General features: G+C 68.0%; 109 protein-coding genes and 1 pseudogene (2 of these 110 only partly in view). 65 read left to right on the top strand and 45 right to left on the bottom strand.

Annotation, left to right across the window (positions count from 1 at the left end; genetic code table 11):
• From OV287_RS53750 to OV287_RS53725, 6 genes are all read left to right on the top strand, one after another.
• A protein-coding gene (locus OV287_RS53750) for a tetratricopeptide repeat protein (protein WP_267541867.1) crosses the window boundary here: on the top strand, positions 1-109 show its 3' end. Its footprint begins 2,555 nt before the window's first position; only the last 109 of its 2,664 coding nucleotides appear in the window; its start codon lies beyond the left edge, outside the window; the stop codon is at positions 107-109.
• Between the two features lie 248 nt (positions 110-357).
• Entirely contained in the window at positions 358-1,452 is a 1,095-nt protein-coding gene (locus tag OV287_RS53745) for a hypothetical protein (RefSeq protein ID WP_267541866.1), read from the top strand.
• 17 nt (positions 1,453-1,469) lie between these two features.
• The gene (locus OV287_RS53740) at positions 1,470-1,871 is read left to right on the top strand and encodes a phage holin family protein (protein WP_267541865.1); all 402 of its coding nucleotides are present in this window, start codon (positions 1,470-1,472) and stop codon (positions 1,869-1,871) included.
• Positions 1,872-2,107: 236 nt separating this feature from the next.
• Positions 2,108-3,394, top strand: a complete 1,287-nt coding sequence (locus OV287_RS53735) for a hypothetical protein (RefSeq protein ID WP_267541864.1) — start codon at positions 2,108-2,110, stop codon at positions 3,392-3,394.
• Between the two features lie 68 nt (positions 3,395-3,462).
• The gene (locus OV287_RS53730; protein WP_267541863.1) at positions 3,463-4,428 is read left to right on the top strand and encodes a DMT family transporter; all 966 of its coding nucleotides are present in this window, start codon (positions 3,463-3,465) and stop codon (positions 4,426-4,428) included.
• Between the two features lie 389 nt (positions 4,429-4,817).
• Positions 4,818-5,444 carry a TIGR02265 family protein gene (locus OV287_RS53725; protein WP_267541862.1) on the top strand — a complete coding sequence of 209 codons (627 nt, stop codon included), beginning with the start codon at positions 4,818-4,820 and terminating at the stop codon, positions 5,442-5,444.
• A 35-nt stretch (positions 5,445-5,479) separates the two neighbouring features.
• Here the strand turns inward: OV287_RS53725 and OV287_RS53720 are convergent, their stop codons facing one another.
• Both OV287_RS53720 and OV287_RS53715 read right to left on the bottom strand, forming a co-directional pair.
• A complete protein-coding gene (locus OV287_RS53720) occupies positions 5,480-6,517 on the bottom strand; it encodes an alpha-hydroxy acid oxidase (protein WP_267541861.1) in 1,038 nt (345 codons plus the stop codon).
• 65 nt (positions 6,518-6,582) lie between these two features.
• Complete coding sequence (locus tag OV287_RS53715; protein ID WP_267541860.1) at positions 6,583-7,755, bottom strand: cytochrome P450; 1,173 nt, start codon at positions 7,753-7,755, stop codon at positions 6,583-6,585.
• A 298-nt stretch (positions 7,756-8,053) separates the two neighbouring features.
• Here OV287_RS53715 and OV287_RS53710 point away from each other — a divergent pair, with 298 nt between their 5' ends.
• From OV287_RS53710 to OV287_RS53690, 5 genes are all read left to right on the top strand, one after another.
• Positions 8,054-8,611, top strand: coding sequence for a hypothetical protein (locus OV287_RS53710; RefSeq protein ID WP_267541859.1), 558 nt, complete (start codon positions 8,054-8,056; stop codon positions 8,609-8,611).
• A gap of 29 nt (positions 8,612-8,640) precedes the next feature.
• A complete protein-coding gene (locus tag OV287_RS53705; RefSeq protein WP_267541858.1) occupies positions 8,641-9,384 on the top strand; it encodes a hypothetical protein in 744 nt (247 codons plus the stop codon).
• Between the two features lie 30 nt (positions 9,385-9,414).
• The gene (locus OV287_RS53700) at positions 9,415-10,551 is read left to right on the top strand and encodes a gluzincin family metallopeptidase (RefSeq protein WP_267541857.1); all 1,137 of its coding nucleotides are present in this window, start codon (positions 9,415-9,417) and stop codon (positions 10,549-10,551) included.
• A gap of 165 nt (positions 10,552-10,716) precedes the next feature.
• Positions 10,717-11,454 (top strand): hypothetical protein, encoded by a 738-nt coding sequence (locus tag OV287_RS53695; RefSeq protein WP_267541856.1) that lies wholly within the window; start codon positions 10,717-10,719, stop codon positions 11,452-11,454.
• Between the two features lie 80 nt (positions 11,455-11,534).
• Positions 11,535-12,452 (top strand): hypothetical protein, encoded by a 918-nt coding sequence (locus tag OV287_RS53690; protein ID WP_267541855.1) that lies wholly within the window; start codon positions 11,535-11,537, stop codon positions 12,450-12,452.
• Positions 12,453-12,505: 53 nt separating this feature from the next.
• On the opposite strand, the gene OV287_RS53685 is transcribed toward OV287_RS53690, so the two are convergent.
• The 12 genes from OV287_RS53685 to OV287_RS53630 form a co-directional block, all read right to left on the bottom strand.
• Positions 12,506-13,165 (bottom strand): hypothetical protein, encoded by a 660-nt coding sequence (locus OV287_RS53685; protein ID WP_267541854.1) that lies wholly within the window; start codon positions 13,163-13,165, stop codon positions 12,506-12,508.
• A complete protein-coding gene (locus OV287_RS53680) occupies positions 13,162-13,716 on the bottom strand; it encodes a hypothetical protein (RefSeq protein WP_267541853.1) in 555 nt (184 codons plus the stop codon). Before OV287_RS53680 ends, OV287_RS53685 begins: the two co-directional genes overlap by 4 nt.
• Positions 13,717-13,726: 10 nt before the next feature.
• Positions 13,727-17,044, bottom strand: a complete 3,318-nt coding sequence (locus tag OV287_RS53675) for a glycoside hydrolase family 2 TIM barrel-domain containing protein (protein WP_267541852.1) — start codon at positions 17,042-17,044, stop codon at positions 13,727-13,729.
• The gene (locus tag OV287_RS53670) at positions 17,041-18,414 is read right to left on the bottom strand and encodes a GH1 family beta-glucosidase (RefSeq protein WP_267541851.1); all 1,374 of its coding nucleotides are present in this window, start codon (positions 18,412-18,414) and stop codon (positions 17,041-17,043) included. Before OV287_RS53670 ends, OV287_RS53675 begins: the two co-directional genes overlap by 4 nt.
• Complete coding sequence (locus OV287_RS53665; protein ID WP_267541850.1) at positions 18,395-19,390, bottom strand: ABC transporter ATP-binding protein; 996 nt, start codon at positions 19,388-19,390, stop codon at positions 18,395-18,397. The genes OV287_RS53670 and OV287_RS53665 overlap by 20 nt, the downstream gene beginning before the upstream one ends.
• A complete protein-coding gene (locus tag OV287_RS53660) occupies positions 19,387-21,147 on the bottom strand; it encodes a dipeptide/oligopeptide/nickel ABC transporter permease/ATP-binding protein (RefSeq protein WP_267541849.1) in 1,761 nt (586 codons plus the stop codon). Before OV287_RS53660 ends, OV287_RS53665 begins: the two co-directional genes overlap by 4 nt.
• Positions 21,140-22,120, bottom strand: a complete 981-nt coding sequence (locus tag OV287_RS53655) for an ABC transporter permease (protein WP_267541848.1) — start codon at positions 22,118-22,120, stop codon at positions 21,140-21,142. The genes OV287_RS53660 and OV287_RS53655 overlap by 8 nt, the downstream gene beginning before the upstream one ends.
• Positions 22,121-22,123: 3 nt before the next feature.
• Complete coding sequence (locus tag OV287_RS53650) at positions 22,124-23,764, bottom strand: ABC transporter substrate-binding protein (protein ID WP_267541847.1); 1,641 nt, start codon at positions 23,762-23,764, stop codon at positions 22,124-22,126.
• The gene (locus OV287_RS53645) at positions 23,761-24,612 is read right to left on the bottom strand and encodes a glycoside hydrolase family 16 protein (RefSeq protein WP_267541846.1); all 852 of its coding nucleotides are present in this window, start codon (positions 24,610-24,612) and stop codon (positions 23,761-23,763) included. Before OV287_RS53645 ends, OV287_RS53650 begins: the two co-directional genes overlap by 4 nt.
• Positions 24,609-25,835, bottom strand: a complete 1,227-nt coding sequence (locus OV287_RS53640; protein WP_267541845.1) for an ROK family transcriptional regulator — start codon at positions 25,833-25,835, stop codon at positions 24,609-24,611. Before OV287_RS53640 ends, OV287_RS53645 begins: the two co-directional genes overlap by 4 nt.
• 44 nt (positions 25,836-25,879) lie before the next feature.
• On the bottom strand, positions 25,880-26,206 hold the full coding sequence (locus tag OV287_RS53635; protein ID WP_267541844.1) for a hypothetical protein: 327 nt from the start codon (positions 26,204-26,206) through the stop codon (positions 25,880-25,882).
• 406 nt (positions 26,207-26,612) lie between these two features.
• Complete coding sequence (locus OV287_RS53630) at positions 26,613-26,783, bottom strand: imm11 family protein (protein WP_267542622.1); 171 nt, start codon at positions 26,781-26,783, stop codon at positions 26,613-26,615.
• Positions 26,784-26,987: 204 nt separating this feature from the next.
• Here OV287_RS53630 and OV287_RS53625 point away from each other — a divergent pair, with 204 nt between their 5' ends.
• The 3 genes from OV287_RS53625 (at position 26,988) to OV287_RS53610 (ending at position 28,938) form a co-directional block, all read left to right on the top strand.
• Positions 26,988-27,203: a hypothetical protein gene (locus tag OV287_RS53625; RefSeq protein WP_267541843.1), complete on the top strand. Its 216-nt coding sequence runs from the start codon at positions 26,988-26,990 to the stop codon at positions 27,201-27,203.
• Positions 27,200-27,988 (top strand): hypothetical protein, encoded by a 789-nt coding sequence (locus OV287_RS53620; RefSeq protein ID WP_267541842.1) that lies wholly within the window; start codon positions 27,200-27,202, stop codon positions 27,986-27,988. Before OV287_RS53625 ends, OV287_RS53620 begins: the two co-directional genes overlap by 4 nt.
• A 383-nt stretch (positions 27,989-28,371) precedes the next feature.
• Positions 28,372-28,938 (top strand): porin family protein, encoded by a 567-nt coding sequence (locus tag OV287_RS53610; RefSeq protein ID WP_267541841.1) that lies wholly within the window; start codon positions 28,372-28,374, stop codon positions 28,936-28,938.
• Between the two features lie 398 nt (positions 28,939-29,336).
• On the opposite strand, the gene OV287_RS53605 is transcribed toward OV287_RS53610, so the two are convergent.
• A complete protein-coding gene (locus OV287_RS53605; protein WP_267541840.1) occupies positions 29,337-29,573 on the bottom strand; it encodes a DUF7336 domain-containing protein in 237 nt (78 codons plus the stop codon).
• Between the two features lie 232 nt (positions 29,574-29,805).
• Here OV287_RS53605 and OV287_RS53600 point away from each other — a divergent pair, with 232 nt between their 5' ends.
• Positions 29,806-30,330: a glycine cleavage system transcriptional repressor gene (locus OV287_RS53600; RefSeq protein WP_267541839.1), complete on the top strand. Its 525-nt coding sequence runs from the start codon at positions 29,806-29,808 to the stop codon at positions 30,328-30,330.
• A 61-nt stretch (positions 30,331-30,391) separates the two neighbouring features.
• Here OV287_RS53600 and OV287_RS53595 read toward each other — a convergent pair whose 3' ends face one another.
• Positions 30,392-31,714: a serine hydrolase domain-containing protein gene (locus OV287_RS53595; RefSeq protein WP_267541838.1), complete on the bottom strand. Its 1,323-nt coding sequence runs from the start codon at positions 31,712-31,714 to the stop codon at positions 30,392-30,394.
• 101 nt (positions 31,715-31,815) lie between these two features.
• On the opposite strand from OV287_RS53595, the gene OV287_RS53590 reads away from it, so the two are divergent.
• The 3 genes from OV287_RS53590 to OV287_RS53580 all read left to right on the top strand — a co-directional run bounded on the left by OV287_RS53590 (position 31,816) and on the right by OV287_RS53580 (position 34,447).
• Entirely contained in the window at positions 31,816-32,328 is a 513-nt protein-coding gene (locus OV287_RS53590) for a winged helix-turn-helix transcriptional regulator (protein ID WP_267541837.1), read from the top strand.
• A 113-nt stretch (positions 32,329-32,441) separates the two neighbouring features.
• Positions 32,442-33,605: an endonuclease/exonuclease/phosphatase family protein gene (locus OV287_RS53585; protein WP_267541836.1), complete on the top strand. Its 1,164-nt coding sequence runs from the start codon at positions 32,442-32,444 to the stop codon at positions 33,603-33,605.
• Positions 33,602-34,447 carry a hypothetical protein gene (locus OV287_RS53580; RefSeq protein WP_267541835.1) on the top strand — a complete coding sequence of 282 codons (846 nt, stop codon included), beginning with the start codon at positions 33,602-33,604 and terminating at the stop codon, positions 34,445-34,447. Before OV287_RS53585 ends, OV287_RS53580 begins: the two co-directional genes overlap by 4 nt.
• On the opposite strand, the gene OV287_RS53575 is transcribed toward OV287_RS53580, so the two are convergent.
• Complete coding sequence (locus tag OV287_RS53575; protein ID WP_267541834.1) at positions 34,428-34,997, bottom strand: TIGR02265 family protein; 570 nt, start codon at positions 34,995-34,997, stop codon at positions 34,428-34,430. The genes OV287_RS53580 and OV287_RS53575 overlap by 20 nt on opposite strands.
• Positions 34,998-35,326: 329 nt before the next feature.
• Here OV287_RS53575 and OV287_RS53570 point away from each other — a divergent pair, with 329 nt between their 5' ends.
• The 5 genes from OV287_RS53570 to OV287_RS53550 all read left to right on the top strand — a co-directional run bounded on the left by OV287_RS53570 (position 35,327) and on the right by OV287_RS53550 (position 39,815).
• On the top strand, positions 35,327-35,632 hold the full coding sequence (locus OV287_RS53570; RefSeq protein ID WP_267541833.1) for a hypothetical protein: 306 nt from the start codon (positions 35,327-35,329) through the stop codon (positions 35,630-35,632).
• A 149-nt stretch (positions 35,633-35,781) separates the two neighbouring features.
• Positions 35,782-36,405 carry a C1q-like domain-containing protein gene (locus tag OV287_RS53565; protein ID WP_267541832.1) on the top strand — a complete coding sequence of 208 codons (624 nt, stop codon included), beginning with the start codon at positions 35,782-35,784 and terminating at the stop codon, positions 36,403-36,405.
• Positions 36,406-36,480: 75 nt separating this feature from the next.
• On the top strand, positions 36,481-37,203 hold the full coding sequence (locus tag OV287_RS53560; protein ID WP_267541831.1) for a L,D-transpeptidase family protein: 723 nt from the start codon (positions 36,481-36,483) through the stop codon (positions 37,201-37,203).
• A 159-nt stretch (positions 37,204-37,362) separates the two neighbouring features.
• A complete protein-coding gene (locus tag OV287_RS53555) occupies positions 37,363-38,208 on the top strand; it encodes an aldo/keto reductase (protein WP_267541830.1) in 846 nt (281 codons plus the stop codon).
• Between the two features lie 113 nt (positions 38,209-38,321).
• On the top strand, positions 38,322-39,815 hold the full coding sequence (locus tag OV287_RS53550) for a methyl-accepting chemotaxis protein (RefSeq protein ID WP_267541829.1): 1,494 nt from the start codon (positions 38,322-38,324) through the stop codon (positions 39,813-39,815).
• A 13-nt stretch (positions 39,816-39,828) separates the two neighbouring features.
• Here OV287_RS53550 and OV287_RS53545 read toward each other — a convergent pair whose 3' ends face one another.
• Together OV287_RS53545 and OV287_RS53540 are read right to left on the bottom strand one after the other, a co-directional pair.
• A complete protein-coding gene (locus tag OV287_RS53545) occupies positions 39,829-40,152 on the bottom strand; it encodes a hypothetical protein (RefSeq protein WP_267541828.1) in 324 nt (107 codons plus the stop codon).
• Between the two features lie 18 nt (positions 40,153-40,170).
• Positions 40,171-40,668, bottom strand: a complete 498-nt coding sequence (locus OV287_RS53540; protein WP_267541827.1) for a hypothetical protein — start codon at positions 40,666-40,668, stop codon at positions 40,171-40,173.
• Between the two features lie 360 nt (positions 40,669-41,028).
• On the opposite strand from OV287_RS53540, the gene OV287_RS53535 reads away from it, so the two are divergent.
• From OV287_RS53535 to OV287_RS53525, 3 genes are all read left to right on the top strand, one after another.
• Positions 41,029-41,382 carry a helix-turn-helix transcriptional regulator gene (locus tag OV287_RS53535; RefSeq protein WP_267541826.1) on the top strand — a complete coding sequence of 118 codons (354 nt, stop codon included), beginning with the start codon at positions 41,029-41,031 and terminating at the stop codon, positions 41,380-41,382.
• Between the two features lie 135 nt (positions 41,383-41,517).
• Positions 41,518-42,015: a hypothetical protein gene (locus OV287_RS53530; RefSeq protein WP_267541825.1), complete on the top strand. Its 498-nt coding sequence runs from the start codon at positions 41,518-41,520 to the stop codon at positions 42,013-42,015.
• A 262-nt stretch (positions 42,016-42,277) separates the two neighbouring features.
• Positions 42,278-43,273 carry an inositol monophosphatase family protein gene (locus OV287_RS53525; protein WP_267541824.1) on the top strand — a complete coding sequence of 332 codons (996 nt, stop codon included), beginning with the start codon at positions 42,278-42,280 and terminating at the stop codon, positions 43,271-43,273.
• A 71-nt stretch (positions 43,274-43,344) separates the two neighbouring features.
• Here OV287_RS53525 and OV287_RS56680 read toward each other — a convergent pair.
• Positions 43,345-43,839: pseudogene (locus OV287_RS56680) on the bottom strand (MFS transporter); the annotation flags it as partial.
• 172 nt (positions 43,840-44,011) lie between these two features.
• On the opposite strand from OV287_RS56680, the gene OV287_RS53515 reads away from it, so the two are divergent.
• The 5 genes from OV287_RS53515 to OV287_RS53495 all read left to right on the top strand — a co-directional run bounded on the left by OV287_RS53515 (position 44,012) and on the right by OV287_RS53495 (position 49,320).
• Positions 44,012-44,986, top strand: a complete 975-nt coding sequence (locus OV287_RS53515; protein WP_267541822.1) for an AAA family ATPase — start codon at positions 44,012-44,014, stop codon at positions 44,984-44,986.
• A 16-nt stretch (positions 44,987-45,002) separates the two neighbouring features.
• Positions 45,003-46,214 (top strand): DUF58 domain-containing protein, encoded by a 1,212-nt coding sequence (locus OV287_RS53510; RefSeq protein ID WP_267541821.1) that lies wholly within the window; start codon positions 45,003-45,005, stop codon positions 46,212-46,214.
• The gene (locus OV287_RS53505; RefSeq protein ID WP_267541820.1) at positions 46,211-48,163 is read left to right on the top strand and encodes a transglutaminase domain-containing protein; all 1,953 of its coding nucleotides are present in this window, start codon (positions 46,211-46,213) and stop codon (positions 48,161-48,163) included. The genes OV287_RS53510 and OV287_RS53505 overlap by 4 nt, the downstream gene beginning before the upstream one ends.
• 92 nt (positions 48,164-48,255) lie before the next feature.
• Positions 48,256-48,951 carry a hypothetical protein gene (locus tag OV287_RS53500; RefSeq protein WP_267541819.1) on the top strand — a complete coding sequence of 232 codons (696 nt, stop codon included), beginning with the start codon at positions 48,256-48,258 and terminating at the stop codon, positions 48,949-48,951.
• Between the two features lie 174 nt (positions 48,952-49,125).
• A complete protein-coding gene (locus OV287_RS53495; protein WP_267541818.1) occupies positions 49,126-49,320 on the top strand; it encodes a hypothetical protein in 195 nt (64 codons plus the stop codon).
• Between the two features lie 25 nt (positions 49,321-49,345).
• Here OV287_RS53495 and OV287_RS53490 read toward each other — a convergent pair whose 3' ends face one another.
• From OV287_RS53490 to OV287_RS53480, 3 genes are all read right to left on the bottom strand, one after another.
• The gene (locus OV287_RS53490; RefSeq protein WP_267541817.1) at positions 49,346-50,410 is read right to left on the bottom strand and encodes an enoyl-CoA hydratase/isomerase family protein; all 1,065 of its coding nucleotides are present in this window, start codon (positions 50,408-50,410) and stop codon (positions 49,346-49,348) included.
• A gap of 44 nt (positions 50,411-50,454) precedes the next feature.
• Positions 50,455-50,889 carry a PaaI family thioesterase gene (locus tag OV287_RS53485; RefSeq protein WP_267541816.1) on the bottom strand — a complete coding sequence of 145 codons (435 nt, stop codon included), beginning with the start codon at positions 50,887-50,889 and terminating at the stop codon, positions 50,455-50,457.
• Between the two features lie 97 nt (positions 50,890-50,986).
• A complete protein-coding gene (locus OV287_RS53480; RefSeq protein ID WP_267541815.1) occupies positions 50,987-52,054 on the bottom strand; it encodes a branched-chain amino acid aminotransferase in 1,068 nt (355 codons plus the stop codon).
• A gap of 162 nt (positions 52,055-52,216) precedes the next feature.
• Here OV287_RS53480 and OV287_RS53475 point away from each other — a divergent pair, with 162 nt between their 5' ends.
• Together OV287_RS53475 and OV287_RS53470 are read left to right on the top strand one after the other, a co-directional pair.
• The gene (locus OV287_RS53475) at positions 52,217-53,620 is read left to right on the top strand and encodes an aminotransferase-like domain-containing protein (protein ID WP_267541814.1); all 1,404 of its coding nucleotides are present in this window, start codon (positions 52,217-52,219) and stop codon (positions 53,618-53,620) included.
• Between the two features lie 186 nt (positions 53,621-53,806).
• A complete protein-coding gene (locus tag OV287_RS53470; RefSeq protein ID WP_267541813.1) occupies positions 53,807-54,409 on the top strand; it encodes a head protein in 603 nt (200 codons plus the stop codon).
• Positions 54,410-54,539: 130 nt separating this feature from the next.
• On the opposite strand, the gene OV287_RS53465 is transcribed toward OV287_RS53470, so the two are convergent.
• The 3 genes from OV287_RS53465 to OV287_RS53455 form a co-directional block, all read right to left on the bottom strand.
• Positions 54,540-55,010 (bottom strand): NUDIX hydrolase, encoded by a 471-nt coding sequence (locus OV287_RS53465; protein ID WP_267541812.1) that lies wholly within the window; start codon positions 55,008-55,010, stop codon positions 54,540-54,542.
• Complete coding sequence (locus tag OV287_RS53460; RefSeq protein ID WP_267541811.1) at positions 55,007-56,389, bottom strand: DUF2380 domain-containing protein; 1,383 nt, start codon at positions 56,387-56,389, stop codon at positions 55,007-55,009. The genes OV287_RS53465 and OV287_RS53460 overlap by 4 nt, the downstream gene beginning before the upstream one ends.
• 91 nt (positions 56,390-56,480) lie before the next feature.
• Positions 56,481-57,251 carry a protein kinase gene (locus OV287_RS53455; RefSeq protein ID WP_267541810.1) on the bottom strand — a complete coding sequence of 257 codons (771 nt, stop codon included), beginning with the start codon at positions 57,249-57,251 and terminating at the stop codon, positions 56,481-56,483.
• 173 nt (positions 57,252-57,424) lie between these two features.
• Here OV287_RS53455 and OV287_RS53450 point away from each other — a divergent pair, with 173 nt between their 5' ends.
• Both OV287_RS53450 and OV287_RS53445 read left to right on the top strand, forming a co-directional pair.
• Positions 57,425-58,006, top strand: a complete 582-nt coding sequence (locus tag OV287_RS53450; protein WP_267542598.1) for a Uma2 family endonuclease — start codon at positions 57,425-57,427, stop codon at positions 58,004-58,006.
• Between the two features lie 550 nt (positions 58,007-58,556).
• Complete coding sequence (locus OV287_RS53445) at positions 58,557-59,558, top strand: hypothetical protein (RefSeq protein WP_267541809.1); 1,002 nt, start codon at positions 58,557-58,559, stop codon at positions 59,556-59,558.
• A 76-nt stretch (positions 59,559-59,634) separates the two neighbouring features.
• Here OV287_RS53445 and OV287_RS53440 read toward each other — a convergent pair whose 3' ends face one another.
• Entirely contained in the window at positions 59,635-61,506 is a 1,872-nt protein-coding gene (locus tag OV287_RS53440) for a M4 family metallopeptidase (RefSeq protein WP_267541808.1), read from the bottom strand.
• 520 nt (positions 61,507-62,026) lie between these two features.
• On the opposite strand from OV287_RS53440, the gene OV287_RS53435 reads away from it, so the two are divergent.
• Together OV287_RS53435 and OV287_RS53430 are read left to right on the top strand one after the other, a co-directional pair.
• Entirely contained in the window at positions 62,027-62,959 is a 933-nt protein-coding gene (locus tag OV287_RS53435) for a DUF2381 family protein (RefSeq protein ID WP_267541807.1), read from the top strand.
• 15 nt (positions 62,960-62,974) lie between these two features.
• Positions 62,975-63,481, top strand: a complete 507-nt coding sequence (locus tag OV287_RS53430; protein WP_267541806.1) for a hypothetical protein — start codon at positions 62,975-62,977, stop codon at positions 63,479-63,481.
• A gap of 72 nt (positions 63,482-63,553) precedes the next feature.
• On the opposite strand, the gene OV287_RS53425 is transcribed toward OV287_RS53430, so the two are convergent.
• The 3 genes from OV287_RS53425 to OV287_RS53415 all read right to left on the bottom strand — a co-directional run bounded on the left by OV287_RS53425 (position 63,554) and on the right by OV287_RS53415 (position 68,195).
• Positions 63,554-64,894 (bottom strand): tetratricopeptide repeat protein, encoded by a 1,341-nt coding sequence (locus OV287_RS53425; RefSeq protein ID WP_267541805.1) that lies wholly within the window; start codon positions 64,892-64,894, stop codon positions 63,554-63,556.
• A gap of 1,196 nt (positions 64,895-66,090) precedes the next feature.
• Positions 66,091-67,461, bottom strand: coding sequence for a hypothetical protein (locus tag OV287_RS53420; RefSeq protein ID WP_267541804.1), 1,371 nt, complete (start codon positions 67,459-67,461; stop codon positions 66,091-66,093).
• 128 nt (positions 67,462-67,589) lie between these two features.
• Positions 67,590-68,195, bottom strand: coding sequence for a macro domain-containing protein (locus OV287_RS53415; RefSeq protein ID WP_267541803.1), 606 nt, complete (start codon positions 68,193-68,195; stop codon positions 67,590-67,592).
• 217 nt (positions 68,196-68,412) lie between these two features.
• Between OV287_RS53415 and OV287_RS53410 the strand changes: the two genes are divergently transcribed.
• From OV287_RS53410 to OV287_RS53400, 3 genes are all read left to right on the top strand, one after another.
• Positions 68,413-68,892, top strand: coding sequence for a trypsin-like serine protease (locus OV287_RS53410; RefSeq protein ID WP_267541802.1), 480 nt, complete (start codon positions 68,413-68,415; stop codon positions 68,890-68,892).
• 54 nt (positions 68,893-68,946) lie between these two features.
• A complete protein-coding gene (locus OV287_RS53405) occupies positions 68,947-69,420 on the top strand; it encodes a trypsin-like serine protease (RefSeq protein WP_267541801.1) in 474 nt (157 codons plus the stop codon).
• Between the two features lie 71 nt (positions 69,421-69,491).
• Positions 69,492-70,073: a hypothetical protein gene (locus OV287_RS53400; RefSeq protein ID WP_267541800.1), complete on the top strand. Its 582-nt coding sequence runs from the start codon at positions 69,492-69,494 to the stop codon at positions 70,071-70,073.
• Positions 70,074-70,124: 51 nt separating this feature from the next.
• Here OV287_RS53400 and OV287_RS53395 read toward each other — a convergent pair whose 3' ends face one another.
• Positions 70,125-71,066, bottom strand: a complete 942-nt coding sequence (locus tag OV287_RS53395; RefSeq protein WP_267541799.1) for a heme-dependent oxidative N-demethylase family protein — start codon at positions 71,064-71,066, stop codon at positions 70,125-70,127.
• A gap of 271 nt (positions 71,067-71,337) precedes the next feature.
• On the opposite strand from OV287_RS53395, the gene OV287_RS53390 reads away from it, so the two are divergent.
• Together OV287_RS53390 and OV287_RS53385 are read left to right on the top strand one after the other, a co-directional pair.
• A complete protein-coding gene (locus OV287_RS53390; protein WP_267541798.1) occupies positions 71,338-72,489 on the top strand; it encodes a zinc-dependent alcohol dehydrogenase in 1,152 nt (383 codons plus the stop codon).
• A gap of 11 nt (positions 72,490-72,500) precedes the next feature.
• Positions 72,501-72,926, top strand: a complete 426-nt coding sequence (locus OV287_RS53385) for a hypothetical protein (protein ID WP_267541797.1) — start codon at positions 72,501-72,503, stop codon at positions 72,924-72,926.
• Position 72,927: 1 nt separating this feature from the next.
• Here OV287_RS53385 and OV287_RS53380 read toward each other — a convergent pair whose 3' ends face one another.
• Complete coding sequence (locus OV287_RS53380; protein WP_267541796.1) at positions 72,928-75,702, bottom strand: tetratricopeptide repeat protein; 2,775 nt, start codon at positions 75,700-75,702, stop codon at positions 72,928-72,930.
• Positions 75,703-75,880: 178 nt separating this feature from the next.
• On the opposite strand from OV287_RS53380, the gene OV287_RS53375 reads away from it, so the two are divergent.
• From OV287_RS53375 to OV287_RS53360, 4 genes are all read left to right on the top strand, one after another.
• Positions 75,881-76,597: an NlpC/P60 family protein gene (locus tag OV287_RS53375; RefSeq protein ID WP_267541795.1), complete on the top strand. Its 717-nt coding sequence runs from the start codon at positions 75,881-75,883 to the stop codon at positions 76,595-76,597.
• An 82-nt stretch (positions 76,598-76,679) separates the two neighbouring features.
• Positions 76,680-79,319: a sensor histidine kinase gene (locus tag OV287_RS53370; RefSeq protein ID WP_267541794.1), complete on the top strand. Its 2,640-nt coding sequence runs from the start codon at positions 76,680-76,682 to the stop codon at positions 79,317-79,319.
• A 5-nt stretch (positions 79,320-79,324) separates the two neighbouring features.
• Positions 79,325-80,488 carry an aminotransferase class V-fold PLP-dependent enzyme gene (locus OV287_RS53365; protein WP_267541793.1) on the top strand — a complete coding sequence of 388 codons (1,164 nt, stop codon included), beginning with the start codon at positions 79,325-79,327 and terminating at the stop codon, positions 80,486-80,488.
• Positions 80,489-80,715: 227 nt separating this feature from the next.
• Entirely contained in the window at positions 80,716-82,122 is a 1,407-nt protein-coding gene (locus OV287_RS53360) for a styrene monooxygenase/indole monooxygenase family protein (RefSeq protein ID WP_267541792.1), read from the top strand.
• Here the strand turns inward: OV287_RS53360 and OV287_RS53355 are convergent.
• Positions 82,106-82,951 (bottom strand): sterol desaturase family protein, encoded by an 846-nt coding sequence (locus OV287_RS53355; protein ID WP_267541791.1) that lies wholly within the window; start codon positions 82,949-82,951, stop codon positions 82,106-82,108. The two genes, OV287_RS53360 and OV287_RS53355, sit on opposite strands and share 17 nt — an antisense overlap.
• 48 nt (positions 82,952-82,999) lie before the next feature.
• Between OV287_RS53355 and OV287_RS53350 the strand changes: the two genes are divergently transcribed.
• The 3 genes from OV287_RS53350 (at position 83,000) to OV287_RS53340 (ending at position 86,727) form a co-directional block, all read left to right on the top strand.
• Positions 83,000-84,244, top strand: a complete 1,245-nt coding sequence (locus tag OV287_RS53350) for a saccharopine dehydrogenase family protein (protein ID WP_267541790.1) — start codon at positions 83,000-83,002, stop codon at positions 84,242-84,244.
• Between the two features lie 201 nt (positions 84,245-84,445).
• The gene (locus OV287_RS53345; protein ID WP_308809815.1) at positions 84,446-85,975 is read left to right on the top strand and encodes a catalase; all 1,530 of its coding nucleotides are present in this window, start codon (positions 84,446-84,448) and stop codon (positions 85,973-85,975) included.
• Positions 85,976-86,055: 80 nt separating this feature from the next.
• Positions 86,056-86,727, top strand: coding sequence for an ankyrin repeat domain-containing protein (locus OV287_RS53340; RefSeq protein WP_267541789.1), 672 nt, complete (start codon positions 86,056-86,058; stop codon positions 86,725-86,727).
• A gap of 34 nt (positions 86,728-86,761) precedes the next feature.
• Here OV287_RS53340 and OV287_RS53335 read toward each other — a convergent pair whose 3' ends face one another.
• Entirely contained in the window at positions 86,762-87,550 is a 789-nt protein-coding gene (locus tag OV287_RS53335) for an intradiol ring-cleavage dioxygenase (protein ID WP_267541788.1), read from the bottom strand.
• Positions 87,551-87,747: 197 nt separating this feature from the next.
• Between OV287_RS53335 and OV287_RS56675 the strand changes: the two genes are divergently transcribed.
• From OV287_RS56675 to OV287_RS53295, 8 genes are all read left to right on the top strand, one after another.
• Complete coding sequence (locus tag OV287_RS56675) at positions 87,748-87,984, top strand: (2Fe-2S)-binding protein (RefSeq protein WP_267541787.1); 237 nt, start codon at positions 87,748-87,750, stop codon at positions 87,982-87,984.
• Entirely contained in the window at positions 87,981-88,457 is a 477-nt protein-coding gene (bfr, locus tag OV287_RS53325; RefSeq protein ID WP_267541786.1) for a bacterioferritin, read from the top strand. Before OV287_RS56675 ends, bfr begins: the two co-directional genes overlap by 4 nt.
• A gap of 61 nt (positions 88,458-88,518) precedes the next feature.
• Entirely contained in the window at positions 88,519-89,346 is an 828-nt protein-coding gene (locus OV287_RS53320) for a siderophore-interacting protein (protein ID WP_267541785.1), read from the top strand.
• A gap of 212 nt (positions 89,347-89,558) precedes the next feature.
• Positions 89,559-90,827, top strand: a complete 1,269-nt coding sequence (gene mxcL / locus OV287_RS53315; RefSeq protein WP_308809814.1) for a myxochelin B biosynthesis transaminase MxcL — start codon at positions 89,559-89,561, stop codon at positions 90,825-90,827.
• Between the two features lie 107 nt (positions 90,828-90,934).
• Positions 90,935-91,969, top strand: coding sequence for a pyridoxamine 5'-phosphate oxidase family protein (locus tag OV287_RS53310; protein WP_267541783.1), 1,035 nt, complete (start codon positions 90,935-90,937; stop codon positions 91,967-91,969).
• A 31-nt stretch (positions 91,970-92,000) separates the two neighbouring features.
• Positions 92,001-92,897, top strand: a complete 897-nt coding sequence (locus tag OV287_RS53305; protein ID WP_267541782.1) for a heme/hemin ABC transporter substrate-binding protein — start codon at positions 92,001-92,003, stop codon at positions 92,895-92,897.
• Positions 92,878-93,960 (top strand): FecCD family ABC transporter permease, encoded by a 1,083-nt coding sequence (locus OV287_RS53300; RefSeq protein ID WP_267541781.1) that lies wholly within the window; start codon positions 92,878-92,880, stop codon positions 93,958-93,960. Before OV287_RS53305 ends, OV287_RS53300 begins: the two co-directional genes overlap by 20 nt.
• Complete coding sequence (locus tag OV287_RS53295) at positions 93,957-94,778, top strand: heme ABC transporter ATP-binding protein (protein ID WP_267541780.1); 822 nt, start codon at positions 93,957-93,959, stop codon at positions 94,776-94,778. The genes OV287_RS53300 and OV287_RS53295 overlap by 4 nt, the downstream gene beginning before the upstream one ends.
• Before the next feature lie 34 nt (positions 94,779-94,812).
• Here OV287_RS53295 and OV287_RS53290 read toward each other — a convergent pair whose 3' ends face one another.
• Positions 94,813-95,373 (bottom strand): hypothetical protein, encoded by a 561-nt coding sequence (locus OV287_RS53290; RefSeq protein ID WP_267541779.1) that lies wholly within the window; start codon positions 95,371-95,373, stop codon positions 94,813-94,815.
• A 153-nt stretch (positions 95,374-95,526) separates the two neighbouring features.
• Here OV287_RS53290 and OV287_RS53285 point away from each other — a divergent pair, with 153 nt between their 5' ends.
• Complete coding sequence (locus OV287_RS53285; RefSeq protein ID WP_267541778.1) at positions 95,527-96,201, top strand: hypothetical protein; 675 nt, start codon at positions 95,527-95,529, stop codon at positions 96,199-96,201.
• A 210-nt stretch (positions 96,202-96,411) separates the two neighbouring features.
• Positions 96,412-96,879, top strand: coding sequence for a TPM domain-containing protein (locus OV287_RS53280; RefSeq protein ID WP_267541777.1), 468 nt, complete (start codon positions 96,412-96,414; stop codon positions 96,877-96,879).
• Between the two features lie 32 nt (positions 96,880-96,911).
• On the opposite strand, the gene OV287_RS53275 is transcribed toward OV287_RS53280, so the two are convergent.
• The 3 genes from OV287_RS53275 to OV287_RS53265 all read right to left on the bottom strand — a co-directional run bounded on the left by OV287_RS53275 (position 96,912) and on the right by OV287_RS53265 (position 99,122).
• On the bottom strand, positions 96,912-97,754 hold the full coding sequence (locus tag OV287_RS53275) for a hypothetical protein (protein WP_267541776.1): 843 nt from the start codon (positions 97,752-97,754) through the stop codon (positions 96,912-96,914).
• Positions 97,751-98,443, bottom strand: a complete 693-nt coding sequence (locus OV287_RS53270; RefSeq protein ID WP_267541775.1) for a hypothetical protein — start codon at positions 98,441-98,443, stop codon at positions 97,751-97,753. Before OV287_RS53270 ends, OV287_RS53275 begins: the two co-directional genes overlap by 4 nt.
• A 199-nt stretch (positions 98,444-98,642) precedes the next feature.
• Complete coding sequence (locus OV287_RS53265) at positions 98,643-99,122, bottom strand: SRPBCC family protein (protein WP_267541774.1); 480 nt, start codon at positions 99,120-99,122, stop codon at positions 98,643-98,645.
• 266 nt (positions 99,123-99,388) lie between these two features.
• Here OV287_RS53265 and OV287_RS53260 point away from each other — a divergent pair, with 266 nt between their 5' ends.
• A complete protein-coding gene (locus OV287_RS53260; protein WP_267541773.1) occupies positions 99,389-100,183 on the top strand; it encodes a hypothetical protein in 795 nt (264 codons plus the stop codon).
• Between the two features lie 22 nt (positions 100,184-100,205).
• Here OV287_RS53260 and glgC read toward each other — a convergent pair whose 3' ends face one another.
• Positions 100,206-101,459 (bottom strand): glucose-1-phosphate adenylyltransferase, encoded by a 1,254-nt coding sequence (glgC, locus tag OV287_RS53255; protein WP_267541772.1) that lies wholly within the window; start codon positions 101,457-101,459, stop codon positions 100,206-100,208.
• A 214-nt stretch (positions 101,460-101,673) separates the two neighbouring features.
• Between glgC and OV287_RS53250 the strand changes: the two genes are divergently transcribed.
• The 3 genes from OV287_RS53250 to OV287_RS53240 all read left to right on the top strand — a co-directional run bounded on the left by OV287_RS53250 (position 101,674) and on the right by OV287_RS53240 (position 104,454).
• On the top strand, positions 101,674-102,279 hold the full coding sequence (locus OV287_RS53250; RefSeq protein ID WP_267541771.1) for a hypothetical protein: 606 nt from the start codon (positions 101,674-101,676) through the stop codon (positions 102,277-102,279).
• A gap of 91 nt (positions 102,280-102,370) precedes the next feature.
• Positions 102,371-104,008: a phosphoglucomutase (alpha-D-glucose-1,6-bisphosphate-dependent) gene (pgm, locus tag OV287_RS53245; RefSeq protein ID WP_267541770.1), complete on the top strand. Its 1,638-nt coding sequence runs from the start codon at positions 102,371-102,373 to the stop codon at positions 104,006-104,008.
• A gap of 8 nt (positions 104,009-104,016) precedes the next feature.
• Positions 104,017-104,454, top strand: coding sequence for a GNAT family N-acetyltransferase (locus tag OV287_RS53240; RefSeq protein ID WP_267541769.1), 438 nt, complete (start codon positions 104,017-104,019; stop codon positions 104,452-104,454).
• Positions 104,455-104,477: 23 nt separating this feature from the next.
• Here OV287_RS53240 and OV287_RS53235 read toward each other — a convergent pair whose 3' ends face one another.
• Together OV287_RS53235 and OV287_RS53230 are read right to left on the bottom strand one after the other, a co-directional pair.
• Positions 104,478-104,966: an RpnC/YadD family protein gene (locus OV287_RS53235; RefSeq protein WP_267541768.1), complete on the bottom strand. Its 489-nt coding sequence runs from the start codon at positions 104,964-104,966 to the stop codon at positions 104,478-104,480.
• 88 nt (positions 104,967-105,054) lie between these two features.
• Positions 105,055-105,930, bottom strand: coding sequence for a UbiA family prenyltransferase (locus OV287_RS53230; protein ID WP_267541767.1), 876 nt, complete (start codon positions 105,928-105,930; stop codon positions 105,055-105,057).
• 90 nt (positions 105,931-106,020) lie between these two features.
• Between OV287_RS53230 and OV287_RS53225 the strand changes: the two genes are divergently transcribed.
• A complete protein-coding gene (locus OV287_RS53225; protein WP_267541766.1) occupies positions 106,021-106,941 on the top strand; it encodes a ribonuclease Z in 921 nt (306 codons plus the stop codon).
• A gap of 5 nt (positions 106,942-106,946) precedes the next feature.
• On the opposite strand, the gene OV287_RS53220 is transcribed toward OV287_RS53225, so the two are convergent.
• The 4 genes from OV287_RS53220 to OV287_RS53205 are packed head-to-tail and all read right to left on the bottom strand — an operon-like array spanning position 106,947 to position 110,075.
• Complete coding sequence (locus OV287_RS53220) at positions 106,947-107,372, bottom strand: VOC family protein (protein WP_267541765.1); 426 nt, start codon at positions 107,370-107,372, stop codon at positions 106,947-106,949.
• Between the two features lie 8 nt (positions 107,373-107,380).
• Positions 107,381-108,265, bottom strand: a complete 885-nt coding sequence (fdhD, locus tag OV287_RS53215; protein WP_267541764.1) for a formate dehydrogenase accessory sulfurtransferase FdhD — start codon at positions 108,263-108,265, stop codon at positions 107,381-107,383.
• A gap of 59 nt (positions 108,266-108,324) precedes the next feature.
• A complete protein-coding gene (mobB, locus tag OV287_RS53210) occupies positions 108,325-108,834 on the bottom strand; it encodes a molybdopterin-guanine dinucleotide biosynthesis protein B (RefSeq protein ID WP_267541763.1) in 510 nt (169 codons plus the stop codon).
• Positions 108,834-110,075 carry a molybdopterin molybdotransferase MoeA gene (locus OV287_RS53205; protein WP_267541762.1) on the bottom strand — a complete coding sequence of 414 codons (1,242 nt, stop codon included), beginning with the start codon at positions 110,073-110,075 and terminating at the stop codon, positions 108,834-108,836. The genes mobB and OV287_RS53205 overlap by 1 nt, the downstream gene beginning before the upstream one ends.
• 102 nt (positions 110,076-110,177) lie before the next feature.
• Here OV287_RS53205 and mobA point away from each other — a divergent pair, with 102 nt between their 5' ends.
• Positions 110,178-110,228, top strand: the 5' portion of a protein-coding gene (gene mobA / locus OV287_RS53200) for a molybdenum cofactor guanylyltransferase (RefSeq protein WP_267541761.1). The gene runs 606 nt beyond the window's last position; the window shows 51 of its 657 coding nt (coding positions 1-51); it begins with the start codon at positions 110,178-110,180; its stop codon lies beyond the right edge, outside the window.

The following is a 110,228-nucleotide window of genomic DNA, read 5'->3' as shown; positions in this document are numbered from 1 at the left end:
TGCAACCTACGACGAAGTCATCCGGCGCTTCGGCGCGGCCACCGACGCTTCTCTGAAGGAGCAAGTTGCCAATGCCTTGGCAAGCAAGGCCGCGTTGATCAAGGGATGAAAGAGGCCTGCGATGGGCGATGGTTGTGCTGCTGGCTCCCTTCGCAGCTCGGTTCATGCGGCGCTGAGTCCACCCGGTGCGGAAGGGATCTGCCCCAGAGGGGAGCAGCCAGCCAGGCGGGCATGAGGCCCTAAGCTGTCCCACGCTTGCGCAGCCGGGCGGGCTCGACGCGGTGGGCTGCCCTGCCTTGCCGGGAACCGTTCAGCGTCCCACATTTGCCCTGACGGAATGGGCTCCGGAGGGAAGGGATGCTGCAACCGCTGATAGCGCTGCTGGCCATGGCCAGTCTGGGCGCGACAGGAGGACCGACTACACAGTCGCGCTGCACGGTGGAGAGCGCGGCAGGGCCCATCACTGTCCTGCGAACCGAGGACTGTGCGGAGCTGACGCGGCTGCGCCAGGAGCGCGAGGCCTTACTCCAGCGCCTGCGCGAGGTGCGGGGGGAGGGGAGCGCCACGGGGGGCTCGGGCGAAGAAGGAACCGCCGAGCCACCGCCGCCGGGCGGGCCGGTGGAAGCGAGGCCTCCCGAGGAGCGCAGCGCGGTGACCGAGGAGCTCCGGGCGTTGCGCCAAGAGGTGGCGGAGCTGCGCCAGTCATTGACGGAGGCGGAGGCCCGCCGTGTCCCGCCCGCCGCGCCCGTCCAGGAGGCTCGGCCCGAGCCCGCCCAGGAGGAGAAGTCCGAGCGCGAGAAGGCGCTGGAGCTGCTGCGCAACACGGATGTGCTGACGGTGGAGAATGCCAGCCCGGCGGAGCGGCAGGTGTTGGGCGAGGTGAACGTCGCCAACCGGACGCAGACGGGCGAGGTGGGCTTCGTCCTGGAGCCGAAGGTGCGGGTGGGGACGCCGTGGAATGTGGAGTTCGGCGCGGGCGCGGAGTTGCAGAACCTGGCGGGCGAGCAGGAGGGCACGACGGGGGCGGTGTCTGCCTTCGCGCTGGGCCAGCTCGTGGACGAGAAGGGGGCGGTGCCCCAGGTGTCGCTGTCAGGCGAGGTGACGAGCCCTCAGGGGGACGAGGGGGTGAGCGCGGAGGCACGGGTGCTGGCGACGAAGACGTTCGGCCAGACGCGGTTGCACGGCAACGTGGGCTACAGCGCGCGCCAGGACACGGCGGATGACTACCTGCTGGGGCTCGCGGCGGACCACCCCATCGGGGACCGGCTGCTGCTGCAGGCGGACGCGTACTACGTGAATCCGCTGGGTGAGGAGGATGCGTCGGTGAACGCGAGCGTGGGGACGAGCCTGCGGGTGGGCTCCGCGTTCGTGGTGACAGGGGCGGTAGGGGTGAACGCGACGGCCGACGCCGTGGCACCGCGGTTGTTGTTCGGGTTGCTCGGGCGCATCTAGTCGAGAGGAGGCAGGCCGTGGAGAGCTGGAACATGCCCGAGAGGGACCTGTCGACGAACGAGCTCGTCCGGCGGGCGATGAGCGAGGCGCGGCTGTTGGCGAAGGCGGAGCTCCTGCACGCGAAGGTGGAGCTCGCGCAGGAGGTGCGGGCAGCGCGCTTCTCGGGGGCGTTCCTGGGAGGCGGGGTGGCGCTGGCGCTGGTGGGGCTGGCGATGCTCTTCGTGGCGGGTGCGGCGGCGCTATACCTGCCGCTGTGGGCAGGCGCGCTCATTGGTGCGGGAGTGGCCTTCGTGCTCGCGGCCCTCCTCGCGGCCATTGGCTGGACGAAGCTGCCCAAGAAGCCCATGCGGCACACGCTGGAGCGGATGTCGATGGATCTCGAGGATCTCCGTCAGCACATCGAGCTCACGAAGCACTGAGGCGCCTTTCGCTCTCTCCAATCCGAGACAGCTCCCCTCCTGTGACAGGCCATTTCCACCGTGGGCCTCCACGTGGGCTGTGCATTTCCATACGGGCTGCATGCTCGCGGCCGCTTCACTCGCTGCGATGAGCTCTGGTGCCTCGGGCAACTGGCACAGCCCCTCGCTGGGCCGCTAGGGTGCCGCGCGCGCCGGGGCCATGAAGGCTCCCGCACCACGTTCCGGAGACATCAACGATGCGGCTGCGCACGACCCTCCTGCTGGGCCTGCTCACTGGCTGTGCCACCACGGCCTCCTCCACGAAGACCGAGGCCCCGGCCGGCGCTCCCGCCGAGACCGCTCAGTCCCAGCCCGCGGCCAGCACCGAGGCCTCCTCGGCTTCGTCCGGCACGCCCGCGGGGAAGCCCGACTTGAAGGCGCTCGTCTCGCGCGAGCTGACGCCTCTGTCCAAGCAGCAGGTGTCCGCACCGGATGGCTCCTTCACGGGCGAGGTGGAGGCCACGGGCGCACCCACCTTCCAGGAGCAGCAGGGGGTGCTCGTGATGAGCGTGCCGCTGGGGACCCGCAGCCCCATGTCGTGCTTCGTGTACTCGCAGCCGCTGGACGCGGGCGATGCCCTCTACCGGCTGGTGCAGATGGCGGGGCAGCGCACGGACATTCAGCTGGTGCGCACCACGGACGTGCGACTCATTGGCGACAGCCCGGCCGTGTTCGCCGAGGTGCAGTACCTGGTGGACATGCCGCAGGGCAAGGCGGCGGGGCAGGCCAAGATGATGGTGCACACCAGCGACCAGGTGCCGCTGGTGTGCTCGCATGACGAGCTGGGCTACATGGAGAGCTTCAAGCGGATTGCCAGCGGGCTGGCCGGCTCGCTCAAGAGCGCCGCGGAGAAGCCGGCGGCTCCGCGCTACTTCGAGTTCAGCCTCATTCGCGTGCAGGGCCACCCGGTGGGCTTCGAGAAGCGCGTGATGCGCGATGCGGCAGGGGGCTCCCGGCTGACGGAGGTAGAGGCGAGCTTCTTCCTGCCGCGCACGGCCAAGGAGCTGATGGTGATGGATACCCTCTCCACCGAGCTGTCCGACAAGGACGGCAAGCTGGTGGCGCGCGACTATGCCCGGGCTACCAATGGGGAGCTCGACATTCAGATGTCGCTGGAGCAGGTGAAGGGCCGCGAGTACCACTACGAGGGCAAGCACAGCGGCAAGGATGTGAATGGCAACTTCACCGCCCCGGCGGACCTGGCCACGGAGACGAGCACCGCGCGCCTGGTGCGCGAGCGCTTCTTGTCAGGCAAAGACAAGGAGCTGACCCTCCACGTCTACAGCCCCTCGGCCAACCCGGCGGCGCCGGTACAGCAGGTATACCGTCAGACGGCCGCTGGCTCGCGCGAGCTGGCTGTCGAGATGGGTGAGACGAAGGGCACGCTCACCGTGGATGCTCAGGGAATGCAGGAGAAGCTGGTGATGCCCCTGGGCAAGATGGAGATGGTTCAGGAACGCATCAGTGTGAGTGGAGCCCTGTGAGCGGGATGCCGCGAGCTGAACGCAATGTCCATGGTGGCGGGGCGGCGCGCGTGCTAGTGCGCGCCCCCATGTCGTCCACCTCCGGGGCCTCTCGCACCAGCCTGCTGCTCGCCTACATCGCCTGTTTCGTCTTCTGGGGCTCCACGTGGGCCGTGGTGAAGGTGGGCCTCGAGGACCTTCCGCCCCTGCGCTTCGCTGGCACGCGGATGATGCTCGCGGGGTTGGTGCTGCTGCCCTTCAGCGGCCTGCTCCGGGCTCGCTTCGGCGCTCGCACCTGGGGAATGCTCATGGGCGTGGGGGTGCTTCAGATTGCCCTCCCCTATGGGCTGCTCTTCGTCGCCCAACAGTGGATTCCCTCGAGCTGGTCCGCGCTCCTCTTCTCCACCTACGCCGTGTGGCTGCTGCTGGTGGGGCGTCTGTTGCTGCCGGATCAGCCGCTCACGCCCCTCAAGCTCCTCTCCGCGGGGCTGGGGCTCTCCGGGATTGTGGCGCTCCAGTACGAGCAGCTGCACGGGCTGGGTCTCACCGGCCTGGTGCTGGCGGGGTGCGTGCTCACCCTGGTGGCCACCGTCTCCATCGCCCTGGCCAATGTGCTCGTCCGGCGCTCGCTGGCGCATGTGCCCACCAGCCTCTCGGTGTGCGTGCAGACGCTGAGCAGCTCCCTGCTGCTGCTGGCCGCCTCCGTCGCCTTCGAGTCCCACCTGCCCGGCCACTGGACGCCTCGCGCCCTGCTCTCCATCGGCTACCTCGCGGTGCTCGCCACGGCCGTCACCTACCAGCTCCTCTTCTGGCTGCTCGCGCGCGTGCCGCTGGCCGTCATCGGCGTCATGCCGCTGCTGGACACGCTGGTGGCCGTGCTGCTGGGCGTGGTGATGCTCGGCGAGCGCGTGGACTCCTCGCTGCTGGTGGGCGGCGCTCTCATCCTCTCCGGCGCGGCCTTGGCCAACCTCCCTCCCGCGCCTCCCTCCCAGGAGCCCGCCCAGGCGCCCCAGGACGCCGAGCCCCTGGCCTCTACCCCCCGGCGGGCGGCCTGATGCCTGGCGCGGGCGGGCCTTCCGTCACGAGTTGTTCACAGGCCATCACCTGACGCCCAACGTCGGCTAGAATGCTGCGCCGGCCGTGCCGTGGGGCAACCTGCCCCACCCGTTTATCGAGCCTGTCGCTCAGCAGACAGAGGGGGTTTCGAAATGAGCACACCCCGGGTGGAGAGCCCGCACGGAGCGTTCGGTCGAGCGCCTGATCGGCTATACCAACAGCGGCCGGGCGAGCCCCTGGCGGAGCCACCCAGGAGGTCACCCCCGGGGCAGAGTTTTACCTGGGGCCCCGGGTGTGTCAGGATTTCCGGGATGTGCACGGACGCCAGGAACCTGTCTCTAAGGAGATGGGAGGGCCGAACGGGGCCGGCAACGGGAGGGCGCACGGCATGAGCGGCGTCAGCGAAGATTTGCATGCAGGGCGCTCTGGGGCCGAGCTCGACGTGGAGCACCGCCTGTCGCTGGCCTCGCAGCAGGACACCATCCGCGGCATGCACTTCCGGAGCGTGAAGGAGGCGATGTTCGTCCTGCGGGGCTCGGCGGCGGTGGAGGAGTGCCTGTCGGAGTGCGGAGGCGTGCGCACCTTCGTGGACTTGTTCTCCTATCCGGCCGGGGACTTCCTGCGGATGTCCAGGCGGGCGGCGTGGATGATGGAGCCGGCGGCCGGCGGCTTCGAGCAGGCCATGCGGATGCTGGGGTACATGGGGACGGCGGTGTTCCTGGGCAGCCAGGTGGGCAAGGCGATGCAGGTGCTCATCTCGGGGACGCCTCGGCGCGTCATTGAGTACCTCCCCATGGCCTACAAGGTGGTGATGCCGGCGGGGAGCGGAATCTCGGTGGCCATCTCGGATCACAACCGAGCCCTCGTCACCTTCGAGCGCGACTTCCTGCCGAGGCAGTACGTGGAGGGCGCGCTGGAGGCGCACCTGAAGCAGGCCGGAGCGCGCACGGCGCGCATCATCGCGCGGCCGAGGGGGCCGCTGAGCAGCGTGGTCGAGCTGACCTGGGAGCTCTGAGCCAGGATTTCTGATCCAAGCCTTCCGTGATGCGATCAGCGTCCGGGGGTTGGAGCAAGCGCATCAGCCCCTACGGCGGACAGGCTGGATAGGCCGGCGAGCGCGAGCACGTGGGCGGTGTCCTCACGCAGCGCGTCGAGCACCTGACGAACCCCATCCGCACCACCGGTCGCGAGCCCCCACAGCACGGGCCGGCCGAGCAGTACCGCGCGGGCGCCGAGGGCCAGGGCTCGCAGCACGTCGCGGCCCGAGCGCACGCCTCCATCGACGAGGACGGGGACGCGGCCCTGCGTGGCCTCGACGACTTCGGGGAGGGCGTCCGCGGTGGCGAGGGCACCGTCGAGCTGGCGCCCGCCATGGTTGGAGACGATGAGGCCGGCGGCACCGTGCAACAGGCACTCACGGGCGTCATCGGCGCGAAGCACCCCTTTGACGAGCACGGGCAGGCCGGAGTCCTCGTGCAGGCGGGCGATGTCCTGGAAGGTGACGTCCGGGGCCTGCTCGGCGAGGGCGCGGTGGGTGAGGCCCTCGAGGTTGGCGAGGAAGTCCTCGTCGGACAGGGGAAGGGCGGAGTCGCCACGGTTGCGGCGCTTGCGGCCCACGTAGGGGGTGTCGCCGGTGAGGACGAGGGCGCGAGCTCCGGCGGCAGCGGCGCGTTGGACGAGGGCGCGGGTGAGGCCCCGATCGCGGAAGACGTAGACCTGGAACCACCAGGGCCCGGCGGCGGAGGCGACGTCCTCGAGGCGGCGGGAGGAGCGAGAGGAGAGGACGAGGAGGGAGCCGGCCTCGCGGGTGCCGCGGGCGGTGGCGAGCTCGGCGTCGGGGTGGACGAGGGAGTGGAAGGCGGTGGGGGCGACGAGGATGGGGGAGGAGAGCGGGGCGCCGAGCAGCTCGGTGGAGGTGTCGACGGAGGAGACGTCGCGCAGCACGCGGGGGCGGAGGCGGAGGCGGGCCCAGGCGGCGGTGTTGTCGGCGAGGGTGGCCTCGTCGCCGGAGCCACCGGCGATGTAGTCGAACACGGCGGAGGGCAGTCGCTCGCGAGCCAGGGCCTCCAGCGCTTCGTAAGGGAGCATGCCGGGGAGCTTACACGGATGCCCCCTCTCCCTCTGGGAGAGGGCTGGGGTGAGGGTCTTCCCCCTCAGCTCGGCGCGAAGCGGATGGGCAGGCGGCTCGGGCCGTGCACGTGCAATGCCTTGCGAGGCTCCCACGGCTCGGTGCTCGCGAGCTCGAGGCCCTTCAGCCGTGCCAGGAGATCCTCGAGGGCGACCCGGGCCTCCAGTCGCGAGAGCGCCGCCCCGAGGCAGAAGTGGATGCCGTGCCCGAAGGCGATGTGCGGGTTGGGATCTCTCGTGATGTCGAAGCGGTCCGCGTCGTGGAACTTCAGGGGGTCTCGGTTCGCGGAGCCAATCACCGCGAGCACGAACTTCCCGGCGGGGATGACCTCTCCGTGCAGCTCGATGTCGCGCCTGGTCTCTCGGAACATCATCTGCCCCGGCGAGCGGAAGCGCAGGACCTCCTCGATGGCCGAGGGCAGCAGGGTGGGCTCGGCCCTCAGGCGCGCGAGCTGATCCGGATGCTCGAGCAGGCAGAGGATGGCGTTGTTGATGAGGTTGGTGGTCGTCTCGGTGCCTGCCGCGAGCAGGAGCTGGAAGAAGCCGAGGAGCTCCTCCAGCGTCAGGTGCTCGCCATCCACCTCGGCCTCGACGAGCCGGGTCAGGAGATCATCCTTGGGCGCCTTCCGCCGCTCCGCGAGCACATCCGCGAGGTAGGCCCGCATCTCCTCCTTCACTGAGGCGTGCTCCTGGACCGCCCGCTGGGCCTCCTCGCCCCCCGAGACGGTATGGCTCAGGTTCATGATGACCTCGCCCCAGCGCAGAAAGCGCGGCCGATCCACGAGCGGGATGCCGAGCATCTCCGCAATCACCATCGCGGGCAGCGGGCTCGAGTAGTCTGCGGCGAGGTCCATCTCCCCGCGCTCGAGCTGGGGCTCCAAGAGCTCGCGAGACAGCTCCCGGACGCGCGGTTCCAGGCTCGCGATGGACTTGGGGGTGAAGGCCCGCATGATGATGCCGCGCAACTTGGTATGGCGGGGTGGATCCGAGAAGACGAGCCAGTCGGGGGCCTTGCCCGTTGGCGGCGTCACGACGGAGCTGAACGCCTCATGGTCATACAGCGCCCGCTTCACGCCCTCGTAGTCGAAGAGCATCCACATCTCGGTGTCCGGCATGTGGAAGACGGGAGCGCTGCTCCGCACCTGCTCATAGAGGGGAAAGGGATTGCGGCGGATGTCGTCGGAGAAAAGGTTCATCATGGCGCACGACCTCCAGGGCTCGACGGGTGAGAGGAATTGGGGGCGAGTCCGCGCAGGACTGTCTCGACGAAGCCGCGCGCGAGCCGCTCGTCCACGCGCCCCCCGGTCATGAGGTAGCGATAATGGATGGGAATTACGGAACGCAAGTGTACCGAAATGAAGGGGCGTGCCGGAATGGGGGGCCCTCTTGCAAGGGGCGGAAATGGGCTACCTTGTTCGAGGGCGCACGCGTGCTATAGGGCGCCCCCCTCGCTGGCGGACAGGCCAGGCCGATGCATTCGTTTCCTCCGGGGCCTTCATGAACCACCTTTCACAGAGACCGCGCCTGCTGCCCTGGCTCCTGATCTCCCTGCTCGCCTCCGGAAGCGCCGCTGCCGGGGAGGCCGTGGAGGCGCCGGTGCCGCCGGGCTACAGCGAGCGCCTCGTCATTCCCGCTGTCCGGCTCGGTCTGTGGCAGGCCCAGGGAGCCTCGCGCCGGTACTCCTCGCACCCGTCCCCGGGGTTGCGCGCCCTGCACTACCTCTCTCCGTCCTGGCTGATGGACGCGGGGTACCAGTTCGCCATTGTCGAGCCAGGGAACCATCGGTTCGACGGGATGGCCACCCTTCACGCACTGGATGCACGCATCCACTGGGTGCTCCCGGTCGGTGGGTCGAGCCTCACCTTCGGCGCCGGGCCCACCGGCTATCTGAGCACCGGCACCGAGCTCACGGAGCCCGCCCTCCGCGGCGGCTTCGGTGGCGCGGTGGGCCTACAGACGGACGTCCAGCCAGTGCTGGTGCGGTTCGAGGCCTCGGTTCAGAGCCGTGGCAACCGGCTGGACTCGCTCTTCTCCGTGACGCTCGGCTGGCTCTGAGCCGGTCCCCCTTTCCATCGCGTGCCGCCATGACCGGTCAGAACGCTCTCCTCCTCGCCCTGCTCCCGCTGCTCCTGCTCACCTCGCCCGCCCGCGCGGCCGTGGATGAGAAGCACCCGCTCGTCGAGGACACCGCCTACACCCTCCGTCAATTCGAGTGGAAGCTCGGCATCCGTGAGTCCGCCTTCGGCATCACGGATCGCCTGCACGTGAGCACGTACCTCGCGGCCGATGCGCTCACCCTGGCCAACCTCGGCCTCAAGTATCAGGTGCTCGCCACGCCCCGGCTCGCGGTGGCGGTGAGCGCCTCGGGTGGACTCCTCCTGGGCGACGTGTTCGAGAACCCCGCTTCGCGCGTCTTCTTCCTCTCGGGGCAGGTGGACGCCTCGCTGCCGCTCGTGCCCCGTCTGACCGCCCACCTGAGCACCGGCTACCGCTTCTGGCGTCTCCAGCGGGTGGCCCTGCCGGATCTGCTGCCCGGGTTCGGCATCAACAGCGACCTGAGCTGGCTGGTGCTGCGCTCGCAGCTCGAGTTCGATGTGACTCCTCATCACATCCTCATCCTGAGCGCTGGAACCCAGGGCTCCGCGTGGATGACCGCCCTCCGTGACGGCGGCGGCACCCTGGACGCGGACCTCTCCCACGCTCCCTCCGTCACGCTCGGCTACCAATACAGCGGGCGCTCCTTCAACTTCCGCCTGGACGTGGGATACGGCCCCGGGGTGCTCGGGCGCTGGCTGACCGCGGGCGTGGACCTCTACTGGCGCTTCTAGCGCGCCCCTCGACTTCCCGGGATGACCCTCATGAGAAAGCTCCGTCTGCTGCCCCTCGTGGCCGCGCTCGCGCTTCCTGGCTGCCAGACCGAAGAGTCCGGGCCCGTCACCATCCGCATCTTCAACCGCAACCCCGCGACCGGGGAGTACGGCGAGTTCGACGCCTCGTTCTCCACGCTCGCGGACGCGCACACCCTGCGCGGTGCGCTGGGCGCGGTGAAGACTCAAGCTACCTGGCTTCTCTCGGACAACGTCCAGGGCTCCGCGGGCTTCCTGGTGGAGGGGAGCGAGGCCCCGCTGTGCGCCTACCATGTGCGCGACGGCGTCTGGATTCCGGAGGACTTCGACACCGCCGCCATGGCCTCCACGTACTGGGGGTTGGATCAGTCCCGCTCCTTCTTCATCCGGCTCGGGCTGGGCGAGGCGGAGCTCACGCCCATGGACATCCACTTCAATCCCCGCGTGGAGCTCGCGTTTCCGAACATCCCCACCTTCTGGCTGTTCACGGACAACGCGGGCTACGTGCCGACGCTCGATGCGTTCCAGATCATTCCGCACGTGTATTACAAGCCGGAGGTGCCGTTCTTCATGAACCAGGGCGTGCTGGCCCACGAGTACGGGCACCGCGTGTTCGCGCTCCTGGCGGAGAATGGCTCGCGCAAAGCCGTGGACACGGAGTGGTCCGAGCCGAGCCAGCTCCAGTACGACGCGCTCAACGAGGCCCTGTCGGATGTGTTCGCCGGCACGATGACGGGCAATGCCGACTTCATCGCGGACAGTGTCGCCCTGGAGGGGCGTGACATGTCCGTCGTTCGCGTCATGGGGGACGCGGACGTCCGGAAGCTCATCACGGCCACGACGCCGGAGGGGGAGGCAGACCTGGGCCCCCACGGGATGGGCGCCTTCATCGCGGCGGCGCTCTGGCAGCTCGGCGAGAACGTGGGGGACCATGAGCGGGTGGCTCGCGCCGTCATCGAGACCGAGCGGACCATGGGCGCACAGCTCGCGGCGGCTCCCACCTCGCAGTTCAACCTGGTGGAGTGGTTCAACCTCTTCTCCACGCACCTCTCCTCGAGCGAGCAGGCCGCCTTCTGCCCGCTGCTGAAGGAGCGCTTCAGCCTGCTATTCGAGGCGGACTCCGCGCACCCGCTGACTGCCTGCCCCTGAGGCGCTGGCCCGGAAGGGCTGGCGGTTTCGCAGGATTCGAGACGCATTCTCTCATCAGTGCAGGGTACGGCCGTGCATGCACAGACGTTGTGCAGCAGCATTTACGCGGCGCGGCGCAACCCCTCGTTTTCAGGTCTGGCACGGGGCGTGCTCAGGGGGGAGCGCATGAAGAAGAAACTCCTTCCGCTGTTCGCCGTTGCCGTGACTGCCTGTGGTGGACCCGAGGTTCGTCACCGGGACCTGGGGGACATTTCGGGGCTGAGAATGTCCGTGAACGTCGCCGATCCCCGGTACGAGTCGTCGCAGGATGAGAGCATCCAGCTCACCTACGACCGGGGAGGGCCCGATCCCGACTCTCCCTGCTACCGCCTTCCCGCCAACACCCGGCTCACCGTCAATGGAGTCACCGTCCCCATGCAGTCCCGGGGAGATTCCAGCCTGAGCTTCGATGGCGTCTTCGGCTGTGAGGAGCCCTGGTTCTCCGGCGCGAAACCCCCGATGGAGGCGGAACGCGTCGAGTACCTCCTGACCGATGGCCGCTCGCGCAAGCGCGCGGTCTTCCAGAACCTCCATGTGCTACGGAGCCTCTCCGGGTTGAATGGCCAGGAGCAGGTCACGCTTCGCGTCGGCCAGGCGGTTGACCTGGAGTGGTTGCCGGCGACCGACCAGCTCGAGGAGGTGGACCTCTCCTTGTGGGACGCCCAAAAAGAGCGATTGATCGAGATAGAGACGTACCAGCGTGATGGCAACCGCATTCACTTCACCCTGCCCGCGGTGGAGGTCAGTCACTACACCTTGAACGTCATCGGCAGGGGGCAGGCCGGTGTGGAGGCGTGTGAGGGGTTCTCCGAGTGCAAGGCTGATCTGGTCAGAAACATCAAGGTGAGCGTCATCGTCGAGTAGTCCCGCGACACGCGGTGGAAGGGTGAAAGGACAGTCGGCCTTTCTGTTATTCAGGGAGGCCACTCCTTCGGAGGATGTCCTTGCGAAACTCCACCGCTTCATGGGTCCTCTTGCTCGCGCTCGGGGCCTCCGCCTGCGCAACACCTGGAGCACCCGGCCAGCAGGGGACTGCTTCCCGGTCACCTCTGGCCGAGGCCCTCGAGGGATGCCAGGCGCGGGAGGGGCGGCTCGATGTGTGGTGCGGCGATGTGGTGTTCGTGTCCTTCAACCGGCCGGGACGCACGGACGTGGCGCAGGGGATGGCCGCGCTGCGCAGCCTCATCGAGGAGGTTCCCGGAACGGAGCTGACGGTCGAGCCGGGCCCGGACGTGCAGCAGCTCCGGGACATCATGTTGATGCGCGTCGACTACCGCTACACGTGGGAGGGCAAGCCGTATGTCGCGCGGACGTTCGGCCGAGTCACGCCGGAGGGCAGCTCCATCACGGACTGCGCCGCACCCGCGGACAGGCCGGAAGCCATCACCCGGTGTGAGAACATTGCCAGGCTGGTGTTGACCGAGCCGCACGAAGAGGTGAACCGCTACGTGAAGCTCGGGGATGAGACTCCCAGGCCCCGGCCGCGCTTCGATGATCCGGCCCGCTCCTGCCAGAAGGAGGAGCGCGACGGAGTGGTGGGGTACGCGTGCAAGGACGGCAGTGGTCTCTTGGTGCTCGCGCGGCAGGAGGGGGCGCCGGACTCGGAGCAGCTCACGGCGCTCCTGCGCGAGCGGGGCGTCGTCGAGCAGGGGCAGGAGTCCTTGTGCGTGGTGATGGACAAGCCGAGCCGATGCCAGCGGTACGACTGCCCGGGAGGTTGCCAGCTCGTCGTGGCGCCCTTGAATGAGTCACCCCCCGGGACGGCGGTCTGCGTCATCCCTCCGAAGCAGCAGGAGGCTCCGTGGATCTGCGCGCCCATCTTCCAGGTGATCCCGGAGACGATCACCGGCGAGCCTCGCTGAAATGACGGCGGCGGAGGCCCAGGATGGCCTCGCCGCCGTCAGGTACTTCGTGCCTACTCCGCCGTGAAGTACAGGTTGTCGAGCAGCAGCTTGTCGGCCGCGGCGCCTTGCCCGGCGATGAATACGAACGGGGCGCTGACGACGTTCAGCTTCAGGCCGCCCGCCGTGAAATCCGCCAGCGGGATGGCCAGGTGGTGCCATTCGCCGTCATTCCGGTACCCGTACTTCTCCACGTCGAGCTGCACGCTCTTGTCGGTCGTGTCGAGGTAGTTCATCCCCACCTTCACCGAGGCGAAGCCGGGGTCCGACGAGCGCAGGCTCACGTGCAGCGTCTTCCACGTGCTCAGGTTGCGCGGCGTGTTCCAGTGCACGCCGAACCCCAGCCACGCCTTGCCCGCGTGGACGAGCAGGTCCGCCGTCCTGCCCTCCACGCGAGTGTCGGAGGGCTCCATCGTGACGGTGTTCTCGTACAGGTAGACGAACGTGGTGGTGTTATCCACGGGGATGTCATCCGAGCGGCCACCCTCGTAGAAGCCCACGCCCAGGCGGCGCTGGCCCGTCTGGTAGGGGAACGGGCCCGGGAGCACCTCCGGGTCCGGCTCCGTGCCTCCGTCCGAGTGGTTCAGCGGCCCCCGGTTCTCGTAGTCCGACACTCCCGGGTCCGGCCTGCACGCGGCCAGCAGCAGCAACACCGCATATCCCGCGCGCTTCATGGCTTCACCGCCCTGTCCTGGCCGTTGGACGTGCTCATCAGCACCCAGCCGCCCGTCACCTTGCCACCCATCTCGACGATGCCCTTGTACGCGGGCGTCACCAGGTCATAGGCAATCGTCCCCGTGGCGTCGTACGTCACCGCGTCCGGGAAGTTGTCGAGCACCGACTGGTAGGCGCGGATGCCCTGCTCCTTCACCTTGGGCAGGTCCTCCTGGCTCGCCGCGCCGTTCTGGTAGATGGCCAGCAGGGTGTTGCCCACGTAGAACTGGGCCTCGCCGCCCGGGTCCCGCGCGAGCAGCGTGGCCCACGAGTAGAACGCGGCCACGTGCGCCCCGCTGGATTGGATTTGCCACTTCGTCTCCGCGCCCGGCGTGCTCTGCGCGAAGGGGTTGTTTGGATCCACCAGCACCGAGTTGTCCGGGTAGATGCCTACGTTCGGACTGTGGAACTGGAACGTCAGGTCCTTCAGCGACTCGCCATACACGAAGCTGGCGGGCTCGTAGCATCCGGAGATGCCCACGGCCGCGGCCAGCACAAGCCACGTCTTCATACGGCCTCCCTCAGAAGAGCGACAGGATTGCATACGCGCCCACCTCGTACTCGCGGCCCTTCAGACCCTCCGCGAGAGCCGCCGCGCTGAGGCCCTCCGAGTATTGGTCCAGCATGCGCACCATCCCGCGCACACCGAAGCGGGTGGTCACCGCCCCGAGCACCGGCTTCTTGAGGCCATACGACAGGTCTCCTCCGGCCTGGAGCGGGTAGGTGAGGTTGAAGACGCGGTGGTAGTCGTACGGTCCCCAGTCGTTCATCCGGAGCTGCGCCGTCAGCAGCAGCGTGTCCAGCAGCACGGAGCCGTCCACGCCGTAGCGCAGAATCTGCCGTGCGTCCTCGCCCGAGGACTGGTTGTTGCCCACCATGGCGGTGCCGTACAGCTTCAGGCGCTTGGAGGGGTTGCCCACCACGCGCAGCGTCGTCTCCCATTCGTCGGCGGCGGGCGGCGCCTTGCCGAAGGCGATCATGCTGCCGTTGGCGAGGATGGCGATGCCCGCGTCACGCGACGTCGGTTGGTGCCGGTAGACGATGTCCAGGCCCGCGGCGAAGGGGGCGTCCTCGCGCATGTCCCGGTCCCAGGACCAGAACCAGGTGGCGGGCGTCGGGTCGAAGGTGAGCAGCAGCTCGGCGCCCAGCGTCTCGCGGTTGTCCAACACGGTGAAGGAGTCCGTGAGCACGCTGCGCGGCTTGACGCCCGGGAAGTACCTGCCCGTCTCCCGCTCGAACGCGTCATTGATGGTGGGGTTGGGCCCGATGAGAGGCTTCTGGTACAGCACGTTGGGGGCAATCTGCAGCGTGCCGAGCTGCACGGTCGCGCCCACCTGGCCGGCGTAGTGGTTGCCGCGGCCGCTCTCGCGCATGCTCCAGCCCGTCAGCACCGTGCGCTGCTCGGGGCCCGAGTCCGCCACCAGTCCGCGGTACGACGCCTGGGCGAACATGCGCACCATGCCCAGGTCATACGTGAGCCGCGCCTTGGCGCCGAGCGTGTCCAGCACCTGCACCTTGTCCCGGAGCACTTCGTAGCCGCTGTCCAGGTAGCTGGGTCCGGTGGTGGGCCGCGTCCAGATGAACTCCTCGCCGATGCGCTGCGGCGCCGAGAAGATGCCACCCACCTCCAGGCCCATGGGGCCCCGGTTCCACTCCATGCCCAGCGCCGTCCTGCGCGCCACGCGCTCGCGGATGACGGAGGCCGTCTGCTGCACCGCGCCTCGGGCCAGGTCCTCCTGGTGCACCAGCGTCAGCGTCACCGGGCCCACGCCCTTGCGGTACTTCGCCACCAAGGACGGGTTGGCGCCCCAGTACAGCTCCGGGCCCACCGCCACCTTCAGGCCCTCCAGGATTCCCTTCTTGCCGCTGAACACGACGCCGAAGGGCGCGTTGCCGTGGTAGATGTCGACGTTCGGCCCGTAGAACGCCTCGCGGTAGAGGTTGAAGAAGTCACCCTCCTCGCCCCAGTGCGTGTGGCCGACGCGGTAGTAGCCCTCGAGGTTGAACTCGTCCCGGTCGAACTTGAACTCGGCCTGGTACAGGGCGAAGCGCTCCAGTCCCAGCGGCTGGCTCCCGGGGGTAGCCGTGGGCGTGCCCGGCGCCGGGGTGCCTCCGATGGTCGTCGGAGCGGCCTGCGTGCCGCGGTTCTCGTAGAACAGGTTGTTGAGCCGGTTCTGCGCCACGTTGCCTACGATGTTGAACGACGCGCGCCCGTACACACCGGAGGCCGGCTGCATCGCCAGGTCGAAGAAGATGGACTCGGTGTGGTCCACCGTGTCGACGTTGGACCGCGTCGTGGCGATGCTCCCGCGCGACATGGAGCTGTCCATCACCAGCCGCAGGTTGGACACGCGCACCACGCTCAGCTCCTCGGCGCGCGCCAGCGCCACGGAGGACTCGTAGCCGCGAGACATCTCCGTCGGGCGGATGGCCTCGAAGTGCTGGCGGATGGTGTCGGGGTTGGTGCCAGGCGCGTACGGGTCCAGGCGGAAGGCGGCCTGAAGGACGTAGTAGGCCGTGCGCGGCTGCACCCGAGCGATGCCAGCATCGTCCTCGGGGCCCAGCGCGCTGATGCCGAACCACTCCTCGTTCATGTTGTTCTGGCCTTCAACGAAGTCGGACGGGTATCCGCCGTTGGGCCAGGACGCCGTGGTGTCGTGGATGGAGAGGTTGGCTTCCTGCCCCATCTTCCACCAGCCATCTACCCACTGGAACACGAAGCCACCCAGCGCGTTCTGCGCGCGCCCGTGGCCGTAGCTCTGCGAGTAAATCTCCTCCCACTGCTTGCGCAGGTAGTCCGCCTGCGCCAGGTGGTCCTCGCGTCCGGCCTTCGCGTCATACGCGTCCGCGCCGAACTCGGTGAACATCACCGGCTTGTTCAGCTTCTGGAGCACCACGTCGAACAAGTCTCTCGCGGAGGCACCGCGGTAGACGTTGGCGCCGAAGACGTCCAGCTCGGGGGCGTGGCGCGCGATGAGGTCCACGTACTGCACGTCACCGTTGGCGATGGACACCGGGTGGTACGTGTCCCGGGCCTTGATGGTGCGCACCGCCTCGCCCATGAGCGAGTAGAGGTGCTCGGCGCGGGCGGCGTCCTCCTGGCCGGGGAGCGCTTGAATCTCATACCCCGTCCAGTGCAGGCCGTAGTTGTTCTCGTTGCCCAGCATCCACATCAGCACGCCGGGCGTGTCGCGGTAGCGCTCCACCCGCTGTGCCAGGTCCGTGAGCAGCGCCTGGCGGTGCGCCGGGTTGGAGTAGTCCGTGTTCGGCGCCATGACGCCGTTCACGTTGGTGCCGTAGCGGCCCATCAGCGGGTTCACCACGGTGTAGATGCCGTAGTTCCGGTAGATGAACTCCACCCAGCGCGGGGGGATGTCGTCGAACTGGCGGATGGCGTTGACGCCCATGTCGCGCAGCAGCGTCATCTCCCGCTTCAGCACGGCCTGGATGAAGTCATCCGTCTGGTTCCACAGCGAGTAGCGGTAGTTCTCGCCAATGGGCGTGTAGCCCCAGTTCATGCCGCGGATGGGGAAGTCACGCCCGTCCACCTGGAGCTTGAAGCCGCGCTCGTCGTGGAGGACGCGCACGTTCTGCACTCCCGCGGGAGTAACGGCCGCCGCCGTGGGACGGAGGGACGCGGGCGGAGCCGCCACCGGTGCGTCAGTGGCGGGCGCGGGGGCGGGAGTGGCCGGCGGAGCGGCGGGCGTGGCCGGCTTGGACTCGGTCGCCACCGGAACGGTGGGCGTGGCCGGGGTGGACTCGGTCGCCACCGGAACGGTGGGAGTGGGTGTCTGGGATAGCGTTACGGCCAGACACGTGACGAGGGTGAGGGAACTCATGCCGCCTTCTCCACATCCAGGCTGTTCTGGGTCACCACCGCGCGGTAGAGGTGGGCGCTGTCCTTGGGAATCCGCTTCTGGGTGGCGTAGTCCACGAAGACGAGCCCGAAGCGCTTCTGGTAGCCGAAGCCCCACTCGAAGTTGTCCATCAGGGACCAGGCGAAGTAGCCCCCGAGCGGAACACCCTGGCGGATGGCATCCAGGGACGCCTGCAGGTGCGTGCTCAGGTAGTGGGCGCGCTTGGTGTCACGCACGCGTCCATCCGAGTCCGGACCGGTGGCGTAGGCGGCCCCGTTCTCGGTGATGTAGATGCGCGGCGGCTGGTAGTCCTTGTGCAGGCGCGTGAGCAGGTTGGTGAGGCCGCCCGCGAACACCTCCCAGTTCATGTCCGTGTGCTCCTGCTCGGGGTGGACGGTGCGGGGAGCATTCTTCTCCTCGGGGATGCGGTCGCTGCGGATGATGCCGCGCGAGTAGAAGTTCACGCCCAGGAAGTCGGTGGGCGTGGCGATGGCCTCCAGGTCTCCCTCGCGGATGAAGTCCAGCGTCTCCGAGGAGATGCGGCCGGCCGCCAGGTGGTCCGCAATCACGTCCTTCGGGTAGCCGCGGCCGTAGAGGGGATCGAGGAACCAGCGGTTGAAGCTACCGTCGAAGGCGCGCGTGGCGTCGAGGTCCTCGGGGCTGGGCGAGGCGGGCTGCGCGGGCACCAGGTTGAGGGTGATGCCCACCTCGGCGTTCTTCACGTTGGAGCGCAGGACGGACACCGCCTGCCCGTGCGACACCAGCAGGTGATGGGCCGTGGCGAGCATCTCGCCCCACTGGTTCTTGTGCCCGGGCGCGTGCTCGCCGTTGGCATGGCCCAGGAAGCTGATGCACCAGGGCTCGTTGTGCGTAATCCACCGCTTCACGCGGTCGCCGAGCACCTGGCTCACCTCGTTGGTGTACTCGACGAAGGCGCTCATCGTGTCACGCGAGGGCCAGCCGCCCTTGTCCTGCAGGGCCTGCGGCAGGTCCCAGTGGTAGAGCGTGGCGAAGGGCTCGATGCCCGCCTTGAGCAGCCCGTCCACCAGGCGCGAGTAGAAGTCCAGGCCCGCCTGGTTCACCTTGCCGCGGCCCGCCGGGAGGATGCGCGGCCACGCGATGGAGAAGCGGTACGACTTGACGCCCAGCCAGCGCATCAGCTCCACGTCATCGCGCCAGCGGTTGTAGTGGTCGCACGCGACCTTGCCGTCCGTGCCGTCTGCAATCTTGCCCGGCGTGGCGCAGAAGCGGTCCCAGATGGACTCGCCGCGCCCATCCGCGTCGGTGGCACCTTCAATCTGGAAGGCCGAGGTGGCCACACCCCAGAGAAAGTCAGGAGGAAACTGCCGCATTGTCGAGGACTCCTTTCGAGGCTTCGAGGTGGCAGCGGACGACGTGGTCCGCCGCGGGGTGGTGTTCAGGAGGAAGGGTGTTGAGGCAGCGCGCGTCCGCTTGGGGGCAGCGGGGCGCGAAGGCACAGCCCTGGGAAGGCACGGGCCCGGTGGCGGCCTTCACGGGCAGCGGGGCGCGCAAGAAGTCCGCGCCATCCGGCACAGCGGACAGCAGCAGCCGCGTGTACGGGTGCCGAGGCGCCGCGAGCACGTCCGCCGTCCGCCCCGACTCCACGACGCTGCCCGCGTACAGCACCATGACGCGGTCCGCGAGATGCCGCGCGCTCGCCAGGTCGTGGGTGATGAAGATGATGCCGATGCCGCGCTCGCGCGTCAGGCCGCGCAGCAGTTGGAGCACGCCCCTCCGGGTGGACACGTCCAGCATGGAGGTGGGCTCGTCCGCGATGATGACGTCTGGCTCCACCGCCAGGGCTCTCGCCACGGCCACGCGCTGGCGCTGACCGCCGGACAGCTCATGCGGGAAGCGGCGGGCGAAGGACTCCGCGGGCGTCAGCCCCACTGACTCGAGCAGCGCATGGACGCGCGTCTGGAGCTCCGCCTGAGTGGCCCGGCCGTGGCGCAGCAGGGGCCGCTCCAGGTGGTGGGCCACGGTGTGCACGGGGTTGAGCGAGGCGAACGGATCCTGGAAGACCATCTGCACACGGCCGCGGTAGGCCAGCGAGGCCCCCTTCTTCTCCGCGGCGAGCACGTCCTCGCCCCCCAGCCGCAGACTTCCGCCGTCCGGCGTGTCCAGCCGCGCGAGCACCCGGGCCAGCGTGCTCTTGCCGCTCCCGGACTCGCCCACGAGCGCGAGGATTTCTCCCCGCTCCAGGGTGAACGACACGCCATTGAGCAGCGTGCGCCGGGAGCGAGAGAGGAAGCCTCCCACGGGGACGCTGCGCACCAGCCCGGTGACCTCCAGCAGGGACGGGCTCATCGGTGGCCTCCTTGGAGCGCGGCCCGAGCAGGCGTCGGCCCGTTGGCAGCGAGGGAAAGGTCCGGAGACGGCTCGGCCGCGTCGCTGGCGGTGAGGTGGGGGAAGGACGACAGCAGCAGTTGCGTGTACGGGTGGCGGGCGCCGGTGCGCAGGCGCTGCGAGGTGTCCACCTCCATCAGCTTGCCGCCCTGAAGGATGCCCACGCGGTCGGAGAGCGCGAGCAGCAGCGGCAGGTCATGGGTGATGAAGAGGACGGCGAAGCCCAGCCGCTCCTTCAGCTCGAGCATTCGCTGGAGCAGCTCCTTCTGCACCACCACGTCCAGCGCGGTGGTGGGCTCGTCCATCACCACCAGCTTCGGCTCAAGCGCGAGCGCCAGTGCGATGCCCACCCGCTGGCGCATGCCACCTGAGAGCTGATGCGGCCAGGCCTTCACCAGGTCCGGCGACAGCCCCACCATGGTGAGCAGCTCCTGCGCTCGGGCGTAGGAGGCGGCCCGCGAGGTGCGCCCGTGCGCCGCCAGCGTGTCGTGGAACTGCTCGCCCAGCGTGAGCACGGGGTTGAGCGCGCTCATGGCGCTCTGGAACACCATGGACACCTGGGACCAGCGGAAGGCGCGCAGCGCTTCGGCGTCCAGGGCGGTGACATCCGTGCCGTTGAAGAGGATGCGTCCCTGGGTGATGCGCGCGGCGGGAGGCAGCAGGCGCAGCAGCCCGAAGCCGATGGTGGACTTGCCGCTGCCGGACTCGCCGGCCAGGCCGAACACCTCTCCGGGCGCGATGTCGAAGGACACGTTGTCCACTACTCGGGACGGGCCGCGCTCCGTCGCGTAGTCGATGCACAGCTCGCGCACGCTGAGCAGCACGCCAGGGGCTTGGGGCTCGGTCTGCGCGGCGGACACCACTGGGGCGATGGGGGCCACCGCGGGAGGGGCCTTGAGCGCCGGGTTGGTCAGCTCGTCGATGGCGGAGCTGAGCAGCGTCAGCGAGAAGCCCACTAGCGCGATGCACACGCCAGTGGGGACGAAGATCCACCACGAGCGCGTCAGCAGCGCCGCGTCGTTGGAGGCCCAGTAGAGGTTGGTGCCCCACGTCACGGAGCCCACGTCGCCGAGCCCGAGGAACTCCAGGCCCACCTGGGCGCCCACCGCGTAGAGCGTGTTGCCGATGAACGAGGAGCCGAGCAGCGACGCCATGTTGGGCAGCAACTCGCGGGCGATGATGCGGGTCCGGCTCTCACCGGCCACCAGCGCGGCGGCGACGAAGTCCCGGTTGCGCAGGGACAGGGCCTCGGCGCGGAAGACGCGGGCATTCCAGGCCCAGCCCGCCACCGTGAGCACGGCCACCATGCGCATGGGCCCGGACGGAAGGTACGCGCCCAGGACGATGGCCAGCGGCAGCCCGGGGATGACGAGGAACACGTTGGTGGTGAGCGACAGCGCGTCATCCACCCGGCGGCCCATGTACCCGGCTGTCACGCCAATGAGTGCGCCGATCAGCGTGGTGAGCAGGCCCACCGCGAAGCCCACCGCGAGTGTCTCGCGCACGCCCACCACCGTCTGCGCGAGCACGTCCTGTCCCTGGCCCGTCGTCCCGAAGAGATGGGCGCTCGAGGGCGGCTGATGGGGACGGCCCACCAGGTCGCTCGGGTCCACCACCAGCCAGGGCCCCACCAGGGCCATGACGAGGAAGAAGAGCAGAATGCTCCCGCCCACCGCGGCCTTCCGGTGGCGCAGAAGACGTCGGATGGAGTCACGCATGGGCGCGGGTCCTCGGGTCCAACCAGAGGCAGAGCAGGTCCACTGCGAAGTTGGCGGCGAGCACCGCCAGGGTGATGACCAGGAAGAGCCCCTGCATGAGCGGGTAGTCCTGGTTGCGCACGGCGAGGATGAGCAGGTACCCGGTGCCGGGGTACGAGAAGACAATCTCCGTCAGCAGCGAGCCGCTCAGCACGAAGCCCAGGGCCATGCCGAAGCCGGTGACGTTGGGCAGCAGCGCGTTGCGAGCGGCGTAGCGCAGCATCACCTGGCGCGGCGGCAGCCCCTTGGCGTGAGCGAGCCGGAGGGTGTCCGTGCCCAGGGTGGCCACCATGGTGTTGCGCATGCTCAGCATCCACCCGCCCAGCGTGGCCACGACGATGGAGGCCGCTGGCAGCACCGCATGCCGTGCCACATCCGCCACGAAGGTGAGGGACAGCCCCGGCTCCAGGTCATGCGAGTACGCGTGGCGCAGGGGGAACCAGCCGAGCCCGAAGCCGAAGAGGTACAGGGCCAGCATGGCGAGCCAGAAGTAGGGGAACGCCCCGAGGAAGGCGAACGCGGGCGCCGCCACCGAGTCCAGCCACCCGCCGCGGTTCCACGCCGCGAGCACGCCGAGCATGGAGCCCACCACGAAGCTGATGATGACGGCGCAGCCGGCGAGCCCCAGCGTCCACACCAGCCCGGTGCCGATGACCTCCGACACGCGGGACGGGTAGTACGCGTAGGACAGCCCCAGGTCCCCTGTCATGAGGTGCTTCAGGTAGGTGAAGTACTGCACGTGCCAGGGCGCGTCCGTGAAACCGAAGGCGGCGCGCATGGCCTCCATGGCCTCGGGCTGAACGCGGCCCTCGAAGCGCGCGAACATGGCGGAGGCGGGATCGCCAGGCGCGAGCCGGGGGATGACGAAGTTCAGCGTGAGCGAGGCCCACGCGGCCAGCAGGTAGAAGCCGAGCCGCCGGAAGACGTAGTTCATCGGTCAGGGCTCCCTGGGGGCGAGTGCCGTCAGGACCAGCAGGCTGTCGGGCTCGGCATGGGGGGACAGGCGCGCGTAGGGGTTCTGCGCGCTCGGAAAGCCAGTGAAGCGCCGGGAGCTGGCCTCGCCCCAGGATGGGTTGGGGAAGAGGGGGATGGCGGGGGCCGTCTCGGAGAAGCGCCGCTGCACTCCGGCCATCAGCTCCTTCTGGACCTCGGGCGAGCTCTCGGTCTCGAAGCGCGTCAGCAGGGCGTCCGCCTCCGCGTCGCCGTAGCGGTGCCAGTTGGCCGCGGCCACCTCGCCCACCGGACGCACCGTGCGCGGCGACAGCAGCCACTTGTAGAAGGTGTACGGCGTAGGGCCGTCCAGCGACCAGGAGATGGCGAGCTGGAACTCACCCTTCTGCAGGCGCGCGTACCAGGCGCCGAACTCGTACGTCTTGAGGTGCGCGTTCACACCCAGCTTGCGCAAGTCTCTCGCCAGCACCTGTCCGGCGCGCACCCAGTCCGACCAGCCGCCCACCACCTCGATTTCGAGCTCCAGCGGCGTGCCGTCCGGCATGAGCCGCATGCCATCCGGGCCACGCTTGAGGCCCGCCTCGTCCATCAGCCGGTTGGCGGCCTCCTCGTCATGGCGCACCCACGCACCGTTGGCGGCCTCGGCATCCCGCCAGCCCGTATAGGAGTCATTGAGGGCCGTGGCATCCGCCGGGCGCGTGTAGCCATACATGGCGATGTCCACCAGCCGCTCGCGGTCCAGCGCCATGCTCAGCGCCTTGCGCACGCGCACATCATCGAGCGGAGGCCGCGTGGTGTTGGGGTAGAGGAAGACGGTGCTGCCGAAGAGGGGGAACCAGCGAGAGTGGTGCGCCGGGTCCCGGGAGACGAAGGTGCGGTCCACCGAGGGGACGAAGTTGCCGGCCCAGTCCACCTCGCCCTCCACCAGGGCCAGGTTGGCCTGATCATTGGTGGGGAAGGCGAGGAAGCGCAGCGCGGAGACGGCCGGCTTGCCGGGCTGCCAGTAGTACGGATTGCGCCCCAGCTCGTACACCTGGTTGCGGAAGACGGTCACCTGGGTGAAAGGCCCCGTGCCCACTGGCTCCGGGTTGGTGAACGTCACGGGGTCCGCCACGTGCTCCCAGACATGGCGAGGGATGAGCGGCTGGTGAGCCAGCTCGGAGAAGCCGGGGATGTAGACGCGCGAGAACTGGAACACCACCGCGTGCGTCCCATCCGCGCGCACGTCCTCGAGGAAGCGCCACACGCCGCCCGCGTCCAGGGCCGCGTGCTTCTTGAGGAGCTGGAAGGTGAAGGCCACGTCCTCGGCGGTGAAGGGCTTCCCGTCAGACCAGCGCACGCCCTCGCGCAGCGTGAAGCGCAGCGTGCGGTGGTCCTCGGACCAGGCGTGCCCCGTCGCCAGCCAGGGCGTCCACTGGCCGGTGGAGGGGATGAACAGCTCCATGCACTCGTAGACACCGGCCCGGGTGGGCCATCGCGCTCCCGCCCCGGTGAACACCGGGTTGAAGTTGCGCACCCATGCGCTCTGCTGCTCCACGGAGACGAACAGCACGCCCGGAGGCCGCGGGCGGGGCTCCGAGGTGCAGGCCACCAGCAGGACGGGCAGCAGCCAGAGCGCGGGCTTCATTGCGCCCTCGAGTAGACGCGGACGTAGTCCACCTTCATCTGCTGCGGGAACACGGTGGAGTTGTCCGGCGGGCCCACGAAGTTCCCGCCCACCGCCACGTTGAGGATGATGAAGTGCGGATGGTCGAACACCCATCGAGCCCCAGCGGGCAGGCGCGCGGGCGTCGTCTCGAAGAAGGTGACGCCATCCAGCAGCCAGCGGATGCGGTTCGGCTCCCACTCCACCGCGTAGACGTGGAAGTCCTCGTTGAGCTTGCCGCCACTGACGGCGTGCTCGTAGCCGATGTTTCCTCCGCCGGAGTAGCCCGGCCCATGCAGCGAGCCGCGGACGAGCGCCGGGAGCTGGCCCCGGTACTCCATGATGTCGATCTCCCCGCACTCCGGCCAGTCCACCTCCGCGAGGTTCGCGCCCAGCAGCCAGAACGCCGGCCAGATGCCGCGCCCCACCGGAAGCTGGATGCGGGCCTCGAATCGGCCGTAGGTGTGCTCGAAGCGTCCGCGGGTGTTGATCCGCGCCGACGTGTAGCTCCGGCCTTGGTAGCTCTCCTTGCGCGCGGTGATGAGCAGGTTGCCGGCGCCGTCCAGCGAGGCGTTCTCCGGCCTCGCGGTGTTGAACTCCCACTGCTCGTTGCCCCAGCCGTGTCCTCCCACGTCGTGCACCCAGCGCTCGGCGGAGGGCGGGGTACCTGCCGTCCCCTCGAACTCGTCCTGCCACACCAGCTGCCACTCCGAACCTGGCTGCTGCGGGTTGGTGGGGAGCGGGTCGGGCTTGGTGGTCCGGTTGGCCGCCGGGTCACACGCGAGGGTCACCATGGCGGCGAGCCATGGGAGGAGACGGTTGCGGGTCATGCAGTCTTCCTGACGTGTTGGATGGGAAAGAGGGTGCGGTCGCGCAGCGCCGCCTGGAGCACGAGGGTGGCCGCGCCAACGGCGATGGCCCGGTCTCCGAGCGCGGAGGTGACGATGCGCGTCTCCGCCATGGAGGTGGACAGCGCCCGCTTGCGCACCGAGGCGCGCAAGGGGTCCAGCAGCAGGTCTCCCACCGAGGAGATCTCCCCGCCGAGCACGACGGTGGCCGGGTTGATGAGGTTGAGCAGGCCCGCAACGGCGATGCCCAGGTAGTGCCCCAGGCTGTCGATGACCTGCACCGCGGCCGGCTCGCCCGCGCGCGCATCCTCCACCAACTCGCGCACCGTGGGCGTACGGCGGCCCTTGGGGCCATTCAGCTCCCGGGCACGGTCCAGCAGCGCCGGGGTGCCAATGAGGGTGACGAGGCACCCGCGCAGCCCGCACCGGCACTGCGGGCCAGCCGGGTCCACGGCGATGTGGCCAATCTCACCGGCGGTGCCGCCCGAGCCACGGTAGACATCCCCGTGGATGATGAAGCCGGAGCCGATACCGGTGCCCAGCTTGATGTACGTGAGGTCCTCGCCCCCGACGCCCGCGCCCCAGTAGCACTCCGACAGCGCGCCCAGGTTGGCGTCGTTGTCCACCAACACCGGCATGCCGAAGGCGGTCTTGAGCCACTCCTGCACGTCGTAGTCGCGCCACGCCGGCACGATGAGCGGGGACAGCTTGCCCGGGGAGGACGGGTGGACGGGGCTCGGGACGGCCACGCCCATGCCCACCACGGAGCGGCGCGGCACGCGCTCGGCCTCCAGGCACTCCTGCACCAGCTCGCGCACCTTCTGGAGCGTGCCCTTGGGGTCCTCGCGCACCTGCTGGGGCGAGTGCCGGTGGACGCGCACGCGCCCGCGCAGGTCCGTGAGGACGACCGTTACGTGGGTGGCGCCCATCTCCACGCCGATGATGCTGAAGGCGTCGTCGCAGAAGCCGATGAGGGTAGGGCGACGGCCGCCACGAGACACCCCAGCGCCGATGTTGCGCACCAGGCCGGAGTGATCCAGGTCCGCGACGATGGCGGACACTGTCGAGGGGCTCAGCTCCGTCCGGCGAGCCAGCTCCGCCCGGGAGATCTGCTGCTCGCGCCAGATCATATTCAGCAGCAGGCTGCTGTTCCGCGCGCGCATGCCAGCCGCGTCGACCGTCGTTTCCGCCGTTCCCACTTTCATCGTGCACTCACGCTCCGTTCGGCCGCGTGGAAGCACGGTGGGTGTCAGTGCCACTGGATAGTCGTCCTTCCACCGGCTACCCAGCCGAAGCCACCCACCACCTTCCGGTCTCGGACGCGGCTGGCACCGATTGTGTACTGCTTCGGCGCCGTCGTGAGCTTCACTTCCTCCAATTTCTGCTCGAAGCCATCCGCGGTTGGCCCCATGCCCACCAGGGAGGAGACCACCTCGTCCCCCGTGGTGCCCCAGGCGTAGAAGGACAGTGTGGTTGCACCTTTGCCCGGCTCGATGCAGGGGCGCGGTGAGGCGCACCGCGCGTCGTCCTGGATGAGCTGGGTAGCCCTCGGCCATGCAAAACGCTTGTTCCACATGCATGGCTCCCCTCCGCTGCTGGACGGCTTCGTGCGTACGGCGAAGAAACAAGACGTCGCTGAGAGCCGGGGCCCGCGTTGCGCGCTGCGTCACCGTGGGCGCCCCTCGTCAGAGGAGGATTCCGCCGACGCACGCCCGGGCCGGCCTACCGCGCCTCCGAGCCCCACCCCTCTCCCACTGCGAACGTGCCTGAGTTCGTTCGAGTGATGAAGAAAGTACCAGCGTCCTTACCGGGAATGCAAGTTTCCCGGTGGGAGCAGGTGCGTCAGGCGCGCGCATCCACGCCTGACGCGCCGCGCAGCGCGGCCGGCTCGTTCTCGTCCTGTAAACGCACGACGGCCCGCCACTCCCGAGGGGGTGACGGGCCGTCTCACATCGGATTCGCGAGCGGTTTCCCAACCGCTGTTACACCGCCTTGAACTTCGTCCCCGTGGCCCCAATGCGCTCCAGGGCTTCTTTGAACTCCTCGGAGACGATGAGGGCCACTGTCCATCTCCAGGTGCGGAACACCTTGGCATCCCCCACCTTCGAGGGGTCGATGCGCATGCCGTACACGGCTCGGTACAGCCCCGCCAACCCCCAACGCCTCGGCAGGTAGACATCGTCCGCCAGATCGTCCGAGTCTCACTCGATGCGGCGGAATGCGAACGTCAGTATGACATTTGCGTTCCGGAGTGCCAGGCCAGCACGAGAATCCATCAGGTCGACAAATACATCTACGATTCCAAGCAGTACGGTCCCTGGCGGACCGGGAAGAAGAGTTACTGCAGGACCGCTTGCATGAAACAGCTCGCCAACTGCCAGGGAGAGGCGGGCCGTGAGCCTGTGAAGTTCGAGGCCATCGACACCGCGGTCGATTGGCTCGAGCGCCACCAGGATGAGCTCGCGCTCGGAGCCGTTGTCGTCATCGCGGGGGTGGCTTTCCATGTTGCCGTCTGCGCTGGAGGCATCGTGCTGCTCGCTCCCGTCCTGCTCTTCGCCGAGGTGCCATCATGACGATAGGGGAGATCATCAGCTTCGAGGCTCCACGGATCATCGGAAGGTACCGGACGGAGCAGACCTCTCCCGAGGAGAGCGAGCTGCTCCTGGTGGCCAGAGATGCCTTGTTGTTCATCTCCGAGTTGGGTCAGGACTACCGCTTCGAGGATTATCGCCGGAGCCCCGGCGCTTCTCTGTCTCCCCCTGGGGGAAAGACTTCCATCGAGACGCTCCTGGGTGAAGCGGCGGGGCTCATGGTCCGGATCCGAGGAGAGCTCCACCTGCCGGAGGAGAAGGAGCTGGCGTCGGTCGTCATCGACGCACTTCACTTCATCGCCTCGACCGGCCAGCACACGGCGTTCGAGGCGTTTCGCCGCGATGCGCTTGCCCCCGGTCCGCCGCACGTCTTCGCATCGTTCAGGACGCGCGAAGAGGCGAAGGCCTGGCTCGACAATCAGCCCGAGCCGCTGGCTCAAGGACAGGTGCTGGTCGCGGGTGAGTACTATCAGTTCTATTATTTCCGCGAGCTGAACCGCCGGGGGCTCTTACCGCAGTTCACCGTGGAGATGCTCATCCGGCACTTGATGGAGGATGGGCCTCCCGCCACCGTGGCCTCCTTTGTCTCTCATGAGGAGGCAGAGGATTGGCTGGCGAAGCAGCTCGCGCCACCGACCCATGCCTTCATCTCGATTGCCGGGGAGTACCACCTCGCGGTCTTCCACGAGAACCTCCACCACCGCGCCATCCATCCCATCTCCATTCTCGAGAGGCTCGAGAAGTGGGAGCGGGAGCAGGGGACGTGAGGCAGGCGGCGAGCTGTGCCGAGCCTCGAGGGGTGGAGCGCCCGCCGATCTCCGGGAAGCGCTCGTAGGCCCGTTTGAGTGTGTCGAGGTGGGCGGGGTTGTCCAGATCGAGCGGTGCGTCTGTGAGTTGCACGACCCACCCACCCGTCGCCGCCGCCAGGGCCAAGAGAGCCAGGCCCCTGCCGCGCACCTCATGGAAGGGCGGCCTGGGCAGACGAGTACTCCATGGGAGCTGCGTGGCCTCCACCCGGTAGACGTGGTCCGAATCCAGAAGGATTCCGCTGGGTTCCGCCTGCTCGGCGGCGATGAACTGCTTCCACGTCTCACGAGTTCTACATATGGTGCGCTCGCCCGGCTTGGCCGGAACCCAAACGAGAACACCGATGCTCACCTCTGCTGCCCTCCTGACCAGTTCCCTCCTCCTCGCCTCCGGCGACTCTCGCGCGAGCGAAGACGCGGAGCGCTCCTCCGACGGTGAGTCCGCTGTCCGCCGGACGGGCGCGCTGCTCGACCGGAGCCCGCAGACGCGGGACCATATGATCTCGGTCTTCGCGTTCCCGAGCTGGTACTACGGCCTCGGCATGGGCGCCGCCGCGCGCTACACGCTCCCGATCGTCCACGATGGCTTCATCCCCTCCCTCAACGACTCCGTCGAGCTGGAGTTTGGCGGTGACATCTGGTTCGGCGGGAGCGGCGGCTTCACCTACACGGCCCTCGGCATCCCCGCCGAGGGGCGCTGGACGTTCCACATCACCGACCGGTTCGACGCCTACGCCAAGATCGGCCTCGGCTGGGTGCTCGCGTTCACGAACACCTCGGGCGTCAACTCCGTCGGTGGCCTCTACGTCACGGGGGGGCCGGGTGTCGCCTACCGGGTGGCCGACGCGGTGGCCCTGCGCGCGGAGATCGGCAACTTCGGCCTGCGCGCCGGCGTCGGCTTTGCCTTCTGACGGACGCGGGAGCGCTCAACCCCTTGACCGACCAGGGAGACAGGATTTGAACCCGTGGACGAGGGGTGCCCCAAACCCGCGACGGCACACCCTCTTCGAAGAATCGTGAGTGAATCCAGGCACTCGAAGCCAGGGGCTCCACGGAAGCCCGTGGGAGCCCCTCCGTAGCGTGAGCCCTGGCGAAATGTTCAGAAACGCCGAAGTGCTGGTGCTGAGCGCACTGATGGCCGCTTGCCAAAGGGTACCGACTGCCGCGGGGAAGGTGTCAAAGGACTCGTACAGGCATATTGCCTCCTACGAATCGTCTGACACCTCGGCCGGACACCTCGGCCGGCCGGTTGAGCCATGTCCCCGGTGTGGAGATCTCCTCGTGGTACTCCTGCGGGTGGGGCCCCGATTCATGATTCATCAAGGGCTTCGTCCCATCCAATGAACCCCTCGGTCCAGTGGTCCTTGTTGAGCTCGTACCGAGAGATGTGAAACCCCTGCGGGTGATTTCGGAAGCTTGGCTGTTGGCTCAGACGGGAAACAGCCGCCTGTGCATCTGCCTCGGTCACGTACACGCCAATGAGCTTGACATCCTCCTCTCCGTTTGGAGCTGCATGCACATGCTGAAGGACATACACGTGCATCATGGGACGCCCTCCTGGGTTCTCGAATGCGCGGTCTCCCCATTTCTGTAGTTTGTTGAATTCACTCCCAGGCCCCTTGTCGTAGTTCCGACGTGTTCGCCTGCGTGAGCTGCGGCAGAACTCCTTCAGGTTCGTGATTCCGCGTCAGGTGATGGCTCGCACTCTGTTCAATCTGGCCATCATTCGTTGTTTCATGCGTGTTCGCGACCCCGGCTGGATTGTTATGTTCCCGGCCATGGCTCAGCTCATCGTCACCGCCGTTGGTCCCGATCGCCCTGGGCTCGTCGCCGAGCTCACCCGTCACGTGTATGACGTGGGTGCCAGCCTCGCCGACAGCCGCATGGTCAATCTGCGCGGCCACTTCGCCCTGCTGGCCCTCATCGTGGGCCCCGCCGAAGCGCTCGCCTCGCTCCAGAGCAAGCTCGAGAACGAAGGTGCCGGGCTGGGGCTGCGCCTCGAGATGTATGAGGCGGCCGTCGTCGGCTCTCGCGCCCCCGGCAGCATTCCCTACCGGCTCAAGGTCTACAGCAATGATCAGCCCGGCATCGCCGCCCGCGTGACGGCGCTCCTGCGTCAGCACTCCGTCAATGTCGAGGAGCTGGAGACGCGGGTCGAGTCGGCGCCCTTCGCGGGGACGCCGCTCTTCGTGCTCGAGGGTGTCGTCACCCTTCCGCAGGGCACGAGCGCCCGCAAGATGCGTGAGGAGCTGGCGGCACTGGGCGAGAAGATCGGCTGCGACATCGATCTCGACGCCATCTGACGCAGGGAGCTCAACGGGCCTCCCTCAGCGGTCCTCCGGAGCGGGGTCATCGAGCGGTGGTTCAGGCCGGGAGCGCTTCGTACGCCGTTCGCCAGAAGTCCACGAAGGCGGCTGGCGCCGTCGGAGAGTCCATCATCCGCTGCGTCAGCAGGACGCCGATGACACCCGTCTCGGGGTCCCAGTAGGAGGACGTGCCGTAGCCGCCGTCCCATCCGAAGCCGCGTGGATCTCCAGGCTCGTGCTTCTGGACGATGGAGAGGCCATAGCCCCAGCCGTGCTCGTCCCAGAAACCGGGGGAGAAGGGCGAGGCGGCCTTCTGCTGGGGAGTGATGTGATCCGTGGTCATGAGCTCGACCGAGCGCGCGGAGAGGAGGCGCCGGCCCTGGTGCTCGCCCTTGTTCAGCATCATCCGAGCGAAGGCGAGGTAGTCATCGGCCGTCGAGATCAGGCCACCCGCTGCGGACGGGAAGCCCGGCGGGCGGCTGAAGCGGCTCTCCTTGCCGGGGGCGTCGAAGACGTCGAACTTCTGCGTTTCGGGGTTGCGCCAGTAGCTGGTGGGCAGCCGGTCGAGCTGGTCGGCTGGGATGCTGAAGCCGGTGTCCTTCATGCCCAGGGGCTCGAAGATGCGCTCCCGGTAGAAGTCCTCGAGCGGCTTCCCCGCGGCGCGCGCGAGCAGCACGCCCAGGACGGTGAGGCCGGTGTCATACATCCAGACCTCGCCCGGCTGATGCATGAGGGGCAGGGCTCCGAGGGCGCGGATCCACGCGTCCGGGCTCGGCGCATTCGGCAGCAGGGGGCCCACCGCGACGCCCTTCTCGGTCATGGCCTGGAGGATGGGATAGGGGTCCTGCGTGAAGATGGCCCCCATGCCCATGCGCAGCGTCAGGAGATCACTGACGAGGATGGGGCGGTGAGCGGGCACGGTGTCATCGAGGGGCCCGTCGATACGCTTGAGCACCTTGCGGTTGGCGAGCTCGGGCAGCAGGCGGTCCAGGGGCTCGTCGAGTTTGAGCTTTCCGTCCTCGACCAGCATCATCGCCGCGGCGCCCGAGACGGGCTTGGTCATCGAGGCGATACGGAACAGGGTGTCGCGCCGCATGGGGACGGTGCCGCCGAAGGAATGCACGCCGATCGTATCCACGTGCACCTCGTTGCCCCGGCTGAGCAGCGTCACGACGCCCGGCAGGTCACCGCGCTCGACATGGGCGGCCAGGGTGGAATGCATGCGAGCGAGCCCCTCCTGGGAGAACCCCTCTCGGGCCGGTGAGGGCCCTCCCGCCGCCCGGTTGCAACCCAGTGCTGTCGCCCCGAGCGCCGCGGCGCCCACGAGCATGCTCCGGCGGTCGACCCCCACGGGGGCCGCGCCGTTCCCTCGACGTTGCATCGTCCGCTCCTTGTCTCCGATTAACTGGTTGCAAAGTGCAATCGGTTGCAGGGTAGGGACACTGATACGAGAATGCAACCGGTTTTCGTTGGAGCGGAATCATGAGTGTGGAACACCGGTCAGGCTGTCCGATCAATCTCTCGCTGGAGGTCTTCGGGGACCGTTGGAGCCTGATCATCCTGCGCGACATCATCTTCGGAGGCCGGAGGCACTTCCGGGAGCTGCTGACGCAGTCGGAGGAAGGCATCTCGTCGAACATCCTGGCGGATCGCCTGAAGATGCTGCTGGACGAGGGGATGATCACCAAGGCGGATGACCCCACCCACAAGCAGAAGGCGGTCTACAGCCTGACGGAGAAATCCATCGAGCTGGTGCCCATCTTCGCGCACCTGGGAGCGTGGGGGCGCAGGCACCTGCCGGTGACAGAGGAGCTCAGCATCCGCGCGCAGCTCTTGGAGGAGGGGGGCCCGGCGCTGTGGGAGCAGTTCATGGCCGAGCTGCGCGAAGCGCATCTGGGGAAGCCGGCGAAACGAAAGGGTCCCTCCGTCGCCGAGCAGCTCCGGGCCGCCTACGAAGAAGTCCGTGCCCGAAGGGGAGCGAAGGCCCCGCGGTGAGACTTGGGGCTCCGCGTCATCGCTCACTCGCCGGCCTGCAGATTGGCTGAGGCTGGGAGTGAGAAGGACGCACGCCCCGTGGACAGGGGAATCGGGGTACCCTCGCTCCCCGCATGAGACGAACGCTCCCGTTGCTGTTCCTTCCGTTGATGCTGGCCAGTTGCGAATGGGTGGCCGACCCGCTGTCCTTCACCCGGGATGAAGTCCCTCGGTTCAAGGCCCGGGCGGAGCACCCCGCGCCGGTGGCCAACCCCACCTCGCTCAAGGTGATGGCGTGGAACGTGAAGTACGGTGCCTGCCGCATCGACTTCTGGTTCGACTTCTGGGGCGACCGCGTCCAGATGTCCGAGTCCGAGGTGACCGACTGCCTCACCCGGGTGGCGGCGCTCATCCGCGAGTACGACCCGGACATCCTCATGACGGAGGAGATTGAGGTCGACTCCAAGCGCAGCGCCTATATCGACCAGGTGCGCTTCCTGCTGGAGAACACGAACCTCCGCTATGCGGCCTTCATGTCCACGTGGGATTCGCGCTACGTGCCATCCGAGGGCGTGGGCCGCATCAACCTGGGCAACGCCATCCTCTCGCGCTACCCCATCACCAAGGCCGAGCGCATCCGGCAGGTGGACCGTACGGATCAGGATCCGCTGACGTCGACGTTCTACATCAAGCGGGCCATTGGCCGGGCCGAGGTGGACGTGGGCAACGGCCGGACCATCGCCGCGTACGTGGTGCACACCGAGGCGTATGACCAGGACGGCACCAAGCAGAAGCAGATCCAACAAATCCATGACGTCCTTCGGGCGGAGACGCTGCCCTGGGTGATTGGAGGAGACTTCAACGAGCTGCCGCCTGTGTGCGACGAGCGCGCGGCCGCGGGGACGCCCGAGTCCTGTGAGGGCAAGCTGCGGCTCTCGGGCTTCATGGACGAGCGAGAGAGCAGCAAGGGCACCGAGTTCGAGCAGCCGCCCTACACGCCCAGCGTGATGAAGCGCTTCTATGACGACTTCGAGCCCTCCATCTCCCTGGCCCGCTACGGCGTGGGCGACGAGAACCAGCGGCGCTACTTCACGCACTCGGTGCTCGGGCCGGACAGCGTGAATGACCAGGGAGTGCCCGGCACCTGGAATCGCACGCTGGACTATCTCTTCATCCGCAAGGGCGAGGTATGGACGAACACGGACGTCATCCAGGGCCCCGGGCGTCTCGAGGTCCAGGGTGATGCCAGCCGTCTGTCCGACCATGCCCCCGTCGTGGGTACCTGGAGGCTGCCATGAGAGCCACCCTGCTGTTTGTCTTGTTGAGCAGCACCCTCGCCTTCGCTCAACCCCTGCCGGCGCGGGACACCGCGGACGTGGGGCCCCGGGGCTCTTGGAGCGTGGGCGTGTTCAACCCGCTGCGCATCGCCGTCCACGACAACGTCGAGCTCCAGACCCATCCACTCCTCTTCTTCGTGGCGCCCCACGTGGATGCCCGCTTCGCGCTGCTGCGCTCGCCCCTGCGGCTGACGGCCGAGGCCGGTCTGTCCATGCCCACGTTCGCCATGCGGCTGGTGAAGGGCTACCTCTTCCCCAGTTGGGACACGAGCCAGAACGACATCGGTTGGATGCTGATTCCTCGCGCGGGGCTGTTGCTCTCGGGCAACGTGCTCGAGCACGACGTGTGGACGCTCCGGGCGGATGCGGCCTTCCGGATTGGGCTCGGCCCGAATAGCGCCACGTCCCTCAACTCCTTCCTCACGCCGTTGGACCTGGTGCTCGCGGCACCACTCACGGGCTTCCGCTCGCGGGTGGGGGGCGCTTATGACCACGCCTTCAACGACCGCTTGCGCCTGCGCGGAGAGCTGAACCTCTACGTCACTGGCTCCCAGGGCGACCTCCCCGCTTCGAGCCAGGGCGTGGGGCCCATCGCGTCCATCTCTCCGCTGGTGTTCACGGCTCACCTGGGCGTGGACATCGCCGTCTCACAGCACAGCCGCATCACCGCCGGCGTCCTGTGGGCCAACGCGGACCAGGGCGCCACGCGCGTCGTCGAGGGCGCCGATGGCTTCAGCGATCGCGTCCGCGTCCGGAGCAACGACTTCCTGCCGACGCTGGACTTCATCTGGGAAGGTTTCTGAGCTCCCAGGACAGCTCGTACTCCGTATCCGCGGGCCCCACCTGTCGACCTGCCACCTTCAGGTGGGTGGCTCCCGCGGCCTGGAACACCTCCAGGAAGATGCCTTCGAAGTAGGGGAAGGGGATGACGTTCCCGTGGATGGAGGTGCGGCACGAGCTGAAACCAGTCCACGCCACCTCGCCCACTCCGTGCCCCCAGCCCGTGCGGTAGACCATGGGCAGGCTGTCGGCCAGCCGCTGCAGGTTGTCTCCGGCCAGCAGTAACATCGTCTTGCCCACCGGGCTGCCCAGGAACTCGGTGGCCACATGGCGCCCGAGCTGCCGCATCGCCTCCTCGAAGCTACCGGCGGAGTCCGTCAGGGCCCTCGCCGCCTCGTAGAGCAGCCGCACGAAGCCACTGATGGGGTACTTGAAGAAGCGCATGGGCGACTCCAGTCCGCCCGCTTCGCGGCAGCGCCTCAGGGCCTCCTCGTCTCCCAGGAGGCGGACCTGCTCCAGGGCGCAGTGGAAGAAGTAGCCCCGCACGGTGTCCCCGAGGGGGATGAGCTTCAATCTCAGCGCCAGGTCTGCCGGGGCGCCTAGCTCCGCTGCGTCTGGATTCGAAGTCATAGCGCACGTGGCAGTATGGCATGCGCCGCGCGAGCAACTGGACGTTCCAGTGGGAGCGGACCGGCACGCGCTCGGCTCGGGGGAAACAGGTCCAGGTTCGTCACGGTCGGCGGTGCGGTGCGTCAGGAGTCCGCTCGTTCCAGGCCCCTGGCGGGGAGAAGGGCGCGTTCGGTGGGGCGCGTGTTACCTGTCCGACCCGGCATGCGTTAGGATATGAGCCTTCCCACCGAAGCACCGGGAGCCGTCTCGGGCATGTGGGCTAGGATGCATGCATGCCCATCAAGGCGCCAGGAAGGGTCATTGACCTGCAGAGTGAGCGGCAGCGCCGGGGCATGCCGCGCTACCACCGCGAGCCCGTACAGACCTGGCGCCGGAAGGTGAAGCTGACGGTGGCGGGGGTGTGCCTGCTGGGAATCCTCGCCGGACTGCTGTCGGTCGCCATGGAGTCGACGGACACGGCGCCTGGGGAAGAGGATGACGGCCTGTTCGGGTCTCCCTTCCGCTCCTCGAGTGGCGCTAGCCCGGACGTGGAAGCCGGGCCCGCCTGGTTCACGGCCACGGGCGGCGGACGCCGCTGAGTCCGAGTGGGCCCTCGCGTCGGCTCGCCGACACCGAGAGGGAGCGATCCGTTCACCGGCAGCCTGCCTGAGCCCCTGTCCCGGTTGTGGGAGACGCCTCCCAGGCCAAGTCTCCTCGGACCCCGGGAGGCCCGGGAAGGGAGGCTCTCATGAAGACGTCGCGGGTCCTGCTGCTGTCTGGCCTGGTTTCGTTCCTCGCTCCAGGCTTCGCATGGGCGGAGGAGCCCGCCTCGGCGGGGAGGGAGGCCGGGCCTCCGAAAGAGCGGGTGCTCTTCGCGCAGTACAAGACGGTGGACCCCACCACCGCCCGGCAGGCCGAGCTGTCGGCCGGTACCCGTTGCCCGGAGTCGGGCATCGTCGCCTTCAGTGCGAGTGGGAGTGGCCACGTCTCGGAGGGAGGGCTCATGCTGCTGAGCTACCCGACGACGCACACCCAGGAGGGGAGCGGTTGGGCCGCGGGAGGGGGCACCTTCGTCGCGCCGTGTACGGGCCTGTATTTCTTCAACATCTCGTTCGTGAAGGACGCCTATCACTACGGCGCGACCGCGAATGACGTGTTCGTCCACATCCTGAAGAACGGGGCGAACAAGGGCCGCGCGCTGAGTGGACAGGGCCACGTGGACCGGGACACCGGGGTGTACAGCGTTACGCTCTTCCTGGCGCAGGGGGACTATGTCCAGACGTTCGCCTCCAGCGATGGGCGTCTGAAGCGCCACCTGCTGGAGTACAACTTCACGGGCCATCTGGTGAAGCAGGCGGCACAAGGCCTCTGAAGGACTGGCGAGGACGCGGGAGGCCGTGGTGACACCCCATGGAACGGCAACGCGCGCCGGGGTGTCCAGGCGGCCATGATGAAATGGCTCTTGTTGCTGGGACTCTGGGCGGCGCTGCCGGTGCAGGCGAAGGACCGGGTGGCGGAGGCGCGCCGGGCGAAGGCGAGCGTGGTGGCGAAGACCTTCGCGGAGGCGGGGGTCTCCTGGCCGCCCAGCGAGATGTATGTGCGGGCCTTCAAGCAGGAGCGAGTGCTGGAGGTCTGGGCGGGGGAGAAGGGCCAGCGGCTGCGCAAGGTGAAGACGTTCCCCTTCTGCGCGGCCTCGGGGGACATGGGCCCCAAGCGGCGCGAGGGTGATGAGCAGGTGCCCGAGGGCTTCTACACGCTGGACCAGTTCAACCCGTACAGCCAGTTCCACCTGTCCATGCGGGTGAGCTACCCCAACGACTCGGATCGGCGCCTGGGCCAGCGGCCATTGGGGGGCGCCATCTACGTGCATGGCAACTGCATGAGCATCGGCTGCATCGCCATCGAGGACGGCCCCATCGAAGAGCTGTACCTGATGGTGCTGGAGGCGCGGGCGAAGATGAAGCGGGACGTGCCCATCCACATCTTCCCGCGCCGGCTGGACGAGAAGGGCCTGGCCGCGCTGGAGAAGCACCCGAGGGCCACGCCGCAGCTGGTGTCCTTCTGGAAGAGCCTGGAGCCGGGCTGGCGCCACTTCGAGGAGACGCGTCGCCCGCCCCGGGTGTCCGTGGACGCGAAGACGGGTGCCTACTCCGTCAAGCCGGGGCGATGAGCGCGCCCGGGGGGGCGGGACGAGGGGGAGGGGGCCGGGCGTTGGCACTTCTAGGGAAGGCGAGTCGGGAAGGCGAGTGCGGGGCAGGAGCCGCCGGACGCCAGGCCGGCATACCGGGCACAGGGAGGAAATAAGACCCTGGCCCGACGGGGGAGTCACATGGAGAAGCGCGTCTTCGGTTCCACGGGAGTCGAGGTACCGGTGCTCGGGCAGGGCACGTGGCAGATGGAGGATGACGACCGGGCGAGTGCCATCCGGGCGCTCCAGGTGGGGTTGGACCTGGGGATGACGCACGTGGACACCGCGGAGCTGTACGGCTACGGCGAGGTGGAGTTGCTGGTGGGCGAGGCGCTGGCCGGGCGGCGCGACGAGGTGTTCCTCGTGTCCAAGGTGATGCCCAACAACGCCACCTACGAGGGCACCCTCCAGGCCTGTGAGCGCAGTCTGAAGCGGCTGAGGACGGATCGGCTGGACTGCTACCTGCTGCATTGGCCGGGGCCGCACCCGCTGGAGGAGACGCTGCGCGCCTTCGAGCGGCTGCGGACGGACGGAAAGATTCGCTCCTGGGGGGTGAGCAACTTCGACATGGACGACCTGGAGGAGGCGCTGGCCATCGCTGGGCCGGGGCGGACGGCGTGCAACCAGGTGCTCTACCACCTGAGGGAGCGGCAGATTGAGCACCGGGTGCTGCCGTGGTGCGAGCGGCACGGGGTGGCGGTGGTGGGCTACAGCCCCTTTGGGAGTGGGGACTTCCCGGAGCCGGACAGCCCGGACGGGCGGGTGCTGGCGGAGGTGGCGCGGGCCCATGGCGCCACCCCACGTCAGGTGGCGCTGGCCTTCCTGATGAGGCGGCGCTCGCTCTTCTGCATCCCCAAGGCGAGCCGGGAGGCGCATACCCGGGCCAACGCGGCGGCGGGCCGACTGCGGCTGACGGCGAACGACATGGCTCGGCTGGAGGAGGCCTTCCCCCCGGGGCCGATGCAGCGGGAGTTGCCCGTGGTGTAGGGAGAGGTGACTGCCGGTCTGGGCTGAGCAGCCGGGCGAGCGAATGGGCGCGCCGGGGTGAGGGCTGCGTCTGATACCGTGCGCGGACGCTCTCGAGGGAGGTCCTCGGGGCCGTGGCCGAGCACATGGACAACAACCCCCCATCTCCCGATACCGAGGAGAGCTACCATGAGTTCCTGCTGAAGCGAGGGCCGCTACGGCTCGGGAAGCTCACGCTCACGGCGCTGGTGGCCAGCCCGGTGCTGTTCGTGTTGGACATGCTGTACGCGCTGGCCGCGACGGATGCGGGCCTGGATGTGACCCGGGTGGCGTTGGCGCGACTGCCCTGGCTGCTGGTGCCGGCGGCGCTGCTGGCGGTGCGCAAGGTGGTGGATCCGCGCGACCTGCCGGTGGCCATGTACTGGACCACGCTGCTGTACGCGGTGGGCAACGACTGGGCCTTCTACCGGATGGGGCTGGAGGGCTCGGGCTACCACGTGGTGATGGTGTTCCTGAACGTGCTGACGGGCCCGTCCATGCTGCCGGTGCGCCGGTGGGCGCGCATGGCCTTCTACGCGTTGCTGGGCGTGTCGCACCTGGGCTTTGACCTGGCGCTGTCTCGGGCACCGGTGGCGGGCATGCTGGTGTTGGACCTCATCCTGCTGCTGGGCTCGCTGGCGGTGGGGCTGCTGCTGGAGGCGCTGCACTCGGGGCACCGCAAGCAGTTCCACCTGCGGCAGAGCATGCAGCAGGCGCTGAGGGAGCTGGAGGCCTCTCGGGGCAAGGTGGTGGAGACGGGGCGGACGCTGGCGGGCTCGGCGCAGGTGCTCTCGTCGACCATCGCGGACATGTCGCAGCAGGCGGTGCACGTGCGGACGGCGGCGCTGCGCATTGCCACCGCGAGCGAGCAGATGGCGAGCGCGGCGGGAGCGCTGTTCCGGCACTCGAGGGCGAGTGCGACGCAGGCGGAGGAGGCGCAGCGCTACACGGGCGAGGTGGATTCGCTGGTGAGCGGGATGGAGACGAGCCTGTCGGCGATTGGCCAGGCGGTGGTGCGCAGCGCGACGAGTGTGCAGCGGCTGGAGGAGAGCTCGGAGCGCATCCACGGCTTCGTGGAGACCATCCAGGAGATGGCGGCGGCGACGAACATGCTGGCGCTGAACGCGGGAATCGAAGCGGCGCGAGCAGGGGAGCACGGACGGGGCTTCGCGGTGGTGGCGAAGGAAGTGGGCAAGCTGGCGGAGGAGTCGGGGCGGAGCTCGGCGCGGATTGGCGAGGTGGTGGGCGGGGTGACGAAGCAGATGTCGGAGACGTTGAGCGCGGTGGGCCACATCCGGGAGACGACGGAGCGCTTCACGCCGGTGCTGGAGTCGGCGAGGACGACGCTGCGCTCCATCCGCGAAATCGTCCTGCAGAACCAGAAGCTGATGGAGAAGAGCGCCGGGGAGGCGGAGCGTCAGGCGGAGCAGACGACGCACATCTCCCAGGGGTGCGCGACGCTGCTGGAGCTGGTGGACACGTACGCGCAGATGGGCACGGACGTGGCGGCCACGGCGCTCAAGCTGGGGAACATGGCGGACGAGCTGCGCAAGCTGCTGCCCGAGGCGGAGCCCGCTGCGAAATCCTAGCCGGCCCGGGCGCTCAGCGGGGTGAGACAGCAGAGGCGCTCGTGCCCTTGTCGTGGCGGTACACGACGCCCTCCTTCATGACGAAGAAGACCTGCTGCGTGCGGCGGATGTCCTGGAGCGGGTCTCCCGGGACGGCGACCACGTCGGCGAGCTTCCCGGGCGCGAGGGTGCCCAGGGAGTCCTGAACGCCGAGCAGCCCCTTGTCGAGCCGCTCCTGGACACCCTGGAGGGTGAGCGCGGTAGGCACATCCTTGAGGACGACGGCCTTGGGGGCGGGAGGCTCGGCGGCGGAGGCCGGGAGCGCGAGGAGGGAGGCGAGCAGGAGCGCGGGTCTCATGCTCGCCAGCTATCCCACTCAGATGGCGTGCGTCTGGGCCCAGTAGGAGATGACGGCCTCGTCGTCGACGATGCGGGAGTGGAAGTGGTCCCAGATGTCGGTGATGGCGACGGCGTGGCCCTTGGTCAGCTTGGGGGTGAGATAGAGGGCGTAGTAGTGGGCGCCGCTGCCATCGTCGACGGGGCCGAGCTTGTCGAGCGGGCGTTTCGTGACGGGGCACAGCAGGGTGCAGCGGGTGCCAGGCGAGATGTCGGTGAAGCCCACCTTGCGCTTGTCGCCGTGGATGGGGGAGAGGTGGACAACGCCCTCGCGCCCGTCGGGGGTGCGCAGCAGCAGGCTGACGGCGGGGTAGCCGTTGAACTTTATGTCCGAGAAGCCGGCGAGGTTGTCACCGCCGGGGCCGAACGCCTGGGTCACCACGAGCGTGACGTTGTCGGAGACGGCCTGAAGACTGTCGTGCTGCTGGGGGATGTCGTGGACCTGGAGGTTCCGGGTGTCGACGTGTTCCTTGGGCATGGGTGAGGCCTCCTGGGGGACGGAGCCGTAAAGCGGGGGGAGACGCACCATAACTACGGAGGTTGCGCGCGAACACCCCCTGCCGCGCCGCTTTTCGGCGCGTCTCACCCCTGCAGCCACACTCGGAGCGAACCAGGGGATTTCGCAGAGAGCGGGGAGCCACCACTCGCACATCTCATCACTCGCGTACTGGGGCGCGAAGCCGCCCGCGTCGCCCAGAGGAGGGTGCCGACTCCCGGGGTCAGGTCACCATACCTCTAAAGGGGGGAGGTGTCGGGTCAACCACTCGAATTGGTAGTGGGCATTGACAGGACGTACCGAGTACGTAAGGTAGGGCGTGTCTCCTGGAGGCCCCGTCGCATGCCCCGGCTCTCGGCTCGTGTTGAACGTCCATTGGCGATGAACCTCGGTACCATGGCCCATGCCGCCCGCATGCGGGCCGGGCTCACCCAGGCGGAGGTGGCGCGCCGGGTGGGCGTGCAGCTCGAGGTGTATGGCCGCATCGAGCGCGGCGAGATGTTCCCCAGCGTCCCCACGCTGCGGCGCATCTGCGTGGCGCTGGAGATTCCCTCCGATGAGCTGCTGGGGCTGGATGCTCCGCAGCCCTTGGGTCTGCGCCGGCTGGTGAGCGCCGCGCGAGGCCTGAGGAACTCGCAGCTCCGGTTGCTGCACCGGCTCGCGGAGTCTCTTCATCCTTCACCCCGGGAGGAGTGAGACGGAGACATGGCGTGTCGTGGGATGTTCCGGTAGATGCGCCATGGGGGAGCACGATGGATGAATATTCTGCTTCACCCCTCGTCCGTTCCCGGACGGGCCGGCGTCCATCATCACATCCAGAGAGAGACAGACATGCTGAAGCGTCAGTGGACCGTTGTCGCCGCGCTCGCCGTCATGGCGACCCAGACCGCCTGCTACAACACGCGAGTGGCCACCCGTGCCCAGCCCGCGGGGCCGGCGTATACGGACCGGCAGTGGTTCGCGGTCGGTGGGCTCGCGAACCTGTCGCAGCCGGCGGCGCAGAACTGCCAGCACGGTGTCTCCTGGACGGAGAGCAAGCTGAGCGGCACTGACTGGCTCATCAACGTGGGACTGGGCGTGGCCGGTGGCATCGCCGGCGCGCTGGCGTGTAGCAACGGCACCGGTGATTGGAATGATGTCGCAGGGCAGGTCGGCTGCGGGTGGGTCGGCGCCGCGCTGGTGCCCTTCCTGCTGTCGTCGCGGACGGTGGAGTACACCTGCGCCGCGGCCCCCGACTACAATCGCCCGGCGTACATGCCGCCCCCCACGAACAACATGATGCCCCCTCCGGCGCCCGCTGCGGCTCCGGAGTCTGCTTCGCAGTACTAGGTCTGCCTCCACACCGCCTCCGCATCGCGGTCACACGCGGAGGAACGGACGTCCTGGTGCCAGGGTCCTGCTGGTGCCGGGCTTTGGGGGACGAGGTGACGTGCACTCCCGGAGTCTTCCTGGGTGAGGCAGGTGGCCGCGGAAGCGGGGGCTGGGTCCATCCTGAGAGCAGGTGCCGGTGACGCGCGGAGCGGATTCAGCGTCCAGGCTGCTGCTCAAATGACGGTGCGTACCTAGAGTCCTCTAAGGAGCAGTCCCCGCGATGGAGCAGTCGAGCGTGCGAGAGCTACAACCCCTTGTCGATGCGGTGCGGCTCGCCTGCGAGCTGTGTCGCCGGTTGCAGGCTGCCAAGACTGGTGTCAGCCGCAAGAGCGACTCCAGCCCTGTGACGATCGCGGACTACGGGGCCCAGGCGCTCATCTGCCGCGCCATTGCCCGCTACTTCGCCGAGGACGGGGTCATCGCCGAGGAGGCGGGCGAGGCGTTCCTCTCCCTGCCGCCAGCGGAGCGAGAGCAGGCGGTACGGCTGGTGGGCAAGCTGCTGGGCGAGCCGGTGACCGAGGAGCACTTCGTGCGCTGGCTGAACCACGGGAGGGGCGTGCGAGCGGACCGGGTATGGGTCATCGATCCCATCGACGGGACGGAGGGCTTCATCCAGGGGCGCGGCTACGCGGTGTGCGTGGGCTCTCTGGTGGAGGGCCTGCCGGTGGATGGCATCATCGGCGCGCCGGTGTCGCCGCTGGACGAGGGCGGCACGCTCTTCTTCACGGACGCGGGGAAGGCCTGGTCGGAGACGCTCGAGGGGAGCGAGCCGCGCGAGCTGCACGTGTCCGACCGCGTGGACCCACCGAGCATCCGGGTGGTGGAGAGCTACATCATGGGCCGGCGCTCGCGGGAGATCGCGGACCGGGTGTACGGGGCGGCGGGGTTCGACGCGCGGCGCATCAAGCGCTACGACGGGATGATCAAATACGCGTTGGTGGCGGCGGGGGCGGCGGACCTGTTCATCCGAGGGCCGCGGGACATCCGCAAGAATCCGCACAAGACGTGGGACCACGTGGCGGGCACGGCGCTGGTGCAGGCGGCGGGGGGGCGGGTATCAGGGCTGGATGGGCGGCAGGTGGACTTCTCGCAGGGCGCGGAGCTGCGCGGCACGCTGGGGCTCATCGCGAGCAACGGGCTCATCCACGAGCGTGTCGTCGAGGCGATGACGCGGGCAGCTGGGCAGGAGTGGGGTTTTCTGCGTCCGCCGGACTGAGGTGGGGGCGGTACTCGGCGAGCACGTCCGAGGGGCCGCGCCACAGGCCACGCGTCCACCACAGCCACCAGGTGCCATACGTGGTGCTGGAGGGGGCGGCGGATGCCGGCGACGAGGAGGGCGGAGACGAGGAAGGTGGAGGCGTTGAGGACGAGACTGACCTCGCGGCCGAAGGCGACGGTGGCGAGACCGCCCACGGCGGCGCCGATGAAGAGCATGGTGCCCCAGACGCTGCCGAGGGTGGCCTGGGCGATGGGCAGCTCCTCGGGGGGGACGACGTTGGGGACGGAGGCCTCGGCGACGGGGTCAAAGAAGGAGGAGAGGGCGGCGAGCAGGGCGACGCAGGAGATGGCGAGCACGGGCGAGCGCAGGCGCAGGGAAGCGAGCAGGCCGAGGGCAGGCAGGATGCGCAGCAGGTCGACGGTGACCATGAGGCGCTTGCGATCGACGCGATCGGCGATGAGGCCGGCGAGGGGGGACAAGAGGAAGACGGGGAGGACGCTGGCGGCGAAGACGGCGGCGGCGGAGCCGGGGCGGCCAGTGGACTCGGTGACGAAGCCGCTGATGGCGACTTAGGCGAACCAGTCGCCGAGCAGGGAGACGACGGTGGCGGAGAAGAGCCGGCGGTAGTCCGGGTTGTGCCGCAGGAGGGGGAGCACGCTGCGGACAGAGGCGGGGGAGGCCTTGGGGGTGGGGGGAGCCTATCTGGGGGCGGTGCTGGTACGCTGCGTGCCCAGAATGTCCTCTTCTCCTGTGAAGGTTCCTGTCACGGAGCGTGCGTCCGTGGTGCGCGCGCTGGTGTCCCGGCTGGTCGACAACCTGGAGCGCGTCATCCGCGGCAAGCGCGAGTCACTGGAGCTGGTGCTGTGCTCGGTGGCGGCGGGGGGGCACGTGCTGCTGGAGGACGTGCCGGGCACGGGGAAGACGACGCTGGCCAAGGCACTGGCGTTGAGCATTGGAGGCAACTTCAAGCGGGTGCAGTTCACGCCGGACCTGTTGCCCACGGACATTGTCGGAGCATCCATCTTCAACCCGCAGGAGGGGAGCTTCCGGTTCCGAGCGGGGCCGCTCTTTGCCAACGTGTTGATCGCGGATGAGATCAACCGCGCGTCGCCGAGGACGCAGTCGGCGCTGCTGGAGGCGCTGAGCGAGGGGCAGGTGACGGTGGACGGGCAGACGCACGTGCTGGCGCCGCCGTTTCTGTGCATTGCGACGCAGAACCCGGTGGAGTTCCACGGGACGTACCCGTTGCCGGAGGCGTCGCTGGACCGGTTCGCGGTGCAGCTGTCGCTGGGGTACCTGCCGGAGGGGGAGGAGCGGACGCTGCTGATGACGCGCTCGGGTCCGCCGCCGCTGGAGGGGATGAAGGCGGTGTGCACGGTGGAGGAGGTGGTGGAGCTGCAGCGGCAGGTGCAGGAAGTGAAGCTGGAGGAGTCGGTGGCGGACTACCTCTTGCGGATTGTCCAGGCAACGCGAAGCAACCCGAGCATCCGACTGGGAGTGTCGACGCGAGGGGCTCTGCTGTACGGGAGGATGGCGAGGGCGAGGGCGCTGATGCAGGGGCGGGACTACGTGCTGCCGGAGGACCTGAAGGTGCTGGCGGTGCCGGTGTTGGCACACAGACTGGTGCTGGACACGAGGGCCCGGTACGCGGGAGCGGACAAGCGGGCGCTGACGAAGGACCTGGTGGGCGCCGTGTCGGTGCCGCGGTAGGGAGGAGAGACCGCGCATGGCTCGCCGTCGCCGCTGGTCCTTCCTGATGCCGCCCGAGGACCACGGATTCATCCGTTTCCTCCAGGACCGGTACCACGGGCTGCTCACTCCCGTGGGCCGCGTGGTGCTGTGGTCGGCGCTGGCGGCGGGCTTCCTGCTGCTGGGCGGGCTCGTGGCACCGCTCATCCTCTTCTTCTCCTTCGCTGTGTGCTCGCTGGCCGCGGCCGCCGTGGTGGGTCTGCCCTTCCGCCCGCGCGTCTCACTCACGCGCCTGTTCCCGCCGCCGGTGTCCGCGGGAGACACGCTCACCTACCGCGTGCGCGTGGAGAACACGGGCCGGCGCACCGTGCGTCACATCGCGGTCGAGGAGCGCCTGCTGCCTTCCGAGCTCCGGCCGGTGGGCGAGCCCCCCATCATCGACTCCCTGGCTCCCGGTGAGCGCACGGAGGTGACGCTGCGCCTCAAGTGCACCACGCGTGGTGTCTACGCGCTGGGGGCGCTCCAGGCCGCGAGCCTCTTCCCCTCGGCGCTGGTGAAGAGCCCGAGGCGCTCGCCTACGAAGGACCGGCTGCTGGTCTACCCGCGCTTCACCCCACTCGAGTCCCTGGAGGTGCCGCACGGGCGCAACTACCAGCCCGGAGGCATCTCGGTGGCCTCGCAGGTGGGCGAGTCCACGGAGTTCTTCGGCACTCGGGACTGGCATGACGGGGACCGGACGCGAGACATCCACTGGCCGTCCTTCGCGCGCACCGGCCGGCTGGTGGTGAAGGAGTTCCAGGAGGAGTTCTTCGTCCGGCTGGCGATGGTGCTGGACGTGCAGTCGCGCTCGACGAAGGAGGATGCGCTGCTGGAGAAGGCGCTCTCGCTGGCCGCGGGCATGGCGGATGTGCTGGCTCGCCAGGAGTACATCATCGACCTGTTCGCCGCCGGCCCGCAGGTGTTCCACTTCCAGGCGGGGCGAGCGCTGGCGCACTTCGAGCACATCCTCGAAATCCTCGCGGCCATCGAGTCGGGCGAGCGGTTGAACCTGGAGGCGCTGGAGGCGGCGCTGCTGCCCGAGGCGAGCCAGCTGTCGGCGGTCATCTTCGTGGTGATGGACTGGGAGCCCTCGCGGGCGGCGCTGGTGGAGAAGCTCAAGGCGCACGGGGTGGCGGTGCGGGTGCTCTCCGTGAGGCCGGACCGAGCGCCGGTGGGCCTGGCGCCGGAAGAGGTGGTGGAGCTGTCATGAGCGAGCCCTCGGACAACGTCTCCCGGTACGGCCGGCTCGTCGAGCTGTTGCCAGTCTTCGCGGCGCTGGTGGTGCACGCGGTGGCGCACGGGCGGTGGCTGTTGTGCGCGCCGGTGATGGTGGGGCTCGTGTGGGCGGGAGTGTCGGGCGTGCGGGTGTCCTACTCACCAGCGCGGCTGCTCATCGCGGGAGCGGTGGGGGTCGCGGCGGGGGCGGGGATGCTCTGGGTGAGCGAGCCGCCGACGGCGCCCTTTCCACCCAACATCTTCGGCCCGCTGTGCGGAGCGCTGGTGGGGCTCTCCGTGCTGTGCGCGCTGGGGCGCAACCGGTACTTCGCGTGGACGTATGCGTGCCTGCTGGTGGCGCTGAGCATGCGCGTGCGGGAGATGCAGGCGGTGGGGTGGGTGCTGGGCGGGCTGGTGCTGAGCGTGCTGCTGGTGGCCTTCCTCGAGGGAGGGCTGGGGCGCACGGGCCCGCGGGCCGCGGTGGGCTTCGGCGTCTTCGTGGTGCTGGTGCTGGGACTGTCGCTGGGGCTGACGCGGACCATCTGGGCCAGCGAGGGCGTGCTGATGGACGCGGTGTACCGGATGACGAGCGGCACCAATGCCGGCGCTGGCTCGGAGTTCCAGTCTCAGGTGGACCTGCGCAGCCTGGAGCGCAAGCCACGAGGCTCCGAGCGCCCGCTGCTGGTGCTCTCCGGTGCGGCGCCCGCGCGACTGAGGACGCGGGTGTTCGACGTATTCGACGGCTCGCGGTGGACGACGTCGAAGGAGCTGGCGGAGCAGCGGCTGGAGTTGCCCTCGGCAGGGGCGGAGAAGGAGCGGACGCTGGCACTGACGGTGCTATCGCCTCTGGGGGCGTGGCTGCCGGCGCCGGCGGGGACGCGAGCGGTGGAGGGCGTGCGGCCGGAGGTGCGGGGCGGCTGGGTGTTGAAGGCGGAGGAGCTGGAGGGCACCACGCTGGCGCTGCGCACGGGCGAGCAGGAGCACCTGCTGCCGGAGGAGGCCCCCGGGGACGGACTCACCGCATTGCCGGAGGAGCTGCGCGAGGAGCTGCGCCCGCTGGCGGAGGAGCTGACGCGGAAGGCGAGCACGCCGCGCGAGAAGGCTCGGGCGCTGGAGGCGTACTTCCACGACCACTTCGAGTACTCGCTGTACGTGGACCTGAGGGGAGAGGGGAGCCCGCTGGCGGTGATGGTGCGGGAGAAGCGAGCGGCGTACTGCACGTACTTCGCGAGCGCGATGGCGGCGCTGCTGCGCACGGTGGACGTGCCTGCGCGGGTGGTGGGGGGCTTCGCACCGGAGGACAACAATCCGCTCACGGGGGCCACGCTGGTGCGCGAGCGGGACGCACACGCCTGGGTGGAGGTGTTCCTCGCGGACGAGGGGCGCTTCGTGGCGTTTGATCCAACGCCGTGGAGGAGCCGGGACGATGCGCTCGGGCTGACGCAGGAGAAGAAGGGCTTCTTCGGGAACATGGTGGGGGCGGTGGGGACGTTCCTGCGCGAGGTGGGGGCGGGGCTGCGCTACCAGCCGTTGGCGCAGGCGAAGGCGTTGGTGGGCTCGCCGGTGTTCGGAGTGCTGGCAGCGGGGGTGCTGCTGTGGCGGCTGCGCGTGGGGAAGAAGGGCGAGCGGAAGAAAGAGCAGCGCGAGGCGATGGGGACGAGGGACGTGCGGCTGGCGGCGGTGTACGCGCGCTACCTCAAGACGCTCAAGAAGAGGGCGGGCCTGGTGCCGAAGCCCTCGGAGACGGACGACGAGCTACTGTCGAGGCTGCGCGCGGCGAAGGGGGACGAGGTGGCGGAGGTGGCGGCGGAGTTCCTCGCGCACTACCGCGAGGCGCGCTACCGGGGAGTGCCCACGGGAGCGGAGCGCGAGACCGTGCTGGTGGAGCAACTGGACGCGAAGCTGCGCGCCATTCCCTCTCCCTCCGGGAGAGGGGCGGGGTGAGGGTGCCTGTTCAATCCGCGCGACCGCGTCCCCGCGTGTCGCCTATCTTACGACTGACTTCCACTGTCAGTGAGCAGCCTGGAGAACTTTGAGTGGCGAATCCTCTGCATGAACTCTTGGATAAGTTGTACGCGGACTTCAATCGGTGGACGGGGGAGTCGCGTCAGAAACACCCCGAAATTGAGATTGTCTGGAACAAGGACCTGGACCGGTTTCGCGATGCGAAGGAGAAGTTCCGGATCAAGTGGATTGTTGTCGGTCACAATCCCGGGAAGAAGGAACGCGGAGACCGCAACGAGGCTGGGCTGTGGATGGGCCGGTACTTCCACCCCGAAGGGTCAAGCGGTTCCTGGACCCGCCTCGTTCTCGCTCATGACGTGCGCTGTTTGAGAGACGAGGTCTTGTTCCTGGAGAAGACGCCCATTTGCAGTGACGACGTTGAGGGATTGAAGAAGAAGAAGGGCAAGGGAGACAATCCTCTTTTCACAGAGATGTTGGAGGGGATGGCCAAGGCGGTTCATGACCTGCAAGAGGCCACGGAGGCGTCTGTTTGGATTCAGGGATACTCAGACGCTTGTTTTGAAAAGTTCTTTCAGAAACTTGGCGATCTCTACGGCGCCACCGAAGCGGCCAAGGTGCGAAAGAAGAGGGTCTTCAAGACACCTCACATAGGCAATATCATAAGAAGTGGAAATGCCTTTCCAGTGGAGAGCTTGCTTGAAGAAGGGTTGGCGAAGGCCCTTCCCGAAATTGAGGGGTTCGAGTGGCTGGCACCGGAATCTGGTTGAGTTCTGGTCCATCATATGGCCCGTCCTGCGCGATGCTTTCTTGGTGGGGCCTTCAAGCGGGATGCTCGCCCCGTTTCGCGGATGGCGAGCATGTCGAGATAGTGAAGCCTTCAACTGACTTCCGTGTGAGCGCCAAGCCTACGGACCGAGAAGGCCAAGGCGCTGGAGCAAGCGTTGAACTTCGTGGACACGGCCATGAGCCCGGAGAAACGTGAAGCTCTCATTGCGGAGTTCATGTGGACCGAGGCCATTCCGTTCCTCGAGTCGCTAGCGACGCTGAAGGGCATTCGAACCGCGGTCGAGACCCAGCAGCTACGCGGTGGCATGGTCCCAGAGAGCCTACGAGACCTGCTCGCCAGGAAGCCCTGACGCAGGTCCCTTTCCCAGCGGCCCGCTACGGCACCACCAGGTCCCTCTCTCCGAGCGGTGCGAAGCACGCCTCCACGTTCGCGTCACGTACCTCGGCGAGCGTGGGCGGGTTCCACGTGGGCCGGTTGTCCTTGTCCACCAGCACTGCGCGGATGCCCTCGCGGAAGTCCGGCAGCGCGGTGACGTGCTGGCTCAGCCGGTACTCCACGGTGACGACCTCGTCATAGGGCCGCCCCCAGCACAGCCGAAGCTGGCGCAGCGTCACCTTCAGGCTCGTGGGGGACATGCGACCCAGCGTGGCGCGCGTCTCGTTCGCCCACGGCGAGCCCTCGGCCTCCAGCGCCGCCAGAATCTCCTCCACGCTGTCCTTCGCGAAGCACCGGTCGATGGCCTCCGCATGCGCCTTCAGGGGCGAGGGGCCGGGCTCGGTGGCAAAGCCATTCAACACCCGCGTGGCCACCGCGCGCGCATCCCCCGAGCTCCAATCCGCCGCCGCGAGCGCCTCCACCACGGCCTCCAGCTGGTCGTGCGGCACATGCTGTGTGCCGTACCCGAGCCACAGCGCATCCGCGGCATTGCACCGCATCCCGGTGAGGCCCAGGTACGTGCCCGCCTCGCCTGGGAAGCGCGGGAGGAACCAGCCGCCACCCACGTCGGGGAACAGTCCAATGGCTGTCTCCGGCATGGCCAGGACGAGCCGCTCGGTGACGACGCGGTGTGAGCCGTGCGCGGACAGCCCGAGCCCTCCGCCCATGCTGATGCCGTCCACGAGCGCCACGTACGGCTTGGGAAAATGGTGGATGAGGTGGTTGAGCCGGTACTCCTCGTAGAAGAATGCACGCGAGAGCGGCTCCGGGTTGGGCGTGCCCATCGACAGGGCCACGGCGCGCACGTCCCCTCCGGCGCAGAAGGCCCGGCCACCGGCACCGCGAATCACCACCGCCTTCACCGCGGGGTCCCTCGCCCAGGCCTCGAGCGCCGGGTGCAGCGCGCGAATCATCCCCAGGTCGAGCGCGTTGAGCGCCTTCGGTCGGTTGAGCGTCACCAGGCCCACCGGCCCGCGCGTCTCCAGCAGCACATCCGTGGTCATACCGCGCGCCATAGCAGAACCCGCGCGGCGCGTCCCCGGGGCGCTCAGCGCTGGCGGGCCAGCACCGCCAGCGTCACCGTGGCCTTCGAGACGAGCTTCTCCTCGCCCCGAGTCACGGCGAACACCTCCGACTCCACCACCGACAGCGTGCGCCCGGCGCGCAGCACCTGGGCGACGCACCGCAGCTCCTCGCCCACCGCCGCCTGCAGCAGGTTCATGGTGAAGCCCGTGGTGAGCACCATCTGCTCCGCGGAGATCAGCGTGCCCGCCGCCGAGCCTCCCGTGTGGTCCGCCATCGTCGCCTGCACGCCCATGTGGATGACACCGTTCTGCTGCAGGTGCCGGGGCTTCACCACCAGCCGCGTCTCCACCCGTCCGGGCTTCACGCTGACCAGCTCGTAGCCCACGTCCATCACGAACGCCGCCTGGCGGAAGAGCTCCTCGACCTGCTGGGCGTACTCGGGATTCCTCGGTTCCATCGGGAGACCTCTCGCGTGGGAGTCTCTACCTCGTACCTCGGAAAAGGACCCGGGGGCACTCGCCTCCCCGGGTCCACACCACACTTCGGACCCCTGACTACTTGATGATCGTCATCCAGCCGTGACGGTCCGGCTGCGTGCCGTACTGGATGCCGGTGACGGTGTCGTACAGGCGCTTGGACACCTCGCCCACCTTGCCGTCGCCGATCACCAGCTGGCCCTCCTGGAAGCCCAGCGCGCCCACCGGCGAGATCACCGCCGCCGTGCCCGTGCCGAACACCTCGCGCAGCTCGCCCTTCTGGTGCGCCTCGCGCAGCTCGTCGATGGACAGCTTGCGCTCGCTCACCTTCATGCCCCAGTCGCGCAGCAGCGTCAGCACGCTCTCTCGGGTGATGCCCGGCAGGAACGTGCCGTCCAGCGGCGGGGTGATGAGCTCATCCCCGATGCGCACGAAGAGGTTCATCGTGCCCACCTCCTCGATGTACCGGTGCTCGAGCGCGTCCAGCCACAGCACCTGCGCGTAGCCGCGCTTCTTGGCCTCCACCGAGGCCTGCAGGCCCGCCGCGTAGTTGGCCGCCGCCTTCGCGCCACCCAGTCCACCGGGCGCCGCGCGCGTGTGCTGCTGCTCCACCCAGATGCGCACCGGCTCGGCACCGCCCGCGAAGTAGCTGCCCACCGGGCTGAGGATGACGAAGAAGATGTACTTGTCCGCCGGCCGCACCCCGAGGAACGCCTCCGAGGCGATCAGCGTCGGCCGCACGTACAGCGCCGTGCCCGGGCCGCTCGGTACCCAGTCAGCCTCCACTCGCACCAGCGCCTCGATGGCCTCGCGCGCCAGCTCGGGCGGCACCGGCGCCATGGCCAGCCGCTCGGCGCTCGCGTGCAGCCGCTTGCAGTGGTCCGTTATCCGGAAGGCGCGCAGCTGCCCGTCCTTGCCGCGGAACACCTTCGAGCCGTCGAACACCGCCTGCGCGTAGTGCAGCACCGCCGCGCCGGGGTCCAGCCCCATCGGCCCATGCGGCAGAATCCGCGCCTGGTGCCAACCGCGGTCCGGGGCGTAGTCCATCCGGAACATGTGGTCGGTGAAGTACTTGCCGAAGCCGAGCCCCTCGGAAGAGGGCTTGGTCTTCAGGGTGGGGGCGCGCTGGACCTCGATGGGCAACATGCTTCGACTCCTCGTGCTGAGGGGACGGGCTACCTTCCGTCCAGGGCTCGGGCTGCCCCAGTGGCTCGCGCTTCCCCTGGAATCATGGTGACAATCCCAGGTGGAATCGAGACAATCAGTTACGTGGGCAGCTCTACTCCGTCAAGTGTATCGATTGTCACCATGACAAGTTGGATGCCGGAGCTCCGGGGACGCAACGGGCCGCTGTACAGGGCCATCGCGGATGCGCTCGCGGAAGACATTGACGCGGGGCGTCTAGCGCCCGGCACCCGACTGCCCACGCACCGGGAACTGGCCGAGCGGGTGGGCGTCACGGTGGGGACGGTGACGCGGGCCTACGCGGAGGCGATGAAGCGGGGCCTGGTGAGCGGGGAGGTGGGGCGCGGCACATACGTGAGGGACCGCGAGGTGGCCGCGCATATGCCCAAGCCGGTGGACCTGGAGCGCGACGACGCGCCGGTGGAGCTGGGCATCAACGCTCCCGCCACCCCTGAGGGGGACCCGGCCAGCCAGGCGCTGCGCCGTTCGCTGGAGGAGCTGGGGCGGACTCCGAGGCTGGCGGAGCTGCTGGCCTACCAACCGGCCGCGGGCACCACGGCGCACCGCGTCGCGGGGGCGGCGTGGGCCGCGCGCTTCGGACTGCAGGCGAGGCCGGAGCAGGTGGTGGTGTGCGCGGGTGGACAGCACGCCATGGAGGTGGCGATGGCGGCGCTCACCAAGCCGGGCGACACGCTCGTCACCGAGGCGCTCACCTACCCGGGGGTGAAGGTGCTGGCGCGGCGCTTCCAGTTGCGGCTGCAGGGCGTGGCCATGGACGCGCAGGGGCTGGTGCCCGAGTCCTTCGAGGCGGCGTGCCGGGTGGGGGCGAAGCTGCTCTACACCCAGCCCACGTGCCACAACCCGACGGGGGCGGTGCAGCCGGCGGAGCGGCGCCAGCGGATCGCGGAGGTGGCGCGCAAGTACGGGGTGCTGGTGCTGGAGGACGACTCGTACGGGCTGCTGCCGGAGACGCGGCCGCCGCCGCTGTCCACCTTCCTGCCGGAGTCCAGCTACTTCATCGCCGGGGTGTCCAAGCTGCTCACGCCGGGGCTGCGGATTGGCTACCTGGTGGCGCCGGCGCGGGCGCGGGGCGAGCGGCTGGCGGAGGAGGTGGGGCTGGCCTCGCTGATGACGACGCCGCTGATGGCGGAGGTGTTGGCGCGCTGGGTGGAGGACGGCACGGCGGACGAGCTGGTGGTGCGCCAGCGGCAGGAGGTGGGCGAGCGGCTGGCGTTGATGAGGGCGGTGCTCGGGCGCGAGCTGCCGAAGGCGGCGATGGCCCCGCTCTACCACTTGTGGCTGGGGCTGCCGGAGGGCCGGCGCAGCGAGGAGTTCGTGGCGCAGGCGCGGCGCAACGGGGTGTCGGTGACGTCGGCGGAGCTGTTCACCACGGGGACGGGGCCGGTGCCTCCAGCGGTGCGGGTGTGCATCGGCTCGCCGCGCACGCGCGCTCAGTTGGAGCGGGGCCTGCGGCGGCTGCGCGAGGTGCTCGACGCCGGGCCCGAGCCGCTGGCCGCCATCGTCTGACGGGCGGAGGCCGGGCCCTCGTTCGGCTAGTACTACTGTGTCATAAATGTGAGGATTTGCCGGGGATGACCATGGGCTGTCGCGTTTATACGTCACTTGTGATGCCCTCATCACCGCATTGATTCCGGCGGCAGCTCTGGCTTCATCGGAAGTTGTCTGCGAGCCCTACATTGCGGTGGTGGCACTGTGACGATTTTCAACCAGATTATCGAAGCGCAGGAACTCCTCGGGAAGAATCGTGAACAGGCACGGTCTCCGGAGGAAAAGGAGTTATTGCACCTCGCCATCGATGCGCTCTGGTTCATCTGGAGAAATGGCCAGTCGTATGAGTTCGAGAGTTATCGTAAGGAGGTCAAGTCCACTGCCCCCGAGGGAGTGATCGCCTCCTTCAGCACGCGGGGCGAGGCGGAAGCCTGGCTCGCTGCACAACCTGCGCCACCTGATCTGGCGCTTGTGTTGATTGCTGACGAGTACCACGTCGTCCTGTCTTCTCGTGACCGTAGCCGTCGCTCGCTCGTCCCGGACCCCGAGCTTGAATACCACATCGAGGAGATGACGAAAGACGGCCTCCCTCCGGCGGTGGCTGCGTTCAATACTCGTGACGAGGCGAACGCATGGTTCAACAATCAGGCTGAGCCACCAACTCAGACCATCATTCAGATTGGTGGGGAGCACTATCTGGCGGTGTACTACCGGAACATCAATCACCGAGCCATGTTCCCCTTCTCGATTGTCGAGAGGCTCCATGCAAGACGGAAGAGGAGGGAGCAGAAAGGGTCGGGAGAATAGAAGCGGCGGACCCCAGACATGCGCTCGGTTGCCGGACGGCTACTGACCACCGGAGGCAGACCGTGTGGTAGGTCGTAGCCGATGATAGACGGGGCGTCGTCCTCCATGTCGATGGAGGAGCAGGGGAGGCTCAGACTTCCTCGTCGGGCAGGAGCATGCGCAGGAGTTCGTCGTCGGGGCCGAGTGGGCGCCAGCCGGGGGGCGGTGGCGTGGCGCGGAGTGCTGCCCTGACCTGCTTGACACGCTCTTTATGCGTTTCTGGAGTGAAGGCAGTCCACGAACCGAGTGCCTTGGCAATCTTGAAGCGGTTGGTGTCGTCCAGCACGGCCGGCCAGCCGTCGGGGAGAGATTCGTACAGTTCGCGTACGAACTGCCCGCGCACGAGACGTGTGACCTGATGGCTCCGTTCCGCTTCAGCCACCAGTCCTTGGAACACCTGCACTCCGGCAATGTCGTTCGTGCCAATCTCTTCGGCCAGGTCCACCAGCGAAGCGGTAGGGCGCGCCTCGGCGAAGGCGGTGAGCGAATCGTAGCCGCGCTCGCGGACCCGCTCATACAAGCGAGCCACCCAGTTGCCCTGCCAGGGATGTCCGTCGCTCATGGCCCTCCTCTCCAGGGGATGAAATTCATCGGAATGTAGTACCGCTTCATCCGCTCCGTGACGATCTCCAAGACCTCGTTACGCGTCAACATACGGCCAACTTCGGCCTCCGCCTCGTACAGCGCCTCCATGAGCATCCGGTTCCATTCACCCGGCCATGTGCGCCCCAGCTTCCAGTCGCCACCGCCGTGAATGGCCTCGTGGTGCGCCTGCTCCAACTCGACGCAGAACTCGTCAATGTCCATCTCGCCGGTGAAGCCACGTTTCTCGAACCATTCGCGGAACTCTTTCGGCATGACATGGTGTCGCGGTGGCTCGGCCATGCCAGCTCCTGCTTTGCCCGTCTCGTGCATGGCCCCCACCTCGGGCCCATCGCCCAGCGCCGCACGTACGCCCCGAGGCAGCTCGCCGTGCGCCTGCGCCAGCATCACCTGGCCCGCCTGAATCCGCACGGCGGCGCTGACGATGGGCGGGGAGAGGACGCCCGCGCGTACCAACTGGCGCATCCTCTCCACCCACTCGGCGGACACGACAATGCGCGTGCCCATCATCACGCCGTCGCCGCCTACCGAGAGTCCAATACCGACCAGGGCGGGAGCGGATGGTGGCACCGAGGGCAGCGAGAACCTCATCGCCGAGAGCAGGGTGACGGTCTCGATGGCATCCTTGAGCACCATCACCTTCTGGAGGTTTTCCGCCCCCACGCGCATTCTCTCCACGGTGGCCGCGAATTCGTCCGTGAGGTGGCCCACCAGCGGGGGCACGTCTTGCGCCGCGGCCTCCATCTGTCCGTGCTCCTGGGAGGAGAGCGCCCTCATCGCCGGCGCGAGCATCTCCTGCCAGCGCCGCATGTCCGCGAAGAGCGTCTCCACGGAGTAGAGGTGTTGTCTGAGCGCGACGTCGGCGAGGTTGAGGAAGTCGAGCCAGACGGCGAGCAGGAGCGAGCCCATCATGGCGGCTTCCAGCCGTGGGCCGGCGAGGCGCAGCAGGCCGAGTTGCATGTCCGGGTCCTCCACCTCCGAAGCGGCGTTGGCCAGCCGGGTGGCGGCGGCGAGCCGGGCGTCAATCCACCGCAGTTGCGCGGTGCCGTAGTCGGCGTAGCGGAGGAAGACACCGTTTGCGCTGGCGAGGCCCCGGTCACTGGCCTTGAGTTGGGCGAGCTCACCGGAGATGCGGCGGGTGGAGCCTGACACTTCGCGAATGGCACTGCGAAACGCCAATTGGGTCGCAAGGGCTCTCTGCCGCAACTCTCTTTCCGCGCTGTCCGGGCCCGCCGCCCTCACCTCCACACGGGCGGCCCGGCGTCGGTGCAACTGCTCCGGTAACTCGGGCTCAGGAGTTGAGGCGAGGAGCAGTAGCACCAGCAGCATGGACGTCATCAGCGCCTCCGATGGGTGACTCCCATTCTGTCGGGCGCCTCCGACAAATCAGCGAAGGTGCTGCTTCATCTCTTCCAGTGCTGGAGTCTGCTCAGGGCAGGAGCGCGCGAGGCTCTGGCTTCTTCTCGCTCACGGGCATGTAGCACTTGCCCTCGTGCTCGGCCGTGCTCCTGGGGCAGGGCGGCTTGTGCGCGAGCTGCACCCAGCATCCGCTACGGAGCTCCACTGAGGGCAGCTCGCACGGAGGCTTCCGCTGCCCCTTGATGGGTCCATCCGGCATGGGGTAGCCGATGACGGGCAGGTTGCCGTCCTCCATGTCGACGAAGATGAAGGACTCCTTGATGGCCGCTTCGGCGAGGGCGTGAGATTGCTTCGTTTCGGTGGGCTCGGGTGGCTGGGGCCAGAGGAGCACTCCGGCGGCCGCAACCGCGGCCATCGCGAAGGACGCGGCCCCCGTGAGCAATCCGCGGCGACGAGGTGCCGGGTGCTTCGGTTCCGGCAATCGGGGTTGGCCGGTGAGATGGGCATAGGAGTCCGGCCGGTCCTCGAGGCGCGCCATCGCGGTGCCGAGCCGCTGGAGGAGCATGGTCAGCTCCTGGAGGGCCCGCGGATCTTCCCGAGGCGCGTGTTCCACCTCCAGCGCGAGGAACGGAGGGACGGCCTCGCTCGTGGCGCGCACGGTCCAGCCGCCGAGCGGACGCCAGTCGCCGGGATGCCCGGGCATGAGCACCACGGCGGGGGCACCCGTCTCGGAGTTGTGGGCCTGGTAGAGACGCCCGAGCCCCATGCCAGTGCCCCGGTGACGCTTGCCGACGAAGTACGGCCCCAGCTTGCCTCCGTCCCATTCCGGTGTGTCGCTCATTCCCATGTCTCCCATGCAGGCGGCGCGGGGCAGGGTACCCCGGCGGTCGGATGCCCTGGAACGTTGCCTGTCACGCCAGGAAACCCCACCCTACCTGAGATGTCAGGCGGGTGGATAGACTGGAGAGGTAACGGCGGAGTCCGAGCTCCGCCGGACAACCAGGAGGCATGGCGATGGGACATGGGAAGAAGCCGGCGACCTACGAGGACATCGAGGCCCTGCCGGTCGGGTGGGTGGGAGAGATTCTGGAGGACGAGCTGGTGGCCTCGCCGAGCCCGGCCATGGGGCACTCTTATGTCGCCTCCATGTTGGGGGCGAGGCTGATCCCTCGCTTCGCCCTTGGGGAGGGAGGTCCGGGTGGGTGGTGGATTTTCGATGAGCCGGAGCTGCACCTCGGCCGGGACATCCTCGTGCCGGACCTCGCTGGGTGGCGCCGCGAGCGCATGCCGAAGCTCCCCGCCCCGGAAGAGCCCTTCACGACGCTCGCTCCGGACTGGGTGTGCGAGGTGCTCTCGCCCTCGACGGTCACCATCGACCGCAAGCGCAAGCTGCCCATCTACCGTCGCGAGGGTGTGGCGCACGCGTGGCTCATCGACCCGCTCGCATGCACCCTGGAGGTCTACCGGCGCGAGTCGTCGGGCTGGGTGCTCACCGCGACACACGTGGGCGAGGAGTCGGTGCGTGCCGAGCCCTTCGACGCGGTGCCACTCGAGTTGGGCCAGCTCTGGATGCAGCGGGCTTCAGCGAGCCGGTGACCTTCGCGAGCGGTCGCTCCAGCGGGACGACGGTCTCGCCTGGGGGATGCAGGAGGAGCATGTTCGCACTCGGTGGATGACGATGGCAGGCCGGTTGCTTTGAGCGGCTCCCCGAACCGTTCTCTGGCCAGGTGCCAGTGTTGGGGGAGTCATCGTCATGGGTCGAGGAGTGGGAGAAGTTGTGGGCAGTCTGGGTTCGCGCCCGGGGCTGTGGTGGTGGGGATGCGTGTGGCTGGTGTGCATGGCCATGGGCTGTGGGCCGGTCGAGCGGGCCAGCGGGATGCGATGCGCACCCGAGGAAGGTTGGGAGTGTCCCAGCGGTGAGGTGTGCGTCGAGGGCGTGTGCTCCGAGGCACCGGAGGCTGGGGAAGTGTGCACGGTGGGGGCAAAGCGCTCCTGCGAGGAGGGGTGCGCGGGAGTGCAGACCTGCGGGGCGGATGGGACGTGGGGCCGTTGCGAGACGTGCGAGCGGGGACAGCGCTGCGTGAGCGGCCAGTGCGTCTGTGATTCGGGCTCGTGCGCGGAGGGCTGCTGTCAGGGGAACACGTGCATGCCGGGCACGGCCGACGCGTCCTGCGGCAAGGGCGGACAGGCCTGTGAGAGTTGCTCCGGCGTGTGCGATGCGTCGCGGCGCACGTGCGTGGGTTGCGTGGAGGATGGACAGTGCGGAGGCTCGACGCCCCGGTGTGACACGGGGACGGGGACCTGCGTGTGCGCGAAGACGGAGCAGGCTGAGAGCCGGTGCACCGACGGGCAGGACAATGATTGCGATGGGCTCTCGGATTGCGCGGACCCGGACTGCAACGCGAAGTCCTGCGGCGCCAATGGGAAGGTCTGTGGAGGCGCGAGCTGCGTGTGCCCGGGAGGCTCCGTCGAGCTGACGTGTGGCGACGGCAAGGACGATGACTGCGACGGGCTCGTGGACTGCGCGGACCCGGATTGCAACACGCGCTCCTGTGGCACCACGGGCAAGGTGTGCGGGGGCTCCACGTGCAACTGCCCGGGAGGGAGCACCGAGCGGGTGTGTGGGGATGGCAGGGACGACGACTGCGATGGGCTCGTGGACTGCGCGGACCCGGACTGTCAGAACAAGACGTGCCGTGCGGCGGCGGGCGTGTGCGACCAGGAGGAGGTGTGCACCTACGGCGTCTGTCCGTCGGACAAGCGCGTCGGCAACGACGTCGTCTGCCGGCCCTCGCGGGGCACGTGCGATGTCGAGGAGCGGTGCGATGGCCAGGGTCTCGCGTGTCCGGCGGACCGCAAGGTGGCGGCGGGGACGGTGTGCAATGCCTCGGCGGGCGCCTGCGACGCGGCCGAGACGTGTGACGGCGTGAGCTCGGCGTGCCCGGTGAACAAGTTTCAACCCGCGGGTTACGTCTGCCGCGCGGCGAAGGGAGAGTGCGACGTGGCGGAGACGTGCACGGGCAACAGCATCACCTGTCCCAACGACGGTTTCGACCGCAGCAAGTGCAACGATGGGAAGGCGTGCACCACGGACGTCTGCGCGATGGACGGCATGTGCCGGTACATCCCGACCGGTATCTGTTACTGACGGGAAAACGAAACCCCCGGGAGGCGTTGCCTCCCAGGGGTCCGTTCAGCTCACAGCGGGCTCTGCGTCAGGGTGCTCAGTAGGAGCCCTTGAGCGTGACGCCGGAGTAGGTGCTGTAGGCGCGCAGCATCACGAAGATGCGGGTGGCCGCCGTCTTCGCGGCGATGCTGCACGACTCGGCGTTGCCGCTCTTGTACGGACGGCAGTCGTACGACGAGGTGGTGGGCTCGGTGCCGGCCTTCACGTACAGGTCCGCGTCACCCGAGCCGCCGCTGATGGCGAACGTGGACGCCTTGCTGGCCGGGACGTCCAGGTAGTAGTACGTCTGCGAGCTCGTGCTGCCCGACAGGCCCGTCTTGGACACACCGTTGGTCAGCGGGGAGGAGACGATCGGCAGGCCCACGCCCACCGCTTCCCAGGCCGCCGTCACGGACGCGATCTCCGCCGTGGTGTAGCCCAGCGCCGTGGCCGCCTGCACCGTGTACGCCTTCGCCTGGGCGAAGGTGGTGGAGGCCGTCATGTAGTCCGCGTTGGCCTTGTAGAAGACGGCGCCCGCCTTCTGCACGCCGATGCCCGTCACGTTGATGGTGCTCTTGCTGCGCGGGTGCAGGCCACCCTTGGAGAGCAGCGTGAAGGCCAGGTTGGCAATGCCCGAGCTGTAGTGCACGTCCACGCTGCCGCTGCTGCTCGTCCAGTAGTCGAGCGAGGCGCCATCCTTGGCCGGGTCGTACATGTAGCGGAGCGCGTCGTTCGCGGTGGCAGGCGTCCAGATGTCGTCGCCGACCATGAACACCGCGTTGGTGGTGGCCCAGGTGCCCGAGGCGTAGCTCTCGCAGTAGGCGCCGAAGATGTCGCTCATCGCCTCGTTGAGGCCGCCGGACTCACCCGAGTAGGTGAGGTTGGACTCGTACTCGGTCACCGCGTGGGTGAGCTCGTGCGTGGTCACGTCCGCGGACAGGCCGAGCATGCCCGAGTTCACGCCGTCGCCATCGCCGTACACCATCTGGGTGCCGTCCCAGTAGGCGTTCACGTAGTTGCTGCTGTAGTGCACCGTGCTGATGAGCGCGGCGCCCGCGTTGTCGAACGAGTCGCGGTTGAAGTTGTTCTTGTAGCAGTCGTACGTGCCGCCCAGCTTGTCGTAGTTGCCGTCGACGTGCGCGTCACCCGTGGCGGCGCCGCCCTCGCTGCGCTTGAGCGTGCCCGGCGTGGAGGAGCCGTTGTTGGCCGAGTACACCTTGCGGTTGAGCGCGCTGTGGACCTTCGAATTGCGCTGCACCAGCGAGCCGTCCTTCGCGCTCACGTAGACGAGGTCGCGGATGGGCAGGTCGGCGCCCTCGCCCGTCACCGTCACCTCGTAGGCCAGCTTCAGCTTCCCGTCCTGGTTGGAGCGCACGTACACCAGGCGCGAGCCCTCGGAGGCGAGGTGGCGGCCCGTGGTGGCGTCGAGGGCGGAGATCACGGCGGCCTCGGGGGAGATGGTCGCCTTGGAGGAGACGATCTCACCGTCGCGCGCGGTGCCGTTGACGGCGGTGATGATGCCGTTGGAGTCCACGTGGAAGACGAGCTCCTCGTTCACCACCGGCAGGCCGTTCTTCGTCTGGCCGTAGCGGATGTGGGTGGTGCCCTGCTCGTCCACGCGCGAGCGCTTGACGATGAGGTCGGCGGCCTCCAGGCGGAACGCGGCGGCGATGGAGGGCAGCGCCTGGTTTACGGCGAGGCCCTGGCCGGCGGTGCCCAGGTTGCCGGTGAGCATGAAGGGGAGGCCCTTCTCATCGGCGCCGGCCACGTGGGCGGAGGGCAGCGCGGCGAGCGCGGCCTGGACGTCACCGAGCGAGTCGGAGGCCTCGTCGTACTTCTGGGCGCCTTCGGGAGTCTGGGAGGGGTCGGTCTCGCAAGCAGCGAGGGGGAGCGCGAACAATGCAGCAGCAAGGAAACGCGTACGAATCACGGGGGGGTACCTTCCTGTCCAGCTGACGGCGGGGGTGCCGTTGGACGCTGGGACAGATTGCAGGAGGCGAGCCAACCCCTAAGGCCTTGGATTTCCGGCCTTCATCCACATGCTCCGTGAGTTCACTGGAGCGTGGATGTCTCAGCAGGACTCCCCATGAATGTACACAGACTTTGCAGCCCCTCCGCGCAAGTCTTTGATTCCAGACGGAATGACCGTGCCTCGGAAGGTGTCTTTTTTTGCGACAGTTCCCGAGGGGAGATGGGGCTATTCATCCCCTGGGTCGATTGTCTGTCTTTGAGTCTTGGATTCTTGGAGCCTGGCACTGGAGTCTAGGCCCCGAGGCATTTCGAAAGATGACGAGAATATTACGGAGTATGACAAAGGCTTGCAAGTCCGCCCGGATTCCGAGACGCGCCGTGCGAGACGGGCCCGGCGTCCAGCGGGGATGGCCTTCTGGCCACGGTCCATGCCTGTGGACTGGTTGTGCGCCACCTGTCCTGTTAGGTTAGCTCTCCTCATGCGCAAACACCTACTTCTGCGGTCTACCCTGCTCCTCGTCCTCGCTGCGGCCGTGGCCGTGGCCAAGGTGCGCGAGCCCATCGAGCGAGCTCTCATCCTCTCGGAGCACCCGAGGAGCGAGGCGCCCCGGGTATATGTGGGCGGAAGGATCGCGACCCTGCTGCGCCTGGAGAAACCCTGTGACCCCGAGCGCACGACGATGCTGGGGTGGGAGGGGCACTTCGAGCCCGTGGTGTGCGCTGGCAGGTGGGTGTTGCTCTATCCCCTGCGCGACCTCACCCCAGACAACCAGTTCCTGCTCCGGGTGACGCTCACGGATGGGACGGAGCTGCCGTTCATCGTGACGTCCCATGAGCAGTTCTATGAAAACCGCGAGGTGGACCAGCAGGTCAACGTGTTCGCGAGCCGTGAGGACTATGACGCGGTGGTCGCCTCCCTGTACCGCGCGCTCCAGAGCGAGCGGGAGCTGCGCGAGCAGGTCGAGCGCTACCAGAAGGAGGAGAACTCGATCGACCACGCCTACGCCACCCTGCTGGCCAATGGCGAGGTGAAGCAGGTGCCTTTCAAGCGGAAGGACGTCTATGAGCTCGGCGACGGGGACATGGGCATGAAGGTCGAGATCTTCGCGGGGAAGGGAAACGGCAAGGCGGCGGTCGTGGTCCACCTCTCGAACACGTTCCGCGACAAGCCATGGATGCTCAAGGAGGCTCGTGTGTCCTCCGACCAGACCTCCCGCACGGCCCGGCAGTTCGCGCTTCGCATGAACCGGGCGGAGATCGTCTCGGGGGCGTCGGGAAGTGTCGCCGTCGTGGTGGACAAGAGCGCGTTTGTTTCGGAGACGGGCATGGAGCGCCTCGTCCTGGAAATCTTCCGCGACGATGGGCTCCAGCAGTTGACCGTTTCGCTGGATCCCCGGCTGGTGCAGGAGTAGGAGCGAGGGATGCCCATGATGCCCAGGACAGAGGCATTCCTCTTCTCCTTCCTCGTGCTTCTGACGTCGGCGGGTTGTGCCACAACTCCGTCCCCGTTCCCGGGCAATGTGGCGCTGCGGTCGGATGGAACCCCGGTTGCGGAAGAGTGCCCGGCGAAAGCACTCGAGGTGATGCGGTACCTGCGAATGGGCGTCGGGGACTCGGCCTGGATCTCGCTCGATGCGAACCAGATGAGTACGAGGCCCATTACCCTCTACGAGGGACCAATCGAGAGCATTCTGGAGGAGGAACTCGGTACGCTCAGCTCTCCGGCCCGTTTGTATGGGCGCGTCTGGACGGACGGCCCCCAAGTTGTCATCCGGTACTACGAAGCCCATCCCCTGGAAGGCGACAAGGTGCCCATCTGCGCGGTGGCCCGGCTCGGAAAGGGGCAACTGCGCAAGAGGCCCGAGTCCAAGCCGGGAACCGCCATCCTGGAGTCCCCCTCTGCGGCGGTCTTCATCGTGGACGCGTTCCGGTGAGCCGCCGCACTCACTGCAGTGGCAACTCCTGGCTTGGGTCGCGAGAGCAATGGAATGAGCCGGGAACCGGATTCATTTGTTGCTCGCCAGGAGCTGGCCGAGCCAGGGGAGCGCATCCTTCGTGATGGGGTGCTCCGGTCCCAAGGAGCCGAGGAGTGCGTCCATGGCCTCCCGGGCCGTCGCGACGGCTTCGGGCTTTTTCAACCTGGCTTGGACTCGCGCGAGCAGGGTGAGGACTTGTGCTGTTTCGGGATGTTTCAGTCCCCAGGTTGTGCGGGCAATGTCGAGGGCTCGCAAAAGGAATGGCTCTCCTTCCACCGGGCGTCTTTGTGTGGCTAGGTTGAGGCCGAGGTTCGCCAGCGTGGGGCAGAGCAGGGGGTGTTGATGGCCGAGTGCCTGTTCGTTGATTGCGAGAGACTTGCGCAGCAACACCTCTGCCTCGGCGTACTTGCCTTGACTTTCGAGCACCCTGGCCAGTTCATGGAGCGAAGAACCATATTCAGGGTGCTGGAGACCGATGGTCTGTTCCTTGATAGTAAGGGACTGACGTAGCAAGTTCTCAGCCTCCGAGTTTCGGCCCTGACTTTCGAGCACCTTGGCCAATTGGTGTAGCGAAGCCGCATAGGACGGATGTCGAGTGCCGTACGTCTGTTCGGAAATGGCAAGAGATTGGCGCAGCAGATTTTCTGCTTCAGTGTGTCTGCCTTGGGTCTCGAGAACCATGGCTAGGGACTGAAGCGACACTCCATGATGTGGATGCCGAGAGCCAAGTGTTTGCTCGATAATGATCAGAGACTGGCGCAGCAGTTCTTCCGCTTCGGCGTATCTGCCTTGTCTTTCAATCACTCTGGCTAATTCATGAAGAGAGGCGCCATAGTTGGGATGTCGAGGGCCAAGAGTCTGTTCGAAAGATGTGAGAGATTGGCGTAGTAGCTTCTCCGCCTCGCTATACCGGCCTTGCACTTCAAGTACCCTGGCCAGTTCGTGAAGCGAGGAAGCATAGTCACGATTGCGAGGGCCAAGTGGTTTTTCTATAATCTCAAGGGACTGGCGCAGTAATTCCTCTGCTTCGGTGTACCTCCCCTGCCTTGCTTGCAACATAGCAAGGCTATGGAGGGAGGCGGCGTAGTTGGGGTGTTGGTGGCCGAGAGCCTGCTCGACAAAGGCAAGAGACTGGCGCATCAAAGCCTCTGCCTCGGCATACTGACCCTGTTGATAGAGCACATGGCCTAGCTCGTGAAGAATCCACCCACGAGCCAGACCGGGTGTTGACTCAGTTGCCTCAAGCTGGTGCCGGAGAATCGATTCAGCTTCGAAGTAGTGCCCTTGAGCACTGAGCACACGAGCAAGCATCTTCCACCTTGAGGGGTCAGCCTCCATGGCATGCTGGGCCCAGACATGAGTCACATCCATGTCTCCTGTGGAAAATGCCACGAATGCCGATTGCTCCCAGGTTTGACCTGTTCTTGGTGCATGCCGAAGTAGCGCTTCCGCGACCTCCCCCCGTTCTCCGAAGCCCTCAAGCCGCTCTTGCGAGGGGATCGTCCCTACCCATGCGGACCACCACGCCGTGTCCTCTGCGTCTACCTGTTCTCCCGGGCGCAACCACTGCTCGATCGCGTCCAACTCCGTTCCGTGCAATCGCCGCATCCGGTCCCGCTCCGTTCCAAATGCGCGCATCGCGGGAGGAGGTGCTCGTCCGCGTACCAGTTCCTTTTCTGTCACCAGGCCCTGTACAGAGGCGAGCCGCCCCACAGCCGCTCCTGGCTCCGTCTCCTTCAGAAGTTCCTCTTCCAGGGAACTCTCGCCGACGCCTCGTTCCAGGAGGCTGCCCAGTAACTGGATGGCTTCTGGCTCTAGGTCCACCAGCGCTGCCAGTCGGCCCGGGTGGTTGGCCCCAGCGCTCCTCAATCGCTCGCAGGCCTCCGTTGGCTCCGCCACCCGTCCGTGCACCTCCCACCACCCCGGGGAGCGCACGGCCGGCTCGACCAAGATGGCCCGCGTCCGGCGTCTGGCCTCAGCCAGGGCCCAGCGCACCCTCCGCAGCCGGAAGTCTCCATCTACGTCCGTCCACGCGAGCCACTCCCTCGAGCCGAGTGCCTTCACCTCCGCAACGAGCTCCGCATAAGGCCTCGCCGCACTGATTCGCCGGAGCACTCGTCGCGGTCTCGCCGCGGCGAAGCTCGCTTCCAGATCTCCCCCTGTCCACACGACGCCGGGCACCCGGGCCGCCAGTGCACAGCGAAGTCCCGCCACCGCGTAGGGCGCTGGTCCCGCGGGACATTCCAGCCGGAGCGAGACCCAATCGAGGAAGTCCACGGCTCCCCGCGACAGAGCCACGGACACCTCGCGCGTGCAGAACAGCACCACGCGCAGCGCACGTGAGGCGAAGAGCGGCCGGTTGATGTTCAGCCAGTCCGCGTCCTCCGCGCGAGGCACCAGCACCAGCGTCACGCCGGGTCGGGCCTCCGCCAGACGGTGGGCCTCGGTATGGACCTCAAGCTCCGGAGCGATGGGGAGCAACGTCCGAACCAGCTCTCCCAGTCGCTCGGGGCGGGCGTGGTCCACCAGCACCAACAGCCCGGCGCCAGACAGCCCCAGCGAGACCTTCAGCCGGCGGAGCCAGCCGGGGGTGGCCGGACCAGATGCATCGTTAGCAGCGGATGGGGGTAGTACCATTCCGAGTCATTCGGGTAGGGCAACAGGTGCTGGTAGTCGAGCAACTCATGCGCCAGCTCGCCTGGAGGCAGCCGGTGCTCTGGATCCTTCATTACATCCTGCAGGAGCCGGATGTGATCCGTGTTCAGTCCTGTCTCCTGCCTCAAGCGCCATTCATCCAATACCTGCTTCACCAACTCCGGTGTTGCCGCGGATGCATCCTGGTCCCACGCTACCTCGGAGAGGGAGCGGATGAACCGGACGAAATCCCGCGCTCGCCCACCCGAGTAGTAGGCGAGTTCGTCGAGCAACCCCGGGCTCACCAATCCCAGGGCTTCGTCCCCGAGGTCCTTCACCCGCTGCGCATACAGCTCGCGGAAGAAGGCCACCCCGTCTCCAGGACGGCGTGGGTCGGCATGGTCCAGCACGGGCTCGTTCACCAGCGCGCTGGCCTTGAATCCCCGCACTCCGGCCGTGGCCACGTCGTGCCGGAGCGCGAAGGGACCACAGACCACCAGGGGACAGATGAGCTGGGAGAGAAGCTGGGACTCGACGAAGAGCGCCTTGGCGCGAGGCAGGTCGCGGATCCGATCCAGGCCATCGATGACGAGCAGTACCTTGCGGTGCTTCTGCTGCACCTCGCCCAGGAGCAGGTTGACGGCGCCCAGCAACTCCTGCACCTGCCGGTCCTGATCTGGCAGAGGCTTCTCACTGCGCCCGAGCGGCAGGTTCCAGGTCCAGGCGCGCAGGGAACCCATCACGGTCTTGGCGCCCTTGAGCGCCAATGCGGTCCCCGCGGCTTCCACGCCCAGTGCTCCCGTGGTGGCGAGGGTCGCCCCCAGGTCCAGGGCTTCCTTCGCGAAGGAACTCAGGTCGAGCTGGGGATTCGGGGTGTTGGTGGCTTCGGCCAGCCGCTTCCATGCTTCGCCGAGCTGCTTCACTATCTCGGGGTCCAGCTCGAGTCCCAACCGCTCCTTGAATCGGAACACCAGCGCGAGGCCCGCCAGGAAGCACACCTCCCAGGCTTGAATCCGATACAGCGCGTTCGGGTCCTTCACCACGTTGGTGAAGTGCCGCTCCAGATCCAGGAAGACGACCAGCTCGCGCTGTTCCCGCTCCTCGGCGACGCGCAGCAACTCCGTCGTCTTGCCCGTGCCCACCGTTCCCATCAGCAGGATGCGCGGCGTACCGAAGGGCCGGTCCAGGGTCTCCAGCATCTTCTTCGCCGGGCTGTGCGGACGGGGAGCCCGCCATTCCATGGGAGCAGGCAACTCCGGGTCGAATCGCTCGTAGAGTTTTCGCCAGAGGTCGCGGCGTGACATGCCGGTGGCTTCTATCACCAGCCCCTGGCTGCGGCGAGCGCGCGGGAGGACACACCTGCTTTCGTCGTCCCATGGCCGACGCCTCCCGGGTCATAGGTGCTGCCATGTGTCGAACACGCGCTGTGCCTTCACGGCGCGAAGGAAAGCCCCTGCTTGCCGGCCGCGAGCGCCACGAGCCGGGCTTCCTCGGGCGTGAGGACGGCGAAGACCACGCGCGCGAGCACCTCGCGCTCCTCCGTGGGGCACTCGTGCAGGTAGTCCCGGAGTGTGCCCATCAGCACGTCCAGCGCCACGATGGAACCCAGCCCGCCGTGCCCCGCGCCCAGGAGTGGGGTCGCGAGCACGAATTGCCCGCTCAACCCATGCTCCCGCGCCAGCGCGACGGATTCCTCGAGCGCCGAGCGGAAGCAGGCCCTCACCCGAGAGGGTCCGGTGGAGCCACCGGTCTCGGCATCCGTCCGCCGGTAGTCCACGGACGGGACATGCAACACCCAACGGAAGGCGATGCTGGCTCCGGGTCCCGTCACCAGGCAGTCCCCGGGCTGGAGGGGCTCGCCGTACTCCTCTTCCAACCTCTCACGCACCTCTCGCTGGAACGCGGCTCCGCCGCAGGCCTCCCGGAGGGCTCCGCTCACCCCGCTGCCGAGCCCCACGTCCGGATTGGCCGCGTTGATGATGGCGTGGGCCCCCACCCGGGAATCGACGAGGGAGCCGGTGAATGCCGCGATGCGCATGCTGCGCTCCCCTCCGTCAGGAGTTGGCCACCCGGGGCACGGGCTCGGAGTCCAGCCAGGCCAGCAGCGGCTCGAAGAATGGGATGAAGAGCGAAGCCCGGCACGAGGGAGCGTACCATCTTCTCCTCCGGCTGATGCCCGGCCATCATGGGCAGGTGCCGCGTGGGGCGTTCATGGCAGGTAGGCCCGTTGGGCGCTGTGCTGTAGGTTCAACGTCATGAACAAGCTGCTCCTTGCCTCGGCCCTCCTGCTCGCCCTGGTATCTCCAGGGTGCGGCGGCTGCGTGGCGCGCACGGAGGATGGGCCCGGGACAGTGGGACACGGCGAAAAGGGCCCCGCCGTCCACCCGGCAGCGGAGTCCTCTGCGGCCGCGGGCATGGAAGGAACTGACGCAAGCGCCTCGGCCTTGCGCTGGTCCCGGGTCATCGGCGAAGTGGACTCCACCAACCGTTACCCTTCCACCGTCACGGTGACGGGCCACCTCGCGGAGAACCCGCCGGAGCGCAGGGAGTGCAGCGGCGTCCTGGTGAGCCCTCGCCTCGTGCTGACGGCAGGCCATTGTGTGTGCGCGCGGAAGGAGGCTCCACCGGGCGGGAATGGCCGCGTCTTCCAGATAGAGCCATCCACCTGTGCGGCGACAGCGACTGTGGCCACCTTCACCTACGGTTCTCCCTCCCGGGGGAAGGGAAGGCGCTAATGGTCCGACCAATATGAGGGAAGGGTTCGTCCCCATCCTCGACTTCGGATCCTGATGGACACCCGGAACGTCGTGGTGACGAGTGAGGCGGACCTGGCTCTCATCTTCCTGGAGGGGTCCGTGGAGGAGAACGTTCCACCTATCCCGCTGGCGAAGGAAGAAGTCCGGGCCGGTGAGTCGATGACCGTGGTGGGTCATGGCTACCTGGAGGACACCGGCGGATTGGATGGGCGGCGCCGCTTCAGCCGGGAGACGGTGGCGGGCTTCCTCGACCCGGATAAAGGAAGAATCCTGCTTGGCTCGTCCGACCTGCACGCCTACCGGGGTGACACGGGAGGGCCTTGCCTGCGTGAAGGCGCGGGCTCCCCTGCGCTCGTCGGCATCTCCAGCAGGGGACTGGGCAAGGAGCCCACCTGCACGAGCACCTTCGTATACCGCGAGTGGCTGGCACAGGAGATGGAACTTGCGTCCAAGGCGGATTCACCCGAGCCACGAGGTACTCCCTCCCTGGATGCTGCAGTTCCCTGACGTACGGGCTCCAAGCCTCGCGGAGCATGGCCCATCGTGCGCCATGTGACCTGAATCCCGGGAGGAATCGCGTGTCTGGCCTTCGGTACTGGAAGCTCTTTCTGCTGTTGTCAGCACTTCCTCTCGTCTTCCACGCCGCCTGCTCGGCGAGCACGCCTACGCTCGGGGAGCCCTGGGACGAGTTCCCCGCTTCCGAGGAACTGTTGCCCCAGGGGGTCCTGCTGACCGGGCCAGGCCCCACGGATGTCGAGAACAAGTTTCTCCCTGCCGTCATGGTCACCGCGGCCATGACGGACTCCACTGGAAGAAGGGTGATGAAGCCTTGTAGTGGAGTGCTCATCCATCCACGCCTCGTCATCACGGCGGGGCACTGTATCTGCCTGTCGCGGCGGCCCACTCCCCAGGAACTGCTTCCAGCCCGAGGCAAACCCCAGGAGAAGAGCCGCGCCGTGGCCAGGGACCGGGAGCTCGTGGGAGTCACGCTCACGGAGATCATCGACAAGGATTCCCAGTGCGCGAGTGAGCCCTTGGTGACCGCGGTCCAGTATGGGCGTTCCCCCAAGGGGACCTTGAGGACGCAGACACTGGAGTATCTCGGACGCGCTACCAGGAACGGAGTGTCGGAGCCCCTCGCTCGCCCACCCGAGCGGTAAGTGAGCCGGTTGCATCGCTCCAGGTATCCGCCGTCCTCTGGCTGACCCCGCTCAGGAGTTGGCCGCCTGCGGCACGGGCTCGGAGTCCAGCCAGGCCACCAGCGGCTCGAGGAACGAGCTGATTCGCTTATAGGTGGCCGTATCCGCGGGCACCGTACGCAGCACGTTCGCGAGCCGGCGGCGGCGCGCCGGGTCTTCCACCTCGGTGGCCACTGGGGCGCGGTAGGTGTGGATGGTGAAGAGGATGGCGCCCGTATTTGGCATCAGCGAGAGCGTCTGCCGCTCTAGCCGCAGGAAGCACCGCTCCCCCGCGTTCTCCCGCGTAATGCCCTCGAAGAGGTGCTTCCACTCCGGCAGCGTCCAGGGCTCGAGGTCCATCCGGTCCGACACCGTGAGGGCCCAGTTGCAGCGCGTGACGGTGCGTCCGGGCTTGAGCCCCTCCATCAGCCGCGTGGTGGCTGTGCCCAGCTTTGACACGAAGCCCGGCACTGGGGTGTGGATGTCGAGCATCGAGCGCCCCATCTTCTCGTCCAGGCACCACATGGAGGGGAAGCAGAGCTGCCCCGCCATCATGGGCAGTCCCTCGCGCGTGCCGTCCATCAGCAGGAGATCCTCCTGCACCTGCCGGCCCAGCCAGTCGAGCGGCGCGTGGGGGAGGCTGCCTGTGTCCCCCGGGGTGAAGAGCGTCTCCGTGCCGAGCAGCAGATTGCGCCAGCGCCAGCGCGTGCCCTCCACTTCCAGGGCGAAGTGCTGGGGATTCTGGCGCGCCATCAGCGGCAGCAGCACCGTCACCGTCTCCCACTGGTGGGGCTCAGTGCCCGGCAGGGCCTGAAAGCGGGCGCGGGGATTGGCGGCGAGATTGGCCGCCTTGAGCGCGAGCTCGCGCGCGTAGTGCGCCTCGTCGACCTCGATGAGGGTCTCGTCGGGCCGCAGCGCGCGCACGCCCAGCGTCATCGCATAGCTGTCTTGCTCGAAGGGGAAGTAGGGCAACACGTCGGGGGCTCTCCCAGTTCGATTCTACGGCTCAGCCCCTCTCTCGAACAGCCAATCCCTCGCGTCCGATGGGGCAATGCGTCAAGGCGTGCAATCGGCGGCCGGGCAGGGGAGCCCTCCCGTGGCTGGTGCTGGGGCGGAAGGGGTTGCCGGGCTGGGAGTCCACCCGCTGGGCCGGTGCGTAGCTTGTCGGTGCAGCGGTGTGGCCGAGGGCGGCCACGGTTCTTCACGACCGTGTCGCGAGGGCGGCGCGAGAGGAGGGCAGCACACAATGCAAGCGATGATCTACGAGGGGCCCTACCGGGTCTCGGTGGGAACGAAGCCGGACCCGGTCATTCTGCACCCCAATGACGCCATCATCCGGGTGACGCGCTCGGCCATCTGTGGCTCTGACCTGCATCTGCTCCATGGCTTCATCACCGACACGCGCGTGGGCTGCACGTTCGGCCACGAGTTCGCCGGCGTAGTGGAGGAGGTGGGCACCTCGGTGCGCACGCTCAAGCCGGGGGACCGGGTGGTGGTGCCCTTCAACATCTCGTGCGGCACCTGCTTCTATTGCAAGCGTGGGCTGACGGCCTGCTGCGAGAACACCAACCCCAACAGTGAGATGGCCTCGGGGGTGTACGGGTATTCGCACACCACTGGCGGCTACGAGGGCGGCCAGGCGCAGTACGTGCGCGTGCCCTTCGCGGACGTGGGGCCCATGAAGATTCCCGATGACATGGAAGAGGAGGAGGTGCTGTTCCTCAGCGACATCCTGCCCACGGGCTACCAGGGGGCGGAGATGGGCAACATCCAGCCGGGGGACACGGTGGTGGTGTTCGGCGCCGGCCCGGTGGGCATCTTCGCCATGAAGTCGGCGTGGCTCCTGGGCGCCGGCCGCGTCATCGCCGTGGACAGCCTCGAGTACCGGCTGGACTTCGCGCGCCAGTACGCCCAGGTGGAGACGCTCAACTTCAAGGACGAGGAGAACATCGTCGCCACCTTGAAGGAGCGGACGCAGGGGCGCGGGCCGGACGTGTGCATCGACGCGGTGGGCCTCGAGGCCGAGGGCTCCGCGCTGCACAGCATCCTCGGGGTGAAGCTGAAGATGGAGGCGGGCTCGCCCACTGCCATCAACTGGGCGATTCAATCCGCACGCAAGGGCGGCACCGTCTCCATCATCGGCGTGTACGGGCCGCCGTGGAACATGGTGGCGATCGGCACGGCGATGAACAAGGGCCTCACGCTGCGGATGGGTCAGTGCAACGTGAAGCGCTACATGCCGCACCTGCTGGAGCACATCCGCGCGGGGCGCATCGACGCCAAGGGCATCATCACGCACCGGTTCCCGCTCGCCGAGATTCCGCGTGCGTACGAGCTCTTCGAGAAGAAGCTGGATGGGTGCATCAAGTGCGTGCTGCTGCCGCACGGGCATGCGTGAGGAGACACGGAATGGCTGACCAAGAACCGAGCACATCCGAGCAGGTGCACGCCGACATTCCCGGGTGGGGCGTGGATGGAGACCCTCGCAACCGGCCTGGGGTGCCCATGCTGTTGAAGCCGGAGCCGCGCGGGGGCGCGCACTGGGAGCGGCCGGAGCGCCAGCCGCCGCCGGACTTCCCCGTGTTGAAGCGGGCGGAGCTGGACGAGCTGACGCCGGCGTTCGGCACCGCGGTGCCGCCCAAGGGATTGAGCGGGGTGCTGCGGAGCGTGGCGTACAGCATCCCCGAGAACCGGGTACAGCACGTGATGCTGCTGCTGATGGCGGACCGCGTGGACGTGCTGGAGTCGCGGTTGCTCCGCAGCCCAGTGAAGTCGCTGGGCGCGGTGCTGGGCCTGGTGGGCGGAGGCTGGCTGCTGAGTCGCCTGCGCACCTGAGTCACCCCGTGGCCGGAGCTGTCCCCTCGGGGCGCTCCGGCCACGGGGTCCTGGCACTCGTCCCAGGACGTTTGCGTGCCTTCACCTTGGCCCGAGCGGGCAGCGTCTCGCCCTCGGGCCTGATGATTTGCTGCCAGGCCTGGAACCTGGGTTGCTGGCCCAGGGCATCCAGGTCCGGGTGCCGAATCAGCCAATGCCAGGTCTTGGACGAGAACGGTCCCTCGGGGTCTCTCAGCGAGCAGGTCAGGTGCTCGATGGCGTCCTGGACATGCTTGTGGGACTTCACCACGTGGTGGGCCAGGGCTTTGAGCTCCTTGCGCGAGCCCTTGGGGAGGTCCTTCCATGCGGGTGGTGGGGGCTGCGGTGTGCTCTCGACGGCCAGGATCTGCCGGCGCAGCTGTCTGCGCGAGCACCAGGGCAGCTCCTCCCGGTAGGTCCAGACCAGTCGGGTGGCCGTGTCCATCAGCGTCTTGAGTGCCGACACCTCCTCCTTGCGCCTCTCGTTGAACGGCCCTTTCTCCGTCTGTCGAATCGACTGAGTGGCCGTGAGCGCTCGTGTATAGGCACAGGCGAGGGGTTCATCGGCCAGTGGGAGCGCGCGGCGCTCGGAGTCCGTCTCGTTCCACAGCTTTGACAGCCGCGACAGGAGCTCGCGCTGCTCGGCCTCCATGCACAGCGCATAGAAGCACGCGAGGTTGAAGTTGGCGGCCCCCAGCCAGTTTCGGGGAATGCGAGAGGCCTGGTTCACTTCGCGGGACAGTCTCCGCGCCAGGACGCGGGTCCACATCCGCCGGCCATACAGACACGGGGTCTGGTAGCTGAAGCGCTTCTCGCTTCGCTGGTGCAGGGTGCGCTGGTGTTGGATGCGATGCCACTCCACGCAGCGCAGGGCGGACCGGGTCGCCAGGCGCAAGTCCTGCTGCCTGCGGGGAGGCCACAGCCGGGTGTGCCAGAAGAGGCGGCGATCCGTGGCGTTGAGGCACCAATGGAGCAACCGGAGCACGCTCCCCTGTTGCCGCAAGGCCCGGTGCGCCATGTTGAGCAGCGCGGTGTGGAGGTTGTCCTGGCAGTGGATGTCGAGCTCGGCACGCGCCCTGCGGCAACACAGGCTCGTCCAGGAGGGCTTCCACAACTTCCGGGCATAGGGTGAGGAGAGGGCCTGCAGGAGCCGCTCCCTCGGCTTCTGCACCTCGGGCCCCGGCCGGGTCTTCTTCGGCTCGTTCCTCAGCTTCTGGCTCCACCGGCGGAGGGCCTCGCGGACGGAGGCCAGCCGTCCCTCCGGTCTTGGCTCTGGTTTCGGCACCTGGGTGCTTTGCTCATCCATCATCTTCTGGCCCCACCGGCGGAAGGCACGGCAGGTGGAGGCCAGCCGGTACTTCGCCACCAGCAGGCGCGGGTAGCGCGAGGCGACATTGAGGTAGAGCTCGATGGCCCCCACGTAGTCTCCGCAGGCCTCGCGAGCCTCGGCGAGCTGCAGCCGGGCCAGCGCGCTCCCCGGACTGCGCTTCGCCGCTTCCAACAGGAGCCTCCTGGCCTTCTGCGTCGACTGTTGGCCGCAGGCTCCCATGGTGAGCTCACGGACTCCCTGGTGGTACATGCGGAGCGCGGCGCCGTCGTCCTCCTCCCAATGCACCCACTCCGGCAGCGTCTTGCATTCCCGGAAGGCGCGCTCCACTGCGGCGTAGGCCGCCTGCTCCACGGCGTTCTCGATGCACTCCTCGTTCCAGATGGTGCGCGCCATCAGCGTCTGACGGGTCCGCAGGTCCACCATGTGGACCATGATGCCGCACCGGTTCCGGGGACTCGGGGGCCTCTTCGCCTTCCCTCTCTCCTCGGGTGGCAGTCCCAGCTCCTCTTCCTGCACCAGGGTGCCGGTGATCTCCAATCCGCTCGGAGGTTGGATGACGCGCAGGACGACGGTCGCCGCCCGCACGAGCCAGTGGTCATCCTTGGTGGCCTGCTTCTCCACGAAGTCCTGCCAGTACTGCAGCGTGCCACCGGGAAGCCACGGAGGGGTGTGAGGCATATTCCGATGGAGGTGCTCGCGCATGAGTTGCTCGAGGTCCGGCCGTTCACGCGGTTCGCCCTGCCCTCGGGCGTCCCGGATGCTGGCGACGCGGATGGGCCGCAGGGAGCGCCGGAGGTTGAGGCGATCCAACCAGCTGAAGCCCAGCAAGAGGACCAGCCCGAACGCGCCCACCGTGACGGCGTCTGGCTTGGCGTCAGGCACATGGAAGAGCGGGGCGAAGATGCGATCCGCGAGCCGCTCGGTGGCGATCTCCGAGGTCATTCGCGCCTCCGGGCTGGACGGCTCGAAGCGGCGTGGCTCCTCGTGCAGGACGACTCCCAAGGTGACGGACAGCAGGACGAGGAGCGTCACCAGGTGGAAGCTGCGGCGCGACAGAGAGACGGCCCCGGCGAGGAGGAGCAGGAAGAAGGCGAGGACTGTCGGCAACCAGGGCCAGAGCCAGTCGAACGCCTCGACCAATGGGAGCCGACGGAGCGCCGTCCACAGGGCCGGGCTCTCCCAGAGGAAATGGATGCTCCGCTCGATGAGAAGGAAGGCGGCGGTGCCGGTGGCGAGCAGGAGAAGCCCAATGGGCAGGAAGGGAGAGATGAAGGCCGTCAGGCGAGGGAGCCATCCCCCCAGCAAGGGCCAGACAAGCCATAGCGCCAGCAGGGCGGACGCGAGAATGAACAAGAGCAGGAGCGGCGAGGCCGGAATGAACGGCACCGCTTCGTGGAGCCTCTGGATGTGCTCGGACAGCAAGACCATCCCCCCCGAAGAGTCTGTGGCCTAGGTGGGTGGAGTCCGCTGGTGGGCGATGTCACGGAATGTGTGAGCCATGCGCCAGGGAGCCGCGAGCCGTAGCCTGGCGAACAGGCGGGCACGAGGAGATGGGAGTCCGGATCCTCGCGGGTGAATGCGCGGCGCGGTACGCTCGTCTGCCTGCATGATGCTTCGCAAGCTCCTGCTCCCATTGATGCTCGGTGTGCTCGGCACGGCTCCGGCCGTTGCCGCACCGCGTGAACCGGTGAAGCCCGCGGCGAAGTCGAAGAAGGCCACGGTCTCCACCGGAACACCCTCCCGTACCCGGGGCACGAAGTCCGTGGTGAAGGCCGCGCCCAAGAAGAAGAAGAGGCCCGCGGCCCCGCTGCCTCGGGGACGGCGTGTGGCCAGCCGCGCCGGGAAGCTGGTGGGCGCTTCACTGGCCGCGCACCGGGTGCCGGATGACTGCTCCGGGCTGGTGCGGGCCGCCTACCAGGCCGTGGGCATCGAGCTGCTGTCGCACGGCACGCTGCCTGGTGAGAACGCGGTGAGCGCCATTCATCGGCGGGCCCAGCGCGCGGGGGCGTTGCACAAGCGCACGCCGAAGCCTGGGGACATCGTCTTCTTCCGCGAGACGTATGACCGCAACCGCGATGGCGTGCGCAACGACGGGCTGACGCACGTGGGCGTCATCGAGACGGTGGAGCGCGACGGTACCGTCGTCTTCGTGCATCGCGGGAGTAATGGGGTGAAGCGCTCGCGGATGAACCTGCGCTTTCCGGAGCAGCGAGGGCAGGGCGGGCGCGTGTTGAACGACTACATCCGCCGGGCCGAGGGGGGAGAGCGAGCGAGGTTCGCCAGCGAGCTGTTCAGCGGCTACGCCTCGGCCGCGCGCCTGTAAGGGGAGCGCGCGCACCCATGGGCCCGAGTCCCCCGCCCCCTGCCCATGCCTCCTGTCCTCGGGGGCAGGAGGAAGAGAAGGCGTGGGCGCTGTTGAACGTGTGGACTCCTGCCCCGGGGTACGGGTGAGCGAGACGCGGCAGCACAGTGCGCGCAAGACGGTGGAGCGGTTGCTGCGGCTCCAGAAGGTGACGAGCAAGCTATCGCAGGCCCTCACGCCCGACCAGGTGGCTGGGGTCATCGTTCAACAGGCCGGGCCGGCGATGGGCGCGATCGACTGCACCATCTATCTGATGGAGGAGCAGGGGCTGAGGCTCGTCCGGGTGGAAGGAATCCCCGCGGTGGACCTCGAGACGTGGGGCTGCCTGCCAGTGGATGCACCGGTGCCGGTCGCCGAGGCGGCGCGTCTGGGCGAGCCGGTATGGGTGGAGTCGCTGGCGTCGCTGCGGGAGCGCTACCCGTTCACCCACGACAAGCAATTGAGCAACCAGCGCGCCTGGGCGAGCCTGCCGCTGGAGGTGGAGCGGCGGGTGCTGGGCGTGCTGACGCTCGGCTTCGAGCGGGAGCGGGGCTTCGCGGAGGAGGACAGGGACTTCGCCTGCCTCGTCGCCAGGCAGTGCGCCCAGGCGCTGGAGCGTGCCCACCTGTACGCGCGAGAGCGCGAGCTGCGCGAGCAGGCCGAGCGGGCGCGGGCCGAGGCCGAGGAACACCGCCGGTTGCTGGAGCTGGAGCATCTCCGTCTGAAGGCCGTGCTTCAGCAGTTGCCCCAGGCCGTCATCCTCGCCGAGGCCCCGAGCGGCCGGATGATGATGGGGAATGAGCAGGTGGCGCGGCTCAACGGCGGGCCCATACCGGGAGACTGGAACCTGGAGGAGGACCTGGTGGCCGTTTCCGGGTTCCACGCGGATGGGAGGCTCTACGAGCCCCACGAGTGGCCGCTGGTGCGAGCCCTCACCCAGGGAGAGACGATTCGGGGCGAGGTCTTGGACGTCCAGCGCCAGGACGGCAGCCGTCTCAGCCTGTCGGTGAGCGCCGGGCCGGTGAAGGACACCGAGGGCCGGGTGACGGCCGCCGTGGCCCTGCTCGAGGACATCACCGAGCGGTTGCGCCTGGAGAAGTCCCTGCGCCAGGGGGAGGCGGTGTTCCGCCGCATCATGGAGTCGGACATGATGGGGCTGGCCTTCACCGACAAGGACGGGGTCATCCACGAGGCCAATGCGGCCTTCCTCGCGCTCGTCGGGTACAGCCGCCAGGAGATGGAGCGGGGCGCGCTGCAGTGGGGGGTGCTGGTGCCGGCGGAGGGCAAGGATGCCGGGCGGCGCAAGCAGATCGAGCTGTTGGCGCGCGGGGTGCTCACCGCCTTCGAGATGGAGCTGGTGCGCGGGGATGGCCGCCGCGTGCCGGTGCTGACGGGCGCGGCGCAGGTGGAGGATCTGGAGCGCGTCATCTCCTTCGTGTTGGACCTGACGGACCTCAAGCGCGCGGAGGGAGCGGTGCGCTTCCTCGCCACGGCCAGCCGCGTGCTGGGCCAGTCGCTGGAGGTGTCGGACGCCACGCTCCAACATGTGGCGGGTCTGGCGAGCGTGTCGGTGGCCTCCTGGTGTGTCATTGACCTGGTGACGCCCGAGGGCGGGCTGCGGCGCGCGGCGGCGGCCCATGAGGACCCCTCGAGGGAGCCGCGGTTGTGGCGGGCCTGGCCCACGCCCTCGATGCACGACTCCGGGGGTCCGCTGTTGCAGGCACTGCACTCGGGCGAGCCGCTGCTCTTCCATGACTTCCGCGCGGAGACCTGGCGGCAGGTGTCGTCAGGCTTCGTGCCGCTGGAGCAGGTGATGGAGGCGGGAGAGGTGTGCTCGGTGATGGTGGTGCCGCTGCGCTCGCACGAGCGGGTGCTGGGGCTCGTCACGCTGGGGGCCTGCAGGCCGCGGGGATGCCTGTGTCCGGAGGACCTCTCCATGGGCCAGGAGCTGGCACACCGGCTGGCGGCGGCGCTGGAGAGCTCGCGGCTCTTCCTGGAATCACAGCGGGCGGTGCGACTGCGCGACGAGTTCCTCGCGGTGGCCTCGCACGAGCTGAAGACGCCGCTGACCCCGCTTCGGCTGCAATTGCAGGGGCTGCGGCGGGTGGTGGAGTCGCAGGTGAACGAGCCGGTGTCTCCCGAGCGCGTCTTGCGGGTGGTGCGGGGCTGCGAGTCTCAGGTGCGCAAGCTGGCGGGGCTGGTGAATGACCTGTTGGACGTGGCGAAGCTGGCACAGGGGCGGCTCCCGCTGCACCTGGAAGAGGTGGACCTGAGGGCGGTGGCGCGGGACGTGCTGGAGCAGCTCTCCGCCGAGGCTTCGCGTGTGGAGTGCCGGGTGGAGCTGGGGGACGGGTCACCAGTGGTGGGCCGGTGGGACCGGCTGCGGCTGGAGCAGGTGGTGACGAACCTGCTCACCAACGCGCTCAAGTACGGGGCGGGCCGGCCCGTCCACGTGCGCGTCGGGTGGGAGAATGGCCTGGCGAAGCTGTCGGTGCGGGACGAGGGCATTGGCATTGCGCCGGAGCACCGGGGCCGCATCTTCGGCAAGTTCGAGCGAGCCGTATCCGAGCGTCATTACGGGGGCCTGGGGCTGGGGCTGCACATCACGCAGCAGATTGTCAGTGCGCTCGGAGGCTCCATCTTGCTGGAGAGCGAGGTGGGCCGAGGCTCGACCTTCACCGTGGAACTGCCGCCAGACGCCTAGGAAGCGTGCGCGCGCGTTATGCTCGCGCCGCCATGATCCTTCCCACCCAGCGCCACCTCTTCGACCTGCCCGACGACGTCACGTGGATCAACTGCGCGTACATGTCTCCGCAGCTGCACGCGGTGAGCGAGGTTGGGAAGGAGTCGGTGATACGCAAGTCGAGGCCGTGGCTGCTGAAGCCCGAGGACTTCTTCACCGACTCGGAGGCGCTGCGGAAGCTCTTCGCGCGGCTGGTGGACGCGGACGCGGACGGGGTGGCGCTGGTGCCCTCGGCGAGCTACGGGCTGGCGGTGGCGGCGGCGAACGTTCCGGTACGCGTGGGGCAGCGGCTGCTGGTGCTGGCCGAGGAGTTCCCCTCCAACGTGTACCCGTGGCGCGAGCTGGCGGAGCGCGCGGGGGGACAGGTGGTGACGGTGCGCAGGCCCGAGGACGGGGACTGGACGCACGCGGTGCTGGCGGAGCTGGACGAGCGCACAGCGCTGGTGGCGGTGCCGAACTGCCACTGGACGGATGGCGGGCTGGTGGACCTGGTGCGGGTGGGGCAGCGGGCGCGCGAGGTGGGGGCGGCACTGGCGGTGGACGCGACGCAGTCGCTGGGGGCGTTGCCGCTGAGCGTGGCGGAGGTGAAGCCGGACTTCCTGGCGGCTGCGGGCTACAAGTGGTTGATGGGGCCCTACAGCCAGAGCTTCCTCTACGTGGCGCCGAGGTTCCGCGAGGGCCGGCCCATTGAGCACAACTGGCTGATGCGCGGAGGCAGCGAGGACTTCGCGCGGCTGGTGGACTACCGGGACGACTTCCAGCCAGGGGCAAGGCGCTTTGACGTGGGCGAGCGCAGCAACTTCGTGCTGGTGCCCATGGCGATGGCGGCGCTGAGGCAGCTCTTGGCGTGGGGGGTGGCAGACGTGCAGGAGACGTTGCGCGCGCTGACGGAGCGGGTGGCGAAGGGGGCGAGGGCGCTCACGCTCGAGGTTCCGCCCGAGAGCCAGCGGGTGGGGCACATGGTGGGCCTCAAGCGGCGGGGAGGCTACGGGCCGGACGTGGCGGCGAAGCTGGCCGCACGCAAAGTGTTCGTGAGCGTGCGCGGCGACAGCATCCGCGTGTCCCCCCACCTCTATAACTCCGAGGCGGACATTGATCGGCTGCTGGAGGAACTGGACGCCCTGGTGTGAGTTCTGAGGCTGCTCCAGGGTCGCGCCATACCCCCCTGCGTCAGGAATGAAACAGACAGATTGTCCGGAGTTGGCCTCTTTGGATCATTAAGCGGATTTTTCCACTCCCCGCCTGTCATTGACGCTTTGCGGCTAGAGCCTCCCTGTTCTCGGGCGGGGATGGGCATGGCCGTTGCAGCCTGTTTCTGCCCGTAGAGCGAAGCATCCTCGTTCACGGAGGGGGAGACATGCGAAGCATTGCCATCATCGGTTCAGGGCAGGCGGGTCTGCTGGCTGCGCACGCGCTGCTGAAGGCGGGCTATCGGGTGACGCTCTTCTCGGACAGGACGCCCGAGCAGTGGTTGCACGAGAGCCGGCCCACCGGCACCGCGACGCGCTTCGACCTGTCGCTGCAGCTCGAGTACGAGCTGGACCTCAACTCCTGGGTCGATGACGCCCCTTGGGGAGACGGCTTTCACATCACCTTCTGCCCGATGCTCGGCAACCGGATGCTCACGCTCACCGGGCGGCTGCGCCGGCCCTTCGTGGCCATCGACCTGCGGTTGCAGAGCCACCAGTGGATGCGCACGCTGGAGGCGCGCGGCGGCAAGGTAGTCATCGAGTCCGTTACGCTCCAGCGGTTGGATGAGATTGCCGCGGCGCACGATCTCACGGTGGTGGCCGCTGGGCGCGCCGAGCTGTGCCGCCTCTTCGAGCGCGACGCCGAGCGCAGCGTCTACGACAAGCCCCAGCGCCACCTGGCCATGGTGTGCGTGAAGGGGCCGCCGCTGGGCTTCGACGGCATCCCCATGCTGCCCGTGAAGCTCAACCTGCTGGCCCCCGCGGGCGAGGCCTTCTGGGTGCCCTACTTCCACAAGGACGCGGGTGCGAGCTGGAACCTCCTCTTCGAGGCTCGGCCGGGCGGCCCCATGGACCGCTTCGAGGGCGCCAAGAGCGCCGCGCAGGTGCTGGAGATTGGCAAGGAGGTCATCCGCGACCTCATTCCCTGGGACTACGAGTGGGTGAAGGACGCGCAGGCGTCGGACCCCAACGGGTGGCTGGTGGGGAAGTTCGCGCCGACCGTGCGCAAGCCGGTGGGCGTGCTGCCCTCGGGGCGGGTGGTGATGGCGCTGGGAGACACCGCCATGTCGTTGGACCCCATCGGAGGCCAGGGCGCCAACAACGGCAACAAGATGGCGCGCAACCTCGTCGAGTGCATCGTCGCGCACGAGGGCCGGGCCTTCGACGCCGAGTGGATGACGGAGACCTTCGAGCGCTTCTACCAGCGCCACGGCCACGCCACCTACACCTTCAACAACCTGCTGCTGGAGCCCATGACGGCGGCGGGCAGGGACTTGCTGATTGCGCAGTACGGCAGCGACGGGCGCTTCGACAATCACAGCGGGCGCCAGCTCCTGGCCAACGCCTTCGCGGAGAACTTCAACGACCCCAACCTGCTGACGCCCATGCTGGTGGACCCGCGCAAGATGCACGAGTTCATCGCGCAGACGACGGGCCAGTCGTGGCTGCGGGCGATGGCGGGAGGGGGCCTGGGCATCGCCCGGGAGGAGCTGCGGCAGTTGAGCGGCCAGGCCCCACGTCACCCGCTGGTGCAGGGGTTCAAGAAGGAGAACGCGTTCAGGAAGGCGGCCTGACCCGGTCCGCGCTCTGGGGCACCAGGGTCGATGACAGTCCGGCGGCTTCAGGCTCCCTGCTCGGGCCGGGGCTCTCTAAGGGAGGGACCTGGGAACGGGCGAAAGAGGTCTCGTAGTCCGGAGCGAGCGTCCCGAAGAGCCTGTCCCAGATGAGGGTGTAGAAGCCGAAGTGGTGGGCCTGGTCCAGGTGGTGCCGGGCGTGGAAGGTGGTGGTGGCCACGGCGCGCAGGCCGGGCCAGCGCACCCACGCATCTGGGAAGGGCTCCACGCCCAGGTGTCCCAGCACGCCCCAGAGCGTGTTGAAGACGAGGTAGAGCAGCATGGCGGCCCACGAGGCCTCATAGGCCATACACACGGTGAGCCACAGGGCGCCGAAGCCCAGCACCTCCAGAGGGCTGAGTACGAAGAGGGTGAGGGGCCGGGCGCGCTCGTAGCGGTGATGGGGCGCGTGCAGCCAGCTGTAGAGCAGGGGCACGTGCGCGGTGCGGTGCAGCAGGTACATGCCCAGGTCCATCACGCCCACCAGCACGAGCACGTCCACCAGCACGCGCGGGCCTCCATCGAGACGGAAGCGAATGAGTCCCTCGCGCCACAACAGGAGTCCGGCGAAGGTCACCACCGAGTTGAGCACGGCGCACATGGCGGCGAGCGCCAGCTCCTCTCGCTGGAGTGGAGGCGCCTTGGGGGCCACGCGGCGGTGGGCGAAGCGCCGGGCCAGCCACTCTCCCAGTGCGACTGCCAGGAGGAGCACGAGTATGTTCTTGGAAAGGAAGACGAGGGCGGCTTGCCACAGTGGCACGGTGCGCAGCCAGTCGATGGCCCACTGCATGGGAGATGCTCCTTCCGCTCCAGCGCTTCCGGTGATTCATTGCGCAGCATGACAGACAGCGATCGGGGCCGCACCGGTGCCCGGGAGTTCGACCTCATCCTCTTTGGGGCCACGGGTTTCACGGGACGACTCGTTGCCGAGTATCTCGTGAAGAAGCGCCCCTCGCTCCGCTGGGCTCTGGCCGGCCGGAGCTTCGGCAGGCTCGAGCGCGTGCGCAACGAGCTCGCCACGTTGGAGCCCTCCGCGAAGGAGCTTCCCCTGCTGGTGGGCAACAGCATGGATCGTGCTGCCATGGATCGGCTCGTGCGGCGCACGCGCGTGCTGTGCACCACGGCCGGCCCCTATGCCCGCTATGGGAGTGCGCTGCTCGGTGCGTGCGCGGAGCAGGGGACGGACTACTGCGACCTGACGGGGGAGACCCACTGGGTCCGGGAGATGATCGACACCCACCATGCCCGCGCGGTCGAGACAGGGGCGCGCATCGTCCCCTCGTGCGGCTTCGACTCCATCCCGTCGGACCTCGGGGTGCTGATGCTGCACGAGGCGCTCGTGGCGCGGGGGGGACGGCTGGCCGAGGCGCATTACCGGGTGCTGAGGATGAAGGGCGCCGCGAGCGGTGGGACGATTGCCAGCGCGCTCCATGCGGCGGAGCGGATGGGAGACCCCTCGGTGCGCCGGGTGCTCGCGGATCCGTACGCGCTGAACCCGGAGGGAGCGCGAAGCGGGCCCGGCCCGGAGGACTCGTTCCGGCCGCGGAAGGATCCGGAGACGGGGCGGTGGCTGGCGCCGTTCTTCATGGCGCCGGTCAACACGCGGGTGGTGCGGCGCAGCAACGCGCTGCTGGACCAGGCCTACGGACACGAGTTCCGCTACGACGAGACGGTCGACGTGGGAGCGGGCTTCACGGGCCTGGCGCGCGCCGCGATGACGAGCGCGGGGATGGTGATGTCTGGAGCCGTGGCGTTCGCGCCCGTCCGGATGTTGGCCGCGCGCTTATTGCCAGCGCCTGGAGAGGGGCCGAGCCGCGAGGAGCGGGAGGGCGGGTGGTTCGACATCGAGCTGCTCGGGGTGGGGACGGCTGGGGAGCGGGTGCGCGCGCGCGTGGGGGCGAAGCAGGACCCGGGGTACGGCGCGACATCGTGGATGCTCGGTGAGTCCGCGCTGTGCCTCGCTCAGGATGAGCTGCCGCGGCGCGGAGGACTGCTCACCCCGGCCTCGTGTATGGGCATGAAGCTCGTCGAGCGGCTGCGCGCGATCGGCATGACGTTCCAGGTCGAGTCAGCGCCCCAGTAGCCCCCCCCACCGAAATATCGGTGGAGGTTGGGATACCGGGATTTCGGTGTGGAGCCGCACCGGACTATCGGTGAGAGCACCGGGATATCGGTGTGGCTGTACCACCAGATTCAGATAAGTCCTTGATTTTATGGGTGCTGTGCTCCTGGCACAGCGACTGCTCAAGGAGCCTCCGTCTTCCCCCACCCCACGGAGGCTCGCTTGAACCTGAAACCCCTGCTGCTCACCGCGCTGTTCACGGGTGCCCCAGCCCTGGCTGGCACCCCGCCACTCACCACCGATACGGGCTCGCCCGTGGGCTCCAACCAGAGCTCGAAGACGGCGGGTCCGCGCGGCGGAATCCTCCTGGAGGACTTCCACCTCATCGAGAAGCTGGCGCGCTTTGATCGCGAGCGGATTCCCGAGCGCGTGGTGCATGCACGGGGAGTGGGGGCCTATGGCTCCTTCGAGAGCTACGGTGACTTCTCGCAGCTCACGCGCGCGTCCATCTTCTCGGCCAAGGGCAAGAAGACGCCCATGTTCGTGCGCTTCTCCACCGTCATCCATCCGGGGGGCTCGCCGGAGACGGTGAGAGACCCGCGCGGTTTTGCGCTCAAGTTCTACACAGACGAGGGCAACTGGGACCTGGTGGGCAACAACCTGCCGGTGTTCTTCATCCGCGACGCCATCAAGTTCCCGGACATGGTGCACTCGCTGAAGCCCTCGCCCATCACCAACCGGCAGGACCCCAACCGCTTCTTCGACTTCTTCTCCCACTTCCCCGAGTCCACTCACATGCTGACGCAGGTGTACTCGGACCTGGGGATTCCGGCGAACTACCGGCAGATGAACGGCCACGGCGTGCACGCCTTCAAGTTCGTCAACGCGAAGGGCGAGGTGCGCTACGTCAAGTTCAACTGGAAGTCGCTGCAGGGCGTGAAGTCGCTCACGGCCGAGGAGGCCACGCGCATCCAGGGCGAGGACTTCCAGCACGCCACGCATGACCTGTACACGGCCATCGGCAAGGGGCAGTTCCCGTCGTGGGAGCTGAGCGCGCAGGTGCTGGATCCGAAGGACCTGGACTCCTTCACGTTCGATCCGCTGGACGCGACCAAGGTGTGGCCCGAGGACAAGGTGCCCTCCGTCAAGCTCGGGAAGTTCACGCTGGACCGGACGCCGGACAACTTCTTCGAGGAGACCGAGCAGGCGGCGTTCTCGCCTGGGGTGCAGCCGCCGGGCATCGAGCCCTCCGAGGACAGGCTGCTGCAGGGCCGGCTGTTCTCCTACGCGGACACGCAGCGCTACCGGGTGGGAGCCAACTACCAGTCGTTGCCGGTGAATCGCGCGCGGGCCCAGGTGAACAACAACAACCAGGGCGGCAGCATGAACATCGGCAACACGAAGTCGGACGTGAACTACGAGCCGAGCATCACGCGGGAGACCGAGGACGCGCCGGCGTACCTGCTGTCGCGCGCGCCGCTGAGCGGGACGACGCAGCAGGCGGCCATCGAGAAGACGGACAATTTCTCGCAGGCGGGGGCGTTCTACCTGGCGCTGTCGCCGACGGAGCGGGAGCGGCTGGTGAAGAACCTGGCGGCGGACCTGGGCCAGGTGCGCGACGCGCGGGTGAAGGCGCGCATGGTGGGCTTCTTCTTCAGCGCGAACGCGGAGTACGGCACGAAGTTGGCGAAGGCGGTGGGCATCAAGGTGGATGACGCCAAGGCCGCCATCGCGCCGCTGGCTTCTCGCTAGTGAAGTATCCGCGAAGGATCGCCGCTGAGAACCTTCGCTGACACCTCGTCAATTTCCCCTCTCCCGAGGGGAGAGGGGACATGTGCAATCTGTGGTTTCCCCTTGAAGTGCTCTCACGGAGTGAATCGATGCTGCGCAAGGTGCTGGTTGTGCTGGGTTCCGCGGCGCTGGTGTTGGTGGCAGTTGCGGCGCTGGGGCTGGGCTACCTCTTCTCCGGAGGCCGTCCCACCGAGGGCCGAGTGCTGGCCGTGAGCGACGCGGAGCGCTACCTGCTGGCCGCCGCGAGAGAAGGGGACGTGGAAGTAGTGGAGGGCCTGCTGAAGGCCGGGACGCCGGTGAACGTGCAGAACGACCGGGGCTTCTCTCCGCTCATCCTCGCGGCGTACCACGGCCACACCGAGGCGGTGCGGGTGCTGCTGGCGGCGGGAGCGGACGCGTGCTCGGGCGACTCGAGGGGAAACACTGCGCTGATGGGCGCGGCCTTCAAGGGGCACGCAGACATCGTCGAACTGCTGCTGAAGCAGCCCTGCGCGGTGGATCAGTCCAACGGCGTGGGGCAGACGGCGCTGATGTTCGCCCGGCTCTTTGGCCGCGAGCAGGTGGCGGAGCGATTGCGCCAGCACGGGGCCTCGGAGGCGAAGCGGGACGCCAGCGGGCGCACTGCGGAAGACTGGGCGAGCACCCAGTCTGCCCCGGCGCCCATCGCAGCACCGGTGTCCACGGCGGATTCGGCCACCACCGCGGTCCGGTGAGTCCCGGGGGCAGCGATCCCCGGAGAACAGCGGACTACGCCGCGATGCCCACGAGCAGCGTGGCGACATAGCCCGCATCGACGCTGCCCGTGACGCTCGCGAGCTGGAGCTCCGTCCCATCGCTGAACACGTTGTCCTGGGCGAAGCTGATCCGCGAGAGGTTGGTCACGCTCGCGCTGTACCCGGTGGTGGCGTACGCCGCGTTACAGGCCTCCACCGGCAAGGCGAGCTGCGACGTCTTGAGCTTGTTTCCCGAGCTCGTGGCCTTCGCGACGCTGGGGTAGACCTCGAAGTGGATGTGCGGCATCCGGCCGGAGTAACAGCCGGGGAAGATGGTGGTGAAGCTCACCGTGCCCTCACTGTCCGTCTCCTGCACGCCGCGCAGGTAGTTCTCGTTGGTGAGGTTGTACATCGAGTACTTACCGTCTCGGTCGCAGTGCCAGAGGTAGATGGCGTACCCGGAGAGCGGGGCGCAGCTCCCGTTGCTGTTGACGAGGGTCAGCTTGACGGTGAGCGGAACGCCCGCGGCGGTCCCGGTCGAACCGGCGATGCTGGAGCGGATGTCGCTGCGCACGATGCCCGACAGCACGAGTGCATTGGCCCCGTTGGAGCCATCACCCGGATACGGGCCGGCGGTCTCCTCGGGGATGGTGTCACAGGCGCCTCCCTCGGTTCCGCCTCCGCAGCCGACCAACGGAAGCAGGGCCGTGCCGGCAGCCGCACCGGCCATCCATCGCAAGAGCTGTCTGCGGCCCGTCATCTTCCCCAGGGTTTGCAGATCGTGTTCGAGGCCTTTGTCGTGCTCGTGACTGTCTTTGCTCACAGTGTCTCCTGGTGACGAATGAGACGGTAGCGAGGACGCCTTAAGCAATTCTGAATCGGAGTCCTCCGAGGCCGTCCTGCCTGGCTGCCAGGAGGGCGTGGCTCACCCCGGGGGTGCTTGACGGCGATGTTTTTGCGAATTATTCTCATTCGCAACTGAGGGCCACGTCGTGTGGTCCTTTGCCGTAAGAGCCTCGAATGATCGTCTGCCTCTGCCATGTTGTCTCGGACCGAACCATCCGTGCCCGCATCTCCGAGGGAGCCCGGAGCGTGGAGGCCATTGGAGAGGCCTGTGGAGCGGGCACGGGCTGCGGGGGCTGCCAGGAGCAGCTCGCGGAGCTGATCAAGGAGTGTCGTCAGGGAACCAACGCACGTTCTGCCTGTCGGGACGGTTGTGCGGTTCCCGCGCTGCAACTAGCGTCCTCGGCCCTATGAAAGGCCACCCCCAGATCCTCGACCTGCTCAACGACATCCTCACGACCGAGCTCACGGCCATCAACGAGTACTTTCTCCACGCGCGTATCGCGGAGAACTGGGGGTACGAGCGGCTCCAGAAGAAGATCTACGAAGAGTCCATCGGCGAGATGAAGCATGCCGACCGGCTCGTGCGGCGCATCCTCTTCCTTGGCGGCCTGCCCAACCTCCAGCGCCTGGGCAAGGTGAACGTGGGGGAGACGGTCCCCGAGATGCTTCGCCTGGACCTGGACCTGGAGCTCGGCTCGCAGAAGCGCCTCAACGAGGGCATTGAGCTGTGCCGCACGCTGGGGGACAACGGCAGCCGGGAGCTGCTGGACAGCATCCTCGAGGACACCGAGGAGCACATCGACTGGCTCGAGGCTCAGCTCGAGCTGATGAAGCAGGTGGGGGAGGCCAACTACCTCTCCCAGCAGATTAAAAAGGAGAGCTGAGCGCTCTCGGGTCGCTCTCGTGGTGTGACGGGGTGGGTCGGGGCGCTCATGGAGAAGCCCCATGCACGCCGCAGAACGAACGAGCGAACGAACGTCCCGAAGAGGTCCCTTTCCCATCAAGGTCCGCGTCCTGGAGGTCCTCCGCACCCAACGGCTGTCGCCGGACATGGTGCGGGTGACGCTCGGGGGGCCGGAGTTGGAGGGCTTCCGGAGTGAGGGGGCGGACGACCATGTCCGTCTGTTCTTCGCCGCTCCGGGAGAGCGCAGGCCCGTGCTGCCCACGGGCATGGGGCCGCGAGGCCTGGAGTTCCCCCAAGATAAGCCTCGGCCCGCGCTGCGCGACTACACGCCCCGTCGGTATGACGCGGCGGCGGGGGAGCTGGACGTCGACTTCGTCATCCACGGCTCGGGGCCCGGCTCCACGTGGGCTTCCCAGGCGAAGCCGGGAGACCTGCTGGGCCTGGCCGGTCCTCGCGGCTCGCTGCTCGTCACCTACGACTTCGACGCCTACGTGCTCTTCGGGGACGAGACCGCGCTGCCGGCCCTCACCCGCAGGCTCGAGGAGCTGCCCGAGGGCGCACGGGCCCTGGTGTTCGCCGAGGTGGCCAATGCCCAGGCGCAGGTGCCCGTGAACACCCGGGCGAACCTGGAGCTGCACTGGCTCCACCGCAACGGGGAGCCCTGCGGCACGACGAAGCTCCTGGAGCCGGCCATCCGCGGCCTCACCCTTCCTCCGGGCGACGTCTACGTCTGGGGCGCGGGCGAGTCCACCCTCATGCGCACCCTGCGCCTGCACCTGCTCAACGAGCGGGGCCTGCGCAAGGAGTGGGTGAACCTCACCGGCTACTGGAAGCGCGGCACAGAGGATCACGATCACGACGAGGAGTGAGCGCCTGGCGGGGGGGCGGCGCATTCCGCGTGGCCCCTAGTTGAGAACGATTCTCATTGTCATTATCGTGAAGTCACGGTAGAGGGGAGCGAGCACGATGGAGCCCGTGCCCTCGCGGGCGCGGTCCCTGGACTTCATGGCGCTGACCTCCAGCGCTCCTTCGGGCGAAGCACTGCCGCCGTCCCTACCCCAGCGCTCCCATGGAGGAATCCGTGAGCAAGCACCCATCACTGCCCCGTCCCAACGCGGGCGAACTGAAGCTCGAGAACTCTCAACGTCTGTTGGCCGAAGCCCGGCGGCTGGTGCCCGGCATGACGATGACCATGATGAAGCGGCCGGAGATGTTCGCCCCGGGCGCCTTCCCGGTGTACCTCGCGCGAGGGCAGGGGGCCCTGGTGGAGGACGTGGATGGTCAGCAGTACATCGACTACGTCTGCGGCCTGGGCGCCAACTCGCTCGGCCACAACCACCCCGCGGTCCTCGCGGCCATCCGCCAGCACCTGGAGGAGGGCCTGCTGCACTCGCTGCCCACCCCTGTAGAGGTCACCGCCTCACGTGCCCTGGTGGAGGCCACCCCCGGCGCGGAGATGGTGCGCTTCTTCAAGACGGGCGCGGATGCGACCTCGGCGGCGGTGCGGCTGGCGCGCTTTATCACCCGCAAGGATCGCATCATCACGGTGGGCTACAACGGCTGGCACGACCACTTCATGTATGACACACCGGGCGTCCCCTCCGCCGTGGCCGAGTACACGCGCCGCCTTCCGCTCTTCGAGGAGCCCGAGGAGGCCGCGCTGCTGGCTCGGGTGGAGCAGGACGCGGGGCAGCTGGCCGCGGTGCTGCTGTCCGTGCCCTTCAACCGCGTCCTGAACCGCGACTTCCTGCACCAGCTGCGCGCCACGTGTACGAAGCACGGCGTGATGATGATCCTCGACGAGGTCATCACCGGCCTGCGGCTGGGGCGGGGCGGGGCCCAGGAGTTCTTCGACGTGAAGGCCGACTTCGTCTGTCTGTCCAAGGCGATCGCCGCGGGCATGCCCCTGTCGGCCGTGGCTGGCCCGACCCAGCACCTCACCAAGATCTCCGAGCTTCAGGTGTCCACCACCTTTGGCGGCGAGATGCTGTCGCTGGCCGTCTGCGAGGCCGTCCTCCGCGAGTACCGCGAGCACGACCACATCGGGCACATGGTGTCCCTGGGACGGCGGCTGCGCGAGGGCATCAACGCGCGGGCCGAGCGGCTCGGCTCGCCGCTGCGGGTGCTGGGCTACGACGGCATTCCGCTCTTCCGTTTCTCCAAGGACCTCGCCGAGAACGCGAAGCTCACGCAGCCCTTCCAGGCCGGCATGGCCCGCCGGGGCGTGCTGCTGCGCCGAGATCTCAACTTCCTCAGCCCGGCGCACACCGTGGAGCAGATCGACTACACCGTCGACATGGTGGAAGAGGTGCTGCGCGAGAACGCCCAGCGCACCGCCACCGCGGCCTGATCCTTTCGGGCCGCCCCACCCTTCCAGGCGCCCTGGGTCCCAACGCCAGCCCCCAGGGGTTGGCATTGTGAAGTTGCAAATCAAAATCAACATGGCATGCTGTCGCCATGGCACGGATCCAATCGGTCGAGGAACTGGAGCGCACCGTCGGCTCACGGCCCCTTGGCGTCATGATGAAGTCGCTGGACGCCCTGGATGAGCATTGTGTCCGGATGCTCGGGCTTTCGTCGTTCGCCGTCATCGGCTTCATCGATGAGGAGGGGCGGGCGCGCGTCACGACCGCGGGGGGCCCGTTGGGCTTCGCTCGGGTGGATGACGCCACGCACTTGCGGCTCGAGTTGCCCGGTCCCATCCCGCTCAATCCCACGGTGGGATGCGGGCTCCTGTTCTTCATCCCCGGGCTCGGGGAGACGGTCCGGGTGAATGGGCGCGCGACGCTGGAGGGCCACACCCTCCGCGTCACCGTGCAGGAGACGTTCGTGCATTGCGCGAAGGCGCTCCTGCGCTCGGCGTTCTGGAAGCCGCCGGTCGCGGTGGCTCCGACTTCGCCCGGCAGCGTGGCTTCGGGGCCCTGGAGCGACCCGGCCGTGCAGGACTGGCTCTCACGGACGCCCTTCGTCGTCGTGGCGTCGTGGGATGCGGAGGGCCACGCGGACGTGAGCCCGAAGGGCGACCCCGCCGGTTTCCTGCGGCTCGACGGAACGCGGCTGGCGGTCGCGGATCGGCCCGGCAATCGCCGCACGGACACGTTCCACAATGTCATCGAGCAACCACGGGCCGCGCTGCTCGCGCTGATCCCCGGCGAGTCGCGCGAGCTGGAGGTCTCCGGCGCCGCATCGCTCACCACCGAGCCCTCGCTGCTGGCGTCGATGGCGGTCGCGGACAAGGTGCCGAAGCTGGCCTTGCTGCTCGAACCCCACGAGGTGCGCCTGCGCGCCAGCCCGGCCATCGTCAACGCGGGGCTGTGGGACGGCGCACGCCATGTTCCCTCGGAGCGGCTGCCGAGGATGGCCGACGTGTTCATCGATCACGTCAAGCGCAATTCCCAGCGTGGTGTCGCCGCGACGGCCCTGCGCGCGCTGGCCTCGAAGCGGATGATGAACTGGGCCCTGACCCAGGACTATAAGAACAACCTCTATTAGGGGTCCCTCCCAGAGGATTCCCTCCGGTTCCATGAGACATTCCATCTTCTCGTTGCTGTTCGTGAGCGCCGTCATCGCGAGCCCCCTCGCCCAGGCGGAGTCGTTCAAGGGAGTCGACGGACAGACCGTCGACATCGCCCCCCCCAAGCGGGTGGTCGCGGTCAACTCTTCGCTGGTGGAGATCCTCTTCGGGCTCGGGAAGGGTGAGACGATTGTCGGTACCGACGTCGGCGGCACCTGGCCTCCCGAGCAGGCGAAGATCTCCAAGGTGGGCCACCCCTACCATCCCAGCATCGAGGGCATCATCAGCTTGAAGCCGGAGCTCGTCCTCGCGACGGAGGAGAACCTGACCCCCGCCACCGCCGGGCAGCTTCGAAGCGCCGGGATTCCCGTCCTGGTCCTCGAGAGCTCCTTCAAGGATGGGCTCGACGGCCTCAAGCGGCGCATCGACATCATCGCGCGGCTCTTGAACGTCCAGGAGGCCGGGAAGCGGATGATCCAGGAGCTCGACAAGCAGCGCGCGGACCTGGACAAGAAGATTGCGGCGCTCGGGAAGAAGCCCCGGATCCTCTTCCTCTATGCCCATGGCCCCGGAGAGGCCTTCGTCTACGGCAAGGACACGGGTGTCCACGTGCTCATCGCGCTGGCGGGAGGCCAGAACGCCGCGGACTTCACCTCGGGAACCAAGGCGCTGACGGCCGAGGGGATGGTGTTGGCCTCCCCCGATGCGATCCTCATGATGAACCGTGGCCTCGAAGCAGTGGGCGGAGTCGAGGGGGCGCTGAAGCTCCCAGGCGTGGCCCTGACTCCCGCGGGCAAGAACAAGAAGATCCTCGCCGTGGACGATACCATCCGGTGGGTTGGCCCCCGCTTCCCCCAGTTCGCGGACACGATCTTCAAGGCCCTTCATGCAAAGCCTTCGCGTTGAGAGCAGCACCTGGTCGGTGAGTGAGTACGTCCCGAAGGTCCGAATCAAGAGGACCCAGGGCCTGCTCCTCCTCGTGCCGTTTCTGCTCGTGTGTGGAGTGGCCTCGCTTGGTGTCGGGGCCGTGTCCATCAGCCCGCTCCAGGTGCTCTCCATCCTCCTGTCGCACGTCGGGCTGCCGCCGCTCGCCGAGTTCTCGGAGCAGCAGGCGGCGGTCCTCACCGTCATCCGCCTCCCCCGCGTCCTCCTGGGCGTCCTGGTCGGTGCCGCGCTCTCCATCGCTGGCGTGGCCCTTCAGGGGCTCTTCCGCAATCCGCTCGCGGACCCCGGGCTCCTCGGCGTGTCGAGCGGAGCCTCGGTCGCCGTGTCCGCGGTCACGGTGCTCAAGCTCCAGCTCTTCGGGTTCTACACCCTCCCGCTGGCGGCGTTCGCCGGGAGCCTCGCGGCCATCCTCCTCATCTCCTCGCTCGCTCAGGAGAACGGGAAGACCCAGGTCACGATGATGCTGTTGTGCGGAGTCGCCATCAACGCCCTCTGCACGGCCGGAACCGGCCTCTTCACCTATCTCTCGACCGACGACCAGCTGAGGACCATCACCTTCTGGCAGCTCGGCTCGCTCGCGGGAGCGACGTGGCCGCTGGTCGCCACCATCACGCCCCTGATCCTCCTCTGCACCGTGGGAATGGTGTTCCTCGCGAACCCGCTCAATGCGCTCCTCCTGGGTGAGACGAACGCCAGTCACCTGGGCATCTCGGTGGAGCGGACGAAGTGGATGCTCGTGGTGTTCGTCGCCCTGGGCGTGGGGGCGGCAGTCGCTGTCTCCGGCATGATTGGTTTCCTCGGGCTCGTCGTCCCCCACCTCGTCCGGCTCTGGCTGGGCCCCAACCACCGTGTCCTGCTGCCCCTGTCCGCGCTCCTGGGCGCGGCGCTGCTGGCCCTCGCGGATCTGGTCGCCCGCACCGTCGTGGTTCCCTCCGAGCTGCCCATCGGCATCGTGACCGCGCTCGCCGGCGCGCCCTTCTTCCTGTACCTGCTCTTGCGGCAGCGGAGGACCCACGCGCTATGACCGTGGCACTCGAAGTCCGGGATCTCCATTGCCGTCTCGGCGAGACGCAGCTGCTGTCCGGCATCCACCTGACCTTGACGCCTGGTGAGTTCACGGTCGTCATCGGACGCAATGGCGCGGGGAAGAGCACGCTCTTCAAGCACCTGACGGGAGAGCTGCCGTGCCAGCGTGGAGAGATCCGCGTCTTCGGGGCCCCCATGGGCAGCGGCTCGAAGGCCGAGCTCGCGCGGAGAAGGGCCGTGCTGCCCCAGACCACGAACCTCCAGTTCGCCTACGAGGCCCTGGAGGTCGTGATGCTGGGGCGAATCCCCCACCAGCAGCACCGGTTGGAGTCTCGGGAGGACGCGCGGATCGCCCGGGTCTGCCTGGAGCGGGTGGGGCTCGCGGGGTACGAAGGGCGCAACTACCTGACGCTCTCAGGCGGAGAGCAGCAGCGCGTCCACCTCGCGCGGGTGCTCGCTCAGATTTACGAGAACGACGGAAGCCGGTTGCTCCTGCTGGATGAGCCCACGAGCAGCCTGGACGTCGCCCATCAGCACAAGGCCTTGGGGTGCGTGAAGGAGCTGACCCGGGAGGGTGTCGCGGCGCTCCTCATCCTCCATGACCTGAACCTGGTGGCTCAGTACGCGGACAAGGTCCTGGTCCTCGCCGAGCGTCAGGCCATTGCCTACGGCCCGCCGCACGAGGTCATGACGACGGACATCCTGAGCCGGGCCTTCGGCTACCCGATGACGACCGTGCGTCATCCCTGGCTGGACTGCCCGATGATCGTCTCGGGGGAGCGGCCGAGCGAGGCGCTCTTCGCGCAGCACCCCTGAAGCCCCGAGGTTGCCGGCCCTGGCGCCGGCTGGCTCAGTTCGCCGCCGAGGGCGAGACACCCGACACCGAGGCGCCGAAGAAGCTCGCGGCGATTTCCTCATACATCGTCTCCACCGCGCTCTGGATGGCCAGGGGGATGTCGCGTCGCCCCAGCGCATCTTTGTGCCCGATGGCCGTGCCGGTGAGCCGCTTGACGATGTTTCCGTTCGCATCCAGGAGGCGGGCCTTGTAGCGGAGCTGCCCGGTGGCCTTGGAGTTTTCGCCGCCCGCGCTACCAAGGATGAGGCCGGGGTGGACCTCGAGCAACTGCAGCGTCAGTTCGGTGGGCCCGTTCCCCAGGGAGTGGCTGTTCTTGAAGGCGTTGGTGAAACCCCGCTCGAGACTGTGCCGCCAGTCGTTCACCTCCATCTGCGCGTACGCGGGACCGACGGGAACGACCAGCGAGTCACTCACTGCGTCCTCCAGCTTGAGCGAGAGGCTCTGGGAAGTGGGGGGCAGATCCAGGTTCGGGGATGGGTTGAGCTGGGCCACCGTCACCGAACAACCGGTGCACAGCAGCAGGAGCGGAAGCATCAGTTTTGCGATCGAGGTCATGCGCGAATGCCTGCCATACATGGGGTGGAGCTCTTCGAGGGCCATGGTTTCCTACAAAAGGTGGAGGAACGTTGTTGTGCACCTCTCAATCTCAGGCCCAGAAGCTATCGGGGCTGCTCTGGGATTGGCCCGGAGTGACTAGGTTGATGCGCCATGCGCGCGCTCTCCGTTCTGATGTTGCTCTTCGCCGCCTCCGCCCGGGCGGATATGCCCTTGGAGGAGCTCCTCGAGCGGCTTGGTGAAGCCGAGGAGAAGAAGCTGGCGGTTCCCTCCTGCCTCTTCGTGGAGAGCTCGGTGACGGAGCAGTTGGACAAGGAGGGGAAGAGCATCGGGCGGCTCACTCGCAGTTACGAGGTGCTCCGCGCGGGGACGAAGGTGTTGTCGCGCAAGAAGCTCTCCGAGAAGGAAGAGGGGGAACTGGTCAGCCAGCTCAAGGCCGAGCCCCGGGATGAGAACCAGAACGAAGATCCGCGCGGGCAGCTCTCGCCCTTCCACTCCAAGGTCCGCGACGAATACCAGTTCGAGCAGTTCCCGGGTCCTCGCGAGGGATGGGTCACGGTGAAGATCACCCCGCGCAAGAAGGACGAGAAGCGGATGAAGGGCACGGCGGTGGTGGATGCGAAGACGGCCCAGCTCATCTCCATGCACCTGTCTCCGTCCAAACTGCCCACCATGCTCGACAACTTCCAGGTCGACTTCGTCTACGAGGATACCCCCTGTGAGCGGCATCCCACGCAGCTCCAGTTCGCGGGCTCGGGCGGCGTGTTCGTCTACAAGGTGCGCTTCCGCACGCAGGTGAAGATCTCCGGACACCGGCGTCTGGACTGACACCGGCGACACGGGCACGGGGTCGTTGTCGGCCCACGCCGCCGTCGCGAACGTGGCCAGCAGTGCGGACAGCACTGTGGCTCGAAAAGTGTTGCGCATGCGGAGGGGTGACGGGCGAGTGGGGGCCCGTATTCACGCAAAAAAGCAGGTACGGAGACGGCGCGTGTGGCGCCCCAGGCCAGTGTGGGGGGCTGGGTCGGTGGGCATGGGATGGTCTATCCTCTGGGCATGCAATGGCCGTGGCAGCGGGTGAAGCGGGTGTTGACGCCCCAGGAGGAGGCGCGTCTCGTCGAGGCCATCCGCCGGGCGGAGCAGGGCAATCGGGGCGAGGTCCTCGTGCACGTGGAGCGCCGGTGCGTGGGCGGCAACGCGCTGGCTCGGGCCATGTCGCTCTTCGAGAAGCTCGTGCGTCAGACGGCCGCGGACACCGGGGTGATCCTCTATGTGGCGGTGGAGGATCGCAAAGTGGCCGTGTTCGCGGGCCGGGGCGTGCACGGCGCGGCCATGCCCGGCTTCTGGGAGTCCGTGGTGGAGGCGGTGGCCGAGGGCTTCAAGCGGGGCGAGCCCGAGTCCGGATTGGAGGCGGCGGTGGAGCGCATTGGAGGACTGCTGCGCACCGTCATTCCGGGTGAGGACGTGGCGGGCAACGAGCTGCCGGACCGGGTGAGCCAGGGGTGAGCGGCTCGAGACGCGATTAGACGCGGCCACCTTCAGCCCTCTCCATCGGCATCCGCTGCTGCATTCCGGGCCTCCTCACGCTCGACGGTCCGCTTCCTCTCCTCCCATTGCGTCAGGGTGGAGGCCACGTGGTGAAGCGTGTAGCGCTTCAGCCTCTGGTGGTGCACCGCGAGGTAGTGCGCCCCGCCGATTGACACGAACTCAAAGGGAGCGGCAGGGTGGTTCTCCAGCCACGCCTCTGCATCCGCACGGGTTTCAAATGATGGCGGGTTGGGAGGTATTCCTTCCGCGACGACTCCTTCGACGTAGGGCTCGATCATGTACTCACGGTACATGCCGCGAGTGTTGTCTCCACGATCATACCACATCTGATGATACTCATCGCCAATGAGTATCAACGCCGGACTGGGGGGCTCCGCGAGGCCCTTTAGCCAGGCTTCCGCCTCATCGTGCGTCGTGAAATGAGCGATGGCGATCGGAGCATGGCCGAGGCGGTTGTTGATGTAGTCCTCGCAGGCCTCGAGTTGTCCAGTGTCGGCGATGAAGTTGACCTGGTTGATGAGGAGGCTCACGGACTGCTTCTGCTCAGGCGCAGGCGTCTCGTCGAAAGCCTTCAGGAGAAGTGCCATGACCCCTTGCGAGTTCATAGCCTGGCGGGCCCCGAGGGCGGTGCTCGCTTGGGATCGTGGCGTGGGAGAGACCCCCTTGAGGTAGTCTTCGAACAGGTAGACTTGGCCTGTTGCCATGATGAAGTCCCTGTACGTGTTCACCTGAATCCAGAGCCTTTGTTCTTTGTCCCTACCTTCGAGCTCTGCTGCGCGCCGTTGAGACGCGGCGAATAGAAATGCGCTGTGAAGGGATTGATAGATGCTCATCGGGTCGCCTCCGCGATGGGGGGGGCGGCTGGCAACCCAGGGGGGCTCTCCGCGAAGAACACGAGCGGCGTCAAGATGAGAGCACCTCCGCCAGAGGCGGCGACCGCGGCAACGAAGGCGACTCCGGCGATGACGATGACGGTGCCCACGAGAATCTCCTCGCGGTGCGTCTTGAGCCAATCAACCGCGGGCTCTATCGCATTGAACTCCGCAGAATATTCTTCGGCCCAGCTGCCCCTTCCCTTATTGCACTGGACTGCCTGTTCCAAGCAATGAGTCGGACACCACCGCCACTTGGCTTCGCGCCACGGCTTCGTCTTGGCCTCTTGATAGATCCAGTGGCCGACCTTGACCGGTCTGCTACTCGCGAGGCAGTCCTGCTCGCACTGGATTCGCCGACCTTCGCAATACGCCTCCAGAGCCGCCGTGGAGGCGCGCACGATGCCTCGGTTCGAGCTCATCGCGCTCAGGGGGCGTTGGAGCTTCGTCAGGTCGAACTCCCAGAGCGGCTTCCAGGTGTGTGTTACCCTCCCATCCGGCATCTCCTGGATGAGGAGCGCGTAACTGGCCAGGTCGTGAGGGCCGGTGGGGCTCTGGGTCGCGACCAGGGGCCGGGGGGCGCTACAGGAAACAAGGAGAAGGCAGAGGCTCGCCGCCATGAGCCTCTGTGGGAATGTCCTGGTGGCCATGGCCGAGTCCGTATCATGAAACGCCGACGCTACCTCAACTCAGTCGGCCTCCTTCTCCTATGCGTTGACCCGGTACCCGGGGGCCGGGAGTCCACACCACGCGCGACGCGAGGAACTCTGTCAGCAGGGGCGGAGTCAGGTCGCCGAACCCGGAGGGAGCCGCGCATTCCCCTCCGGACCGGTGACTGGATTCCTGGCGCTAGGAGACCGTGGCCAGCAGCTTGTCGAGTGCGGCGTAGCTCTCGTTGAGGCCTTGCTCCATTCCCGATTTCAGCATTCCGTCTCGCTCCTCGGTGGTGTGGAAGAGGGACGTGTTGATGACCCGGGTGCGGCCGTCGGGAAGCGCCTCGAGCGTGACGGTTTCGATCGCCACGTAGCCCGGCATGCCATCCCACTCGAACGTGTGCACGAGGCGCTCGGGCTGCTTCACCTCGCGATAGCGGCCTTCGAATCCATCAATTCCCTCGCGGCTGTGCTCGACGAAGCGCCAGTGCCCACCTCGTTGAACTTCCAGGCGCTCGATGACCAGCTTGTTGCCTCGGCCCCACCAATGCGCGACCAGGTCTGGATCCGTCATCGCCAGCCACACGCGCTCGCGGGACGCGTTGAAGACTCGCTCGATTCGGATTTCGCGTTCGGTCGGAGTGGTGACGCTCGCCCGCTGGGTCTCAGGTTGCATGACTGTCGTCCTTTCGTCCCGCCTTCGAAGGTGCCTCATGCGTAAGCATGGGCGCTCATGGGTCGCGAGCCCAGCAACGGGGTGCTGGGCTCCCCCTCCGACTCGACCGAGCGGCACCTCAGCAGGGGGACGGGCTACGGACTCGCGTGCCACCTGCGTGGTAGGAAGCGCGTGATGCACCAAGTGGCTCCTGGATCGACGGCCTGACCCGGTGCAAACACGTGCAACGGGCCTCGGGTGGGCGAGGAGGCCAGCGAGGAGCACGCGTGGACGAGGAGAAGAAGTCCGAGTCGAGTTGGGAGGAGGCGGAGCAGGTGGGGCCGTACCAGCTCCACGAGCAGGTGGCGCAGGACGAGCACAGCCGGGGAGAGCTCTACCGGGCCACGCACGAGACGAGCGGGGCGCCGGCCCTGGTGCTTGTGCCCTCCACTGAGGACGGTGCGGCGCCGCTGACGGACTGGCAGGTGCGCTGCATCTCCTCGGGCTCACCTGGCTACCTCGCCGTGGAGGTAGAGAAGTCCTCTTGGGTCGTGGCTCCCGACAAGTACTCCTCGGAGGCGCTGGTGTGCCTGTTCGAGGATGTGCGCGATGGAGTGACGCGTATGGCCCGTGCCCTCCCCGACTCCAACGAGCCTCGGCTCCGGTGGCGACTGGGGTTTTCGCTGGCTGGAGCCGCCGCGGTGTGTGCCCTGGCCTTCGTGCTGCTCCGCCCGGCCTCCGTGAGCCCTCCGCCAGACGGCTCGGAGCTCGTGGTGGATGCCGCGCCAGCGCCCATGAGTCAGGAGGTGCCGACAGACAATGTGCTCCCCCCCGAAGGCCGCTCGCTCGAGGGTATCGCGGATGGGGGGCTGCCGGCTCTCACCTACCCCATGCCGCGCAAGGCCTATAAAGGGCAGAAGCGCCCTCCCTGCACCCCTCGTGTCGAGGTGGAGATCGTGGGCGGTTGCTGGATGCCTCACCAGCTCAAGGCACCGTGCCCGGAAGAGCTCCACGAGTACCAGGGGCAATGCTACTCGGTCGTCGTCAAAGCCCCGCCGCCGCCCCAATCACTCGGGCAGTGAATGGGGGCGCCCGGCTTGAGCCTCAGTCGAACTTGTAGCCCTTGGGCACCACGACGATGCCGTTGTCGGTGACGGTGAAGCCGCGCGCCTTGTCCTGCTCCAGGTCGAAACCAATCTTCGCGTTGGGTGGCACGCGCACGTCCTTGTCGATGATGGCGTTGCGCACCTTGGCGTGCCGGCCGATGTCCACCTCGTCGAAGATGACGGAGCGCTCCACCAGTGAGTAGGAGTTCACCCGCACCCGGCGGGAGAGGATGCTCTCGCGCACCGTGCCGCCCGAGATGATGCAGCCGCCGGCCACCATGGAGTTGAGCGCGCGGCCCACGCGCTCGCCCGCCTCGTGGACGAACTTGGCCGGGGGGCTGTACTCGACGGCCGTGCGCAGCGGCCACTCCGGGTTGAAGACGTCGAACTGCGGATCCACGGACACCAGGTCCATGGAGGCCTCGTGGTAGGCCTCGAGCGTCCCCACGTCTCGCCAGTACGTGTTGGCGCGCGCCTGCCCGGGGATGGGGTTGGAGTGAAAGTCATACGCGTGGATGTGATAGCCATCGCGCAGCGCACGCGGCAGCACGTCCTTGCCGAAGTCGTGCTGTGAGCCCTCGGCGCGCGCATCCACCTCCAGCAACTCGCTGAGCACGCGGCGGCTGAAGATGTAGTTGCCCATGCTGCACAGGGCCATGTTCGGCTTGCCTGGCATGGCCTTGGGCTCCTTGGGCTTCTCCTGGAACTCGGTGACGCGGCCACGCTCGTCCACCTGCATGACGCCGAAGCGAGAGGCGTCCGCCAGCGGCGTGGGATAGGCGGCGATGGTGATGTCGGCGCGGTGGGCCTCGTGCTGCTCCAGCATGTGCGCCACATTCATCTTGTAGATGTGGTCGCCGGAGAAGATGGCCACGTCGTCGGCGCGGTAGTTCTCCACCAGGTGGAGGTTCTGGTAGATGGCGTCGGCCGTGCCGCGGTACCAGACGTTGCCGAGCTGCTCGTAGAGGTACATCTGCGCCGGCGCCAGCGTGATGAAGTAGTCGGCCAGCAGGCCCGAGCCGAAGCGCCAGCCGCGCTGGATGTGCTCGGTGAGCGACTGGGCCTTGAACTGCGTCAGCACGTAGATGGCGTAGACGCCCGAGTTGAGGAAGTTGCTGAGGGCGAAGTCGATGATGCGGAACTTGGACCCGAAGGGGACGGCCGGCTTGGAGCGCTTGGACGTCAAGGGCGCCAGGCGCGTGCCCTGGCCCCCCGCGAGAATCATCCCGAGGATGCGTCTACGACTGCTCATGTGTTGGAGAACCCCCTACCGCGGCCCAGTATAAGGAGCTTCTCGGGAAAGGCTCGGTTTCGGCCAACGCTCTCCTGCGGGTGGGGCTCTGTTGAGAAGCGAACCATGACGCGCCGCCCCGATGAGCGGCCTGTCGGGGAGGCGCTCCCTGCCGAGCCGCCATCGGCTCCCCACGTTCCTGGCCAACAGCGGCTTTTTTCAAGGGAGACAGCACATGACCAGGACCAGACTGATTCTGGCGGGCCTCATCGCGGGCGCCATGGCTTTCGGGACCGCGTGCAAGTCGGACAAGGCGGCGGAGATGCCGCCGCCCTCGGAGCCACCCGCGGAGCAGGGCGAGACCCCGACTCCGCCGCCCACGGACCAGACCACCCCGCCGCCTGGAGGCACGGGAGGCGCCGGTGACCTGGGCGTCGATGACTTTGGAGAGCCCATCCCGGATACGGGCACTCCGATTCCAGATGACTACGGTGGCTCGGGCACCATGAACCCGGAGCACCCAGGGACGGGTGGCTCTGGCGACTTGCCCCAGGACGATGTCATCCAGGATGACGCCACGATTCCCGACAGCGCAGGGGACTCCGGCCTGTTGGATGACCAGGGGACGGGTGGCTCGGGCACGGACCTGGGCACCCCGGACACGGGGGATGTGCCGCAGACCCAGGACAAGGACACCCAGGACAAGACCAAGGCGAAGGAGAAGGAGAAGTACGACCCCCGTGGCACGGGCGGCTCGGGCTCCGAGGATGAGAGCTTCGGCGGTGACAGCTTTCCGAGCGACAACGAGCGGGTGAACGACCCCGAGGTCGAGCAGCAGTAGCACCCCGTGCGCCTCCCGAGCGGAGTGAACGAGGCAACACCGGCGAAAACAAGTGGACGGGATGGGGGCCATGCGGCGGTAGATTCGCCGCGTGGCCCATCCTCTCGCTGGCAAGCTCCCTCCCGACTCCATTCTCATCAACCCGGAGACGCTGCGCTCTCAGTACTACTCCGAGCGGCCGGACGTACGCGTGGCCGAGCAGCGCGTGGCCTTTGGTACCTCCGGCCATCGTGGCTCCGCTGCGCGTCGCGCCTTCAATGAGGCGCACATTCTGGCGGTGACGCAGGCTGTCTGTGAGTACCGCAAGAAGGAAGGCATCGACGGCCCGCTGTTCCTCGGCATGGACACGCATGCGTTGTCCGAGCCGGCGCAGCGCTCGGCGCTCGAGGTGCTCGCCGCCCACGGCGTCCAGGTGCGCTTCACCGGCGGGGCGACGCCCACCCCGGTCATCTCGCACGCCATCCTCACGTACAACCGCGGGCGCACGCAGGGGCTGGCCGATGGCATTGTCATTACGCCCTCGCACAACCCGCCCGAGGACGGTGGCATCAAGTACAACCCGCCCAACGGTGGTCCCGCCGACACCGGCATCACCGGCTGGGTGGAGAAGCGCGCCAACGAGCTGCTCGGCGCGGACAACGCGGGCGTGCAGCGCATTCCTTACGAGCGCGCTCGCACCGCCTCCACCGTGAAGACGTATGACTTCATCACCCCGTATGTCGAGGACCTCGGCAACGTGGTGGACCTGGAGGTGGTGCGCGGGGCGAAGCTGTCCATCGGCGCGGATCCGCTGGGTGGTTCCAACCTCGCGTACTGGGAGCCCATTGCCGCGCGCTATGGCCTGTCCATCCAGGTGGTGAACAAGACGGTGGACCCCACGTTCCGGTTCATGCGCGTGGACCATGACGGCAAGATTCGCATGGACTGCTCGTCGCCCTACGCCATGGCTGGTCTGGTCGAGCTCAAGGACCGCTACGACATCGCCTTCGGCAACGACACGGACTCGGATCGGCACGGCATCGTCACCCGCAGCGTGGGGTTGATGAATCCCAACCACTACCTGTCCGTGGCCATCAGCTACCTGTACCGGAACCGTCCCGGCTGGAAGCCCGGCACGGGCATTGGCAAGACGCTGGTGAGCAGCAGCATGATCGACCGCGTGGGCAAGGACCTGGGTCGCCGCGTGGTCGAGGTGCCCGTGGGCTTCAAGTGGTTCGTGGACGGGCTGCTGGAGGGCTCGCTGGGCTTCGGTGGGGAAGAGAGCGCGGGCGCCTCGTTCCTGCGCCGCGATGGCACCGTCTGGTCCACCGACAAGGACGGCATCATCTTGGATCTGCTGGCCACGGAGATTCTGGCGCGCACGGGAAAGGATCCGGGCGTGCACTACCAGGAACTCACGAAGAAGTTCGGCGCGCCGCTCTACACGCGCATCGACCAGCCGGCCACAGCGGCGCAGAAGTCGGCGCTCAAGAAGTTGTCGCCGGACGCGGTGCGCGCCACCACGCTCGCGGGCGAGCCCATCCTCCAGCGCCTCACGCGCGCTCCCGGCAACAACGCGGACATCGGCGGGCTCAAGGTGGTGACGGAGAACGGCTGGTTCGCCGCGAGGCCCTCGGGCACCGAGGACGTCTATAAAATCTACGCGGAGAGCTTCCGCGACGCGAAGCACCTGGAGTCCATCGTGGACGAGGCGCGCCAGATTGTGAGCGACGCCTTCGCGCGAGGCTGAGCCCCGGGATGATTCGCGAGGCGCGGGCGGAGGACGCGGGAGCCCTCCAGCGGTTGTATGAGGTGCTGGTGCCCGGCAACCCGCGCATCCTCGTTCTGCCGGAGCGGCTCGAGAATCTCCGGCAGGACACCTCGAACTTCTGCTTCGTGGACGAGCGGGACGGCGAGGTGGTGGGGACGGTGCTCCTCCACCTGTGCCCGGACGTGATGTTCGAGGAGCGGCCCTACGCGTTGCTGGAGAACCTCGTGGTGGACGCGGGGGCTCGGGGGCGGGGAGTGGGCCGGGTGCTGCTGGAGCACGCCGAGCAGGTGGCTCGGGAGCATGGCTGCACGAAGCTCATGTTGCTGAGCAGCGTGCACCGGACGGAGGCCCACGCCTTCTTCGAGCGGCTCGGGTACGACGGCTCGGTGAGCCGGGCGTTCAAGAAGTACCTGCCCAGGAAGTGAATTGGACTTCCGGGTGGGACGCCCTACTGGGCCAGGTCGTTCAGGACCTCGGAGAGGGTGGTGGCGTTGAGTGCCCGATCGAACCAGCGGTCCAGGGTGGCGCCGTCGGTGCAGGAGAGGATGCGCTGCCGGGCTGCCTCGTCGGCGTGCACTCCGCGCGCGGTGAGAATCCGGAGCACCGCCTCGGCACGCCCTCGGAGCAGACCCTCCTCCCGTCCCCTCGCTAGACCCTTCTGGATCCCTTTCTCCATCATTTCCTCGGCCCAGCTTCCCATCAGCTCCTCCGCTCGTTGCCCATCCATCACAGAATGTAACACCCGCCTTGCTGCTGTGTGGACGGCCGCATCCTCCTCCCACAGCAGGTAACGAATGACCACCGCCAGATGCTCGGTGCCCTCGGCGTCTGCGTACACCTGGGCGAAGAGCGCCACCCAGTCCGGCAGCTTCTGGGCCAACTCCCTGGTGCGTACATGGCGCAGCACGAGCCATGCAGCGGGCCAGCGGCGGCGCACAGGGAACTGGTTGGCCGGGGGCGTCCATCTCGTCCCCTCGCGTCCCGCCTGCGAGACACTGTCTTCGCGGCTCGGGTCCAGCCGCGTCCTAGAGTCCCGGCAACCAGGTAACGAGCAGGACCACGCCGGCCAGCACCAGCAACTCCCCATCGGAGACGACGTCACAGAGGAAGTGGATGTCCTCTGTACGCTCCACCCGGCGCAGGTAGACCCAGGCATACAGACAGCTAACCCCGAGGAGCGCGAAGCGTGGCGAGGCCAGCCCGAACAGGGGCACCGCCAGCGCGAGCAGCACCAGTAGCACGTTGATGCCATGGAGCAGGCGCAGGGTGCGCGCTCGGCCCAGGACCACGGGGATTGTGCGCAGACCGTTGGCCCTGTCTCCTGCCTCGTCCCGCACATCGAAGAGGATGACGTTGACGGCCCAGCGCCCGAGCAGGAAGACCCCGGTGGCCACCAGTGGTTTCCCATTCCTCACAGCGCCATGGAACACCCCCGCGAGCAGCACGGGCGTGGCGGCCAGCGTGCCGGCGACCCATACGTTCTTGAGGACGAACACCTCCTTGAGACGGGAGAAGCCCACTCGGTGCGCCACGGCCCGGGGCAGAAACGGGAAGCTGTAGACGAGCAGGGCGGCGAGCGGCAGGAGCGTAACGGCCACGCACCAGGCTCCCCGCCTTCCCGCCAGCCCGAGCGCGAGGGCGTAGGCCGCCAGAGCCGATCCTCGGATGAGCCCCGCGTGACGCTGGGAGAAGCGGGCCCGCTCGGGATGGGTGCGGCTGTCGGCGTCCAGCTCGGTGACCCGGTCGAGGCTGTAGATGGAGTAGATGACCAGGAAGGCGATGAAGGGCGGGAGGGGCTCGGCTGGTAGACCTGCAAGCACCTGAGCCAGCCAGGTCGCCGCGGCCATGCTGAGGGCCATGACGAGGTTGCCGCGAGCCAGCAGGACGAGCAGGGGGCGCAAGTCCCTGGACGTTATACCGTCAGGAATGAGGGCGGGAGCCGGTCTGGGTCCATCGTCAGTCCGTCGCGCCAGGTCGCGGGAGATACGTGTATGTCCAATCGAGAGCTCATCGTCCTCGGGTCCGCCAGCCAGGTGCCGACGCGTCACCGCAACCACAACGCCTACTTCCTGCGCTGGGACGAGGAAGGAATCCTGTTCGATCCGGGCGAAGGCACCCAGCGGCAGATGACGTACGCGGGGCTGTCAGCCCGCCAGGTCACCCGTATCTGCATCACCCACTTCCACGGGGACCACGCCCTGGGGCTGCCCGGCATCATCCAGCGGCTCTCGCTGGACTCGGCGCCCCATCCCGTCGAGGTCTACTACCCGGCCTCGGGGCAGGCCTTCTACGAGCGGCTCCGGCACGCGACGGTCTTCATGGACAAGGCCACCATCGTGCCGAGGCCCATCGCCAAGGACGGCGTGCTGGCCGAGACGAAGGGCTTCAAGCTGTCCGCGGCGCGGCTGGAGCACTCGGTGGACACCTTTGGCTTCCGGCTCGAGGAGCACGCGCGTGTGCAGCTCATCCCCAGCCGGTTGGCGGAGCATGGGTTGTCGGGGCCGCGCGTCGGAGAGCTTCAGCGGCGAGGCTTCGCCGAGGTGGGTGGCCGCATCGTGCGCTTGGAGGAGGTGGGCGAGAAGCGGGAGGGACAGGCCTTCGCGTTCATCATGGATACGCGGCCGTGTGCGAATGCCGGGCGGCTCGCGGAGGGCGCGGACCTGCTGGTGTGCGAGTCGACGTACCTCGACAGCGAGCGCGAGGAGGCACACAGCCACTTCCACATGACGGCGCGTCAGGCAGCGGAGCTGGCCCATTCGGCGAAGGCCAGGCGGCTCGTGCTCACGCACTTCTCGCAGCGCTACGAGGACACGGCGCCGTTCGTGCAGGAGGCCCAGGCGCTGGTGCAGGACGTGGTGGCCGTGCGCGACCTGGACCACGTCGAGGTGCCGAAGCGCGCCCGCGCGGGGTAGGCGATTCAGGGCCCGATGCCACGCGTGTTCTGCAGCACCACGCGCCACCCATCGGGGTCCTCCACGGTGACGCCCTGTTTGGCCCAGTAGGGATTCTCGGGCTCGACGGGCGGGTAGCCCATGGCCGAGAGCCGCGCGACGATGGCATCTCGCGCGGCCACGTCCGGCACGTAGAGGACGAGCAGGTTGTCGCGGGTGGGCGCGGGACACGGGCTGCCCGCCTCGTGACGGGTGAACTCCAGGTGCACGCCGTACCCGGGCAGCCCGATGAACACGCCGTCATAACCGGCGTGGCCCTCGAAGCCTCCGAGGTGTCTCAAGCCGAGCCCCTCGACGTAGAAGCGGACGAGCTCCTCCAGCTTGTCGGTGGGGCGGGCGATGCGGAGCTGCGTGACAGGGAGGCCCTCGGGCCAGGTCTCGGGTTTGTCCATGGGGAGCCTCAGCCTTCGCGGATGCGCTCGGGGTGGGTGTACACGTTGAAGCGTCCGTTGCGCACGAAGGTGGCGAGCGTAATGCCCGCGCGATCGGCGAGGTCGATGGCGAGCGAGCTGGCCGCGGAGACGCTGGCCACGAAGGGGCAACGGGCTACCGCGGCCTTTTGGATGATCTCAAAGCTGACGCGTCCACTGACCACGAGCACGGTCGGGCGCATCGCCGTTGGCTGAGAGGCACGCGCCGAGCGCAATCCATGTTCGAGCAGCAGCGCGCCCACCACCTTGTCCACGGCGTTGTGGCGGCCCACGTCCTCGAAGGCGGCGAGCACCGTGCCCTGGGCATCGAGCGCGGCGGCGGCATGGACTCCACCGGTGCGGGCGAAGTTGGGCTGCACGGAGCGCAGGTGCTCTGTCGCACGGGCGAGCACGGAGGCGGGAAGCTCCGGGCCCGGAGGCACGGGGCTGCACGTGGCCATCAAGTCATCCACGCTGCGCCGGCCGCACACGCCACAGGCCGCGGTGGTCAGCGTGCCCCGCTTCGTGGCGCTCATGCGCTCCAGGTCGATGACGAGCCCGGGGGCGGGCGTCACCTCGACGGTGTTGCCGTAACCCTCCTCGCCCGGCCTGCCACAGTGCGCGAGGCCTCCGAGGTCCTCGGCCGAGTGGATGAGGCTCTCGGCGAAGAGGAAGCCGGTGACGAGGTACCGGTCCGCTCCCGGCGTGCGCATGGTGACGGCCACCGTGTCTCCGCTGATGCGGATGTCGAGCGGCTCCTCGATGGCCACGGTGTCTGGTTCATTGGGCGCGAGCTGGCCGTCCGCGGTGTAGCGGCTCACGGGCCTCCGCGTCACTCCGGGAGGCAACGGGAGCGGGGGGTTGTCCTCGGTCATCACGGTGGCTCCGGCAATACCCTAACCCTCTCCCAGGGGGAGAGGGGACACACACGGGCTCAATCCGTTGTTCTCAGCATTCCGTCCCGCAGGCACTGCTGGAGGAAGCTGGTAATCCCTTGCACGTCATCCGGCGCGAACCGCTGCGCCGCCCCGGTCACCGCGGAATCACTCACCACGGCGAGCACGTCCTGGCGCTCCGCCGCGAGCAGCGGCCCGAGTCCCTCTCGCCACACCTCCAGCTTGGGCAGCGGCCCCTGCTTCCACCCCTCGACGAGCACCAGGTCCACGGTGTCGGCGAAGCGCTCGAGCAGGGCCAGCACCTGCCCGGGAGGCTCGGGAAAGGTGAGCTGCACACCAGCCGGGTTCGCGAAGGCGACGAAGGTGGCACCGGTCTCCGCGTAACGCGCGGTGTCACTGCCCTCGAGGTGCAGCGGGTGCGCGTCGGACGAGTGCTTCACCACGCCCACCCGCAGGCCCCGCTGGCGTAATTCAGGCACGAGCCGCGTGAGGAGCGTCGTCTTCCCCGAGCCGGACCAGCCCACCACGGCGAGCGCGGGTGGGCGCATTACGGCTCCACCGGGAGGAATCGGGGACGGTCGAAGCGCTCGAAGTCCACCTCGTCTCCTGGGGCGAAGTCGGCGCGGCCCGGGGGGAGGACGGCGTAGCCCTCGGCGCCGATGTTCTGCAGGTGTTGCCCGGCCCCCTGCGAGCGGATGCGCGCCCACACCTGTCCGTCCTCGCGCGTCTCCAGGGTACCGCTGATGAGGTAGGTGAAGCCGGCCTGCTTGTGGCGCCCGTCATCGAGCCGAACCCGCACGCGTTGACGCTCCTCGGAGACACCTTGGTAGCGCAGCAGCAGCGGCCGGGCGAGCTGGTCGAAGGCGACGGTGGCGGCGCCGGGGTTGCCGGGGAGCACGACGACGGTGGTGGTGCCGAGCCTCGCTACGGCCACGGGCTTGCCGGGCTTGAGGGCCACACCATCCACGAGGAACGAGGCACCCAGTTCTGCGAGGAGACTCTTCACGCGGTCCTTGTCTCCCACGGAAGCGCCGCCAGTGGTGACGAGCACCTCGGCGTCCGCGGCCAGCCGCCGGAGGGCCGAGCGCAATACCTCATCATCATCTCGGGCGCGCTCCTGGGCCACCACGAGGGCGCCGGCCTCGCGAGCCAGGGCGGCGACGAGGATGAGGTTGCTCTCATACACCTGGTGGGGCAGGGCTGGGGCTCCGGGAGGAACAAGCTCGTCTCCGGTGGCGAGCACGGCGACGCGCGGCAGCGGACGCACGAGGACGTGGGTGTCCCCCATGGAGGCGAGCACGCCGAGCATGGAGGCCTCGATGCGCTGTCCGGCGCGGAGCAGGGGCGTGCCGGCGAGGAGGTCCTCTCCGGTGGGGCGGATGTCCTTGCCCGGAGGAACGCTGACACATACGTCGACGAGCCCCTCGCCGGGAACGACGGTGGCCTCCTGGCGAACGATGGCGTTGGCGCCGTCGGGGAGGGGAGCGCCGGTGAAGATGCGCGAAGCCTCGCCGGGCTGGAGGGAGCGCGAGGGGAGGTGGCCAGCGTAGATGGTGTCGACGACGTGGAGGCGGGTGGGGCGGTCGCGGTTGGAGCCGGAGGTCTCCTCGGCGCGGACGGCATACCCATCCATGGCGGAGACAGGGCACCCGGGGAGCGAACGCGAGGCAACGACGTCCTGGGCGAGGAATCGGCCGAGGGCCTCGAGGAGGGGAACGCGGGTAGGCGGCGCGGGGCGGAGCGCGTCGAGGGCGGCCTTCCGGGCGGTGGCGAGCGGAGTGAGGGACATGCGTCGTCCAGGGAGCTTTAGCGCAAGGGCGGGACGAGCGGGGAGTCGGGATGAAGGTAGCCTCCACCATCGGACGGAGCACGGGGCGCGAGGAGGCTTGGCGTGAACGCTGGGGAACGAAGAGGGCCGGAGTACCCGGAGGTGACGCTGGCG

The organism is Archangium lansingense, from assembly GCF_026626635.1.
GTDB classification, from domain to species: Bacteria; Myxococcota; Myxococcia; order Myxococcales; family Myxococcaceae; genus Archangium; species Archangium lansingense.
This window is presented reverse-complemented; position numbering and strand designations above follow the sequence as displayed.

Excerpts from the sequence above, each read along its gene's own strand:
- OV287_RS53745 (WP_267541866.1), top strand. The coding sequence starts at position 358 with ATGCTGCAACCGCTGATAGCGCTGCTGGCCATGGCCAGTCTGGGCGCG.
- OV287_RS53735 (WP_267541864.1), top strand. The coding sequence starts at position 2,108 with ATGCGGCTGCGCACGACCCTCCTGCTGGGCCTGCTCACTGGCTGTGCC.
- OV287_RS53730 (WP_267541863.1), top strand. The coding sequence starts at position 3,463 with ATGTCGTCCACCTCCGGGGCCTCTCGCACCAGCCTGCTGCTCGCCTAC.
- OV287_RS53725 (WP_267541862.1), top strand. The coding sequence starts at position 4,818 with ATGAGCGGCGTCAGCGAAGATTTGCATGCAGGGCGCTCTGGGGCCGAG.
- OV287_RS53720 (WP_267541861.1), bottom strand. The coding sequence starts at position 6,517 with ATGCTCCCTTACGAAGCGCTGGAGGCCCTGGCTCGCGAGCGACTGCCC.
- OV287_RS53715 (WP_267541860.1), bottom strand. The coding sequence starts at position 7,755 with ATGATGAACCTTTTCTCCGACGACATCCGCCGCAATCCCTTTCCCCTC.
- OV287_RS53710 (WP_267541859.1), top strand. The coding sequence starts at position 8,054 with ATGAACCACCTTTCACAGAGACCGCGCCTGCTGCCCTGGCTCCTGATC.
- OV287_RS53705 (WP_267541858.1), top strand. The coding sequence starts at position 8,641 with ATGACCGGTCAGAACGCTCTCCTCCTCGCCCTGCTCCCGCTGCTCCTG.
- OV287_RS53700 (WP_267541857.1), top strand. The coding sequence starts at position 9,415 with ATGAGAAAGCTCCGTCTGCTGCCCCTCGTGGCCGCGCTCGCGCTTCCT.
- OV287_RS53695 (WP_267541856.1), top strand. The coding sequence starts at position 10,717 with ATGAAGAAGAAACTCCTTCCGCTGTTCGCCGTTGCCGTGACTGCCTGT.
- OV287_RS53685 (WP_267541854.1), bottom strand. The coding sequence starts at position 13,165 with ATGAAGCGCGCGGGATATGCGGTGTTGCTGCTGCTGGCCGCGTGCAGG.
- OV287_RS53680 (WP_267541853.1), bottom strand. The coding sequence starts at position 13,716 with ATGAAGACGTGGCTTGTGCTGGCCGCGGCCGTGGGCATCTCCGGATGC.
- OV287_RS53675 (WP_267541852.1), bottom strand. The coding sequence starts at position 17,044 with ATGAGTTCCCTCACCCTCGTCACGTGTCTGGCCGTAACGCTATCCCAG.
- OV287_RS53670 (WP_267541851.1), bottom strand. The coding sequence starts at position 18,414 with ATGCGGCAGTTTCCTCCTGACTTTCTCTGGGGTGTGGCCACCTCGGCC.
- OV287_RS53665 (WP_267541850.1), bottom strand. The coding sequence starts at position 19,390 with ATGAGCCCGTCCCTGCTGGAGGTCACCGGGCTGGTGCGCAGCGTCCCC.
- OV287_RS53660 (WP_267541849.1), bottom strand. The coding sequence starts at position 21,147 with ATGCGTGACTCCATCCGACGTCTTCTGCGCCACCGGAAGGCCGCGGTG.
- OV287_RS53655 (WP_267541848.1), bottom strand. The coding sequence starts at position 22,120 with ATGAACTACGTCTTCCGGCGGCTCGGCTTCTACCTGCTGGCCGCGTGG.
- OV287_RS53650 (WP_267541847.1), bottom strand. The coding sequence starts at position 23,764 with ATGAAGCCCGCGCTCTGGCTGCTGCCCGTCCTGCTGGTGGCCTGCACC.
- OV287_RS53645 (WP_267541846.1), bottom strand. The coding sequence starts at position 24,612 with ATGACCCGCAACCGTCTCCTCCCATGGCTCGCCGCCATGGTGACCCTC.
- OV287_RS53640 (WP_267541845.1), bottom strand. The coding sequence starts at position 25,835 with ATGAAAGTGGGAACGGCGGAAACGACGGTCGACGCGGCTGGCATGCGC.
- OV287_RS53635 (WP_267541844.1), bottom strand. The coding sequence starts at position 26,206 with ATGTGGAACAAGCGTTTTGCATGGCCGAGGGCTACCCAGCTCATCCAG.
- OV287_RS53625 (WP_267541843.1), top strand. The coding sequence starts at position 26,988 with ATGAAACAGCTCGCCAACTGCCAGGGAGAGGCGGGCCGTGAGCCTGTG.
- OV287_RS53620 (WP_267541842.1), top strand. The coding sequence starts at position 27,200 with ATGACGATAGGGGAGATCATCAGCTTCGAGGCTCCACGGATCATCGGA.
- OV287_RS53610 (WP_267541841.1), top strand. The coding sequence starts at position 28,372 with ATGCTCACCTCTGCTGCCCTCCTGACCAGTTCCCTCCTCCTCGCCTCC.
- OV287_RS53605 (WP_267541840.1), bottom strand. The coding sequence starts at position 29,573 with ATGATGCACGTGTATGTCCTTCAGCATGTGCATGCAGCTCCAAACGGA.
- OV287_RS53600 (WP_267541839.1), top strand. The coding sequence starts at position 29,806 with ATGGCTCAGCTCATCGTCACCGCCGTTGGTCCCGATCGCCCTGGGCTC.
- OV287_RS53595 (WP_267541838.1), bottom strand. The coding sequence starts at position 31,714 with ATGCAACGTCGAGGGAACGGCGCGGCCCCCGTGGGGGTCGACCGCCGG.
- OV287_RS53590 (WP_267541837.1), top strand. The coding sequence starts at position 31,816 with ATGAGTGTGGAACACCGGTCAGGCTGTCCGATCAATCTCTCGCTGGAG.
- OV287_RS53585 (WP_267541836.1), top strand. The coding sequence starts at position 32,442 with ATGAGACGAACGCTCCCGTTGCTGTTCCTTCCGTTGATGCTGGCCAGT.
- OV287_RS53580 (WP_267541835.1), top strand. The coding sequence starts at position 33,602 with ATGAGAGCCACCCTGCTGTTTGTCTTGTTGAGCAGCACCCTCGCCTTC.
- OV287_RS53570 (WP_267541833.1), top strand. The coding sequence starts at position 35,327 with ATGCCCATCAAGGCGCCAGGAAGGGTCATTGACCTGCAGAGTGAGCGG.
- OV287_RS53565 (WP_267541832.1), top strand. The coding sequence starts at position 35,782 with ATGAAGACGTCGCGGGTCCTGCTGCTGTCTGGCCTGGTTTCGTTCCTC.
- OV287_RS53560 (WP_267541831.1), top strand. The coding sequence starts at position 36,481 with ATGATGAAATGGCTCTTGTTGCTGGGACTCTGGGCGGCGCTGCCGGTG.
- OV287_RS53555 (WP_267541830.1), top strand. The coding sequence starts at position 37,363 with ATGGAGAAGCGCGTCTTCGGTTCCACGGGAGTCGAGGTACCGGTGCTC.
- OV287_RS53545 (WP_267541828.1), bottom strand. The coding sequence starts at position 40,152 with ATGAGACCCGCGCTCCTGCTCGCCTCCCTCCTCGCGCTCCCGGCCTCC.
- OV287_RS53540 (WP_267541827.1), bottom strand. The coding sequence starts at position 40,668 with ATGCCCAAGGAACACGTCGACACCCGGAACCTCCAGGTCCACGACATC.
- OV287_RS53535 (WP_267541826.1), top strand. The coding sequence starts at position 41,029 with ATGCCCCGGCTCTCGGCTCGTGTTGAACGTCCATTGGCGATGAACCTC.
- OV287_RS53530 (WP_267541825.1), top strand. The coding sequence starts at position 41,518 with ATGCTGAAGCGTCAGTGGACCGTTGTCGCCGCGCTCGCCGTCATGGCG.
- OV287_RS53525 (WP_267541824.1), top strand. The coding sequence starts at position 42,278 with ATGGAGCAGTCGAGCGTGCGAGAGCTACAACCCCTTGTCGATGCGGTG.
- OV287_RS53515 (WP_267541822.1), top strand. The coding sequence starts at position 44,012 with ATGTCCTCTTCTCCTGTGAAGGTTCCTGTCACGGAGCGTGCGTCCGTG.
- OV287_RS53510 (WP_267541821.1), top strand. The coding sequence starts at position 45,003 with ATGGCTCGCCGTCGCCGCTGGTCCTTCCTGATGCCGCCCGAGGACCAC.
- OV287_RS53505 (WP_267541820.1), top strand. The coding sequence starts at position 46,211 with ATGAGCGAGCCCTCGGACAACGTCTCCCGGTACGGCCGGCTCGTCGAG.
- OV287_RS53490 (WP_267541817.1), bottom strand. The coding sequence starts at position 50,410 with ATGACCACGGATGTGCTGCTGGAGACGCGCGGGCCGGTGGGCCTGGTG.
- OV287_RS53485 (WP_267541816.1), bottom strand. The coding sequence starts at position 50,889 with ATGGAACCGAGGAATCCCGAGTACGCCCAGCAGGTCGAGGAGCTCTTC.
- OV287_RS53480 (WP_267541815.1), bottom strand. The coding sequence starts at position 52,054 with ATGTTGCCCATCGAGGTCCAGCGCGCCCCCACCCTGAAGACCAAGCCC.
- OV287_RS53475 (WP_267541814.1), top strand. The coding sequence starts at position 52,217 with ATGACAAGTTGGATGCCGGAGCTCCGGGGACGCAACGGGCCGCTGTAC.
- OV287_RS53465 (WP_267541812.1), bottom strand. The coding sequence starts at position 55,010 with ATGAGCGACGGACATCCCTGGCAGGGCAACTGGGTGGCTCGCTTGTAT.
- OV287_RS53460 (WP_267541811.1), bottom strand. The coding sequence starts at position 56,389 with ATGACGTCCATGCTGCTGGTGCTACTGCTCCTCGCCTCAACTCCTGAG.
- OV287_RS53455 (WP_267541810.1), bottom strand. The coding sequence starts at position 57,251 with ATGAGCGACACACCGGAATGGGACGGAGGCAAGCTGGGGCCGTACTTC.
- OV287_RS53450 (WP_267542598.1), top strand. The coding sequence starts at position 57,425 with ATGGGACATGGGAAGAAGCCGGCGACCTACGAGGACATCGAGGCCCTG.
- OV287_RS53445 (WP_267541809.1), top strand. The coding sequence starts at position 58,557 with ATGCCGGGCACGGCCGACGCGTCCTGCGGCAAGGGCGGACAGGCCTGT.
- OV287_RS53435 (WP_267541807.1), top strand. The coding sequence starts at position 62,027 with ATGCGCAAACACCTACTTCTGCGGTCTACCCTGCTCCTCGTCCTCGCT.
- OV287_RS53430 (WP_267541806.1), top strand. The coding sequence starts at position 62,975 with ATGATGCCCAGGACAGAGGCATTCCTCTTCTCCTTCCTCGTGCTTCTG.
- OV287_RS53425 (WP_267541805.1), bottom strand. The coding sequence starts at position 64,894 with ATGGATGTGACTCATGTCTGGGCCCAGCATGCCATGGAGGCTGACCCC.
- OV287_RS53420 (WP_267541804.1), bottom strand. The coding sequence starts at position 67,461 with ATGTCACGCCGCGACCTCTGGCGAAAACTCTACGAGCGATTCGACCCG.
- OV287_RS53415 (WP_267541803.1), bottom strand. The coding sequence starts at position 68,195 with ATGCGCATCGCGGCATTCACCGGCTCCCTCGTCGATTCCCGGGTGGGG.
- OV287_RS53410 (WP_267541802.1), top strand. The coding sequence starts at position 68,413 with ATGAACAAGCTGCTCCTTGCCTCGGCCCTCCTGCTCGCCCTGGTATCT.
- OV287_RS53405 (WP_267541801.1), top strand. The coding sequence starts at position 68,947 with ATGGACACCCGGAACGTCGTGGTGACGAGTGAGGCGGACCTGGCTCTC.
- OV287_RS53390 (WP_267541798.1), top strand. The coding sequence starts at position 71,338 with ATGCAAGCGATGATCTACGAGGGGCCCTACCGGGTCTCGGTGGGAACG.
- OV287_RS53385 (WP_267541797.1), top strand. The coding sequence starts at position 72,501 with ATGGCTGACCAAGAACCGAGCACATCCGAGCAGGTGCACGCCGACATT.
- OV287_RS53380 (WP_267541796.1), bottom strand. The coding sequence starts at position 75,702 with ATGGTCTTGCTGTCCGAGCACATCCAGAGGCTCCACGAAGCGGTGCCG.
- OV287_RS53375 (WP_267541795.1), top strand. The coding sequence starts at position 75,881 with ATGATGCTTCGCAAGCTCCTGCTCCCATTGATGCTCGGTGTGCTCGGC.
- OV287_RS53360 (WP_267541792.1), top strand. The coding sequence starts at position 80,716 with ATGCGAAGCATTGCCATCATCGGTTCAGGGCAGGCGGGTCTGCTGGCT.
- OV287_RS53355 (WP_267541791.1), bottom strand. The coding sequence starts at position 82,951 with ATGCAGTGGGCCATCGACTGGCTGCGCACCGTGCCACTGTGGCAAGCC.
- OV287_RS53350 (WP_267541790.1), top strand. The coding sequence starts at position 83,000 with ATGACAGACAGCGATCGGGGCCGCACCGGTGCCCGGGAGTTCGACCTC.
- OV287_RS53340 (WP_267541789.1), top strand. The coding sequence starts at position 86,056 with ATGTGCAATCTGTGGTTTCCCCTTGAAGTGCTCTCACGGAGTGAATCG.
- OV287_RS56675 (WP_267541787.1), top strand. The coding sequence starts at position 87,748 with ATGATCGTCTGCCTCTGCCATGTTGTCTCGGACCGAACCATCCGTGCC.
- bfr (WP_267541786.1), top strand. The coding sequence starts at position 87,981 with ATGAAAGGCCACCCCCAGATCCTCGACCTGCTCAACGACATCCTCACG.
- OV287_RS53320 (WP_267541785.1), top strand. The coding sequence starts at position 88,519 with ATGCACGCCGCAGAACGAACGAGCGAACGAACGTCCCGAAGAGGTCCC.
- OV287_RS53310 (WP_267541783.1), top strand. The coding sequence starts at position 90,935 with ATGGCACGGATCCAATCGGTCGAGGAACTGGAGCGCACCGTCGGCTCA.
- OV287_RS53305 (WP_267541782.1), top strand. The coding sequence starts at position 92,001 with ATGAGACATTCCATCTTCTCGTTGCTGTTCGTGAGCGCCGTCATCGCG.
- OV287_RS53300 (WP_267541781.1), top strand. The coding sequence starts at position 92,878 with ATGCAAAGCCTTCGCGTTGAGAGCAGCACCTGGTCGGTGAGTGAGTAC.
- OV287_RS53295 (WP_267541780.1), top strand. The coding sequence starts at position 93,957 with ATGACCGTGGCACTCGAAGTCCGGGATCTCCATTGCCGTCTCGGCGAG.
- OV287_RS53290 (WP_267541779.1), bottom strand. The coding sequence starts at position 95,373 with ATGACCTCGATCGCAAAACTGATGCTTCCGCTCCTGCTGCTGTGCACC.
- OV287_RS53285 (WP_267541778.1), top strand. The coding sequence starts at position 95,527 with ATGCGCGCGCTCTCCGTTCTGATGTTGCTCTTCGCCGCCTCCGCCCGG.
- OV287_RS53280 (WP_267541777.1), top strand. The coding sequence starts at position 96,412 with ATGGTCTATCCTCTGGGCATGCAATGGCCGTGGCAGCGGGTGAAGCGG.
- OV287_RS53275 (WP_267541776.1), bottom strand. The coding sequence starts at position 97,754 with ATGAGCATCTATCAATCCCTTCACAGCGCATTTCTATTCGCCGCGTCT.
- OV287_RS53270 (WP_267541775.1), bottom strand. The coding sequence starts at position 98,443 with ATGGCCACCAGGACATTCCCACAGAGGCTCATGGCGGCGAGCCTCTGC.
- OV287_RS53265 (WP_267541774.1), bottom strand. The coding sequence starts at position 99,122 with ATGCAACCTGAGACCCAGCGGGCGAGCGTCACCACTCCGACCGAACGC.
- glgC (WP_267541772.1), bottom strand. The coding sequence starts at position 101,459 with ATGAGCAGTCGTAGACGCATCCTCGGGATGATTCTCGCGGGGGGCCAG.
- OV287_RS53250 (WP_267541771.1), top strand. The coding sequence starts at position 101,674 with ATGACCAGGACCAGACTGATTCTGGCGGGCCTCATCGCGGGCGCCATG.
- OV287_RS53240 (WP_267541769.1), top strand. The coding sequence starts at position 104,017 with ATGATTCGCGAGGCGCGGGCGGAGGACGCGGGAGCCCTCCAGCGGTTG.
- OV287_RS53225 (WP_267541766.1), top strand. The coding sequence starts at position 106,021 with ATGTCCAATCGAGAGCTCATCGTCCTCGGGTCCGCCAGCCAGGTGCCG.
- OV287_RS53220 (WP_267541765.1), bottom strand. The coding sequence starts at position 107,372 with ATGGACAAACCCGAGACCTGGCCCGAGGGCCTCCCTGTCACGCAGCTC.
- fdhD (WP_267541764.1), bottom strand. The coding sequence starts at position 108,265 with ATGACCGAGGACAACCCCCCGCTCCCGTTGCCTCCCGGAGTGACGCGG.
- mobB (WP_267541763.1), bottom strand. The coding sequence starts at position 108,834 with ATGCGCCCACCCGCGCTCGCCGTGGTGGGCTGGTCCGGCTCGGGGAAG.
- OV287_RS53205 (WP_267541762.1), bottom strand. The coding sequence starts at position 110,075 with ATGTCCCTCACTCCGCTCGCCACCGCCCGGAAGGCCGCCCTCGACGCG.